We start from the raw sequence: 115,343 nt of genomic DNA, 5'->3' as shown, positions 1-115,343 counted from the left end.
TTTCACACGGGAGCACTTCGATGTGGCTGGTCCTGTGTGGTGAGTGCCCCGAGGCTTCTTGGGGCGGTCTGCTCCGCCCGACGTCAGGCTTCGCGCGTGGTCTGTCCTGCCATTTCGCAGTCTACGCTGCTCGGTTGGAGTGCGGAAGAGCGGTGGAGTTCCGCTTGCGGATTGGAGTGGAGAAGCGTCAGAAGGAGGAGCCCAGCGCAGCCTTTTGCTCATGGGAGGTTTCGTGCCAGGTGTCGGCGATGAACTGCGCGACTGCAACAGTCGAGTTGAACACGAGGCGTGCATGTCGTGGAGTCGCGGGGCTCTCGTTGACGGAGCCATGCCCGTCGCCGATTGAGTTGCGTGCCTCCGCGACGGACTGCACGAGAGTGGAGAGGGCGCGCATCGCTTTGCGGAGGGCGTCGCTGCCGCGCTTGCTGCCGTCTACCGCGTCGGCATTGATCGCGAGTGCCGATGCGGTGCTTGCGAAAAGAGCCGGGAGCTCGTCTCGTTCGGAGAACTCGATATCCAGATCCGTGAGCACGATCTTGCACTGGCTCTCGAGGAGGTTCTTGCAGGAGGAGATCGCCGCAGCGGGATCTGAGCTGAGGTCGCGGTTGATTAGATCGAGGTGACGGCGCAGCACAGAGTTCTCGGTGAGGTCGGGCGTCTTGGCGAGCGTTAGCTCGGTTGGGGCGTAATACGCGGAAATCTGACGCCAGCCATAGATGATGCGATCTCCGAAACGGTCTGTCTCGATGAGCTCATACCCATCTCGGCGGAGGGTGTCATTGTAGGCAGCGACCATCGCGGCAGCGGCGTCTGGATCGTCGCGGACAATGGGATGGACTGTCTCGGCTAAGAAGTTGAGGAACGTCTCGTCGCTGCCGTTACGAAGCTGGAAACGGTCGTCGTTGAAGACCCAGTCATCCTCCCAGTCCCAGTTGTTCACCATGTGCTGGTAGATGTCGCCGCTGGCAGTGCGGTACCTGTGGTCTCTGCTCGGCAGCTCCTCCAAGTCGTAGAGCCGGGCGAGGAACTGCGGATGCTGCAGCCGCCCCGACCAGTCGTACTCGGAAAGCGAGAGCCAATCGAACACGTTTGAGCGCGTCTGGCGAGAGATCCGCGCGCGGTTCGTTGGCGTCATGCACTAAGAATATCGGCCGCATACATCAGGAAATCGACCGCCTCTGACTCCGTCTGGACCGCACTTCCTCCGGGGAGTGCTCGGTCTGCTGAAGGCTCACGAGCACGCCCTGGGCGCGTTCGTAGTCGACGCGCTGAGCATCGTCGCCGGGCACCGCTCCGAGTGGGCTGCTCGAGGTGACGCCCCACCGGTCGCGGTACGCAATGACCGCCCGTGCCGCAGCCTCACCCTCTGCGGGAGCGGTCTCGTCGAGTCCCGTCAACCAGGGCTCTGGCTGCTTGAGGAGCTTCTCGACCAGGGCATCGATGCGCTGCTCCATGAGCTGCTCCCGCTCGTCGAGGGCTTGCCTCATCGCGGGATCGGTGATCCCGGTCGCGCGCGGGACCAGGCCGGCGATCATCCTGGCGGTCCGCTGCGGAGCAGGCTGGTAGGCCGCCGTGATGCGCTGGAGCCTGTAACGCAGCAGCGACCCGAGATCCTGCACCTCGTCCAGTCCTCCAACCTGGATGATGCGCGGGAGAAGACTGTCGATGTCGTGCCCGTCGGCTTCGAGCCTGCGCAGCTCGGTGGTGAGGATCCCGAAGGCGTCTGTCTCGACGAGCTCGTCGATCGTCTCCGCCGTGAGGCCTCCGGCGTGCAGGAGGGCGATCCAGCGTTCCTGTCCGGCGACTTGTGCGATGGTGTCGTACTCGGCCGCGAGTTGCTCGAGTGAGCCCCAGAAGTCCTGCTCCACGGTGATCGTGTCGTGTGCGGAGAGCTCTGCGCCAGGGTGCTGCAGGATCCCGTAGAGGATGCTCCGGGCGGTGTTCTGCAGGTCCTCACGGTGCTGATGCTCCTCGAGGTGATGCTCGTCGGTGGCGACGTAGACGCGGTTGGATTCGCGGCCGCGGGTCATCGCGACGTAGAGGGATTCTCGGGTCACTTCCGGTGAGTGGACGACCGCGTGTGCGGTGTCGACGGTGGCCCCTTGGGCACGGTGCGCGGTGACGGCGTAGCCGAGGTCGACGTGCTCGGCGACGTAGCTCACGGGCAGCGTGATCGTGGTGCGCCGCTTCGATCCTGCCCGCCGCACGGTGAGGGATCCGTCGTCGTTCGCATGGGCGACGTGCCAGCGGTCGCCGTTTTTCACCCAGCTTCGCCCGAGCGAGAGGCGCCGATTGTTCTCGCGGGTGATGATGAGATCTCCGCGGGAAACTTCGTTGCCGTCATGGAGTTTGACGCCGTCCACAGCGACGTCGCCCTGGAGGATTCGGTCGGTGCGGGCGCGGGTGTTGAGCGCAGAGACCGTGTCGAGGGTTTCCGCGATCAGCACCGTGCTCTTTCCCGCTGCGAGGTCTGTGCGCCAGGCTTGGTAGGCGGCTTCGAGAATCTCGTCATATCCGCCCGGCGTGACGCGCTGGTGCGCAATGTAGGTATCGATGACGTCGGTGTCGCCGATCCGCAACTGCAGGGACGCCTGCTTCTCCCAGTCGTTTCGGAAGCGACGCACATCGACCAGTTCCGGGGCGTCGCCGCGGTCACGCACGAGCATCCCGAACGCGCCGCCCGCGTCCACCGCTGCGAGTTGCGCCCAATCGCCCACGAGCAGCACTTTCGCGCCGACCTGCTGGGCGTGACTGGTGATGGCATCGAGCGCGAACGTGCCACCCAAGGAGGCTTCGTCGATGATGACGAGCTGTCCGCGCGTGAGGTTCCATTTCCCGAGGCGATGCTCATGCAGCCACTTCGCCGTGTTCTCCGTCCCGATCTCCAGATCCCCGGCGAGGACGTCGGCGGCAGCGGCCGAGGGCGCGAGCCCGGTCACCGAGCCTGGCCCGTAGCGTCGCTCCCAGGCTCGGCGCAGGGCACGCATCGTTGTGGTCTTCCCAGTCCCTGCGGGGCCGACGAGTACGTCGAGGACGCGGCCGGAGACGCCGATCTTCGCGATCGCCTGCTCCTGGTCCACCGACAGGGTGTGCCCGTCGCGGTTCTTCGTTCTGGCAGCGTCCTCGATCCATGCCAGCGGTACGGTCGGCGCCGACCGATCATTCGACGCGCCAAGGAGTCGGTCTTCTGCCGCGAGCACCTGCTCGGAGGAGAACACCGTTCCGGCTTTGGGTCGGAACACGCTCGACCCGTCCGCGCGACGAAACAGCGAGGGGCTCTTCGCGAGCTCGGGCGGAGTGAGGCGCAGCGAGACCCGTTCTGCGGCATCGACGATCTGCTGGGTGATGACGTCCCGGTCGTTCGCGGACGCGAAGCGGAGAGCCATCGTCTGTCGCACGGCCTCCGCGTGGAGGTTCCACCGTTTCCACGTCGCTCGCCGGTCACCGACCTGCTGCACCACGACCTCGGCGACCTCCTCGAGATCCTCCAACGGGATATCGTCTGCCCGCAGCAACGGTTCGTGCTCACTACCGGCGAGCAGTGCCGACGCCCAGGTTGGCGCGTCCTCACCCAGCAACGCGGTCGCGCGTTCTCGCCACTGGGAGGTGAGATCGCTGAGAGAGTGCTGCTGCTTCGGGGGCCGAGTCTCGAGCGTGGCCTGCTGCCGGAACTGCCACACCAGCTTCGGGGACGGCTGCCTCCCGTGCTTCGAGACGTAGTCGTCGACCAGCCGGTCTTTGACCTGCTCGATATCGCGAGTACGGGAAGAGAACTCGTCCATCAGCTCCTGCGGCACGCCAACGATCTCCCACGCCGTGGAGCGCCCCGCACCGCGCTCACGGGCTTCCCACCCGACGCCGAGGATCTGAGTGAGATGGTCCGAGAGGACCGCGTTGTAATGCTCCGATAGGCCGGTGACGGCGGCGTGGATAGCGCGAGAATCGAGCGTGCGCCACTTCCCGTCATGAGCTGCTTGCACGCGGTTGGCGACGACAATGTGCGTGTGGAGTTGTGGATCCGCGGCCCGAGAATCGTAATGATCGTAGGCAGTCGCAATCACACCCCGCACGTCGACTTGCGCGACGGCGCCACGCGCCCCTTTCGCGCCGACCCTGGTCATCGCGACGTCGCGCTCGAGTAGGGCGATCATGTCTCGGATCGCTGCGTGGTGAGCTTGGGCAATGAGTGCTTGCGTGCCGCCGTCGGCAACTGCCCAGAGGGTCGAGACGGACTTCGGGACCGAGAACGTGAGATCGAACCCTGCGACCGGCGCATTCGTTGGCTTCTGTGCTTCCTCCGCCTCGATCAGCGCTTGCTGCGCGGTACGCTCACCTGCGGTAAGGGACTTCGGGAGCTGATCGAGGCGGCGCTGCGTCCGCTCGCCCGCGGTGGCAAACTTTCGGTACGGACGCCCCAGTTGCTCGCCGCTGTTCGGATCCTGCCCGTGCCCCATGAGGCGCCGTAACTGCTCCTCGCTCACCGAGGCACCGACGGCGATCTCTCCGGCGAGTCCTGGGAGGCCGGCCCCGAGCCAGATGCCGGGAGGCGTTCCTGCTTCAAGGTAGTACCTTGTCAGCGCTGACGACGCATCGCGATCCCCGTCGCCAGCGACAACTGCGTTCAGCAGGTACCGGTACCCGTCCCCAGCGGTCATGACCCTGATCGAGATCGTCACACTGGGCAGGTGCGCCGCAGATCTTGGGATCTACCCTCGGAAGGCGGAGAGCGCGATGTTTGCGTCAATGCAGGGAGATAGCGAAGAGCGCGCTTCAACGGAGATGCTCGAATGGGTCCACGACGGATTGGACTCCGTGGTCGCGGCAGACGTAGACGATTCACACGCCGTACCCGTCGGCGCCGCTCGGCTCGGGGTCGCATTCTGCGCGGCAGACGTTACAGAGCCGGTGCTCGTTGCTCCCCCAGACCGTGACCTCGATATCGTCGGGGATCTCCATTCCGTCGAACTCCATATGCGGAGGTTAGCTGTCGCGGATTGAGTCGTGTCAAGATGCGGCACCGATGCTAAACCGCCGTTACCTATGGTCATCGCGCCGGTCACGCACTCGACGCTTAGTTCTTGAGGTACTCGAGGACGGCGATGACGCGCTTGTTTCCTGTGCGCTCGTTAAGGTCGAGCATGGTGAAGATGCTGCTGATGTGCCGTTCCGCGATCGCGACGCGACATGCATACGGTCCCTGATTTGCTCGTTAGTGAGCTCCGTAGCCATGAGCAAAACGTCAGTATCGCGGAGGAGCTGCTGCGGGAGCGGGAAAGGATTGACCTTACTGACGCAGAGACCCAAAGCGCGAGCATCCCTCATCGCTTTGATGCCAGCCCTTCAACCATTGCAACTAACCCGAACTCGAAATCTAGGTCTTGATCGACAGGCTCACATCCGTTGTCGAGCGCTGTTTGTTCTTCTAGTACGAAACCGACCGTATAGCGGCTGATAGCCATGAGAGCTCGGACCGCAGAGACCTCAGCGAATCCTTCGGACACGAGAAACTCGATCTGACTTTCGGGGGCATCCGAGCCCGCTGGCATCTGGTCACTCTTTTGACGGTGAAACTCTGCGTGCAGCCGTGCTCCATCCCGGACTGCCAGAAGCGCTGTCCGGAAGCTCCGCGCGTTGCGCAGGAGAAAGTCGTCCCAGCGCTCCCCTGACTCTGGGAGTGAGGCGTGGTGTTCGCGATCAAGCACATCAGCTGCGAGCGATCCGAGCAGGTGGCCCTTTGTCCGAAAGTGCCAGTAGAGCGCTGGCTGCTGCACCCGCAGATGCGCAGCCAGCGCCCGCGTGGTGAAACCGTCGATCCCCGTGTTATTGAGCACATGCCTCGCACCGCGCAAGACTGCTGCACGATCGAGTCGCGCTTGTTTCTGAGCCATGCTTGCACTTTATCATCGATAACTTTATCGTTGATAAGGTGTCATCTCTCACTTCCGCTCGTGGCTCGTTGGCCACGGTCCTCATCACGGCTAGCCTCGACGCCGCCGGCATGGGCCTGGTGATGCCGATTCTCCCCGCACTGCTACACGAGGCAGGGGTCACCGCTGATGCGGTTCCGCTGAACGTCGGAGTGCTGATCGCGCTCTACGCGGTAATGCAGTTCATCTTTGCCCCCGTACTGGGAACACTGTCGGACCGATTCGGCCGCCGCCGGGTGCTGCTTGTTTCCCTGGCCGGTGCGACCGTCGACTATCTCGTGCTCGCCACGACATCCGCTCTGTCGGTGTTCTATATCGCCCGTGCAGTGGCTGGGATAACCGGAGCGACCAATGCGGTCACCGCCACCGTGATCGCCGACATCACGCCACCCCACCAGCGCGCCAAGCGTTTCGGTTTACTCAGTGCCTGCTATGGCGGCGGAATGATCGCGGGGCCAGCCATGGGTGGACTGTTCGGTGCCATCTCGCCACATCTGCCGTTTTTGCTCGCTGCTCTTCTCTCAGCGAGCAATCTGGCACTCACCTTTATCTTGTTACGCGAGACCCGTCCTGATTCCCCTGCGCGCTCTGCGTCGCTCGCTCAGCATCGTGGTCGCCCCGGCCTCAGCGCGGTGCCTGGGATTACCTTCCTATTAGTCGCATTCGGCCTTGTTCAATTCATTGGGCAGGCTCCAGGTGCGACCTGGGTGCTGTTTACTGAACACCGCCTCGACTGGAGTCCCGTCGAAGTTGGAATCTCCCTGTCCGTCTTCGGGATCGTACAGGTTCTCGTGCAGGCCCTCCTTACTGGCCGCATCGTGGAGTGGATCGGTGAGGCAAAAACAGTCATCATCGGGTGTGTTACCGACGCCTTGGGTCTCGTAGGCCTGGCGATTGTCACTGACGCATTTTCCATGGCGCCTATCTTGGCGGCACTGGGGATCGGTGGCATCGGCCTCCCCGCTCTGCAAACCCTTCTCTCCCAGCGCGTCGATGAACAGCACCAAGGGCGCCTCCAGGGTGTGCTCGCCAGCATCAACAGCGTCACATCGATCTTCGGACCGGTCGCTTTCACAACGATCTTCGCGCTCACTTACATCAACGCCGACGGCTTCCTCTGGCTCTGCGCCGCAGCACTCTACGTGCCCTGCGTGATTCTCATCATGCGTGGTACAGCAGCGTCCCCGAAGTTCGGCTCATGGGCGAGCGGCGACTCGATGTGAGTTGTGAGACGTGAGCAGGAGCAACACGGCGGCGACACTGCTTCGCCATGGCCGACTAGCGAGACGGCGCCACCGGGAAACTCGGCATCATCTACCAAGGACAGGTCAGCTGGGAGCCTGATAGACCCATCGAAATGTGCGTGCCGATCGCGGAGAAAGGCCGGGCGCATCGGATCGAGCCATAGCACCATGAGTCTTCACGGAAGTGCGTTGACGGAGACTTCGTTGTGAACCGGGCCAAGGGAGAGCTGGAGGCCCTCTCCGAGTGGCTTGCCGATGACATGAGCTGGACGCTCATCGAGAAATCCACACACAGCGGCCCCAGTGCAGCCCGAGAGGTGCGCCCGCCGTTCTCCCGAGCGGGTGGAGGTCATTTCTGTCGTCACCCACGGACGACGCGCTTCCTGCGACGGCTACCTCGAGGCTGGAGGAATGCGCGTCCGTTTCAGCCATGCGTTCCGCTTCGTCAGCACCCCCAAGACCGCGATGATCGCAGAACTGCGACGCTACTGCATCGAGACGCAGGTTGACTGAGGCCTGTGCGGACAGCACGAACGACCCTTAAGCCCGTAATCTGGGAACCGCAGAAACTACCCGATCGAAACGCAACTACTTTGCCGGCCCTACGGGGTTGGCTCGCGGTCGTCGTCCTTGGCCGCGACCGTGCGCAGGAGGTGCTTGTAGCCATCCCTCGCGATCATCACGCGCATCGAAACCGTCACGACGCTACTGCCTTCGACGATCAGGGGAGCGGGGACTGATCGCGGACGCGCTGTCCACTTTGGTTAAAAGATTGCGCCGCTGTAGACGACCGCCATCTAGATGCCGACGATGACCATGCTCTCGAGTGCGCCACTACCCACCATTAGTGTGGTCAGGGTCGGCTTCAGGTGATGAGTCCATGTCGGTAGGCGGTGATGGCGGCGTGGACACGGTTGTCGATGCCGAGGGTGTTGAAGAGCTGGGAGACGTATTGCTTGACGGTGCCTTCGGACAGATGCATGGCCCTGCCGATCTGGGCGTTGGAGAGTCCGCGAGCGATGTGGGTGAGGAGCTCGATCTGGCGCTCGGTGAGCAGGGCAGTGAGTTCGTCTCGCGCGGTTCGGGTGCGGTGGCCCGCTCGTTGCTCGGCGGCGAGCCAGCGGGCGACTCGAGGGGAGAACGCGCCTCCGCCGTGCGCGAGGGCCCTGACGCCGGCAATGAGTTGCTGAGGTTCGTCGGACTTGAGGAGGAAACCGAGGGCGCCGGCGTTGATCGCATCGGCGATGAGATGGTCGTCGGAAAAGGTGGTGAGCATGGCGATCGGAAGCTCGGGCAGTCGGTGCCGGATCTCACGGAGAGCTCCGATGCCGTCGAGTCGTGGCATCTGGATATCCAGCAGTGCGACGTCAACGCGGTGTGTTGCCGCGGCATCGACGGCCTCGTGGCCGTTGCTGGCGAGGGCGGTGATGTCAAGGTCAGTGGCGGAGGCGAGAATAGCGGCGACGCCGGTGCGGACGAGCTGGTCGTCATCCGCGATCAGGACACGGATCGGCGGGGTGTCGGTGCGATCCTCCGGGGTCATGGCGCGGGAACCGTTCCGATCCTGCTGACCTGGTCGGAGGCGAAGCAGACGACGTGGACGTCGACTCGTTCGAAGAAGCTGATTTCCGCCTCGTAATAGTGACAGGTCTCGTCGGGGCGAGGCGGGAACTCATCGCGTGGAGGATCGAGCATCTCCAGGGCGGCCACCGCGTCCTGTCCGGCGACTCGAGGGGCAATGGCAGTCTGTGTGGTCTCGGTGACGACCGTAGTGGTGCCGACTAACCCAGCGACCAGGTACAAGTGGACCATGGTCAGCGAGTCCAGTGCCAGGGCAGTGATCACCGTCGCCAGCAGCATTGCTCGGACCAGGCCAGAGCCAGCGAGCAGCCGCACCGTGGGCGAGCGGTCGACCAGGACCCCAATCGGGATCCCCAGCACGAGGAATGCCAGTGTTCCGATGGCGTTGAGCAAACCCATCTGCGCAGCACTGGCTCCAAGAACCAGTACCGCCAAGACATCAGTTACGAAGTCGACACCCCGACGCCCAGCGGCATCCAAGGCATTGGACAATAGCAATGGCCACCTGGGCCGTGGTAGCGAGGATCGCAGAGAAGAAGAGGAATCGGTAGAAGACATGAACTTCCCTCAGGAATGAGCGGGCGAGTGGGCAGAACAAAGGACCGCGCGACGTTCCAGCGCGGTCCTGTTACTCGCCACTTACAGGCTGGCCCGAGCCCTGAAGAACATGTCCCAACCTTCCTGGATGGATCGACCAGGAGCGTGGACAACCGTCCCCGCTCAGTGCTGAGTCTAGGCCAGCGCCAGCGCAGACCCTCAGTCGCATCCCCACATGCCGCCGAGCACGCGTCCTCGATTCCCTCCCCCGCGTCGCTCTGAAGGCCGGAACTGACTGCCCCAGCCCTTCGCGGGGGAACATGCCCGAGCCGGATGCGCAGTGGTGCCGGTGCCGCGCTGCGTTCTCCGACAGATGAAGCAGCACGGTCCCGCTGCGCGCCCCTGGCCGAGCAGATCGGCGCACGCGCCATGGTGCCCGCGATCGGCGTTGCTGCCAAGGCCGTGACCACGCTCGCGATGTCAGGCCCCTCGGCTGAACCACAGCCTGACTCAGCTCGTATACGCCCAACCTTGATACGCAGGGTTACCAGTAGTTGTTGCTTGCCAGCCCCACTGCCGACGAACGCGCCTCACAAGTCAGATTCCACGTTCTGCGTTCAGTGCCGCAGCTACCAGGTCGCGGATAGCCTGTAGCGGAATCTCATCTATGCGGATCTCCCACCCCTCGTCGGCATGGCCAGCGAGGAGGGCGATTCCCTGCGGTGAGGCGGTCCAGAACATAGATGAACCGAGCAGTGCACCGGCTGAGATCGGCACCGTCGCAGTGAAGCTGGCGCGTGACTCCCCTGAGACACTGTCGAGCAACCCGGTCAGTCGCGACGCTTCACCGCGGTCAAACTCGATCTGGATGGCGAGATTGGGCCTGCGCAGGTCGACATTGACGTAGCCACCTTCGGGCCGCTCGTCGTCGAGGTGCCAGTCTGCTGCAACGTGCCACATGACTTCAGCGTAGCCGGGCGCGATCTCGATCCGTCGCTTCGCTCCTACTCGACCACCCATGCGAAATTGGCTGGTCGAGCGGCGCGCTGAGGCCCTCGAAGCGTGGACCGAAGGCTGTACCGAGACCAATGCGTATCCCGGGAGTAGGCTGACGCAATGACGGTGCTCATTGACCCGCCGTATTGGCGCGCGCACGGCACGATCTGGAGCCACATGGTTTCGGACAGTGACCACGCTGAGCTGCACGCCTTCGCGCAAGCGCTCGGACTCCCCCGCCGCGCCTTCGACCTCGATCACTACGACGTGCCCGAACGGCTGCACGGAACCGCCGTTGCTTCCGGCGCCGAGGCGGTCTCGGGGCGCGAACTGCTCTCGCGACTCGTCGCATCCGAACTGCGAGTGCGTCGCGCAGATCGGCCCGAAGCCGCCCGCCGACAGCGCATCGCCTACCTCCACGACGAGTGGGCGCGGCTTGGTGAGCGGCTCGAGATCGAAACTTCGCCGTGGGGGCAGCTCGGTGCATCCCTCATCGATCGCTGGAGCGAACCGCACCGCCGCTATCACGATCTCTCGCACCTGCACGATGTGCTGCTCGCGCTCGACCAGCTCTCGCTCGAGGGCTCCGCTCCCCTGGCCTCGGATGCGTTTGCGCCGACCGATGTCGAGGTGCAGCTCGCGGCGTGGTTCCACGATGCGATCTATCAGGGCACGCCCGACGATGAGCATGACTCGGCGGAGCTTGCCGGTGCGGAACTGCGTCGATTGGGGCTGAGCGAACGTCGCGTCGATGCCGTGGTGCGGCTGGTGCTCGCGACAAAGCCCGGCAGCTCGGATGCGGAGAATCCGGATGCCGCTCCCCTGCTCGATGCTGACCTTTCGATCTTTGCCGCGGGACGTGCCCACTATCAGCGCTACACCGAGGCTGTGCGGGACGAGTATGAGTTTGTTCCCGAGGAGGATTTTCGTCAGGGTCGGGCGCGCATCCTCGAGAGCTACCTGCAGCGGGAGTGGATTTACGCGAGTGCGCGGGCGCGGGAGCTGTGGGAATCGCGGGCTCGGGCGAATCTTGCGGCGGAGATCGCGGCATTGCGGGCGTAGCCGGTAGCCAATCTGCACCGAAGTGCCAAATTGAGGGTCTTGATACCTCACGGAGCATCATCGGGGCCAAATCGGCACTTCCGTGCAGATGTGTGCTTCGCTTCGAGCGCCTCAGCACGCCAGCTGTGGCGTTTCGGTTGCCTCGCGCACGGCCGAGTCGGCTATTCCGCGTGCTTCCGACTAATCCGCGCGCTGCAACAAGCGGATTAGTCGGAAGCACGCGGATTAGCGCGAGAGGTAGGGCTTTGCGTGCCTCAGCGCGCGAGCGGGAATGCCCCAGCGCGCCGGAAGCCGCGACGCATCGGTCACTCCCCCGACACGAAATAGCGGCGGTGCATCCGAGAACCGGATGCACCGCCGCTGGAATTCGCGCAGAAGTTACTTCTTCTTCGACTTCTTCTTGGCCTTCTTGGCCGCCTTCGCCTTGGCGCCCTTCTTGGCCTTCTTTGCCGCAGCAGCAGCCTTCTTCGAGGCCTTCTTGGCGTCAGCCTTCTTCGCCTTCGCCTGCTTCTTGTCGGCCTTCTTCGCAGCCTTCTCAGCCTTGAGCGCTGCCTTCTTCGAAAGCTTCTCGGCCTTGTCGGCCTTCTTGTCCTGCTTCTTCGCCATGGTGTTACCTCCAGTGGGTCATGGTTCCGGGAGTTTCCCGGTCGAACAACACGAGTCAACCAGCTATTGACCACTTCGTCAACTTCGGGTTGCCGTTTGTTGGTATGGTGATGCTATGTCGACGCCACCGCACCACCGCGAACTCGACGAGCTTCGTCGCGAACTTATCGAGTCGCTCGTGGCGCTCGAACGGGCGGACGCACCCCTCGACACCCTCGATAAAGCCCGGCAGATCCGCGAGATTGCCGAGCAACTCGAGCTACTCGCGGTAAGCAATGCCCGAGCCGAGAAGGTCTCATGGGCCAAGATCGGCACGAGCTTCAAGCTCACGAAGCAGGGTGCGCAGCAACGGTTCGCGGCCTCAATTGCAGCGCTCGCATCCTCAGAAGATGCTGAGAATTCGTCAACAGAAGCTGACCCCGACAGCTAGCCCAGTGCATCCATGTAGATTCGCAGAGATATTGCCGCATATCTAAACCGATCTATTCAGGTCGATCGCCTACTCTGCCCTCATGCAGGGACGCCTCTACTCCCCCGGACCTGGCCGCCGACCACCGCTTCTCGCCGGCCGCGACGACCTCATCGCCGATTGGGCATTGCAGCTCAACGAAGTCGCCGCTGACGGACGCAATGCCGCCGACGACTGGCTCCTCGTCGGCCCGCGCGGTGTCGGTAAGACGGTGCTCCTCGCAACCCTCGCCCACCAAGCGGAAGAAGCCGGGTTTGACCTCCTCAGCTTTCAAGCCGTCGCCCATGGCGAAGGGCTCATGGCCTCACTCACCGCGCAGGCGATTGATCGTTCCGAGAAAGAACCGCTCTGGGATCGCCTCACCGGGTGGCTCGGCGGCCTCGAAGTCGGCTTCGCCGGGATGCGTGCCGGCATCGACCTCAACCACCGCGAACGTCCCGCGCGGGGCGAGCCGCGCGATGCCCGGATGCTTGCGAAGCGACTCAGCGAAGTGGCCGAGGCGATCCGCAAGAAGCGTCGCCGCGGCGGCATCCTGATCACCCTCGATGAGATTCAGGTGGCCGACCCACGCGATCTCGCCCTTCTCGCGGCAGTCCTCCAGCAAGCGAGCGTGCACCACGGCACCGCTCCCCTGCTGTTCGCCGGCTGCGGCCTGCCGCACACCTTCGCTGCGCTCAAGGCCGCCGGGGTGACGCATCCTGACCGCCTCTTTCGCGTCGAAACGCTGCCGGTGTCGCTGAGCCCCACCGATGCGAAGCTCGCGCTCGTCGCACCCGCGCAACAGCGCGGGGTGCACTGGGAACCCGCCGCGCTCGACCGCGCGCTCGCCTTTACCCACGGGTATCCGGCCCACCTGCAGCTACTCGCCGCCGAAGTGTGGAAGCAGGCGCCCGGGCCCGAGCAACTCACGCTCGCCGATGTCGAGGCGGCGATTCCCGTTGTCGCTGACCGGCTTGAAACCACCACCCTCGAGCCGCGCTGGGATGAACTCAGCGATCGCGAACGCGAATATCTCGCCGCTGTCGATCTCTGCGGACCCGAAGCTCGCACTGCTGACGTCGCCGAAGTGCTCGGCCGCACCCAGAAGCAGCTCAGCGTGGTGCGTGCTGCCCTCATCCGCGAAGGCGACCTCGTGGCAGTGCGACATGGCCGCATCCGCTTCGCCTCGCCGCTATTTGCCCAGTATGTACGCGCGAAATATCCGCAGGTCGACGACGAACTCGTACCCATTGAACGGATGCGCGCGAAGCTCCCGAAGGAACTCTCGTGAGCACACCCATCTCAGCAGTGGTATTTGACCTCGATGGCACGCTGCACGACCACGATGCCTCGGCAACTGCGGGCTTCGGTGAGTGGATCGGTGCGCTCGGAAGTGCCACGACTGCGGAGCTTGCCGCAGAATGGCTGCGCATCGAGCACGAGTGGTTTGGCCGCTGGGAACGCGGTGAGATTGATTTCGCCGCGCAGCGACGCGGGCGGGTGCGCGAGTTCCTGCCGCTCATCGGCGGCTTGCCCGGTGACGATTGGCAATTGGATGCGCAATTCGCCGAGTATGTTGCGGCGTATGAGCGGCATTGGCAACCGTTTCCCGACGTCGCGCCGTTCCTCGAGGCGTTCGCGGAATTGCATTTGCCGGTAGCGGTGCTCTCGAACGGGATCCGACCGATTCAGCGGGCGAAGCTCGATGCAATAGGTGTGGGCGATCGGCTCGGCCGGCTGATTACCGCCGACGACGTCGGCGCGCCAAAGCCGAGCCCGCGGATGTATGAGGCTGCGTGCGCTGCGGTGGGGTTTGCGCCGGAGCGGGTGCTGCATGTGGGTGACCGGCCAGATATCGATGTGGCGGCGGCGCGGGCATTCGGGATGCAGGCGGTGCTCGTTGATCGGGAAGGACAGCACGGGGATGCGGATGCGCTACGGAGTTTGATGGAGCTGCTGCCCACGCTGGCTGATCGGGTAGGCGCGTAAGGCGCAGCCCCCTTTGGCTGGTCGAGTAGCGAAGCGGATCGAGACCCGCGGCCTGGGGGTCTCGATCCGGCCCTACGGGCCTACTCGATCACCCAGGTTGTTGGTTGGTCGAGTTGCGAAGCCAAGCGAGACCCCGCCGCAACTCGACCAACCAAAGTGGGTGGGTTGCCTCGACCAACAAGGCGCTGAGCCGCCTACGCTCGAGGCATGAGTACCGCTGTTCCGCCGTTTGTTGACTGGGCGTGGGTCGAAGCCCGCCGTGTCGACACCGCACTTCCCCAGCCGATTCTCGCCGATGTGCGTTGGACCCTCGCCGGCCCGAAACACGAGGAATACCTCGCGGGCCACCTCCCCGGTGCCGTCTTCGTCGACGTCGACACCGACCTCTCCGACCCGGCCTCCCCCGAACGTGGCCGCCATCCGCTCCCCGACCCAATCCACTTCGCCACCCGCATGGGCGAACTCGGCATCGACGGTACGCGCCCCGTCATCGCCTACGACGACGAAGGCGGCGTCTACGCGGCGCGACTCGTTTGGCTCCTGCGCGCCCTCGGGCATCCGGCTGCCGTACTCGACGGCGGCATCGCTGCGAGCCCCGAACCCCACACCATAGAGGTGCCGACGCCAGCGCCCGTGAGGTTCCGTGCATCCCCGTGGCCCGCCTGGCTCATCGCCGAGGCCGACGAGGTGGCCGATCTCGACGACGAGACGGTACTCATCGACGCCCGGCCCGCCGAGCGCTTCCACGGCGAAGATACCGTCGATCCGCGGCCCGGGCACATCCCCGGCGCCCGGAGCATCCCCACACGCGAACATTTGGTCAACGGCGCCCTCGCCGACCTCGACACCCTCCGCGCCCGCTTCGCCGCCATCGGCATCGAACGCGGCACCCCGGTCGTCTCGTACTGCGGCTCAGGTGTCACCGCTACCCACAACCTTCTCGTGCTCGAACACGCCGGCCTCGGCGTTGGCCGCCTCTATCCCGGTTCGTGGAGCCAATGGTCGGCCGACGCATCCCGCCCCGTCGTACGCGACTAGCTGGCCATTCCCTTACCCTGGTTGGTTAGCGGTAGTTCTCCGCACTAGGACTCGAGAAAGCCCCCACATGATTCCCAACGTGCTCACCATCGCCGGATCCGAGGCGAGCGGCGGCGCGGGCGCGCAGGTTGATCTGCGCACCTTCCACCAGCTCGGCACCTTCGGTTCGGCCGCGCTCACCCTCATCGTTTCGTTCGACCCGGAAGACGGTTGGAAGCACCGCGTCCACCCGATCCCGCCGGAGGTCACCGCCGCACAGGTCGAGGCGGCGTTCGGCGTGCACGAGCAACTCGACACCGTGAAAATCGGCATGCTCGGCTCAGTGCCCATGATCGAAACCGTCGCCCGCATCCTTGACGAGCGCCAGTTCCGCAACGTCATCGTCGACCCGGTGCTCATCTGCAAGGGGCAGGAGGCGAGCGAAGCGCTCGACGTCGATAATGCGCTGCGCGAACTCATCCTGCCGCGGGCGACGGTCGTCACCCCGAACCTCTTCGAGACTGAGGTGCTTTCAGGCCACAAGGGCATCACAACCGTCGACGAGCTCATCGAAGCCGCTCGCGCGATCGCCGACCAGGGCGTGCCGCACGTGTATGCCAAGCTCGGCATCGACCAGCCAGGCACCGAGGCGACCGACGTGTTCGTCTCGAACGGTGAGGCGACGATTCTGTCGGCCCCGAAGTTCGGTCAAGACAAGGTCTCCGGCGCCGGATGCACGCTCGCCGCAGCGCTCACCGCCGAGCTTGCGAAGGGGTACTCGCCGCTCGATGCCGCGCGTGCCGCGAAGCAGTTCACGACCGCGGCCGTAGCGAAGCGTCGCCACGGCGGTGCGCCGTTCTCGTGCGCATGGCAGGGCGAGCCGTAAGCCAGCACCAGCACTAGCAACCCCGACGCCAACAAATTGGGCCGCCGCGAGAATCTCGCGGCGGCCCAATTTGGTTCTGATCCCTTGTGTAGTCCCCCAACTGCGCAGGACACCACCAAAGATATGCCGCCCGCGCCGTCGGATGCTGGGATGCCCGGGTGCGCCACCTGAGTGTTGCCCGAACGTTGACGGATCTCAGCCGCCGGGCAGTGCCAATTCAGCCCGAATGCAGGCCGGATTCAGTGGGCTTACAGCGCCGAAGGTGCACCGTTAGCTGGTGACCAATTCCGATGCACCAACTCCGGGCCCCGATGAAACGGCGGACCACCAGTTTCCCTGGCAGCTTCAGGGAGCCCACCGGCCAGCCCAAGGGATGCCGCCGCTTCCGCACCTCCCGCAGCCACCCCAGCACTCGGATGCAGTTCCACCGCCGGTCTCAACGTCACCGCACCCGGGAGCGCGCGAGCAGAGCGAGTATGCGCCGTCGGAGCCGTACGGGTCGACCACCCAGGCTCACCCGGCCACAGCCGAGCCCGGGCCACGAGACGCACCCGCGACAACCGCGTCAGCGCGAGCAATACTTCGAACGAGCCCTCGCGGATCTTCCCGTGCGCCGCATCCGCGTGACCGCCAGGCTCGCACACCGTGGACCGCGATCATCGCCACGGCAGCCGCTACCTCACTCATCGTCGGCGGCGGCACGGCAGCCGCGTTCACTGCGATGGGCATCGGCGAACCCCCGCAGCCCGCTGCCACGAGCCAGTCGAGCGACGGCGGGTCGAGCCTCGCCGAGGGCTCCGGCGGCGATTGGACCGCAGTCGCCGCCACGGTCGCCAATTCAGTCGTCGCCATTCAGGTTGCCGGGAGCGATGCTGGCGGCGGAAGCCAGGGCTCCGGTGTCGTCTGGGACGACGCCGGCCACATCGTCACGAACCACCACGTCGTCGAGAACGCACCGGAGGGCCGCGTCTCGGTACTCGTCGATAATCAGGTCTTCGCCGGCACGGTAATTGGTAGCGATGCACCGACCGACCTCGCGGTGGTCGTGCTCGACAATCAGCCCGCCTCGCTCGTGCCCCTTGCGCGAGGCGATGCTGACGCGCTCCGAGTCGGCGACGAGGTCGCGGCGATCGGCAACCCGCTCGGGCTCTCTGGCTCGGTGACGACCGGCATTGTCTCGGCGCTTGACCGGCCAATCGCCACCGGCTCGGGTGCTAATCAGGCCGCCGCGATCACGAATGCCATCCAGACTTCGGCCGCCCTCAACCCCGGCAACTCCGGCGGCGCCCTCGTGAATCGCGCCGGTGAGCTCGTCGGCATCAACTCGGCCATTGCGACCCTGAATGGCTCGCAATCGGGCAATATCGGCATTGGTTTTGCGATCCCGGTCGATCTCACCAATCACATCGTCACCCAGCTCATCGAAACCGGTGACGTTGCCCATGCCCTCCTCGGCACCACCAATGGCGACGGCACCGCAATTCTCAATGGCGTGGAAACGCTTGGCGCCCAGGTGCGCACCGTCGAGCCTGGCGGCCCCGCTGAACAGGCCGGAATTCAGGTCGGCGACGTGATCATCGAGGCCGACGGTGAAACGATTTCCAGCTCCCGCGACCTCGTGGGTACCGTCCGTGGTTTCTCTGTTGGCCAAGAAGTTGTCTTCAAGGTGATCCGCGACGGCACCGTGCACGAGATCACCGTCACGATGGGCCAGTCGCCGAATCTCTAGTTCACTGACGAAGTTCGGTGGCGCTCGACTCATCGACGCGCCACCGATCGCTTTTCCGGAATGTCACCCGGCTCGCGTAGGCTTCCTCACCATGACGCACGCACAGCTCACTACCCGCGATGGTTCACCCGCTGTCCGCCTGTCCGCACAACTTCCCGTTCCTGCCGGGCGCCTGTGGTCACAATCACTCACCCCGCTCGGTTTGAGCGCCTGGTTCCCCTTCGCCGTCGACTTCGAGCCGCACGAGGGCGCTGAGGTCACCTTCACTGATGCCGAACAAGGCATTGAGTTCACCGGCACGATCACCAAGTTCGTCGACCCTGAAGTGCTCTCGTTCACCTTCGGTGGCGGTCACGAAGTAACGATCACCCTGAGCAACGATGGCAAGCACACCACCTTCGCCCTCGTTGAAAAACTCATCAATGACAACGAGGCCGCGCGCTCAGCCGCCGGATGGCACCAGTGCGTCGCAAAGCTCGAACGCAGCTATGGCGTCGACTCCCCCGAACTCGATTGGGACACGATCTACGACCGCTACGCCGCAGAAGGCTTCCCCGTCGGCGCCCCGGTTCCTGGCCGCGACGACGAGACCAGCATCGTCTAACCGCTCGCTACCTAGGATCACCGTATGCCCATCCGCAACATTATTTGGGATATGGGCGGCACGCTCATCGACACCTACCCGGCCGTCGATCGCACCTTCGCCAACGTCGCCCGCGCCCACGACATTGACGTGCCGCTCGACGCCATCGAACGGTCCACCCGCACGACCTCAATCGCCAACACGATGACGGCGCTGGCAGCCGAGCACAGCATTGAACGTGCCGAGTTCGAGCGTGCTTACGCCGCACTGAAGACCGCCTGGCGAGCATCCCCGCCGCCAGTCATGGCTGGCGCCGAGGCCGTCATTGCGGCGGTGCAAGCGGCCGGTGGCAAGAACATCATCGTCACGCATCGCGATCGCGAGAGTGCCCAGGCCCTGCTCGATGCCACCGGCCTCGATATCGACGGGCTCATCTGCGCGCCGGATGGGCACGCGCGCAAGCCTGATGCATCCATGCACCGCCTTGCGCTCGAGATGTTCGGGCTCGACCCGGCCGAAACGATCGCCATCGGCGACCGTGAGATCGACGCGACCGCCGCGCTCGGTCTCGGCGTGCAGCCGCTGCACTTCGATGCGACCGGCGCGGCGTCAGCCGCTGACCAGGATGCGGCGAGTCAGGATGCTGCGCAGGTGCGTGAGATCAGCTCGCTCCTCGACGCCCTCGAATGGATCGATCGTGACTCGGCGCGCGTCGGTATGCTCGCCACCGAGCCCTACCTGGATAGTGATCCGGCGCTCCTCGCCGAACGCCACCGGGCACGCCGGCTTGCCCATCAACTTGACCTGCTCGATCCCGATGACACGGATGCGGCGACCACGCTTCTGCAACAACTCTTCGGTCGTCTCGGTGATGGCACTCGCATCATCCCGCCGTTCCGCTGCGACTATGGACCACACATTCGGTTTGGTGCCGGTAGCTTCGTCAACTTCAATTGCGTGTTCCTCGACGTGGCGCCGATCACCATCGGCAAGCGCGTGCTCATCGGACCGGGTACGCAGTTGCTTACGGCTGGGCATCCGCTGCATGTTGAGACTCGTGCCTCTGGGCTTGAATGGGGCAAGCCCATCACCATCGGCGACGATGTGTGGCTCGGCGGCGGCGTGCAGGTGCTCGGTGGCGTCACCATCGGTGCTGGCACCGTCGTTGGCTCGGGTTCGGTCGTCACGAAGGATTTGCCGGCGGGCGTCATTGCGGTTGGGAATCCGGCTCGGGTTGTGCGCGAGGTGCCGAGCGAGCCGGATATCTAGGCGCATCCAGAGCCCCAGCGCGCGAAAACGCCGAGAGCCCCGGTAGCCAGGTCTGGCTACCGGGGCTCTCGAAGCTTGAGCTACTTACCGGTGAAGGTCGGCTTGCGCTTTTCTTGGAAGGCCTTGAAGCCCTCGGCGTAGTCCTCGCTCTTGCAGAGTTCTCCCTGCGCGACGTTCTCGTCAGCAATCGATTCCCACATGCCGATGCGACGGTCGCGGATATCCTGCACGAGCTTCTTCGACGTGGCGAACGCGAGCTGCGCGCCCTCCGCGACGCGAGCCACCCGCGATCGAGTGAACTCATCGAGCTCGTCATCAGCAACCCAGCGGCTGAACAGCCCCTGCTCGACGGCTTCGCGACCCGACATGAACTCAGCCGTGTAGATGAGGTCAAGGGTGCGGTGCGTGCCGAGACGCTCGGTGAACAGCCAGTGGCCACCCGAGTCGAGCGTGGCACCGAGGTTCGCGAACGGCGAGCCGATCTTCGCGCTCTCGGCGACGTACACCACGTCGCAGGCGAGCGCGAGGCCAAGGCCGACGCCGAGGCAAGCACCCTGCACCGCCGCGAACGTCGGCGCCGGGAACTCGCTGATCTTCTTGAGCACGCCGGTGACCTTGTTGCCGAGGAAGTCGGCAACGTCGTCCTCAGCTGGCACCACACCAGCGATATCGCGACCAGCGCAGAACGCCCGGCCCTCGCCGCGCAGGTAGAGCGCCTTCGCGCCCGCCGCCGCAGCCTCGTCGAGCGCCGCCGCGAGGTCGAGCAGATCCTGCTCGCCAAGCGAATTCAGCTTCTTCGGTGCGTTGAGGACGACCTCGGCGACACCGCCGTCGATCTTGAGTTCAATCATGCTCATCGGATGCATATCTCCCGCTCGTCAACCAACGCCTAGGCGTCGAAGTCGACCAGCACCTTGTCGGTGGTCGGACGCGCCTGGCAGGTGAGTACGTAACCGCGGTCGACCTCATCCTTCTCGAGTGCGTAGTTCTCGGCCATGTCGACCGAGCCCTCAACAACCTTGGCGCGGCAGGTACCGCAGACGCCACCGGCGCAGGCGAAGGGCACATCGGGACGCACGCGCAGGGCCGCGTTGAGCACGGTCTCGCGGGCCGACTTCGGCGACTTCACGTCACCCGAGAGACCGTCAAGAACGAAGCCGATGTCGAAGTTCTCACCCTCGGGGTCGACCTCGACGGGGCGGCCGGCCTGCGACTGCTGGCCATCGCCCGGCTGACCGGTCGAGAAGAGCTCGAAGCGCACCTTCTCAGCGGGCACCTTGCGGGCGTCGAGCTCGTCACGAATGAGCTGCACGAGCTCAAACGGGCCACAGAGGAACCACTCGTCGATCGCCGGCACATCGATGATGTGCTCGAAGATCTGCTTGAGCTTTTCGTCGTCGAGGCGGCCCGAGTAGATCGGCGCCTGACGCTGCTCGCGCGAGAGCACGTGGTGCACGGCGAGACGGGTCGGGTAGCGGTCCTTAAGGTCAGCGAGGTCCTCGAGGAACATCACATCGCTCGCGGCGCGGTTTGCGTAAATGAGATCGACGAAGGTGCCCTCGTGTGCGAGGAGCGACTTCGCAATCGCGATGACCGGGGTGATTCCCGAACCGGCGGCCGCGGCAACGAAACGAGCGCCACCGTCTGAAACAACCTCATCCGAGAGCGCCTCGGGGTTGTTCATGCCGGTGAGCTGGTGCTTCGAGACGAACGCACCCTGGGGGCTCATGACGTCCATCTCAAAGCCGGGCTCGAGGTTGTCGTTGGCCCAGTTCGAGAACAGGCCGCCGAAGTCACGCTTGATGCCGACCTTGATGGTTCCGGGCGTCGGGGCCTCACAGATCGAGTAGCTACGACGCACGTCCTGGCCATCGATCGTGGTGCGTAGCGCCACGTACTGACCGGCGACGTAGTCGTACTCGTCGCTGAGTTCTTCGGGAACGGCGAACGAGACTTCGATCGCCTTGTCGGTGAGCTTGCGGACCTGGCTCACCTTGAGGGTGTGGAAGGTCGCGCGGCGCTTCGTGGGTTCGCTGGCTTCGTTGCCGGCGACGTTGTCGATGTTGGCTTCGTTCGTCACTAGTGCACCTTGAAGTAGTCGAAGGGCTCCTTGCATTCAGCGCACTGATAGAGCGCCTTGCAGGAGGTCGAGCCGAATCGGCTCAGTTCGTTGGTCTTGATGGAGCCGCAGCGCGGGCAGCGCACGGCGAGCGCGAGTCGGGTGGGACCACGCTGTGATCCGACAGCAGAGTTACCGCTCGGGGGCGCGATGCCGTACTCCTCGAGCTTCTGCTTGCCGTCTTCGGTCATCCAGTCGGTCGTCCACGCCGGTGAGAGCACGAGGCTGACCTCGATGTCTTCGTAGCCAGCAGTGCGCAGCGACTGTTCGACATCGGCCTTGATCGTGTTCATCGCGGGGCAGCCCGAGTAGGTCGGCGTGATGATCACCTGAGCGGTGCCATCCGAGCCCACGAAGGCATCCCGGAGGATCCCGAGATCGGCGATGGTGAGCACCGGGATCTCGGGATCGCACACGGTGGCCGCGATATCCCAGACGCGCGCGGCGTCAGCCTGAGCGGGTCGGTGCGCGACATCTGGGTGTGTGTTGGTCGACATGTTGATTACCAGGTTGCGCCGGGGTGCTTGCGTGCGAGCACCTGCATCTCGGCCAGGATGTAGCCAAGGTGCTCACGGTGCTCGCCGCGACGACCGCCGGTCACGGCTTGCGGATCAGTGGGAAGGGTGAGGTTCGAGCGCTCGACGACGTCGGTGATGCGAGCCATGACGGCATCGCGCAGCGACGAGGGACGAACCGCGACGCCCTCAAGGCGGTCGTGGAGGTCTTCGTCTTCGAACAGCTCGTCGACATAGGGCCAGACATAGTCAAGGCCGGCCTGCAGACGACGGTTCGCCTCTTCGGTGCCAATGCCGAGGCGCAGGTACCACTGCTCGGCGTGGTCGAGGTGGTAGTCGACCTCCTTGGCCGACTTCGCCGCGATGGCAGCGAGGGTCTCGTCGCTCGACTCGGCCGCGAGGCGCGAGTAGAGCTCGAAGGCGTAGGCCGAGTAGATGAGCTGACGGGCGATGGTCTGACCGAAGTCGCCGTTCGGGAGCTCCACGAGGTGGAGGCTGCGGAAGTCTTCTTCCTCGCGGAAGTAGGCGAGGTCATCCTCGGACTTATCCCAGGCGCTTCCCGCGTAGGTGAGGAGCACACGAGCGTGGCCGAGAAGGTCGAGGGCGACGTTGCCGAGGGCAATGTCTTCCTCGAGCTCGGGCGCGCGTGACACCCACCAGCTCAGGCGCTGCGACAGGATGAGGGCATCGTCACCGAGGCGCAGTGCGTACTGGGCGACATCTTCGGATGCCTTGACACCCTTCTGCTGGATCTCTTCAGAAGTAAGTGCGTAGCCGGCCGAAATGAGGGTCGCGGACTCGAATCCCTGACCGCTCACAGGTGCTTCACCCCTTCGGACTGGGTGTAGTAGGTGGCGTGGCGGTAGTTCTTACCCTGCGAGGACTCGAAAAAGGCGTCCTTGTGGTCCGGGTCAGACGAGTTGATGTCTTCGCTCTTGACGACCCACAGCGACACACCCTCGTTGCGGCGGGTGTAGAGGTCGCGGGCGTTGCGCAGTGCCATGGTGGCGTCGGGGGCGTGCAGTGAGCCGGCGTGCACGTGGCTCAGGCCGCGCGACGATCGGACAAAGACCTCCCAAAGAGGCCACTGGTTGCCCTTTGCGGGGGCGACGTTGTTCTCGCTCATTCGTTCTCTCCGTTGAGACGGGCGGGCCGACGGGTGCGGCCCGCCCGTAAGTTGATTGAAATTGTGAAAGTGGATGTGGAGCTACGCGACAGCCGCGTCGGCGGCCTGCTGCTTCTCGGCATAGGCCGCAGCGGCCTCACGCACCCAAGCACCGTTGTCGTGTGCCTCGCGGCGACGGGCCATGCGCTGCGCGTTGCAGGGGCCGTGACCCTTGATCACGCCGAAGAACTCTTCCCAGTCGAGCTCACCGAAGTCGTAGTGGCCGCGCTCTTCGTTCCACTTGAGATCGGGGTCGGGCAGGGTGAGGCCGAGCGCCTCGACCTGCGGGACGATCATGTCGACGAAGCGCTGACGCAGTTCGTCGTTCGAGAAGCGCTTGATGTTCCACGCCATCGACTGCTGCGAGTTCGGCGAGTCGGCGTCCGGCGGGCCGAACATCTGCAGGGCGGGACCGTAGAAGCGGTTCACCGCATCCTGGGCCATTTCCTTCTGCGCGGGGGTGCCGTTCGAGAGGGTGTAGAGGATCTCCCAGCCCTGACGCTGGTGGAACGACTCTTCCTTGCAGATGCGGACCATCGCGCGACCGTACGGACCGTACGAGCAGCGGCACAGCGGCACCTGGTTCGCGATGGCAGCGCCGTCGACGAGCCAGCCGATGGCACCCATGTCGGCCCAAGTGCGTGCCGGGTAGTTGAAGATCGACGAGTACTTCGCCTTGCCATCCAGCAGCTGCTGGTTGAGCACATCGCGCGGGGTACCGAGGGTCTCGGCAGCCGAGTAGAGGTAAAGACCGTGACCGGCCTCATCCTGCACCTTGGCGATGAGGATCGCCTTGCGCTTGAGCGACGGGGCTCGGGTGATCCAGTTCGCCTCGGGCTGCATACCGATGATCTCGGAGTGCGCGTGCTGCGACACCTGTCGGGTCAGCGTCTTGCGGTAGGCGTCCGGCATCCAGTCGGCCGGTTCGATGCGCGAGTCGCGAGCGATGATGTCATCGAAGTACGCCTGGGCGCGTTCGAGGTCGACGTCATCTCGCTGCGGGAACTCGGTCACATTGTTCGTCATGCGGGAGGTCTCCTTCGACGGACTTGCCCGGGGTGGGCGTTGATTGGTGTGCTCGTTCGACGGCAACACTGCCGCCGAGAATAACAGAACGTGCGTTCAGTATATGTGCACCAGTCGGCACGTCAACCCCATCCTCACCTACACGCTTGGAAATCAGCCTGGATGCGGAAAAGTGCGTGAAAGTGCCGGAATGACTAGCGCACGACCGGGATTCGGTCTATTTTCTGTAAGACTGTTCAGGAAATCACAAAGGAGTGACTTTGACCGACTCCCCCACGCGCCCGTACGGCGATCTCGCTGCGCAACACCGCATCCTCAAGGACGATTTCGCCAGCGAATGGATGGGCATCCGCGTCGTACGCACCGCGCCTGGCGAGGCAGTTATTGAGATGGAACTGCGCCGAGAAATGCTCAACGGCTTCGGCATCGCACACGGCGGCATGATTTTCGCATTCGCCGACTCTGCCTTTGCGCTGGCTTGCAACTCACACGAGGACAATGGCACCATCACCGTCGCTTCGGGCGTCGATGTGAACTTCCTCCGTCCCGCTATGCAAGGTCAAACGATCACCGCGCACGCCAAGGCTGTCCACGAGGGCCGCAGTGGTGTGTACGACATTGAAGTCACCGCGCAGGGCCCGAATGACCCCGAACCCGTTTTGATCACTCTCTTCCGCGGCCGCAGCCGGACCATTCCGAAGCCCGCGAAGTAGCTCCACCACATTTCACCTCATCCACACCCGAAGAAGAAGAAGGCAGAGTCGCCATAGTGAACACCACCCCGTTTGACCTCAACCAGCTCGACCCAGAAGAACTCATGAGCCGCGAGGAGCTCGAGGCCCTCCAGCTCGAGCGCCTCCAGTGGACAGTCCGCCACGCCTACGAGAACGTCCAGATGTACAAGGAGAAGTTCGACGAGGCCGGTGTCACCCCCGACGACCTGCAGACTCTTGCCGACATCGCCAAGTTCCCCTTCACCACGAAGGACGACCTGCGTCGCAACTACCCCTTCAAGACCTTTGCCGTGCCGATGGACCAGGTGCGCCGCATCCACGCCTCGTCAGGTACCACCGGCCGCCCGACCGTGGTGGGCTACACCGACCACGACCTTGACAAGTGGGCCCAGGGCTTCGCGCGCGTGCTGCGCCTCGCCGGTGCTCGCAAGGGTGACCTCGTGCACAACGCCTACGGTTACGGCCTGTTCACCGGCGGTATCGGTGCCCATGACGGCATCGAGCGCGCTGGCCTCACGGTCATCCCCATGTCGGGTGGCCAGACCGACCGCCAGATTCAGATGATCCACGACTTCAAGCCGCGCATCATCACCGTCACCCCCTCCTACCTCCTCACGATTCTTGACAAGATGCGTCAGGAAGGCCTCGACGCCCGCGACACCTCGCTCGAAATCGCCATCCTCGGTGCAGAGCCGTGGACCGAAGAGATGCGCCGCGAGATTGAAGAAGGCTTCGACCTCAAGGCCGTTGACATCTACGGTCTGTCGGAGCTCATGGGCCCCGGTGTTTCGGGCGAATCGGTGGAGTTCCAGGATGGCTCGACCATCTGGGAAGACCTCTTCCTCCCCGAAATCGTCGACAAGGACGACCTGACGAAGGTGCTCCCCGACGGCGAAGAAGGCGAGCTCGTCTTCACGTCGCTCACCAAGGAAGCGATGCCGATCATTCGCTACCGCACCAAGGACCTCTCGGTGCTCCTGCCCGGCGACGCCCGCCCGAACATGCGCCGCATGCGCAAGGTGCGTTCGCGCACCGACGACATGATCATCCTGCGCGGTGTGAACATGTTCCCCTCGCAGATCGAGGAGCTCGCCCTCGGCCAGGCCGCCCTCAGCGCGCACTACAACCTCGAGCTCACGCGCCCCAAGCGCATGGATGAACTCACCGTCGTCATCGAGCGTCGCCCCGAGTTCACCATGGAAGAGGCCGAGGCCTGCGGCCGTGCCCTCCAGCACGACATCAAGATCCGCATCGGCTCGTCGGTGCGCATCCACGTTGTCGACCCGAACACGCTCGCGCGTTCGGAAGGTAAGGCCAAGCGCGTCCTTGACTTCCGCGACCGCCCCATCGCTGAATACCCGCAGCGATAGCCATCGGCCGGCGCGCTGGCCTCCCAGCGCACAATTCGGCTGATTCTTCGCGAGGCGGCGCACGTTCTTCGGAACGGCGCCGCCTCGTTTTCTCATCATTGCCTAGGCTGGAGGGCGATATGAACACCAACGCCAACTCCCCCGCTCGTCGCGGTCGTCCGGGTAACGACCGCCGCGACGTCATCCTCGTTGCCGTGAGCCTGTTCAACCAGCACGGCTACGAGGCCACTTCGGTTGGCATGATCGCCGACCGCCTCGGGGTGTCGAAATCGGCGATCTACCATCATGTTTCGAGCAAGGAAGAGTTGCTCTCGGCAGCGCTCGATCGGGCGCTCTCAGCGCTTGAGGCCACGCTCGACACCATCGACCACAGCGCCGAGCGAGACCACGTCGCGAATCTTGAGCGCATTATCCGCGCCACGGTCGACGTGCTCGTCGAAGAAATCGAGCCGGTGACGCTCTTGCTGCGCTTGCGCGGCAACACCGAGCTTGAGCGCGCTGCCCTCGGGCGACGCCGTGAGTTCGACAGGGCGGTCGCGGGCCTCGTGCGCGACGCCGATGATGCTGGCGCCTTGCGCGCCGATCTTGAACCGCGCGCCGCCACCCGACTCATCTTCGGCATGATCAACTCGATCACTGAGTGGTACCACCCGAACGGCCCGCTCAACGCCGATAGCCTCGGCGATCTCGTGGTCGGACTCGTCTTCGGGGGCCTACTCCCCCGCGCGGTGAAGTAGCGCACTTCGAGGGCCTCAGTACGCCAATCGAGCCAGGGCCTCAGCACTCAAACGACCGAGGGCCTCAGCCCACGATTACCGTGTGCTGAGGCCCTCGAAGTACCTCCGACAACTATTCGCCGCCGAGCGCCTGCTCCTCGCGCTTACCGGCGAGGGTAAGCACGTCGTAGTTCGCGATGACCTCGTCATCCTGGTTAAGCAGTAGCGCATCCCAGACGACCTCGCCGTAGTCTTCCGACTCGCGCGGGGTGATCTTCTTGGCGGTGAGTTCGACACGAATCGAGTCGTCCACGCCGATCGGACGCACAAAGCGCAGACTGTCCATGCCGTAGTTGAGGTAGACGGCACTGCGGCCCGGGGCCACGAAGAGACCGGCAGCCCAGCTTACGAGCAGGTAGCCGTGCGCGACGATGCCGGGGAAGAACGGGTTCGCCTCAGCCGCCTCAGGGTCGGTGTGCGCGTAGAAAATGTCACCGGTCGTGTTGGCGAAGTCGGTGATTTCCTGCAGGGTTGCCTTGCGCAGGTCAGAGACAAATGCATCCCCGAGCTTGAGCGTCTCAAGCGACTTACGGAACGGGTGCACCGCACCGTTGACACCCTCGGGCGTGCCGCCGTACTTCTCCGAACCAACGCGATCCTGGTCGGCACCGAGGTGCCACACGCCGGTGACCGCGGTGAGGAGGTTCGGCGAACCCTGAATCGCAGTGCGCTGCATGTAGTGCTTCACCGCACGGATACCGCCGAGCTCTTCGCCACCGCCGGCGCGACCCGGACCACCGTGCACGAGGTGCGGCATCGGCGAGCCGTGACCGGTCGTCGTGCGCTCATCCTCGCGGTTGAGCATGTGCACGCGGCCGTGGTGACCCGAGATACCGAGCACGAGTTCATTCGCGACCTCGTGATCGTTGGTGCAGACGGTCGCGACGAGCGAACCAGCACCAAGTGCTGCCAGCTCAACCGCCTCGCCGAGTGAGTCGTAGCCGAGCACCGACGTGACCGGGCCAAACGCCTCGGTAGAGTGCAGCGCCTCGGCGCGGTTATCGTCCCAGCGCAGCACGACGGGCTCCATGAAGGCACCCTCGCCGTCGGTTGCGTCGTTCGAGCCAACGGCGATTTCGCCGCCGCCAGCAACGAGCGCGTCGACTGCCGCCCGCACATCGTGCAACTGGTCGATCGAAGCAAGCGCACCCATCGTGGTGCCTTCGGTGCGCGGGTCGCCGACCTTGACCTTTTCGGCAATGCGCTCGCCGACGGCCTTGACGACATCATCAACCAGCGGCGCGGGTACGATCACGCGGCGGATCGCGGTGCACTTCTGCCCCGCCTTTGCCTGGATCTCCTGCACCACGGTGCGCACGAACGCGCTGAATTCCGGGGTGTCGGCCGTTGCATCCGGGCCAAGAATTGCCGCGTTGAGCGAGTCGGCCTCGGCAGTGAACCGCACGCCGTTCTTCGCAACGTTCTCGTGCGCCTTAAGGCGGTCAGCCGTCGACTTCGAGCCGGTGAAGGCCACGAGATCGCGGTAGTCGAGGTAATCGAGCAGATCGCGGGCCGAACCCGAGATGAGCTGTAGCGCGCCATCGGGCAGGATGCCTGACTCGACGATCATGCGCACGGCCGCTTCGGTGACATAACCAGTCGGCGTCGCCGGCTTCACGATGGTCGGCACACCGGCGATGTACGCGGGCGCGAACTTCTCGAGCATGCCCCACACCGGGAAGTTGAACGCGTTAATCTCGACGGTGATACCGGGGATGCGCGTGTAGATGTGTTCGCCAACGAATGAGCCGTCCTTCGAGAGCACCTCGGGCTGGCCGTCGATGATCACGTTCGAGTTCGGGAGTTCGCGGCGGCCCTTCGAAGCGAACGTAAACAGCACGCCGATACCGCCATCGATGTCGATGAAGTTGTCGACCTTGGTCGCGCCGGTCTTGTTCGAGACGGCGTAAAGCTCGGCCTTGCGCTCGGTGAGGTACTTCGCGAGTTCTTTGAGGTGGAGGGCACGCTGGTGGATCGTGAGGGCCCCGAGGTTGTCGCGGCCAACGGTGCGGGCGTAGTTCACCACAGCAGCGGTATCGAGGCCTTCGCTCGACACGCGTGCGACGAGTTCATCGGTCGAGGCGTCGAGCACATCGGTGCCCTTCGCGTCAGCGGCGGGGGTCCACCACTCCCCGAGCACGTAGCTCGGAACGAATCCGATCGACTGGCCCTCGGCGTCGGTCTGTACAGGGGTCTGCTCTGCGGTCATCACTGTCCGTTTCGTCATCCACCGCGCTTCCTCGCGCGGACCATGCGGGAATACCCGACCGATTGGTCGGGAATCATGACTACACTACTTCAATAGTCTCGCCTGCGGCATTGTGGCCGCGCTGAACGTTTCGCGGCGCTGCCGCCTGATCGAGTGGAGCCTCATGCGCTACCAGCCCTGGACCATCACGCTCGGAGAACTCGACGAGCGGATGGGCGTTGAAATCGTCGAAGAGTCAATCGATCGCGTCATTGCTCGGATGCCCGTAGCCGGCAACCGGCAATCGCATGGTCTGCTGCACGGTGGCGCTTCGCTTGCGCTCGCTGAGGCCGTGGGTTCGTGGGCGGCGGTCATTCACGCATCCACACTTGGCAAGGTTGCCGTGGGCGTGGATGCATCGGGTACCCACCACTCATCAGCTCGCGAAGGCTGGGTGCGTGCGACGGCAACGCCCATTCGTCTCGGCCGCACCCTCACCTCGCACGATGTCGTGATTGAACACGAAGAAACGGGCGAGCGGCTGTGCTCCTTCCGCATCACGAACGCCGTGATCGACCGGAAGATCCCCGGTTTCGAGTACCTGCCGGTCGACGAGGCGTAGGCACGCAACGTCCCGAAACCCGAGGCCGCTACCCGCTCTGGTCGACTAATCCGCGCGTTTCCGCCTAATCCGTGCGTTGCAGCGCGCGGATTAGGCGGGAACGCGCGGATTAGCGCACGCGATCTCGCTAGCCGAGCATCCCGGTGATTGCCGTGCGCGCAAAGTAGGCGACGAATAGCGCCGAGACGAGCCACATCAGCCAGTGGATCTCACGCTCCCGACCCGTGAAGGCCTGCACGACAACCCAGGCAATGAAGCCAACGCCGATGCCATCAGCAATCGAATAGGTAAAGGGCATCGTGACGATCGTGAGGAAGGCCGGGAGCGCCACCGCGAAACGCGTCCACTCGATGTCGACCACCTGCGCCATCATCATGGCGCCAACGACCACGAGTGCGGCCGCACCAACTTCGAGCGGCACGATATTGGCAAGCGGCGTAAGGAAAACCGCGAGCAAGAAGAAGAGTCCGGTCACCACCGAGGCGAGTCCGGTGCGAGCGCCCTCACCAATACCCGAGGCAGAGTCGACGTACACCGTGTTCGACGAAGTCGAGGTCGCGCCGCCGACCACCGCACCGAGACCCTCGACGACGAAGGCCTGCTTGAGTCGCGGAAAGGTGCCGTCGGCGTTCGCGAGGCCAGCGTTCTTTGCGAGGCCAGTCATCGATCCCATTGCGTCGAAGAAGTTCATGAACAGCAGCGTGAACACGAGCATCGATGCGACGAGCGGCCCCACGCGGAAGAACGCGCCGAAGGGGTCAACTGCACCGACCAGCGAGAAATCGGGGAGCGAGAAGAGCGTGGTCGGAAGGGCTGGGATGGTGAGGCTCCAGCCGCCAGTGTTATCGACCACCGAGCCAAGCTTGAGCACCGCCTCGAGCACGATCGCGAGCACGGTACTCGTCGCAATACCGATGAGAATTGCGCCGGGCACGTGGCGGGCCACGAGGATGCTAATGAGCAGGAGCGCGACCACGAAGACGACCGTGGGGAGCGTCGAAATCGATCCGTCGCTGCCGAGCTGTACGGGCGGACCACCCTCAGTGCGGGTGACGAAGCCCGCATCCACGAGACCGATGAACGCGATGAACATGCCGATACCGACGGTGATCGCCGATTTCAGCGCCGCCGGGATCGCGTGGAAAATCGCGGTGCGAGCGCCGGTGGCCCCAAGCAGCACGATGAGGAGGCCGTTGATGACCACCAGCCCCATCGCCTCGGGCCAGGTCACGTCGCCGACAACTGTCACCGCGAGGAACGAGTTGATGCCGAGACCCGCGGCGAGCGCGAAGGGCAGGTTCGCAACAATGCCGAAGAGGATCGTGAGCACCCCGGCGGCAAGGGCCGTGGCAGCAGCGATCTGGCCGCCGTCGAGGGTATTCCCCACTGCATCCGGTGTATTGCCGAGGATGAGCGGGTTGAGCACGACGATGTACGAGATGGTCACGAAGGTGACCAGGCCACCGCGGAACTCCTGAGCGATCGAGGTGCCGCGGGCGCTCAGCTCAAAGCGGCGGTCAAGCATGCCGCGCCAGCCGGTGGCAGGCTCACGCTCAGCGGTGGTCGAGTTGTTCGTGGGTTGTTCGTTCGACAACGCGCGCTCCATTCTGCGATTGCGGCAAATTGCGGATCACGCAGTGCCGACCAGAACACGATAGTGGGGATGCCGGGATGCCGCGGACCACGGCATCTGCACGGAAGTGCCGAATCGCCGGTATTGATGCCGCTCACGGCATCAACAAGTGCGAAATGGCACTTCGGCGCAGACGCAACCCGCGGCGGGCCGTCACGCGATCTGCGTTTTCCAGGCCGATGACGCCGCCACCGACGTTGAAGGCCCGGAAATTGCAGATCGCGCAACATGAGATTGACCCCCAACGCAAAACCGGCCACCCCGAAGGGATGGCCGGTTCCGCACACAACTAGCTGTAGTCGTAGAAGCCCTTGCCGCTCTTGCGACCGAGTTCTCCGTTTGCCACCTTGTCGCGCAGAATCTGCGGCGGCGCGAAGCGCTCGCCGAGGTGCTCGTGCAGGTACTCGGCAATGCCGAGACGCACATCAAGTCCAACGATGTCGGTGGTCTTGAGTGGCCCACTCGGATGCTTGTAGCCGAGTTCCATGGCAGCGTCGATGTCCTGGGCGCTGGCGACACCCTCTTCGACCATGCGCATCGCCTCGAGTGCGATGGCAACGCCGAGGCGCGAGGATGCGAATCCGGGCGAGTCCTTCACCACAACCGGCGTCTTACCAAGCTGCTCAACCCACTTCGGGGCGGCAGCGGCAATGTCGGCGTCAGTCTTCGGGGCAATGACGACCTCAATGAGGGTTGAGGCCGGCACCGGGTTGAAGAAGTGGAGGCCGAGGAATCGCTCCGGACGCTGCAGCTTTTCGGCGAGCGTCGCGAGCGAGATCGACGAGGTGTTTGAGGCAAGCACGCCCTCCGGTCCGAGTTGTTCCTCGGCGCGGGTGAGCGCGTCAAGCTTCACGTCGTAGTCCTCAAACACCGCCTCAACGATGAGCTCGCAACCGGCAAGCGCGGCGTAGTCAAGCTCCACAGCGAGTCGCTGCACGACCTCGTCGAGGTTGGCATCAGTGGCACCGCGCTCGATCGACTTCGCCACCGACGACTCGATGCGTTCGCGCGCGGCGGCGCCAGCCTGAGCTTCGCGCTCAATGACGGTCACCTGCGCACCGGCCATGAGGAAGGCGTGCGCGATGCCGCCACCCATGCGGCCGCCGCCAATCACACCGACGCGGGCGGGAATGTTGTTCAGATCAGTCATTCGCTATTCCTCTTATTCCTTTTCGGTGTTGGCCGCAGCGGCTTTTTCGGCGTCACGCTTGGCCTTGCGCGCGGCGCGCTGGTCAAGGAAGCCCTGCATCCGCTCGAATTTTGCTTCCGATTCAAAGAGCATGCCCTGGGCGAGCGTGTCGATGAGCGGGTGCACTTCGCGCGGTGTGTGGAACACGGCCTTCGAGATGCGCACGGCAAGCGCATCCTGGGCGCCAATGCGGTCGGCGAGCGCGTGCGCGGCCGGCAGCAATTCATCGACCTCGTGTACCTCGGTAATGAGGTGGCAGGCGAGCGCCTCGGTGGCGTCAAGCTGACGACCGGCGAGCAGGATCTCCTTGGCGAGCGGTTCGCCAATGAGTTCGCGCAGTCGCCAGGTGGCGCCGGCGGCCGCGAGGATGCCGAGGGCCGTCTCGGGGTTACCGATCTTCACATTCGGGGTCGCGATGCGGAAGTCGGCCGCGTAGGCGAGTTCGGCACCACCACCGAGGGCGTAGCCCTCGAGCGCGGCGATGACGGGCATCGGCAACTTCGCGATGCGGTCGAAGATGGTCGAGTTGATGCCTGCCAGGGCGTCGTCGCGACGACGTTCCTTGAGCTGAGCAATATCGGCACCGGATGCGAACAGACCATTCGCACCGGCAAGGATGAGCACGCGCGGGGCACGCTCGAGTTCGGCGCACACCGCGTGCAGCTCATCAACCATCTGCTGGTCGATCGCGTTACGGGTGGGCTTGTGGTCGAGTACGACTTCAACTCGGTCGTCACCGACGGTGACGCGGATGCGCTCCCACGGCCCTTCGAGACCGGCCATGCCCGTCTGCCCCGCCATACCAGTCTGCCCCGCCATTAGGGGCGCTCCAGCAGCACCGCGGTGCCCTGGCCGACGCCAACGCACATGGTGGCGAGGCCCTTGTCGGCGCCCTCCTGCTCCATGCGGTTCATGAGGGTGATCATGATGCGGGCGCCCGACGAGCCGAGCGGGTGACCGAGCGAGATTGCGCCACCGTTGCGGTTGACGATCTCCTGGTCAATGCCGAGGCGTCGCATGCTTGCGAGCGACTGCGTAGCGAATGCTTCGTTGAGTTCCACCGCACCGAGGTCGTCAACCGACCAGCCGGCGCGCGCGAGCACCTTCTCCGACGACGGCACCGGGCCAAGGCCCATGACCTCAGGCGCGAGTCCGGCACTACCGCCTGCGACGATGCGGGCGCGCGGCACGAGGCCGTAGCGCTCAACTGCGGCGTCCGAGGCGATGACCATGGCCGAGGCACCGTCGTTGAGGGTCGACGAGTTACCGGCGGTAACGACGCCGTCGGGCTTGACGACGCCGCGGAGCTTGGCGAGCACCTCCATGGTCGTGCCCTCACGCGGGCCTTCGTCGGTGTCGACGACGGTGACGGCGCCTTTGCGACCGGTCACCTCAACGGGAACGATTTCGTTGTTGAAGCGGCCCTCACGGATCGCTTCGAAGGCGAGTTCGTGCGAACGAACGGCGAATGCATCCGCGTCTTCGCGGGTGATGTTGTCGACGATCGCGACTTCCTCCGCCGTTTCGGGCATCGAGTAGGTCATCTTGCCGTCGCGCGAGAGATCGCCCGAGACGAAGCGCGGGTTCGGGAAGCGCCAGCCAATCGACGTGTCAAAGGATGCACCGGGCTTGGCCCATGCGCTGCCGGGCTTTTCGACGACCCACGGTGCGCGAGTCATCGACTCCACACCACCGACGACGACGATGTCGGCGTCGCCCGAGCGGATCATCTGCGAGGCCATGATGGCGGCCGACATACCGGATGAGCAGAGTCGGTTCACGGAGTAGCCGGGAACTTCCTGCGGCAAGCCCGCGAGGAGCCAGGCCATACGCGCAACGTTGCGGTTTTCTTCACCGGCACCGTTGGCGTTACCGAAGACGACCTCTTCCACCGCGGCGGGGTCGATCTTCGAACGCTTGACAACTTCGCCAATGACCAGGGCAGCAAGATCGTCGGGACGAACCCCGGCGAGTGCGCCACCGTAGCGGCCGACCGGCGTACGTACGCCATCGATGATGTATGCCTCAGGCATAGACAACTCCTTTGTTCCCAGACAGTCGGGACCACTTTACTGTGGACTCGGTCGGGAAATCGACCCGCAAAAGTTGCCGCGTTCGAGTCCCGTGCCAAAAAGATAGTGGCCGAGCATCCGAAGATGCCCGGCCACTAGGAAACGGCAGGGGAACTACCTGCGGTTATGCGCGTCGTCCGCGCGTAACCGCCTCGTAGATCGCTGTCACGATGACAGCACCAAGAAGGGCAAACAACCACACCCAGATGTTGAAGAAGCCCTGAAGCGCTTCGCCACCAACAACGAGTCCGCCGATCCAGCCGCCGACGATTGCGCCGACGATACCGAGGATGATGGTGAGCCACAGCGGGTGCTTGGCCTTGTCCTTCGTAATAGCTTGGGCGATCAGGCCAACAACGAGGCCAATAATGAGCCAGCTAATCCAGCTAAGTGACATGAGCTACTCCTTTGGTTTGAGCCGCGATTGCGGCAGCCGCGTTTGACGGCAGACACAAACTACGCGATTCCCATGCGTCATCACGAATCCTGGCGACGTTTTCAGAAAAGCGCCGCCGACTCGTTACCGAGAATAAGTCGAATCGTTACTTTCGCTTTGCCGCTTCGTCTAACCAATTCGCCCGATATCGCGGCATAAGGATGGCGAACCCGAATAGCACGCCAATCACCATGACCCAGGTGAACATCATGAACGGCACAGCGGTGATTGAGAGCGGCACGAAGCCCAGTGCGAAGCCACCGCAGGCAGAGAGGAACGCATCCCCCAACGCGAGCCTGGCGACCTCGCGCTCGCCGAACTCTTTAGCACCGCTCGCGAATCGACGCAGCACCAAGTAGCCGAGTGCATATCCACCGACGACAATCGCCGACATCACTACCCAGCCACCAAACATGGGCATAAAGCCGCGCTGAGATAACTGTTCGCGGCCAGTATCCGTAAATGAACTAAATAGAAGGAAGGACGCAATCCAAGCAACAAATGTTGCTAAGGCAATTGCAATCGTGGTCGCGCGCACCTCAGTGCGAATACCCCAGGCGGTAACACGCAAACTCCCGTCGCCGGAGCGACGGGAGTTTCGCTGACTGTCAGCCATTCGGTAGGTCGACGCTTATTCGCCGAAACCGGAGTCGACGAGCGCCACCAGTGCGTCAATCGCGGCGTCGGCGTCATCGCCATTGGCCACGAACTCAACTTCGGCACCCTTGCCAAGACCAAGGGCCATGATGCCAAGGAGGCTCTTCGCGTCGGCACCGTTCACGGTGATCGACGACGAGAAGGTGCCGGCGGTCTTCACCAGTTCGGCAGCGGGACGGGCGTGCAAGCCGGTCTCGTTGTTGAGGGTGACGGTGCGGCGCGCTTCAGACATTGGGACTCCTTAGTTGAGGTGCCTTGCGGCGTTGAATAGGGGAAGTAAGCGGACGCGGCTAGGCGTCGGTGTTGTAGCGACGCGTCGCGGCGATGAACTTATCGAGATGCGCAATCGCGCGACCCGAGTCAATCGTCTCGCGAGCAATCTCGATTTTCTCGGTGAGCCGATCACGAATCGGCCGCTCTACCGAATCGGGCAACTCCGCCAGGTCATACGCGACCATGCCGGCGGCCGCATTCAAGAGCACGATGTCACGCACGGCACCCTGACGTTCCCCGGCAAGCGTGGCTCGAGCAATACGGGCGTTCTCTTCGGGATCGCCACCGAGGAGCTCTTCCATCGGATAAGTACCGAGTCCAAGATCGCGCGGATGGATGTCATGCTCAGCGACATCACCACGGGCAACTTCCCAAATGTGCGAGTAGCCGGTGACGGTGAGTTCATCCAGCCCATCGTCACCACGGAACACGAGCGCAGCCGCGCCGCGGGTACGGAACACGCCAACAATGAGCGGAATCGCCTCACGCTTGGCGACGCCGACGGCAGTCGCCTCAGCACGCGAGGGGTTAGTGAGTGGGCCGAGGTAGTTAAACACCGTCGACACGCCAAGCTGCTTCCGCACCGGACCGGCGTGCGCGAATCCAGGGTGGAAGAGCGAGGCGAAGAGGAAGGTCATCCCCGTCTCTTCAAACACCTTGACCAACGACTCCGATGACGAGCCATGCACCACGCCGAGTGCCGTAAGCACATCCGAGGCGCCTGAGAGTGCAGATGCCGCGCGCCCGCCGTGCTTAATGACCGGCACGCCCGAGGCGGCAATCACCATCGACGCCATCGTCGACACATTGACCGTGCCGACCATGTCACCGCCGGTGCCCACGATGTCGAGCGCCCACGAGGTGATGTCGATCGGCTTCGCGTGCGCGAGCACCGCATCCCGGAATCCCACGACTTCTTCGACAGTTTCGCCCTTGGCGCGCAGTGCAATAAGCCAGGCCGCAAGCTGCGCTTCCGTGACCTGCCCCTGCATGACCTGTTCCATGGCCCAAGTCGCCTGGGCGACCGAGAGCCCTTCGCCTTCAAGCAGTGATTCGAGCATTTGCGGCCAGGTCTGCAGTTCGGTCATGCGGCAAAGCATAGTGGGATGCGGAACGGCACGCGGAACAGCCCGGCAACTTGGCGAACCTGGGAAATCGGTCATAATGGGGACTGTGACTTCACTAACTCCTGCCTCGAGCGCCCCACGGGTGCACCGTCCGAACACCGTCGCCATCGGAACGATCGTCTGGCTCGGCTCCGAAGTGATGTTCTTCGCGGGCCTGTTTGCGATCTACTTCACGCTTCGCGCAATGGCGCCGGAGCAGTTCCAGGCCGGTCACGACATCATGAACATCCCGTTCTCGACGATCAACACTGTGATCCTCGTTGCGAGCTCGGTGACGTGTCAGTTTGGTGTCATGGCCGCTGAGCGCGGCCAGAAGAACCGCGAGAACGGCAAGTGGGGAACCATTGAGTGGTTCTACCTCTCGGCCATCCTCGGCGCGATCTTCGTCTCGGGTCAGGTGTGGGAGTACGCCACGCTCGTCAGCGAGGGCTATGTCTTCAACCTCAATGCCTTCACGAGCGCCTTCTACATGTCGACCGGCTTCCACGGTCTGCACGTGCTCGGTGGCATCATCGCCTTCCTCATCGTGATCGCTCGCCTCTACGCGGTGCGCAAGATGGGTAAGCGTGAGGCGTCGAGCGCGATCGCCATCTCGTACTACTGGCACTTTGTTGACGTGGTGTGGGTTGGCCTGTTCTTCGTCATCTACATCCTTCCGTTCATCTCGTAGTCGTCACCAGGAGAAGCTCCACATGTCCCTTGCAACGAAGCACCGGTCGACCGCGAAGAAGTCACGCAAGCGCGGCCGCCGTAATCCGCTCGCCACGGCAGCTCTGCTCGGTATCGGTCTGCTCCTGACCGGTGGTGCCTACGCCGCCGTCGACACCGTCGCTGCCACCGCCGCTGAAGAGTCGACTCAGGTCGACATGCTCAGCGCCGAGACCATCGAAAAGGGCGAGGCCCTGTTCGCTGCCAACTGCGCCACCTGCCACGGCATGGATGCAGTCGGTACCGAGAACGGCCCGAGCTTGATCGGTGTTGGCGCCGCCGCCGTCGACTTCCAGGTCGGCACCGGCCGTATGCCGATGCAGATGAACGGTCCGCAGGCGCAGAAGAAGGAACCGCAGTTCGACCAGACCGCGACCCTGCAGATGGCCGCCTACGTCGCCTCGCTCGCCCCCGGCCCGGCTATCCCGGATGCAGAGTTCCTCGCTTCCGAGGCCGACCTCGCGAACGGTGCAGAACTCTTCCGCATCAACTGTGCGATGTGCCACAACGTTGCCGCCGCTGGTGGTGCACTCACCGAAGGTAAGTTCGCTCCCGAGCTGCAGACCGTTTCAGCCGCACACCTCTACGAGGCCATGGTGACTGGACCGCAGAACATGCCCGTGTTCAGCGACACGAACCTCTCCCCCGAAGACAAGCGCGACATCATCGCGTCGATCGAGTGGATGACCGACAACACCTCGATGGTCGGTGGCTACAACCTCGGTTCGGTTGGTCCGGTTGCAGAGGGTCTGTTCATCTGGATCTTCGGTCTGGGTGCCGCGGTTGCCGCTGCCATCTGGCTCACCTCGCGCCCGAACTAGCGCACAACTTTTGACGATTTTTTTGCTGCTTCACAATCCAGAAAGGGATACCCATGGCTGAAGACGAACACGGCGGGGAGCTCCGAACCGCCAATTCGTCGGACCGCTCGGTGAGCGCCGGCTCGGCTCTCCTGCCTGCCGACGGCTTCGAGAACCCGGGCATGGCGGAACACCACGAGCGTGTCACCGACAAGGACCCGAAGAAGGCGAAGAACGCTGAGCGGGTAGTTGTCCTGCTGTTCTGGATCTCGCTGGCCTTCACGCTGTTCGCCGTTGTGGCGTACTTCATTTGGCCGATCGATCGCGCCGACATCACGACGGTCCGAGCGAACAACTTCTTCCTGGGTATCGGCATTGCCTTCGGCATGCTCACCCTCGGCATTGGTGCCGTCGCGTGGGCCAAGTACCTCATGAAGGACACCGAGATGGTGGAGGCCCGTCACGAGACTCGTGGCACCCCAGCCACCCGCCAGCGTGTGGCCGAGATCTTCGCGCAGGCCGACGAAGAGTCGGGCTTCTCGCGTCGTAAGCTCCTGCGCAACTCGCTCATCGGTGCCGTGCTCGCACTGCCGCTGCCCGGCATCGTCATGCTTCGCGATATGTACAACGCGAACAACGAGAAGCCGGTCAAGCTCCTCCACGAGACCAAGTGGGCTGAGGGTGTCCGCCTCGTGCGCGACCCCTCGGGCACCCCCATCCGCGCCTCGGATGTGACGATCGGTTCGGCGTTCCACGTCATTCCCGAAACGCTCATCGAGATGAAGGAAAACCACGAGCCCGGCTTCCTCGACGCGAAGGCCAAGGCCGTCGTGCTGCTCATGCGCCTCCCCGAGGACCGCCTTAAGGAGCGCGAGGACCGCAAGGACTGGTCGTACCACGGCATCGTGGCCTACTCGAAGGTCTGCACCCACGTGGGTTGCCCGGTGGCGCTCTACGAGCAGCAGACCCACCACCTGCTCTGCCCCTGCCACCAGTCGCAGTTCGATGTCACCGAGCACTGCAAGGTGATCTTCGGCCCGGCCGGTCGTCCGCTACCCCAGCTGCCGATCGCAGTGAACGAAGAGGGTTACCTCGTCGCCCAGAGCGACTTCCACGAGCCCGTTGGACCGACTTTCTGGGAGCGTCGTCATGACTACAACGTATAAGGCACCCGTGGCCGAAGGCAGCGCAATTGCCAAGGCCTCCAGCTGGATCGACGACCGCACGAGCATCTCTGGCGCGGTCAAGGAATTCGGTCGCAAGATCTTCCCCGACCACTGGTCGTTCATGCTCGGTGAGGTGGCGCTCTACAGCTTCATCGCCATCCTGCTTTCGGGAACCTTCCTCACCTTCTTCTTCGACCCGTCGATGGCGCACACGACCTACCACGGCTCGTACATCCCGATGAAGGGGATGGAGATGTCGGCGGCGATGGCCTCGACGCTTGACATCTCGTTCGACGTGCGCGGTGGCCTGCTCATGCGTCAGGTGCACCACTGGGCAGCGCTGCTGTTCGTGGCCTCGACCATGCTGCACATGGCCCGCATCTTCTTCACCGGTGCGTTCCGCAAGCCGCGTGAGCTCAACTGGATCATCGGTCTTGTGCTCTGGATCATCGCGATGCTCGAGGGCTTCTCGGGCTACTCGCTCCCCGACGACCTGCTCTCGGGTAACGGTCTGCGCATCGTTGACGGCATGATCAAGGGTGTGCCGGTCCTCGGCACCTGGATCTCGTTCTGGCTGTTCGGTGGCGAATTCCCCGGCGACATGATCGTTGGCCGCCTCTACTCGCTACACATCATGATCCTGCCGGCACTGCTCATCGTGTTCCTCGCGATGCACATGCTGCTCATGGTGATCAACAAGCACACCCAATGGCCGGGCCCCGGTCACACGAACCAGAACGTCGTCGGCAACCCGGTGCTCCCGGTCTTCGCCACGAAGGCAGTCGGCTTCCTGTTCATCGTGCTCGGCATCATCTTCGGTATCGCCTCGTTCTTCCAGATCAACCCGATCTGGAACTACGGCCCGTACGACCCCTCCCCCGTGTCGGCCGGTACCCAGCCTGACTGGTACATCGGCTTCGGTGATGGCGCGCTGCGTCTCATCCCGCCGGGCTGGGAGATGCCGCTTGGTGACTACACGGTCACCTGGGCGATTCTCGTGCCCTTCCTCATGATGGGTATCTTCGTGATCGGGTTGTTCGTCTACCCGTTCCTCGAGGCGTGGATCACTGGCGACAAGCGCGAGCACCACATCCTCGACCGCCCGCGTAACGCTCCGACGCGTACCGCGCTCGGTGTGGCCTGGATGAGCTTCTACGCCACCATGTGGGCTGCGGCTTCGTCTGACCTCATCGCCACGCACTTCCACATGGCCATGGAGCACGTGATTCACGCGCTTCAGTTCTGGCTCATCTTCGGCACCATCATTACCTTCTGGGTGACCAAGCGCGCCTGCCTGGCACTGCAGCGTGCCGACCGCGCCGTTGCCCTGCACGGCACCGAGTCGGGCCGCATCATCCGCCTTCCGCACGGTGAGTTCCAGGAAGTGGAAATCCCGGTTGAGGAAGACGAGCGCTGGAAGCTCGTGTCGTACAACTCGTACCAGCCCATCGTTGCTCAGCCCGACCCGGCCACGGGCAAGGTCAAGGGCAGCGAGAAGTTCCGCGCCACGCTGTCGCGCTGGTTCTTCGCCGACCGTCTCGAGCCGCTCACCCCGGCCGAGATCGAGGCTGCGCACCACGAACACCACGGTGAGCTGAAGCACTAGTTCACCGCACGAAAGACCCCCGGATGGAATACATCCGGGGGTCTTTCGTTGTCCCGATGAGTTCAATCTGGATGCGGATATTCGCAGTACGCGGCCGCGAACTCCCGTAGCGCGACAGCAGGAAGTTCGGCGAAGGGGATGAGCGGCACCTCTCCCCCAGGCTTGGATGCGCTCGGCTTCCAGATACCGACCACTTTTCCATCGCGATGCGCCGTTGCCTGAAAGACGCCGTTGTTGCCGGGCACGAGCTTCGGGTGGTGCTCGGCCTCGACGATGAGTTCGCGATCGGGATACCCGAGCACCACCTCGTCAAACGCCGGGAGAAGCCTGCCACGCCGCACGGCAGGTCCGAGTGCACTCCGACGCTCTACGAGCCCTGACGGGCCCCACAGCGTCTCTCCGAGTGCATCCTCGCCGTATTGCACGAGTGTTGCTGTCGCTGCCGCTTCGAGCTTGCGCAAGCGACCAAGCGGTAGCTTCGTCCACCAGCTGAAGTCACGCAGCGTCGCCGGGCCGTGTCCAGCGAGGTACCGTCTGAGCCATTCGGTGATCGCAGCATCCTCGTCACCATTGAAGCGTGCTTCGAGGGTGCCGTCATCGGGGAGCCACGCATGCGCGTCGACAAGCAGTTGGTCTCTGCCACGCAGCGGGCCGTACGCGAGATCGCCACGCACCATGAGGGTGACGAGCAGGTGATAGCGCTGTCCGCTGTCAAGAGCGATACCTGCGGCGCCAAGCGCCTCGGCAACCGCCTCGCGACTCAGGCTCCCACCAGCGACTGCGAGGGCGGCACGTGCGGTCTCAGCGGCCAGCTCGAGGATCTCCTCCGTGAAGCCATGCTCCACGAAGCGTTTCGCCGCGCTCGCGCGCTGACGGTCGCGGGTGAGCTCCGTCATCCACGCAAGATCGCTCGCTGCCGTCATGAACACCGTGCCGCGCATTGGGTAACCGCGCGCGAGTTCACCCCGATTGCACGCCTCGATGACTTGCTGGCGGGTGCCACCGGCGACACGTAGGGCAGGCGCTGCGAGCACGCCCGGCAGATGCTGACCCTGAAGACACACGAGGTGGGTCACCGCCTCGAGCGGCGTAGCGAACGGTCGATCGACAAGACCCTGGTTGACGAGTCGCAACTCTGCGAGTTCCCGACGGCGGGATGCGGTGAGGGTGCCCATGCGCCGAGCGTATCGGCCTCGACAGGCTCGCTTCTAGGAAACGAAACGGCCCCGCTCCGAAGAGCGGGGCCGAAACAGGGTTTATTCGCTAGTGTCCGAACTTGCCGCGGTAGAACTCAAACATCCAACCGAGCAGGGCCACCAGCGCGACCGGGGCGAACCAGAAGGCCGGCCACCAGCCGAACGCGATGCTCATGAACACGGCGCTAATGCCAGCGGCAAGCAGTAGCGGCCACATCGAGTGCGGCGCGAAGAAACCGAGTTCTTCATCCGCGTCGCTGATTTCAGCATCGAGGCGGTCTTCCGGAAGCGGCTTCCTCGCAAAAGGCTTGTTCTCAAGGCCGAGGTAGAAGGCAATGAACGCAGAGAACGCGAACATCAGCGGGAAGCTCACCGAGCCAACCCACTCCGGGGCGCCGTCGTTGATCGTGGTCCACGCGATGTAGAACACCGACACTGCAGCATAGAAGCCAGTGAGCCACCAAAGAATCTTGCGAGTGGTATTCATCGGAGCTTAGGCCTTTCCGCCAACGGTCGCCGGCTCATCGTGGGCACCGGGAACGGCGAGTTCAGGGTGGTTGAGGTCGAACGCCGGGCGTTCCGAACGGATACGCGGGATCGACGTGAAGTTGTGACGCGGAGGCGGGCAACTGGTCGCCCACTCGAGCGAGCCACCGTAGCCCCACGGGTCGTTGACCGTCACCTTCGGTGCACGACGCGCGGTGATAAACACGTTCAAGAAGAACGGGAGCATCGAGACCGCGAGCACAATCGCTCCAATCGTCGAGACCTGGTTCATCCACGTGAAGTGGTCTTCAGCCTGGTAGGTGTAATAGCGACGCGGCATGCCCATGACGCCGAGCCAGTGCTGCACGAGGAAGGTGAGGTGGAAGCCGATGAACAGCAGCCAGAAGTGCACCTTGCCGAGGCCTTCGTTGAGCATCTTGCCCGTCCACTTCGGCCACCAGAAGTAGAAGCCCGCGAACATCGCGAACACGACGGTACCGAAGATGACGTAGTGGAAGTGTGCGACCACGAAGTAGGTGTCCGAGACGTGGAAGTCGAGCATCGGCGACGCGAGGATGACACCGGTGAGACCACCGAAGACGAACGACACGAGGAAGCCAAGCGACCAGAGCATCGGCGTTTCGAAGGTGATCGAACCGCGCCACATGGTGCCGATCCAGTTGAAGATCTTCACGCCAGTGGGTACTGCAATGAGCATGGTCATGAGCGCGAAGAACGGCAGGAGCACCGAGCCGGTGACGTACATGTGGTGTGCCCACACCGAGGCGGACAGTGCGGCAATTGCGATGGTCGCGAGCACGAGCGTCTTGTACCCGAAGATCGGCTTGCGGCTGAACACGGGGAAAATTTCGGAGACGATACCGAAGAACGGCAGCGCGATGACGTACACCTCTGGATGCCCGAAGAACCAGAACAGATGCTGGTACAGAATGGTGCCGCCAGCGTTCACGTCATAGATGTGGGTGAGGAACACGCGGTCCATGAGCAGCGCGAACCAAGCCACAGTAAGCACCGGGAAGGCGAAGAGCACGAGGATCGAGGTGATGAGCACATTCCAGGTGAAGATCGGCATACGCCACATGGTCATACCCGGGGCACGCATCGTGATGATGGTCGTAATGAAGTTCACCGCACCGAAGATGGTGCCGTAACCGGTCAGTGCCAGACCAGCGATCCAGAGGTCACCACCGGCGCCAGGTGAGAAGGTCGTGAGCGAGAGCGGTGTGTAGGCCGTCCAACCAAACGAGGCCGCACCCTGTGGGGTGAGGAAGCCGAGCACGGCGATGATCGCGCCAAAGGTGTAGAGCCAGTATGCGAAGGCGTTGAGTCGCGGGAAGGCGACGTCAGCGGTACCGATCTGCAGCGGCAGCAGCGCGTTCGCAAACCCTGAGAACAGCGGCGTCGCGAACATGAGCAGCATGATCGTGCCGTGCATGGTGAACAGCTGGTTGTACTGCTCCTTGGTCGCGATCATCTCCATGCCGGGAGCAAAGAGCTGGCCACGGATGAGCAGCGCCATCACGCCACCGATGCAGAACCACACCACCGAAGAGATGAGGTACATGTACCCGATCTTCTTGTGGTCAGTCGTGGTCAGCCAGTCAATAATGACGCTGCCCTTGCTGCCGGTCGTGTTGCGGTTTGCGTCGACCACTGTCGCCGACTGCTGTGCCTCGGCGGGCCGATTCAGCGTTGAAGTCATGATTTCACCCTGCCTTGTTGCTTAGTGCTCTTCGTCGGAGCCGTGGTCGATGACCGGAACCTTGGTGCCGGGGCTGTGCTCGTTGCGGTTGAACTCGTCGCCACGCGCACCGATATTGCCCTGAGCTGCGAGGTCAGCAATGTGGGCGTTGTATTCCGCGGCCGACACCACGTGCACCTCGAAGAGCATCATCGAGTGGTACTCACCACAGAGCTCGGCGCACTTACCGATGTAGACGCCCTCTTCGGTCGGGGTGAACGAGAAGGTGTTCGTCTTGCCCGGGATGGTGTCTTCCTTGTAGTGGAAGGCCGGAACCCAGAACGAGTGTGCCACGTCGCGCGATTTGAGTTCGATGGTGACGTTCGCGTTAACCGGCACGTAGAGGTGCGGCAGCTGCGAGTTGTCGATATCGCCGGTAGTTGCGCCCTCTTCGTCACGCAACTCGATGGCCTGCACACCCTGGTAGTAGACGTTGCCGGCGTACTGCGAGCCGGGCACGTCGAGGTAGTTGAAGTCCCAAGCCCACTGCTTGCCATAGACCTCAATGTGCACGTCCATCTCATCCGCGGTGAAGTTCTCTTCCGCAACCGCTTGGTCGCGCGCGGTGAAGGCAAAGAATCCGAACACGAGGATGACCGGGATGACGGTGAACATGATCTCGATCGGCATGTGGTAGCGCATCTGAAGCGGCATGCCGCTCTCGTTCTTGCGGCGACGGTACGCAACCGTCGCCCAGATGATTAGGCCCCAGGTGAGGAAGCCGATAGCGAGCAGCGTGACCCAAGAGTTGACCCAGAACGTCGCGATGGAGTCACCCAAATCGCTCGTTCCAGGGGTACCCGGCATGTAGCCGTTCAGCTCCTGCGCTGTGCAGCCCGAGAGCACGAGAGTGGCGACCGCGCCAAGTGACAGCGCCGCCCACTTCTTCCGGTGGTTCTTCCGCACGGTGGACCTTTCGAGAAGACTCATACAGATGATTCACAGTGTAGCCACATTCCCGGGGCGGGTACGGCCCGACGGCACGTCATACCCCGGGAAAAACCAGGAAGGCACGCAATCGCCAGTGCTCTGCGTGCCTTCCTCTCGGCGTGTCGTCGCCGGGTTTTAGTGGAACGAGTCGCCGCAAGCGCAGCTTCCGCCGGCGCTCGGGTTGTCGATGGTGAAGCCCTGCTTTTCGATGGTGTCGGCGAAGTCAACGGTCGCACCCTCGAGGTAGGGCACGCTCATCTCATCGACGATGAGTTCGACGCCATCGAAGTCGACGGTGGCGTCGTTCTCGAGCTCGCGCTCGTCGAAGTAGAGCTGGTAGATCAGACCCGAGCATCCGCCGGGCTGCACGGCGACGCGCAGGCGCAGGTCGCTACGACCCTCTTGGGTGAGCAGCGCCTTCACCTTGTCGACCGCGGGCTGGGTGAGCTTCACGCCGTGCGTGAGCTCGGTCATGGTGATTCCTTCGAGGGTTGCCGTCATGTTTCCTCCTGGCTGCGAACCGGCGCAGATTGCGCCATTGCGATGAGCAACGTTGGGCCATTGCCCGCTATTCCCATGAATATGGGCGAAAGCCTACGCCGCTTTTCGGATGATTAGTCACGAGTCGGTTGATGTTCCGCTACGAGCTTGCCAAGAAAGAGCGCTTCGGCTGCGATTGCTCGACGCAACACACCCAGGTGCTGTGATTCGTTAGGCGAGTGTGCGCGGGTGTCAGGGTCTTCGACGCCGGTAACCAAGATCTGTGCATCCGGGAATTGGTCGACGAGCTGCGAGATGAACGGAATCGATCCGCCAATGCCCGCGAGTTCGGGCGCGACGCCCCAGCCTTCGGTCATGGCGTCGGTCATGCGAGTGACGCCCTCCCCCGCCACGTCGACAAGGAACGCCTCCCCCAGGTCGACATCGTCGATGATGACGTCGGCGCCAAACGGAGCGTGCGCCTGCAGGTGTGCGCTGAGGTGGTCGAAAAAGTCTTGCGCCGATTGGCCTGGCGCGACGCGACCAGACACGCGCACCTTCACTTCGGGCAAGAGGGTATTGGATGCGGTGGCCACCGTCGGTGCGTCGATACCGGTGATCGTGATGGAGGGTTGGTACCAGGTGCGCGCCCGCACCTCGCCGCGGCCAATGAGTTGCCCACCAACGACGCCGGCCTGCTCGGCGAGTTCCGCCTCGGACATCGCGGGCACCGGGGCATCGTGCGTCTCGAGGCCGGCGACGGCAATCGCGCCATCCTCATCCCAGAGCGAATTAAGCAGGCGCACCATGCCGAGCATTGCATCCGGTACGGCGCCCCCAAGCATGCCTGAGTGCCAGGCGCCCTCGAGCGTGCGCACCGTGAGGTTGAAGGCGCACATGCCACGCAGGGCGACCGTGAGCGTCGGGGTGGTCGTCGAAGCGTTGTCGCTATCGGCCACGACGATGTAGTCAGCGGCGAGTGCATCCCGGTGCTCGGTCAGGAAGGTGCCGAAGCTATTGGAGCCGTTCTCCTCTTCACCCTCGATGAATAGCGAGATACCGATCGGGAGCGCAAGGTTGTTCGCTTCGACGACGTCGCGCAATGCTTCGAGCGCGGCGAGGTGCACCATGATGCCGGCCTTGTCGTCGCTCGCACCGCGACCGTAGAGGCGCTCGCCAATCACGGTCGGCTCATACGGAGGTGTGTCCCACTTCGCTTCATCACCTTCCGGCTGCACATCGTGGTGGGCGTAGAGCAGCACGGTCGGCGCGCCGCCTTCGGCCGGGCGCTTCGCGATCACGCCGGGCTGGCCGTAGATTCCGCGCTCGGTTTCGTATTCGTGCACTGAGACATCGTCGAACAAGCCAGTCCCAGCAACGTACTCGCGCACCGCTTCGGCGCTTCGGCGCACGTGCGCGCGGTCAAATGCATCCCAAGAAACCGAGGGGATGCGGACCAGTCGCGCCAGCCGGTCAACCGTGCTCGGCATGCCGAGGTCGACGCGGTCGCGCAGTTCGGGGGCAAGGGTGTCGTCGTAGAGATCACTCATGGGCACATCGTACGACCGCAGCACTTGGACAACGGCAATTGAGTCAACGGTGCTTAAGGCAACCGCCTAGAATGGGTACTTACGACTTGAGCGCAGTGCGGGTGACGCCTGGCGCTCGTGAATTTGAATGCTCGTGAACTAAAGGACGACATGGCAAAGCAGCAGCCCGCCCCCGAAGAGGCCACCCCCGAAGACGCGCAGGCGATCAGCGGGAAGAAGGGGCCGACTCCCAAGCGACGGGAGCGCGAAGCTGAGAACTTCAAGCCGCTGGTGCCGGAGGACCGCAAGGAAGCGCGTCGTCAGGCCCAGGCAAAGATGCGCACCGAGCAGGCGAAGGCCCGCGAGGGCATGGCTCGCGGCGATGACCGCTACCTGCGCCCCGGCGAACGCGGTCCGCAGAAGCGCTTTTTGCGCGACTTCGTGGATGCCCGCATCACGCTCGGCGAGTTCCTCATCCCGGCGATGTTCCTCGTGATCTTCGCAACCATGTTGCCGCAGTCGATGAACGCGGCGACCTACGCGATGATCGCAATCTGGGCGTTCCTGCTCCTCTGCGTCGCTGAGGGCATCCTCTACGGCGTGATCACGCGTCGCAAGGTGGCCGAGGTGGTCGGCGAAGACAAGGTCGAAAAGGGGTTCATTATGCAGGCGCTTTCGCGTTCGATGCAGATGCGCTTCTTGCGGATGCCGAAGGCGCAGGTCAAGCGCTTTGAGAAGGTGGAGTTCACCGGCCGCTAGGTCAGTTGCGGGCGTGGTCTCGATACGCGCTCCGCGCTACTCGACCAACAAACTGGGGAGCGCTCCGCGCTACTCGACCACCCAGGAATCTGGGTGGTCGAGTAGGAGCGTAGCAACATATCGAGACCACCGTCCCTGAGACACCTACCGCCCAGTGCGGCGCAGCCGCTCCAACCCACGGTTGATACTCGCCGCCCAGAGCGGGCCCTCATAGAGGAATGCCGTGTAGCCCTGCACAAGCGTGGCACCAGCGTCAAGGCGTGCCTGCACATCGTGGTGGTCGCGCACTCCGCCGACGGCAATGATGCACATCTCCTCCGGTACGGCGGCGCGCAACACCTTCAGCACTTCGAGCGATCGCGCACGTAGCGGGCGACCTGAGAGCCCACCGGCGCCATACGCCTCAACGATCCGCGCGCTCGTGGTGAGCGGCGTACGCGCAATGGTCGTGTTCGTCGCGACAACGCCAGCAAGTCCGACCGAGGTGGCGAGCTCACCAATCTTGCGAATTGCGTCGTCCTCGAGATCGGGAGCGATCTTTACGAGGAGCGGCACATCACCGGCGGCGTCCTTCGTCGCGCGCAAGATTGGCTCGAGTGAATCGAGTTCCTGCAGTCCGCGCAGACCCGGCGTATTCGGTGACGACACATTGATGACGAGGTAGTCGGCCTGGTCGCGCAGTGCGACAGCCGCCTTCACATAGTCGCTCACCGCATCCTCGACCGGGGTGTCCTTATTCTTGCCGATGTTGACGCCGACGAGGGCATCGCGGTGCTGTCGACCGGCGAGCGCCACGTGCGCGGCCTCGGTGCCCTTGTTGTTGAACCCCATCCGGTTGATGAGGGCGCGGTCGGGAACGATGCGGAACAGTCGTGGCTTCGGATTACCGGGCTGCGCGAGCGGCGTTACCGTGCCGATTTCGACGTGGCCAAAGCCGAGGGCGCCGAGTCCGTCGACCATGTCGCCGTTCTTGTCAAAGCCTGCGGCGAGACCGAAGGGCGATGCGAAGGTGCGCCCGAGGGCGCGAGTCTGCAGGGATGCGGCGGGGCGCGAAACGGCGAGTGCCGCCGCACGCAACATTCCGCACTGACCAACCGTGCGAATGACCTTGGCCGCGAAGCTGTGCGCGGCTTCAGTGTCCATCCGGCGGAAGACGAGGTCGAAGACGATGCCGTATCCGGCGCGGGCGATGTTGGTGATCATGCGGGCTACTCCCCTGTCAGGATGCGTCGCTCGAGTGCGAGCGGTGTGCGCTAGTCGTCGACGGGCTCACCATCGACATTTTCGTCGGCGTACTTTGGCGTTATGTCGTCGTTCTTGAGCGCGTCAATGGCCTGCTCGAAATCGGTCACCGAGGCGAAGCTCTGGTAGACGCTCGCGAAGCGCAGGAAGGCGACATCGTCGAGCTCGCGCAGGAACGGCAGAATCGCGAGGCCAATCTCGTTGGTTTCAACCTGGGAGGCACCGGTCGCGCGAATAGTCTCCTCGACCTTCTGCGCGAGCTGGGCGAGATCAACATCGGTGACTGGTCGGCCCTGGCAGGCCTTACGCACCCCCGAGACAACCTTGTCGCGCGAGAATGGCTCGGCGACACCCGAGCGCTTGATGACACTCAAGCTCGCGGTCTCGAGGGTCGAGAACCGTCGCCCACACTCCGGGCATTGGCGCCGACGACGGATGGCATTGCCGTCGTCGGTATTGCGTGAGTCGACGACGCGGGAGTCAGGGTTGCGGCAGAACGGGCAGTGCACGTTAGTTCGCCGACTCTTCTCGCGCAGTGCCGTCGAAGCGAGCATCCACCGATTCGCCGTGCGCCGGCAGGTCTTCGTCAACGGCAATGGCGCGGATGCGGTCACGCACCTCAGCGAGCGCCTCGCGGTCGTAACGAATGAGCTGCTGGGCACGCAGGAAGGTGTAGGCACCGAGTCCCGAGGCGTGGGCCGAGGAGCCACCGGTCGGGAGCACGTGGTTGGAGCCGGCGACATAGTCACCGAGCGGGACCGGAGCGTAGGGGCCAACGAAGATCGCGCCGGCGTTGGTGATACCGGCGAGCGTGGCCTCGTCATCAGCGGTCTGGATCTCGAGGTGTTCGGGACCATAGGCGTTCGATACGCGGCAAGCGGTGGCGAGGTCGTCGACGAGCACAATCGCCGATTGCTCACCGCGCAGCGCCGTCGCCGCCCGCTCGCGGTGCTTGGTGGCGTTGGTGCGTCGTTCGACGGCCACAAGCACGCGTTCGGCGAAGTCGGCATCGGTCGTGACGAGCACGCTTCCGGCGAGTTCATCGTGCTCGGCCTGGCCGAGAAGATCGGCGGCGACGTATTCGACGTCTGCCGTGCCGTCGGCAATGATCAGGATTTCGGTGGGTCCAGCTTCGGCATCGATGCCGACGACCGATTGCACGGCTCGCTTGGCCGCCGCGACCCAAACATTGCCGGGACCCGTGATGACGTCCACCGACTCGAGTCCGATGCCCGGCACACCGTAGGCAAGCGCACCAATGGCTCCAGCACCACCCATAGCGTAGACCTCAGAGACGCCAAGAAGGCCCGCGGCCGCCAGAATCGTCGGGTGGATGCGACCACCGTGGTCGGCCTGGGGCGGCGAGGCAATCGCGATCGAAGCGACACCGGCGACCTGGGCAGGAACGACGTTCATGACCACACTCGAGGGGTAGACCGCCTTGCCACCGGGCACATAGAGGCCAACACGGTCAACCGGCTGCCAGCGCTGCTCGATCACCGCACCGGGTGCCACCTGCGTCGTCGCCGGCGGCGGCACCTGGGCTGCCGAGGCTTTCCGCACGCGGGTAATCATCTCTTCGAGCGCCGCGCGCACCATCGGGTCGAGCCCGGCCACCGCATCGGCAATCTCGGCTTCGGTCGCACGCACGTACTCCGGCGTGACCCCGTCAAAGCGCGTGGCCTGATCGATGAGTGCCTGCTCACCATGGGCGCGAACTTCGTCGATGAGCGCACTCGCACCGGCTACGGCGGCAGTGACATCGAGTTCCGGACGGGGAAGGGCTGCCCGCAGCTCTGCGCCCGAAAGGGTGCGGCCGCGCAGGTCGATCGTCTGCATCATGATGCAACCAATTCTAGTCGCTCACAACTGCGCCCAAGCGCCCGCTATTCGAACGACCCTGGCCCAAGCAGCGCCTGCAACTCGGAGTACATCGCGCCCGACGACTCCACCCGGTGCGGCAACTCAAAGCGCCGAATCGCAGTTGGTGTGCGCAGGTGCAAACGCACTTCGCTCTCCCCCGGATTTCGCCGCAGTAGCTCGTCGAGTTCATCCACCAGGCCCTCGGTTGCCTGACGGTCACGCAAGATGATCGTTACCGGCTTCACATCGCCCACCGAAAGCTGCGGGATGGAGATGCCCTGCGCTGTGATCGCGACTCCGTCATCTCGTGATTGCGCCCGGCCCCGCACGACCGCGATGGTGTCGGATTGCAATTGCGTTGAGAACTCTTGATAGGCCTTACCGAGGAACATCACCGTGATCTCGCCGCCGAAGTCTTCGACGGTGATGATGCCGTAGGGGTTGCCGGAATTTCGCGCGATGCGATGCTGCACTGTCGTGATCAGGCCGGCCACCTGCACCTGCTCGCCGTCACGCACGCCGTCTTCGGCCATGAGGTCGAGAATCTGCGTCGATGAGAGCTTCGACAACTCCATCTCGAGACCCTTGAGCGGGTGATCAGAAACGTAAAGCCCGAGCATCTCGCGCTCGAACGCGAGCTTGTCGCGGCGAGTGAACTCGGGGCGTTCCGGCACGACTGATTCTTCTTCGGCGAAATCCATGAGACCGGCAAAGAGGTCGACCTGACCGTGAGCTTCATTGCGCTTCCGTGAGACGGCAGCTTCCACCGCATCCTCGTGAATGTCGAGGAGTGATCGGCGGGTGTACCCCATGGAGTCAAACGCACCGGCCTTGATGAGCGACTCGATGGTGCGCTTATTCGCAACACCAATCGGCACCTTCTGCAGGAAGTCGTGGAACGACGTGAATTCGCCCTCGCGTTCGCGCGTCTCGACGATTTCGGCAACGACCTGTTCGCCGACATTGCGCACCGCACCGAGGCCAAAGCGAATGTCGTTGTCGACCGCGCGGAAGCGGAGCGTCGACTGGTTCACATCAGGCTGTAGCACCTGGATGTGCATGCGGCGGCACTCGTTGAGGTACTCGGCGAGCTTGTCGCGCGAGTCGCCGACCGAGGTGAGCAGCGCCGCCATGTACTCGGGCGCATAGTGAGTCTTGAGGTTCGCGGTCCAATACGAGACGACGCCGTACGCGGCCGAGTGGGCCTTGTTGAAGGCGTAGTCCGAGAACGGCAGCAGGATGTCCCAGAGCGATTGCACGGCGGCCATCGAGAAACCGCTCTGTTGCATCCCCTCAGAGAACTTCGAGAACTGCTTCTCTAGCTCTTCTTTCTTCTTCTTGCCCATCGCGCGACGCAGCAGGTCGGCCTGACCGAGCGAGTATCCGGCCACCTTCCGCGCGATCGCCATGACCTGCTCCTGATAGATGATCAGGCCGTACGACTCGGCAAGAATCTCTTGGAGTGGTTCTTCGAGCTCAGGATGAATCGGCGTAATCGGCTGCAGACCGTTTTTACGCTGCGCATAGTTCGTGTGCGAGTTCGCACCCATCGGGCCCGGGCGGTAAAGCGCGATCGTTGCCGAGACGTCTTCGAAGCTGTCGGGCTTCATCATGCGCAAGAGCGACCGCAGGCCATTGCCATCGAGCTGGAAGACGCCGAGCGTGTCACCGCGCGAGAGCAATTCGTAGGTGGCCGGGTCGTCGAGTGTCATGCGCTCGAGGTCGATTTCTTCGCCCCGGTTCGTCGCGATGTTCTCCACCGCGTCGGAGAGGATCGTGAGGTTTCGTAGCCCCAGGAAGTCCATCTTGATCAGGCCGAGCGACTCACAAGCCGGGTAGTCGAACTGCGTGACGATCTGGCCGTCTTGTTCGCGTTTCATCACCGGAATGACGTCGATGATCGGATGCGATGACATGATCACACCGGCCGCGTGCACGCCCCACTGGCGCTTCAGCCCCTCGATGCCTTTTGCGGTATCGAAGACCTTCTGGAAGTCGGGCGTCGATTCGATGACCGTACGCATTTCTGCGGCTTCTTTGTAGCGCTCGGAGTCGGGGCGATAGACATCGGCAAGCGGGATGTCCTTGCCCATGATCGCCGCCGGCATCGCCTTGGTGAGCTGGTCACCGACCGAGAAGGGATAGCCGAGTACGCGCGAGGCGTCCTTGAGTGCCTGCTTCGACTTGATCGTGCCGTAGGTGACGATCTGGGCGACGTATTTCTCGCCGTACTTTTCGGTGACGTAGTTGATCACCTCAGCGCGGCGGCGATCGTCAAAGTCGATATCGAAGTCGGGCATCGACACGCGATCGGGGTTGAGGAAGCGCTCAAAGATGAGGCCGTGTTCGATCGGGTCAAGGTCGGTAATACGAAGGGCGTACGCACACATCGAACCGGCACCAGAGCCACGGCCCGGCCCCACGCGGATGCCGTTCTCTTTCGCCCAGCGAATGTAGTCGGCGACGACGAGGAAGTAGCCGGGGAACCCCATCTGCTTGATGATGCCGGTCTCGTAGTCGGCGCGCTCGCGCACATCGTCGGGGATGTGGTCACCGTAGCGATAGTGCAGGCCGCGATCGACCTCCTTGTCGAGCCACGTTGCCTCAGTCTCGCCCTCGGGCACCGGGAACACCGGCATGAAGTTGGCCGACTCGTCGAACTCGGCCTGGCACCGCTCAGCGATCAGCAGCGTGTTGTCGCAGGCGTCGGGGAACTCCTTGAACATGTGCCGCATCTCGGCCGGCGACTTCAGGTAGTAGCCCTCACCGTCGAATTTGAAGCGGTTTGGGTCATCGAGCGTCGACCCCGATTGCACGCAGAGGAGCGCGGAGTGGTGCACCGCATCCTCTTTGCGCGTGTAGTGCAGGTCGTTCGTGACCACTCGCGGCAGGCCCATTTCTTTGCCGAGCCGCAGCAGATCGTCACGTACCCGGCGCTCAATCTCCACACCGTGGTCCATGATCTCGAGGAAGAAGTTCTCTTTGCCGAAGATGTCTTGGAACTCGGCGGTCGCCTGCTTCGCGAGATCCCATTGGCCCAGGCGCAGCCGCGTCTGAATCTCACCCGAAGGGCAGCCAGTGGTGGCGATCACGCCCTTCGCGTAGTTCTGTAGCAGCTCGCGGTCCATGCGCGGCTTGAAATACTGACCCTCGATCGAGGCGTAGCTCGAGAGCCGGAAAAGGTTGTGGAGCCCCTCGGTGGTCTCGGCGAGCATCGTCATGTGCGTGTAGGCGCCACCACCCGACACATCGTCACCGCCGCCGTTGCCCCAACGCACTCGCGAGCGGTCACTGCGATGCGTGCCTGGAGTGAGATACGCCTCGGTACCCAGGATGGGTTTGATGCCGTGCTTCCTCGCCGTGCGGTAGAACTCGTAGGCCGAGAACATATTGCCGTGGTCGGTCGAGGCGATGGCGGGCATCCCCATTTCGGCGGCCAGGGCGCAGAGCTCACCGATCTTCGCCGCACCATCAAGCATCGAGTACTCGGTGTGATTGTGCAGGTGAACGAACGAATCGGTCGACGCCACGGCGGCCTCCTTGTGCGAGCGCGGATGCGAACAGGGGTCGTGCCCCAACCGCCTCATCCTAGACGCGACCTCCGACACCGGTTCGGTGCGGCAGGTGCTATGCGGGCGCTAGTAGTCGATGCCCTCGCGCATTCGCTCGAGCGCAATCGCAAGATCAGTCGGGTACTCCGACTCGAACTCGACGTACTCCCCCGTCGAGGGATGCAAGAAGCCAAGCCGCACCGCGTGCAGCCACTGCCGCTCAAGGTCGAGCGCTGCGGCGAGCTTCGGGTCACTGCCGTAGAGCGGGTCACCGACGCAGGGATGCCCCTGGGCTGACATGTGCACGCGAATCTGATGCGTGCGCCCGGTCTCGAGGTGAATCTCGAGGAGTGAAGCGTGTCGGAATGCCTCGACCGTCGTGTAGTGGGTAATCGAGTGCTTGCCTTCGGCAGTCACTGCGAACTTCCATGCCGAACTCGGATGCCGTCCGATCGGCGCATCGATGGTGCCGAGGAGGGGGTCCATCAGCCCCTGCACGACCGCGTGGTAGGTCTTGTCGACGGTGCGATCACGGAAGGCCTGTTTGAGCACCGAGTAGGCGTGCTCGGTTTTTGCCACGACCATGAGCCCGGAAGTGCCCACATCAAGTCGCTGCACGATGCCCTGGCGCTCGGGCTGACCCGAGGTCGAAACACGAAAGCCACCGGCGGCCAGCGCGCCGAGCACGGTCGGTCCGGTCCAACCCACCGAGGGATGGGCGGCAACCCCGACCGGCTTCATCACAACAACGAAATCGGGTTCGTCGTGCACGATCTGCAGTTCGGGCACCTCGATGGGTTCGACCACGAGCGGTGCATCCGGTTCCCATTCGACCGCGAGCATGGCGCCACCGATGAGGCGATCAGATTTATCGACCGAGACTCCATCCAGGAGCACGCCGCCAGCAGCAGCGATCTCAGCGACGCGCGTGCGGCTCAACCCGAGAATCTTCGAAACCCCGGCATCAACGCGCGCGCCATCGAGACCGTCTGGCACCGGCAACATCCGTGATTCGGTCACGGTTGCCGCTCTGGCTCGTCGTTCGCCTCAGTCGACTCAGTGACGTACGTCTTCGAGCCATCGGTGACGATGCGGATCTCGCCGGTTTCGGTTTCGTCGGCCACGAGTTCGCGCGGCGCATCCTTGCGACCGCGGGTACCATCGAGCCTGATGTCGAGCAGCGTGATGAGCACGAAGGCCGCCATGCCGCCGACAATCGCTATGTCAGCAATGTTGTAGATCGCGGGCATGAGCCACGGCGTTGAAATGAAGTCAACAACGTGCCCCTCACCGAAGCTCGGTTCGCGGAAGAGCCGGTCGAAGAGGTTTCCGAGCGTGCCGCCGAGCACCGCGCCGAGTACCGCGGCCCACCAAGTAGAGCGGATGCGGCGGGAGACGACCAAAATCACGACCACGACGACTGCGGCAACGATTGAGAACACCCAGGTCATGCCCGAGGCCATCGAGAAGGCTGCCCCCGGATTGCGGACAAAGTGCCATTGCAATAGTCCGCCGAGCACCTCGATGCGCTCGCCCTCGACCATCGTGGTGACGACGAGTTGTTTGATCGCCTGGTCGAGCGCGAAAACGCCGACCGCGACCGACGCGAGCAAGGCGATGTGGCGCAGGCTCAGGATCGGTCGCGGTCGGCGTTCAGCGTTGGTCACGCCGTTACTGCTGCTCAGCGTCGCCGTCGAACTCGGCAGCCGAGCTGTTGAGCTCGTTCAGCTGGGTTTCGATGTAGCCGCGGAGGTTGGTGCGGTAGTCGCGCTCAAACACGCGCAACTCTTCAATGCGCTCCTCGAGCTTGCCCTTGGTCGCTTCGAGACGCGAGATGATGTCGCGTTCCTTGGTCTCGGCGTCGTGGACCAGGCTGTGCGCACGGTTCTCGGCGTTGGTGACGAGCTCGTTGGCTTGGGCCTGCGAGCGCTCGGTGATCTCCTTGGCCTGGTTCTCGGCGTCACCGACGAGCTGGCGGGCAGTGGCCTCGCCTTCGGCGATGAGCTGGTCGCGCTTCCGCGCACCTTCGGCGACGTGCTCGTCGTGCAGACGACGGGCGAGCACGAGGAGCGACTGCGAGGAGTTCGCCTCATCGTCGCCGCCGAGTACCGGAGCTGCCTGTGGCGCGGGGGCTGCGAAGGCAACTGGCTCAGCGGGAGCCTCAACCTCGGGCTCAGCAACAACCTCGGGCTCGGACTCAACAGCTGCCGCAGGGGCAACCGGAGCGCCAGCGCGAAGCTGCTCGTTCTCGGCGCGAAGCTCTTCGTTCTCAGCAGTGAGTCGACGCAATTCAACGACGACCTCGTCGAGGAAGTCATCTACCTCGTCCTGGTCGTACCCTTCACGGAACTTCGTCTGCTGGAAACGCTTGTTGACGACGTCTTCCGGCGTAAGTGCCATGGTGGCCCTCTCTCTGCGGCGTGTGGTCGGTTCGGCTACTGTATCGCGCCAATCCGCGACATGTCTTGTTGTCACATTACGGCACTCAAGCCCCAATCGTCACATCCGTTTAGAAAAACAGGATGCGCACGCCGGTCGACAGCAACGAAAGCCCGATGATCACGATGAGCCAAGCGAGGTCGAGTGCAATCGAACCAACGCGAAGCGGTTTCACCCAGCGGCGCAGGAACTTCAGCGGCGGGTCAGTCAGGGTGAACACGAGCTCAGCGATCACGAGTACCGGCCCCTTGGGGCGGAAGCTCGGTACGAGCACCATCGCCCAATCGAGGATGAGTCGGGCCCACATCACCATCGTGTAGATGTTGATCGCGAACAGCAGGACGACGCCGATAAGTTGCACTGGGTTCCTTCTTGCTCAGAGCATGCCGCCCACTCGGGCGAACCACTATTGTCGCAGGCCGCTCAGCCTTCGCGTGGGTTAACGCGGCCGACGGCGTGCTGAACCAGCACGCCGTCGGCGAACACCGAACTTGCGGAAGCTATTAGGCGAAGAAGGTGGGGTCTTCGTTATGCTTGCCCGACTCATCGCCGTGCACGTTGACGTGTTCGGGGCTGAGCAGGAACACGCGGTTGGTGACGCGCTCAATACGACCGTTGAGGCCCTGGGCGAGGCCCGAGGCAAAGTCGATGATGCGGCGGGCGTCGCCGTCACTCATCTGCGAGAGGTTCATGATGACGGGCACTCCGTCACGGAAGTGGTCAGCGATCACCTTGGCGTCGTTGTCGAAAGCCTTCGGGTGGACGGTGAGGATCTCGTTCATCTCCGGTGCCGCGGGGGTGGTGGGAACTGGCGTCGCGTGCGGCACGGACGCCTTGTTAATGGGAGTTACGGGTGCGGGCACCTCGCGCACCGGAGCGGGGCTCTCGATGAGCGATTCGACGCGGTCAGTCGCAGCGGTGCGGCTCGACGCCGTCGACGGGTGACCCTGCTCGTCCTGTTCTTCGGCGAGGCCGAAGTAGACCATGGCGTTGCGTAGCGGGTTGCCCATGATGGTTCCTCCTGGGATTCGGTGTGTGTCCACGCTACGGCGCGGTCGGCCGATTTCCGGTGATTGCCGTGCCGATTCGAAGGTGTGTCGCACCCTGTGAAATTGCTGAACGGAAGTCGTGCGACATCCCTGCCGAAATCCAATCCGCATCCGGCACCACAGTGCGCACGCGCTCGCTGGTCTCGCGCACGGTCGCGAATGCCGCATCCGTGTCGGCACCGATGGGCGCAACGGCCATGACCCCGCGCAGGCGAAGGGTTGGGGTGGCAGCGACCTCTTCGGCGAGCGCGACGGCCTGATCAAGCGGCACCCCGCCACGCGAAGTGTCTCCGTCGAGCGAAAGCTGGAGCGCCACATCCAATGGCTCGGTACCCTCGCGCTCGAGGGTGGCGAGGGCCTGCACAAGCTCACTGCGGTCGATGGAATGAATCGCGTCGGCGTAACGGCCAACCTGGCGCGCCTTATTGCGCTGCAATTGTCCGATGAAGTGCAGGCGCGCGCCATCACCCAGGGCGTGGATGTGGGCGGCCTTGTCACGGGACTCGGGGTGTCGGTTTTCACCAAAGTCGCGCACTCCGGCCTCGAAGAGTGCCTCGACGAGTTCGAGCGGGTGGTACTTGGTCACCACGATGGTGGTGATGTCTTCGGGATCGCGCGAAGCGGCCCGAGCAGCATCCGCAACTTGCGCGCGGATGCTGTCGAGCCGCTCGACAAGGGCCTGGCGGTCGACCACGTGGTTACCGCAGGAACGACGGGATGTCGAGACCGAGGTCGTCCTCTTCGTCGTAGGGCGATTCGGTGCGGCGCGGCACCACGGTCGGCTGCTCGGCAGTCGTCCACGCGGGCGTTTCGCCCACGCGCGGAGCTGCGGCCTCGGCTGTGGATGCGGTCTGCGCGGCCTCTTCCTGCGGGTCGGCATTGATCGTACGGGCCGTGACCTCCGCGAGCGAGGGCAGCGCGGGTTCGGCCGCCGACTGCTGGGCACCGACCTGCTTCTGGCCGCGCTCGAGGAGCTTCGGCTCGCCACCCTCAAAGCCTGCGGCAATCACCGTGACGCGCACCTCATCGCCGAGGGTGTCGTCAACGGCGGTACCCAGGATGATGTTGGCGCCCTCATAGACCGCGTCCCGAACGAGCTGAGCAGCTTCAGCAACTTCGAACATGCCGAGGTTCGAACCGCCCTGCACTGAGAGCAGCACACCGTGCGCACCCTCGATTGACGCTTCGAGCAGCGGCGACGCCACCGCGAGTTCCGCCGCCTTCACCGAGCGGTCGGCGCCGCGAGCGGTACCGATGCCCATGAGCGCCGAACCCGCCCCCTGCATGACCGACTTCACGTCAGCGAAGTCAACGTTGATCACACCCGGGTTGGTGATGAGGTCGGTGATGCCCTGAACACCAGCGAGGAGCACCTGGTCGGCCGTCGCAAAGGCCTCAAGCATCGAAATGCCGCGGTCGCTGATTTCGAGGAGGCGGTCGTTCGGCACGACGATGAGCGCGTCAACTTCGTCCTTAAGTGCGGCGACGCCCTGTTCGGCCTGCTCCATGCGGCGGCGGCCCTCAAACGAGAAGGGCTTGGTGACCACACCGATGGTGAGTGCGCCGATCGACTTTGCGACACGGGCGACGACGGGCGCGCCACCGGTACCGGTGCCACCACCCTCACCGGCGGTCACGAACACCATGTCGGCACCGGCGAGTGCCTCTTCGATGTCTTCGACGTGGTCTTCGGCGGCGCGGCGACCGATTTCCGGGTCGGCGCCAGCGCCGAGACCGCGGGTGAGCTCGCGGCCGATGTCGATCTTGACATCGGCGTCGGTGAGCATGAGCGCTTGCGCATCGGTGTTCACCGCGATGAATTCGACGCCGCGCAGACCGATTTCGATCATGCGGTTGACGGCGTTCACGCCGCCGCCGCCGACGCCGACAACCTTGATGACGGCGAGGTAGTTGTTCGTACTAGCGGAGGTGGTGTTCGACACTGACAGACCCCTTGTCGTGGTCGCGCCCCGGCCCCTCGAACGAACGCCAGCAAGTTAGGTCGACAGCGTGCCAGTTCGGTTCGGGATGAGAGCGAAGAGTTGGTGGTGGTTGCTTGCGTGCAACGTTATTGCCGGGTTGAGTTCCTGCCGCCTCCGCGTTGCGCGTGTTGCCCGACGAAAGCAATTCGTCTCAACCCCTGGTTGAGAGTTCGACTCGGGCTGGCTCGCCCCAGTTTTTGGCGAGATGCGCTACTGGCGCGTGATCGGATTGTCTGGGCTCGAGACGTCGTAATGGCTGGCCGCGCCACCGGTGGCGGCGACGAGGGCGGCGAGCACCTCGGCCTTATGCGGCGAATGCTCGGCGCTCCCCCACACCACCTGGGTGCCGTCGCGCAGGGCGAGCTTCACATCATCCATTGATGCGGCGGTGATCGTGGCCACCTGCTGACGGAACTCCGGGGTGAGGGCCAGCGAAACCGCCGCGGCCGCGGGGAATCCCGCGCCACTGATGCCTCCGGATTCGAGCACCGGCAAATCAGCCGGCGCCGCTGGCTCCTGCCAAAGCTCGACACCCGCAGCGTCAACGACCGTGACCGTCGACCCGGCAGGAACGACTCCGATCGGCACTCGCTCGACAATCTCGACGTGAATCGTCGACGGCGGAATCACCTGCAGCGACCAGCTCTGGATGAGCACGAACGACCGCAAGCGTTCGGCAATATCGGCCTTTCCCACCTGGGCGATGGGCCGGCCGTCGAGATCAGCAAGCGCTTCCTGCACCGCGGTGGCGTCAAGCCGTTCGATGCCCGACACGCGAATGTCGCGCACCGACATGAGCGGTGAAAATACCGCGCCGACGACAAAGAGCACGACAAAGAGCACGAGCCCGCCGGCAAAAAGCCAGCCGTTTCGGCGATTGCGGCTGCGCCGGGTAAACCGACGCACCTCGTCCCGCTCATGCTGCCGCCGCGCCCAGCCTAGACGTAACGCCGAGAAACGGCTCCCAGTTGTGTCGCGAGACACGCTTAGGCCTCGCTACCGCTGGCCTGTCCGCCCGAACTGTCGTCGAGTGCGGCAAGCAATTGCGGCACGATGAGGTTGACGTTGCCGCAACCGAGGGTGATGACAAAGTCTCCGGGCTGTGCCCAGCGCGCGACCGCTTCGGCCGCCTCGCCCCAATCGGGTTGGTACTCAACACGGCTCGGGTCAACGAACTCGCGGGTGACATACTCACCGGTAACGCCCGGCACCGGGTCTTCGCGGGCACCGTCGACGTCGAGCACGATGGTGTGATCGGCCAGACGCTCGTAGACCTCGGCGAACACATCGCTCATGGCCTGAGTGCGCGAGAAGAGGTGCGGCTGGTGCACCGCGAGGATGCGGCCTTCGCCAACTACCGTACGGGCCGCGCTAAGCGCAGCCTCGACCTCGGCCGGGTGGTGGGCGTAGTCGTCGTAGACCGACACACCGTCGACAATGCCCTGCAGATCAAAGCGGCGTTTGGTGCCGCGGAAGGCTCGCAGGCCATCGAGCGCAAGTGCCGGATCAACACCGAGTTCGCGCATCACCGCAACGGCACCGGCCGCATTGATGGCGTTGTGGTGGCCGGGTACCGCGAGCTCGCCCGGGTAGCTACGCCCGTCGATGACGAGGGTGAAGCTTACGCCGGTGCCGCTCGGCGCAACATCACGCAGGCGCACGTCGGCTGAATCGGCCTCGCCGAAGGTGACGATGCGGCGATGGTTGATCTTCGGCGTGAGCGCGACGGCCATCGGGTCATCGCTTGAAATGACCACGGCTTCGGATGCTCGCGAGGCAAACTCGACGAACGCTGCGTCAAATGCTTCGGCCGTGCCGTAGTGGTCAAGATGGTCGTTGTCGACGTTAGTAATGAGCGCGATTGCCACGTCGTAGAAGAGGAACGAACCGTCGGACTCGTCAGCTTCGACGAGGAAGGCCTCCCCCGCACCGCGATGCTCGTTCGTACCGAGCGAGGAGACCACGCCGCCATTGACAAAGCTCGGGTCGGCGCCGATTTCAACGAGTGCCGAGGCGAGCATCCCAGTTGAGGTGGTCTTACCGTGGGCGCCGGCGACCGCGACAAGGCGAGCGTTGCGGGTGAGCCAGACGAGCGCCTGCGAGCGGTGCAAAATGTTGAGGCCGCGTTCCTGCGCAAGCACGAGTTCGGGGTTGTCGGGCCAGAGCGCCGAAGTCACCACGACCGTGTCGACATCATCGGCCAAGTTCGCAGCGTCGTGGCCGATGGCCACCTCGGCGCCAAGTTCGCGCAGGGCGCGGGTGTAGTCCGATTCCGAGCGGTCAGAACCGCTCACGGCTACCCCATTGCCGATGAACATGCGCGCAATACCGCTCATGCCCGAACCACCGATACCGATGAAGTGAGCCTTGCCAATGTGCTCGGGAATCCGCGCCGTCGCGTCGGGCTTGATCACCACGTTGCCTCCTCATGGTCCGGACGCGCTCGCGCCGATCATCCAGCGTAGGCCCTGTGCCCGAGCTAGCACAGCGGGCGCGCTCAGCGAGTGGCGATTGCGCGGTCGATCATCACGACCATTTTTTCGGCAGCGTCACTCACGCCGATGCGGCGAGCATTGCTCGCAAGTTGTTCAAGGCGAGCGCGGTCGGCCATAAGTGGCACGAGCGTGGTCGCGACCCACTCGGGAGTGAACTCGGCGTCGGCGACGGTGAGTCCTGCATCCGCCTCGAGGACCGAGGCAATGTTCTTTGCCTGTTCGCCGTTACCTACGGCGTAGGGCACGTAGACGGTCGGCAGGCCCACAGCCGTGAGCTCCGAGACCGTGGACGCGCCCGCGCGCGAAACGACGAGATCGGCGACGGCGAAGGCGAGATCCATGCGGTCGCAGTAGTCGACGACGTGATAGTTCGGGATGCCCGGGTCGTCGAACGGTGAAAGTCGGCCCACAACGTGCACAACTTGCCAAGGCGTGCCGCCGTCAGCCGGCGTGCCGACGAGCAATTCGCCCTGGGCCCGGATCGCTTCGTTGATGCGCTTCGCGCCCAGTGAACCGCCGGTGACCAGGAGCGTGCGTCGGTCCGGGTCGAGGCCGAAGAACTCGATTGCTTCGGCGCGACTCGCCGCGCGGTCGAGATCGGCGATTTCGCGGCGCAGCGGCATGCCGACGGCCTGCGCCTTCGGGAGCACTGTGTTCGGGAATACGACCGCGACACCCGCTGCCCAGCGCGCGCCGAGTCGATTGGCGAGCCCCGGCATGGCATTCGCCTCGTGCACGATCACCGGCACTCGGCCGCGGGCGGCGACATACGCCGGGGTAGACGCGAAGCCGCCGAACCCGACGACTGCGTCAACGGCGCGCTCACGCATGAGCCGGCGAACGCGTCGCACCGCCCGCACGAAACGCACCGGGAATCGAAGCGCCGCACCATTGGGTCGGCGCGGGAACGGCACCTTCTCGATGGTGACGAGTTCGTAACCACGCTCGGGCACGAGGCGTTCTTCTAACCCGCCGCGCGTGCCAAGCACGATGATCTCGGCATCGGGATGCGCCACCCGAATGGCGTCAGCAGTTGCGAGTAGCGGGTTCACGTGTCCGGCAGTGCCGCCACCGGCGAGAAGATAGGTCGTCATCGGCGGGTTGCCTTTCGCTTGGCTGCGGATGCGGTCGGCGCAGCTGTGGAGGTTGAGCGCGCAGTGCGTTTGCTCGCCGCCGCCGTGGCTGCACCTTCGCGCGCACTATCGCGCGCCACGGCAAGCACGATACCCATGGCCACCAGGGTGGTCACAAGCGCGGAGCCGCCGGAAGACAGGAACGGCAAGGGCACGCCGAGCACGGGGAGAAGGCCGAGCACCACCGCGATGTTGACGAACGCCTGGTACATGATCCAGCTGAAGACGCCACCGACGACGACGCGGCCCGCCGGGTTCGTCGTGCCTCGCCAAATGCGAAGCAACACGATTGCGAGGGCGACGAACAGCACGACCACGGCGAAGGCACCAATAAAGCCGAACTCTTCGCCGATGATCGCAAAGATGAAGTCGTTGTCGGCCTCCGGCAGCCACGACCACTTCGCCGTCGAGTTGCCGAGCCCGACCCCGAAGAAACCGCCGCGGGCCAGCGCGAAAAAGCCGTGCGAGGTCTGCCAACAGAGGTCTTCGTAGTCGCAGTGGCCCGAGAAGAACGTCGTGATGCGATTGACACGGTTGGGTGAGATCGCGGCCATGGTGATGGCGCCGATGACGGCAGCGACTGCCACGACAAGGAGAAAGCGCTTGCGCATCCCGCCAAACCACATGGCACCGAGCACGAGTACGCCGAGCACCATCACGGTACCGAGGTCTTCACCGAGCAGGGCCAAGCCGATCACGATCGCGACGGGCAACCCAATCGGTAGGATCACCTGACGCCAATCTTCAAGCTTTTCGCCCTTGCGTTGCACCATGAATCCGAGCCAGACGCAGAGGACTACCTTCGCGAACTCGGCCGGCTGAATGGTCGTGACACCGAGGTCAAGCCACGAGCGGTTGCCCTGCACCTCGATGCCGAGTGGCGTGAACACAAGCGCCTGCAAGATGACCGTGCCGCCGAGAAAGAGCCAGGTCGCTGATCCCGTCCAGAACGCGAGCGGGACACGCGAAGCGACGAGCATGAGTGGAATGCCGACGACGGCGAAGAGGAGCTGCTTGAGGAACTTCGAGGAGAACCCGTTGCCGGCTGCGAACTCCTCAACTGCCGAGGAGGAGAGCACCATAACCAAACCGAAGCCGACGAGCAGCAACACGATACTGAGGAGCAGCGTGGCATTGAGATTCGCCGGGGTCGACGTGGAGAACAGCTTCACCCGGTAGGCACTCCCGCCGAGGTGCTCGCCGTTCGCCGCCGTCGGCTCTGCGGTCGGCGAGTCAGCCTTGAGCGTCGTCGTCGGAGGTCGGCTGCTGCGCCCGCGCATCTGCTTCCTCCTGTGCCCACGCCCGCACGGCCGCTTGGAACTTGTTGCCGCGGTCGCCGTAACTGTCGAATTGATCCATGGATGCCGCCGACGGGGCGAGCAACACCGTGTCACCGGAGCTGGCTCGAGCGGCGGCCTCGGCCACCACCATCGGCATGACCTGATCAGTGTCGCCGGTGTCGATCTCGACGAGCGGTACTGACGGCGCGTGTTGCCCGAACGCGGCAATTACGGGCGCTCGGTCGATCCCGATGACGATCACAGCCTTGAGACGGTCGGCGTGTTCGGCGACCAGCGGCGAAATGTCGACGCCCTTGAGGAGACCACCGACGATCCAAATCACCGAGCGATAGGCACCGAGCGAGGCATTAGCCGCGTGCGAGTTGGTTGCCTTCGAGTCGTCGACCCAGAGGCAGCCGTCGTGTGAGAGCACAAGTTCGTTGCGGTGTTCATCGGGCGAGAACGTCGTCAGGGCATCGTGGATGTGTTCCGGGGTCACGTCGATCGCGCGGGCGAGCGCGGCCGCCGCGAGCACATCCTCAACAAGGTGTCGGGCCGCCAAATTGCGCTCGCGCAGTTCATCAACGGTTGCGAGTTCGAGTGCGCGACTTCGGCGGTCATCAAGGAAGGCGCGGTCGACGAGCACCCCGTCGACGACACCGAAGTCGCTTACGTCAGGCACATTCGTGCCGAAGCCGATCGCCCGGCAACCTTCAATGACATCGGCCTGCTCAACGAGCAGCCGAGTCGTCTCGTCAGCCTTGTTGTAGACGCAGGCAAGGCGAGTGCGCGCGTAGGCGCGACCCTTCGCATCCCGGTACGCCTCGTACGAACCGTGCCAATCAAGGTGATCGGGCGCGACATTGAGCACCACGCTCGCTTCGGGCGACACGGTGTGCGTGAAGTGCAATTGATAGCTCGAGATCTCAACGACGAGTACGTCGTAGCCGAGCGGGTCGCGCACGGCGTCGAGCACCGGGATGCCGATATTTCCGGCCGGTGCGACGCGCACACCACTCGCAGCCACCATATGGGCGGTGAGCTGAGTGGTCGTAGTTTTGCCGTTCGTGCCGGTGACGAGTAGCCACTTCGACGGCGTGCCGGTCTTATCGCGGAGTCGCCAGGCAAGCTCGATATCTCCCCACACGGGAAGGCCCGCGGCGGCCGCCCAGCGGTGCATCGCGTGGTGCGGCGGGTAGCCGGGCGAAGCGACGATGAGCTCGGCGCCGAATTCGCGCACTCGCTCGGGCACCTCGTCTTGGTTCGCGGCAACGACGACGGGCACGCCGAGCACCTCGAGGATGCGTTCGCGGTCGGCATCCGGGGCGCCGGCAACCACGAGCACCTCACAGCCAAGCTCAGCGAGCGTATCGGCGACCGAGAAGCCGGTCATGCCAAGGCCGAACACGGCCACACGCAGGCCTCGCCAATCGGCGTGCCAGCTCGTGAGGCCATCGAGTCGAGTGGCTGCTTCTCCCCCGGTCATTGCGCCGGACCCCGTCATTGCAGCATCCCAGCAGTCACCGACCACTCGGCGTAGAAGATGGCGAGGGCGATGACGGCGAAGAGCCCACCGACGATCCAGAACCGCACGACCACGGTCTGTTCTGCCCAACCCTTGAGCTCGTAGTGGTGATGAATCGGCGACATGAGGAAGATTCGCTTGCCGCCGGTGGCCTTGAAGTAGGCGCGCTGCACGATGACCGAGCCGGTGTCGATCACGAACAGACCCGCGACGACGAGGAGTAGCAATTCGGTGCGGCTCAGGATTGCGAAGGCGGCGAGCGCGCCACCGAGGGCGAGCGAGCCGGTGTCGCCCATGAAGATTTTCGCCGGCGAGGTGTTCCACCAGAGGAAGCCGACGAGGGAGCCGACAATGGCAGCCGCGACGATGGTCATATCGAGCGGGGCGTTCGTCACATAGCAGGCTTGGGCGACCTCGTTTGAGAGCCGTGCCGCGCCACATTCCTGGTTGAACTGCCAGTAGCCGATGACGCCATAGGTGCCGATGGCAAAGATGGATGCGCCGGTCGCGAGGCCATCGAGGCCGTCAGTGACGTTCACCGCATTTGAAGTGGCGGTGGTGATGAGCACGATCCACAGCACTACCAGAATGGTGCCGACGATGGCACCGAGTGCCATGAAGTCGATCGAGGTGTCACGAATGACCGAGACCGCGCTCGAGACGGCGGGCGTGCCCTGCTCGTCGACAAATTGCAGGCCGATGAGCGCGAAGATTGCTGCGACGACGATCTGGCCAAACACCTTCTGCCAGCCGCCGAGGCCGAGAGATTGGTGCTTGCGCACCTTGAGGAAGTCATCGATGAAGCCGATGATCGCGTGGCCGAACATCATGAACAGGATGAGCAACCCCGACGCCTGCGGGCCATCACCAACCGTGTAAACGGCGATGAAATAGGCAACCAGCGTCGAGAGCACAAAGACGACGCCGCCCATCGTGGGCGTGCCGCGCTTGGCGAAGTGTTCCTTAGGGCCGTCTTCGCGAATGTACTGGCCCCAGCGCAGTCGGTTAAAGCCCTTGATGAACGCAGGCGTGAGGAACAGCGTAAATAGCAGGCCGATCGCTCCGGCGAGCAGAATGGCGATCACTCGGCGAGTCCCTTCACGTAGTCACCCAGGCGGTCGCCCAGGGCACGAAGCCCGGCAGACTTCGATGATTTCACCAGCACCAGGTCTCCAGGTTGGAGCCACTCGCGCAGGAACTCAAACGCCTCATCCGTGTTTTCGACAAAGTTGGCTTCGCCGTCCCAGCTACCCTGGGCAATTGCGCCGAGAAAGAGCGCCCGGGCGCCGCGGCCGACGACGAGGGTTTGGGCGATACCGAGACGCACCGCGAGCTCGCCGAGTCGATCGTGTTCGGCGATGGACTGATCGCCCAGCTCGCCCATTTCGCCAAGCACGGCAACGGTGCGCTGGTCGGGATTGGCGATCTGTGCGAGCGTGCGCAGGGCCGCGCGCATTGAATCGGGGTTGGCATTGAATGCGTCGTTGATCACCGTGATCGGTTCGCGAGCGACTACCTCCATGCGGGCGCTTTCGGCACGGGTGACCTCAGCGAGCGTCGCGGCGATCTCGGTCGCCGGGATGCCCTCGACATGCGCGGCAGCGGCCGCGGCAAGCGCGTTCATCACGTGATGCTCGCCAATGACCGGGAAGTGCACCGGCACCGGTGCCTCACCCGGCAGCGAGAGCAAGAAGTCGGTGCCGTCCTGCGAGACGGTAACCTCATCGGCGCGCACTTCAGCGTTGCTGCCGCGCCCAAAGGTGAGCACGCGCGCCTTCGTGTGTGCAGCCATCGCGGCAACGCGCGGGTCGTCGGCGTTAAGCACGGCGACGCCGTCTTCGCGCAGCGCCTCGACCATTTCGGTTTTCGCGCGCGCGGTCGCTTCGATGCCACCGAAGACGCCGACGTGCGCAAGACCGACGGCGAGCACGATGCCGATATCGGGGCGCGCCATCTCGGTGAGTCGGCGAATCTCGCCTTCCGAGCTCGCACCCATTTCGGCAATGAGCGTGTCGGTCGACTCGCTCACGCGCAAGAAAGTGACCGGTCCGCCAACTTCGTTGTTAAACGACTTGATGGGTGCGACGACCTCACCGCGGCGCGAAAAGATCTCGCTGAGGAGGTTCTTCGTCGTGGTCTTGCCGTTTGAACCTGTTACCGCGATGACACGCAACCGGCCCTCCGCCCGCACCCGCTCGACGACCTCGTGCGAGAGCCTGCCCAGCGCGAGCACAACGTCGTCAACGACGATCTGCGGCGCGGCGAGGTCAAGTTCACGTTCGACGATGCACAGGGCTGCGCCCTGCTCGACTGCCTTGGCGGCGTAGAGGTGGCCGTCGGTAGTGTCACCCGGCTTGGCGAAGAAGATGTCGCCGCTGCCGATATTGCGAGAGTCGGTGTCGCAGAGCCCAGCCACCTCAGTCTCCCCCGAGGTATGGGGAGAGGTAATGAGCCGACCTGACACCGCACTTGCAATGTCGTTCAGGGTCATCGGAATCATTCGCTACCAGCCTGCCTCTCGAGCCACATCTTCACTCACCGTCACGGCGGGTAGGTGCTCGGCCGCGGTGAGATCAATTCCACCTGCGCGGTCGAGCGCCTCTTGCACTTGTTCCAGATCGAGTCCGGCTTCTTCGAGCATGACGATCGCAAGACCAAGGTTCGCGACGGCAAACTCGTCGTCACACCATACCGTCGCGCGCACCTGTCGGCCTTCGTGTCCGACAACGGTGACGAGCAGTTGCTCATCGAGGTGTTCGGCGGTGACGTGCCAGTCCGCAGCCCTGTCGGGGCGGGTGGCCACGGTGGTGACCGGGATGCGGGTCTCTTCGACCACGCGGCGCCCCCATTCGCCGTCAATTGAGACGACGCCACGCCGGGCGTGTTCAGGTGTGAATAGCTCGATCATGGTGGTGATGGTTGCCTCGGCGTCAACTCCGGGGGCAAGCATCTCGGGCGCGAAGCTCACAAAGCCAATGACTTCGAATTCGAGTCCCGCAATGCGGCGTTCGTGCACCGAATGGGCCGTCACTTCGACCGCGCCGAAGCGCACGCCGGTCTCGCGCATCCGGGCAATCATGGCGTGAAGTTCATCAGCCTCTGGCGTCGTGAGCACCGCCGGTGCGGTCTCCTCACCAACGCGGCGACCGAGCGTGCCCGAGGTGGCCGCTTCATCGCCGAGGATGCGCAGGAGCGCCGCAATTGTCTCGACCACTGAGGTCTTGCCGCGGGCACCGGTCACGCCAAGCAAGCGCGCGGCTTCCGGATCGGTGCGGTGCACCCAGCCGGCCAGGTGGCCGAGCGCCAGCCGAACTTCGTCGACGACGATAAGCGGCACCGAAGCATCCCGAACCAGGGCAGCACCGCGACCATCGGTGAGGATCGCCACCGCACCGTTGTCGATGGCGACCTCGGCAAATTCGGCGCCGTGCCGCTGACGCCCCGGGAGCGCAGCAAAGACGTCACCGGCAACCACGCGGTCGGAGTGACTCGAGACTCCGGTGACTTCGATCTGGTCGACATCGCCACTGGGTTCGAGGCCGAAGGCGGCACACAGTTCTGAGAGTTCGCGCGCGAACGGATGGTGCGGGCGAATGATCGATTCGGACATGATTTCCTGGGCGTTCCTAGTGGAGCACCGTGAGCTCTGGCCACGGCTGCGGAGACGGCGCCACCTGGTTCGCAGTGAGCACATACGCCATCGCCTGCTGCCAGGCGGCCGCCGTCGAACCGCTCCCAGTGATGGTAACCGGGTTCGCCATCGTGGCGAGAACGACGTACTGAGGATCGTCGATGGGAGCCACACCAACGAGCGAGGTGTAGTAGCTCCCCTTCTCGTAGAGACCGGTGTCAGGATTCACGATTTCGGCCGTACCGGTCTTGATGCCGACACGGTAGCCCGCAACCGCAACCTCATTCGCGAGCCAGCCCTCTCGAGCTGTCGCTTCCATGCCTTCGAGGGTCAGGTCAGCGGCCGTTGCCGATACCGCTTGCACCGGCGCGCCACCGGGCGCCTCGACCACCGTGCCATCTTGGTTCTCGCAACCGGTCACTAGCCGCAGGGGCAACCGGCTGCCATCGTTTGCCACCGCTTGGAATGCGCCAACCATTTGCGCGGCGGTCGTCGTGAGTCCTTGGCCAAACATGGTGGTGTAATTCGTCTGCGAATCCCATTCGTCTGCGGGCCGCACGATGCCTGGTTCCTCACCGACAAACTCCACCGCGGTCGGCTCGGCAAGCCCAAACTTGAGCAAATACTCGCGGCGTTGCTCGGCCGACATCCGCTCGCCAAACATGGCGATACCGACGTTCGAGGATTCGGTGAGCACACCGTTCATGTTCATGGTGAGCGGTTCGTGGGGCGTGTCGTCACCGAAGGTGGCGTCGTCGTTCTGCCAGTGGTCGGGCACCAGGATGGTTTCGGTCGGTGACACGGCACCCGCGTCATAGAGGCTCGCAGCGGTGATGGGCTTGAGAATCGAACCCGGCTCGAAGGGCGCGGTGAAGGTGCGCGCACCACGGTCGCCCGCATCCACACTCGCCGGTGAATTCGGATCAACAGTTGGGTACTCGGCGGCGGCGACGATATTGCCGGTCTTCGCCTCGACGACGGTGATGGTGCCGTAGCGCGCCCCCATCGCAATGACCTGCTCAGCGATAATCTGCTGGGTTCGCCACTGGGTGTCGGCATCGATGGTAAGCCGCAGCGTCGCACCCTCCTTGGGTTCGGTCACCGTCACCACCGATCCGGGAATCGGCACACCGTCCGCCGAGCGCTCGTACATTTCTTCGCCGGTGACGCCGGCCAGGCACGAGTCGTACTTGAGTTCGAGCCCGGCCAGCGGCACACCGTCAGAGCCCGTGAACCCAATGAGATTGCCGCCGACCGAGCCGCCCGGGTAGGTGCGCATCGGATGCGGCTGCGGATACACCCAGGGGATGCGCATGGCTCGGATCTGCTGGTATTGCTCGAGCGTCACCATCCGGGCGATGTAGGCGAAGTTTGATTCGGGATCGGCGGCAAGTACCTCGTTGATCGCGGCGCGCAAGGCACCCGCATCCTGATTCGTGATGGTGGCAAGTTTGGCAATCGCCTCATCAACGGTGACTTCGACGTACTTATTCGTGTCGGGGTCGAGGTAGCGATAGTTCGACATGTTCACCGGCGCCATGGTGATGTCGAAGCGGTCCACCGAGTTTGCGAGGGTGGCGCCGTGCGCGTCGACGATGGGCCCGCGGCTCGCCCAAATCGACGCCGTCACACCGCGGCGTCCGTCGGCTTCGGTGTTGATAGCCGATGCGCTGACGACCTGCAGGTCGAACAAGCGCACGCCGAATACCACCATGATGAGCGTGACGATGATGATCGGAACGGTCGCGCGCAATTGCCGGTCTGAGCGGCGGGTGCGGGCCATGTCGTTCCTCTCGGATGCGGGTGCCGCGCACCCCGGGCGCGAGCGGGAATCCGCTAGCGGGTGTTCGGCGAGACGAGTTCGAACTCCGAAGGTACGGCAGGTGCCGCCGAGTTCGGTGCCAACCCACCGGGTGTCGCTGGCTTCGTGCGCTCAGCGGCATCCCGCTCACCATTGGTGATTGAGTTGGGCACGAGCGCGGGGTTGATTGGGCCGCGGGCGGTAGTGCCCTCGGTCGAGCCGGTTACCGCGCCAGTGGCGAGGTCGAGCGTGTTCGTGCCCGAAGAGGGCACCATGCCGAGTCCAGTCGCGAGTTCGGCGAGGTGCTGCGGGGATGCGAGTGCGTCGACCTGCTCCTGAGCGGCGGTGCGCTCACGCTGCAGTTCGATGCGTTGGCTCTCGAGGGCGTCCTCGGCGTAGGCGCCCTGGATGACCACGAGGCTCAGCGCGAGTTGCACGCCGAAGATCACGCCGAGCACGACGAGCGCGATCACGACGCCGCGGCCCGAGACCAGGCTGCGCGGCTGGAGTCCCTCAATGAGGCGCAGGCGCGGGCGTGCTGCGGGTTCGCGCGCGGGAGCGGTGGCGGTGGTGCGGGGTTGTGCGACAGCGCTCATGCGTTGTTGCCTCTCCGGATACGTTCGACGGCGCGAAGCCGTACTGGCTTGGCACGGGGATTGGTGTCGACCTCGTCGACGGGGGCTTGCTCAGCACCGCGCGTGAGCAAGCGGAACTCAGCTTCGAGTTCCGGGGGGATGAAGGGCAGGTCTCGGGGCGCGTTTGCCGTGGTCGCGGCTGCGAAGGTGCGCTTGACGAAGCGGTCTTCGAGCGATTGGTAGGCCTCAACTACGACCCGGCCCCCGGTGCGCACCCGCTCGAGGGCTTGCGGGATGGCACTCTCAAGGGCGTCGAGTTCGCCGTTCACCTCGATGCGCAGCGCCTGGAAGACTCGTTTGGCAGGATGCCCGGCGTTACGAAACTTCGCCGGAGTCGCCTGCTGGAGCACCTCGACGAGTTCCCCCGTCGTGGCGATCGCCTGGGTGGCCCGGTGGTCGACAATGGCACGGGCGTAACGCGCAGCAAGCGGTTCATCGCCGTAGCGTTGGAAGAGTTGCCGCAGTGCGCGCTCATCGAGTTCGGCAATGAGTTCCGCCGCCGTCACGCCGGCCGAGCGGTCCATGCGCATGTCGAGCGGCGCATCCTGCATGTAGGAGAAGCCGCGCTCGGCTTCATCCAATTGCAGCGATGAGACGCCGAGGTCGAAGAACGCGGCGTCGAACTCGTCGATACCAAGCTCGTCGAGCTTGTCGGCGAGTTGGTCGTAGACGGCGTGCACGGTGGTGACTCGGTCACCGAACGGCGCAAGACGCTGGGTGGCAATGGCGATGGCTTCGGCGTCGCGGTCGAAACCGACCAGGCGCGCATTCGGGCAGGCGGTCAGCACTGCGGCGGCGTGGCCGCCCATACCGAGTGTGCCGTCAACGTAGATCGCGCCCTGCTGCTGGAGTGCTGGTGCGACGAGTTCAACCACGCGGTCGGGCATGACCGGGGCGTGGATGCTGTTGAGGTCTCGAGATGCGGGAGTCATGGTTTTCCCTGTTGTTCTTTCCTGTTCCCTGATCCCGGGCTATTCGGTCCCGGCACCGGGGAAGGTGAGCCGGGGCGTTCGTTCTGCTGCCGGGGAAGGTGCCTCAGAGCGACGAACAGCGCGAGATCGCAGAACAGGATCAGAACAGGCCCGGGATCACCTCCTCTGCCGTCTCGGAGAAGCTCGCCTCGTTGGCGGCGACGTACTGCTGCCAGGCCTCGGCGTCCCAGATCTCGGCGCGGGTGCCGGCACCGATCACTGCGAGTTCGCGGTCGAGCCCGGCGTATTGACGCAGCTGGGCCGGGATGGTGACGCGGCCCTGCTTGTCGGGGGTTTCGGCGTGAGCGCCCGAGAGCAAGAGGCGCAAGTAGTCGCGCGCCTGCTTGCTCGTTACGGGCGCCTGGCGGATGCGCTCGTGGAAGCCCTCGAACTCACTGGTCGAGAAGACATAGAGGCAACGGTCTTGGCCACGGGTGAGCACGATGCCGTCGGCGAGTTCGTCACGGAACTTCGCTGGCATGATCAGCCGCCCTTTCTCGTCGAGCTTGGGCGCGTATGTGCCGAGGAACATGCGGCGCCCCCTCTCAAACCACCCGTCACCATTTGGCCCCACTTTACTCCACATCCATCCACCGGCAACCCATCGGGAACGAATTTCCGCGAGTTTTTCCTGGGAACTTCCTCGGTTTTAGGCCGAACTTGCGAGGTGGAGCGAGGTGGAGGAAGAAACCACAAATCGCCCCACCTTGCGGCCGAGTCGGCAGGCAAGTGGGGCGGAAAATAGCGAACGGGCCGATCTGGCGATCGACCCGTTCGTGAGTTTGGCGGGTGGTGGGGAGTGAAGTGGAGGTGGTCGTGAACCGAGCCTCAGCTCCCTATCTCCCAGCGACTAGTGGTCGCCGTCTTGACGACGCTCCCATCGGTCTTCCATGCGATCCATGAACGAACCTCCGCTCGAGGGCTTCGACTTCGGCGGGCTCGTCGGGCGGGGACCTGCGGCCACCGGCTGCTCGTCGGCAGTAACTTCGTCGCCCTGGCGACCACTGCGCAACGCCCAGGCGATGCCGCCAATCATGGCGACGAAGCCGGCCAGACCAATGAGTGGAATTGACGTCGCCATGCCGACGACAATGATGGCGAGCCCAACCGCAACCGCAAGCACCGCGATCGTGATTGAGCGCGCTGAGATAACCGTGTTGCCTGATGGCGTGGTCGACACGATGTCGGCCTCGTGTTGATAGAGACTCCGCTCCATCTCATCGAGCAACCGCTGCTCCTGCTCAGACAGTCCCATGGTTTCCCTCGCTTCGCGGGTGCATCCCGCCCCTCGGTGTGTGACACAACAGTCTAAGCGGGTCAGCCTGCGTAAAGTAGGGCCGTGCCTGAAAGTCTTCCTCTCGTTAACGCTGTCAACGAACGCATTTCCGCGTTGCTCACCGAGCGACGCGCCATGCTCGAGCAGCTCGGCATCGAGCTTGCCCCGGTGGTCGATCAGCTCGACGCGTTCACTAGTGGAGGGAAGCGCTCGCGCGCCCGATTCCTCGCTGCCGGTGCTGCCCAGGCCATCGGCACCACCGACGCGAACACTGATGACGCACTCGCGACTGCGGTGGTCGACGCGGCAGCCGCCCTCGAACTGTTTCACGCCGCCGCACTCGTGCATGATGATCTGCTTGACCGCTCCGACACCCGCCGCGGCCTTCCCGCCACGCATCGAGTCTTCGAACAACTCCACGCTGATTCTGGCTGGGTGGGCGATCGTGAGCACTTCGGCCTGTCCGCTGCGATTCTCGCCGGCGACCTCCTGCTTATGTGGAGCGACGACCTCTTCATTAACGCCACCGTCGCTATTGACGAGTCCTCCGCCGCTCGCGCTCGCGCTGAGTACACCAGGATGCGCACCGAAGTCACCGCGGGTCAGTTCCTCGACATCGTCGAAGAGCTTGCCTGGTCGGTCATTCCCATCACCGAGTGGGCCGATCGCGCCATCGCCATCGCCACCTCGAAGTCGGCGCGCTACTCGGTTGAAGCACCGCTCGTGCTCGGCGCGCTCCTCGCCGGGGCGGATGACGAACTCATCGCGACCATCCGTTCATTCGGACTCCCCCTCGGCCTCGCCTTTCAGCTGCGCGACGATGTGCTCGGCGTCTTCGGCGACTCGGCGGTCACCGGCAAGCCCGCCGGCGATGACCTTCGCGAAGGTAAGCGCACGCTCATCGTCGCGGAAGTCGAGCGCCTCGGCGATGCTGAAACGCGCGCCTTCTTCGACGCTCGACTCGGCCAACCCGATCTCACGAACGACGAAATCGCCAGGATGCAGGAACTCATTCGTGCCACCGGCGCGCTCGACGAGGTCGAGGCACGCATCCAGGCATGGCTTGATGAGTGCCTCGCCGTGCTCGAGGCAACCCCGCTCGAACCCGAAGTGCGGGAACTGCTCATCGCCCTCGCCGAGCTCTCGGCGCGCCGCGACGCCTAGATCGCGAGGAGCTGCACCGACTTGCGCACGGTCGACTTGTGGCCCTTGCGCAGTGCATCCACCGGCGCCTCACCGAGCATCTCGTCGTTCGACAGCAGCCACTCCATGGCCTCATCGTCGACGACGCCGTGGTCGGCGAGCAGAGTCAGCGTGCCGCGCAGGCCCGGCAACGGCTCGTCGTCCTTGAAAAAGTCCTGCGGGATGCGCCGCTCACCGTCGACACGCACGTCGAGCAGGTACTTGTCTTCGATCAGGCGCGCGAGACGACCCGACGAGACGCCGAGGAGGGCTGCCGCTTCCGGCAGCGTGAACCATTCACGAGTTGAATACACCGTTGTCACCCCTCCATGGTCGCAGATCCTGTGGGTGGTCGTGACCGCCGGAGTTTCACCACCGGATTGACCACTTGCCGCATTACCCTGCGGAGCGTGGCATCAGCGAATCCCGACACCATCATCGGCCGTCTCATCGACGGTCGATACCAGGTGCGTTCGCTGATCGCTCGCGGCGGCATGGCCACGGTGTACGTGGCTACCGACTTGCGCTTGGAGCGCCGAGTCGCCGTCAAGATCATGCACGATCACCTGGCTGCCGACGAAGCGTTCCGCGCTCGTTTTATTCGTGAGGCGCGCGCGGCGGCGAAGCTCGCGCATCCTAATCTCGTCAATGTCTATGACCAGGGTGAGGACAACGGCCTCGCCTACATGGTCATGGAGTATGTACCGGGTATCACCCTGCGTGATCTCCTCCACGATCACCACCGGCTTACCGTCGAGCAGACGATTGACATCATGGATGCGGTGCTCGCGGGTCTGCAGGTCGCGCACCGCCAGGGCATCGTGCATCGCGATATCAAACCCGAAAATGTGTTGCTCGCCGACGACGGGCGCATCAAGCTTTCTGACTTCGGCCTCGCTCGTGCCGCGACGTCGAACACGGCTTCAGGATCGGTGCTACTCGGCACCATCGCCTATCTCGCGCCGGAGCTCGTGACCAAGGGCACGGCCGATGTGCGCAGCGATATCTACTCGGCCGGCATCATGATGTTCGAAATGCTCGCCGGCGAGCAGCCCTATCGCGGCGATGAACCGGTGAATATCGCCTACCGGCACGCGAACGACAATGTGCCGCCGCCGAGTGAGTTGCAGGCCGATGTGCCACAAGAACTCGACGATCTGGTGATTTGGTCGACCGAGCGTGATCCCGAAGATCGACCCGCCGATGCCGGCGGCATGCTTGCCGCGCTGCGCCAGGCCGAGCGCGATATCGCCGCTGGCGGCGGCACCCGCGTGCCACCGAACTCGGCCTCATTGCCGGTCGCCCCCGATCCGTCAACGCGTCTGCTCGCTGTGGCCGATGATGAGCCGGTTTCGTGGGAGTTGCCGACCCAAGCAAGCGACTTCGTCGAATTGCAGGCGGCGGCGACGCAGGCGAGCGTTCCAGCGCATCCAGATGTGCTCGTCCCGAAGCCTGCCGGATTCGCGCCGGTGGCCGTAAGCGGCCTGCCGCCGACGGCAAATCGACTCGAACGCATCAATCGGCAGAAGCGCCGCTCAGGTTTCGTCGCGGCCATCGTCGTCGCCATGCTCGTTGCCATTGCCACCGGTATCGGTTGGTGGCAGGGCGTTGGCCCAGGATCGTATGACCCGAGCCCGCAGCTCGCCGGGCTCGCCCAAGCCGAGGCCGAGTCGACCATCACCGCGGCCGGGTTCACCGTGGGCGAGGTGATCGGTGAGAATTCGCTCGAGGTACCGTCGGGCGTCGTCATCCGTAGCGACCCGGATGGGGGCATGCCGCTCGCACCCGATTCGGCCATTGACCTCGTGGTTTCGACCGGTCCACGCATCCTCACCGTGCCCGCCGTGGCCGGGCTCGATCGGGATGCCGCGATCGAAGCCATTACGCAGGCCGGGTTCAACTACGACCCCGAAACCGACCGCAGCCAATTCAGCGGCGAGCCGGCTGGCACGGTGCTCTACGGCACCACGTCGAGCGGTGAGTCACTCCCCCAAGAACTTGCTGAGCAGGAACACATCCGCCTCGTCGTGTCCCTCGGACCGGTGCCCGACGTCGAGGGCATGAGCGAAGGCGATGCGGTGGCCACGCTCGCGAACGCCGGACTCACCGGTGTCGTGGTCGACTCTGCCTACTCAAAGACGACGCCCGCGGGAGCGGTGCTCTCGCAATCAACCACGACCGACCCCGTCGTGCAGGGTGACGAGATTCACCTCGTCACTTCGCTCGGACCCGACCTCGTCGAGGTGCCGAACGTCGTCGGGAAGCCACTGAAGGAAGCAATCGCCACGCTAGAGTCGGCGGGCTTCACCGTGACGCACGAAGTGCCGAGCTACCTCCAAGACATTGCGCTGGTGCTACGCACTGAACCGGCGGCCGGCGAGAAGATCGATCGCGGTGCGAGCGTGCGGGTCATTGTCACGGTGACGGTGTAGCGGCTAGCTGGTCGTCGAATCAGCAAATTGGCCCGATCTGGAGATCTCTCCAGATCGGGCCAATTTGCTGACAGCTACGGTTGCCGCCTACCAGGCGTCGTTGTTCGGGAACTCCGGCAGCGGGAAGTCCTGCAGCAGTTCCGCCACAAGGAACGCGAGTTCGAGCGACTGCATGTGGTTGAGACGCGGGTCGCAGAGCGACTCGTAGTTCGTCTCGAGCGCCGCCTCGTCGATCTGTTCCGAACCGCCGAGGCACTCGGTGACATCGTCGCCGGTGAGTTCCACGTGGATGCCGCCCGGGTGGGTACCCGCCGCCTGGTGCGACTCGAAGAAGCCCTTGACCTCATCCACGACATCGTCAAACGAGCGGGTCTTGAAGCCGCGCTCGGTGGTGAAGCCATTTCCGTGCATCGGGTCGGTCACCCACAGCGGAGTCGAGCCTTCGGCCTTGACCGTCTCGAGCAGGTTCGGGAGCAGGTCACGAATCTTGCCGGCACCCATGCGCGTAATAAAGGTGAGGCGGCCGGGCTCGCGCTCGGGGTCGAGCTTGTCGAGCAGGCGCAGCACCGTGTCGCTGTCGGTCGTCGGACCGAGCTTGACACCGATGGGGTTGCGCACGCGAGAAAGGAAGTCGACGTGAGCGCCCTCGAGCTCGCGGGTGCGCTCGCCGATCCAAATGAAGTGCGCCGAAGTGTCGTACGGCGTGCCGGTGCGCGAATCAATGCGCGTGAGCGCGCGCTCGTACTCGAGAAGCAGGCCCTCATGGCCGATGTAGAACTCGACCTCGCGCATTGCTTCGAAGTCGGCGCCGGTCGCAGCCATGAACTTGAGGGCGCGGTCGATATCGCGCGCCATCGCGTCGTAGCGCGAGTTCGCCGGGTTCTTCGCGAAGCCCTGGTTCCAGGAGTGCACCTCGCGCATGTCGGCGAAGCCCCCGGTCGTGAAGGCGCGGATGAGGTTCAGCGTCGACGCCGAGACGTGGTAGCCCTCGAGCATGCGCTCAGGGTTCGGCAGGCGCGAGGCTTCGGTGAAGTCGAAGCCATTGACGATGTCACCGCGGTACGCGGGCAGTGTCACACCCTCACGCGTCTCGGTGTCATTCGAACGGGGCTTGGCGAACTGGCCGGCCATTCGGCCCATCTTCACCACCGGCATCGATGCACCGTAAGTGAGCACGAGCGACATCTGCAGGATGGTCGACACCCGCGCACGGATCTTGTCGGCGGTCGCTGCCGAGAAGGTCTCGGCGCAGTCGCCGCCCTGGAGCACGAACGCGTTACCGGCTGCCGCCTGGCCGAGGCGGTCGCGGAGTCGGTCAACCTCGCCGGCGAACACAAGCGGCGGGCGCTTCGTAATCTCGGCGGCGATTTCGCGGGCGCGCAATTGATCGGGCCACGTGGGCTGCTGCTTGATCGGCAGGTCGCGCCAGGCGTCAAGGCCGGCGGCAGCAGCGAGCAATTGGTCTTGCGGATTGGTCATCATGATGTGCTGTATGTCTTCTTCTTGAGTTGGCGTAGTCGCGTGCGGTGAGAACTCGTTAGTTCTTTGCCGCATCCAATTTCTTGCGCAGAGTTGAGGCGTACACATCGGCATACTCCTGGTCACTCAGCGCGGCAATTTCGCTCATAATCTCGTCGGTCATTGCCCGGAGGACGAAGCGGTCGGCGTGCATAGTGCGATATCGAGAAAAGTCAATTGGCTTGCCGAAGACGACACCGGTGCGGCCGGGCTTGGGCCGACTGGCACCAATCGGCATAACCTTTTCGGTGTCGATCATGACCACCGGAATTACCGGCACCGATTCTTTGGCCTGCAAGAGCATCCGCGCGATACCGGTACGGCCGCGATAGAGACGGGCGTCGGGACTGCGGGTGCCCTCGGGATAAATACAGAGCCAGCGGCCGGTGTCGAGCACCTCAACACCGGTGTCGAGCGAGGCCTGTGAGGCCGCACCGCCGGAGCGATCGATCGACAATTGACCGACCGACTTCATAAACCAGCTCGTGAGCCGGCCCTTAAAACTCTTGCCCTGGAAATACTCGGCCTTGGCGAGAAAAAACACCTGACGCTTGACGACCACCGGCATGATGATCGAATCGATCACCGAAAGGTGGTTTGACGCAAAGATCACCGGGCCCTTGGCGGGAATGTTCTCGGCTCCGATGACTTCGGGACGGAACAAACGACGCACCGCAGGACCCACAACGGTGTTCTTAAGCAGTGAGTACATCATGCGGAATCCCTACCTCCGAGTTGGGCGACTCACATCCTATCCCTAGGCAGCGACACTGTTTGTTTCCGACAGTCAGCCCGGCGCGAATGGTCTCGAGTTCATTGCGTACCGACGGGTCTGCATCCGATGCGCATGCATGAGTGACTAGCATGGGCGCAGACGCGGCAATGGTGCTGCGGCCGTTTCTGGTCGAGTCCGTGCCGTCATCAACGCCCATCAACCGGAAGCCGAGCCATCATGACCGACTCCCCCGTGTTGCCCCGCCAGGGCAGCGTTCGAACTGAAATCACCACGCCCGCGGTTGTCGAAGCCGACCCGAGCCTGAACACCACCGACCTCTTGCGTCGGCGAGTGCGCTTGAGCGGCGCGGATGCGCTGTTCTCAGTGCCTGAGGGCGATGGCTGGCGCGATATCAGTGCCGCCGAGTTCTCGGCCGATGTCGACCGCATTGCCAAGGGCTTCATTGCCGCCGGGGTTCAGCCCGGTGACCGCATCGCCTTCATTGGCCAGACCTGCTACGAGTGGTCGCTGGTCGACTTCGCGCTGTGGACGGCGGGTGCCGTCATGGTGCCGGTGTACGAAACCAGCTCGTCAGAGCAACTCAAGTGGATGCTCGAAGACTCGGGTGCGAAGGGCCTGCTCACCCAATCGGAAGACCACACCGCAAAGTACCGTGACCTCGGCGACGAGGCTCCGCAGCTGCAGTGGCGCTGGACCATGCACGATGGTGCGCTCGATGAGCTCCGCTCGAGCGGAGCATCCGTGAGTGATGAAGCGCTCGAGACCGCGCGCACCACCGCAAACGCAGACGACATCGCCACGCTCATCTACACTTCGGGCTCGACCGGTCGGCCCAAGGGTGTCGTGCTCACGCACGCAAACTTCGTCGAACTCTGCCGCAACGTTGAGGGCCCGCTCTCACCGCTGCTCGAAAAGCCCGGCGCCTCGACCCTGCTCTTCGTCACGCTCGCGCACGTGTTCGCCCGCTTCATCTCGGTGCTCGCCGTGTCGTCGGGTGTGCGCGTCGGCCACCAGCCCGACACCACCCAGCTCGTGCCCTCGCTCGGCTCGTTCAAGCCCACCTTCTTGCTCGCGGTTCCTCGTGTCTTTGAGAAGGTCTACAACTCGGCGGGCCAGAAGGCCGCTGCCGGTGGCAAGGGCAAGATTTTCAAGAAGGCGGTCGCCACTGGCGTCGCCTACTCGAAGGCAGTGGATGCGGGCAAGGTGCCGTTTGGTCTCAAGCTGCAGTACAAGATCTTCGACAAGCTCGTCTTCTCGAAGTTGCGCGAAACGCTCGGCGGCAATGTCGAGCACGCGGTGTCGGGTTCGGCGCCGCTGGGCCTATTCCTCGGCCACTTCTACAAGGCCCTCGGCGTGCAGGTGCTCGAAGGCTACGGCCTTACCGAGACGACCGCCCCGGTGTCGGTGAACCTGCCGGGTGCGTTCAAGATCGGCACCGTTGGCCCGCCGCTGCCGGGTTGCGCCGTTAAGCTCGGTGAAGATGGCGAGATTTTGACTCGCGGTGTCAACGTCTTCCGCGAGTACTGGCAGAACCCCGAGGCTACCGCTGAGGCGTTCACCGAGGACGGCTGGTTCCACACCGGCGATGTCGGCGAACTCGACGCCGACGGCTACCTCCGTATCACCGGCCGCAAGAAGGACATCATTGTCACCGCGGGCGGCAAGAACGTCGCCCCGGCAATGCTCGAGGACCCGCTGCGTGCTGATGTCATCGTCGGTGAAGCGGTTGTCGTCGGCGACCAGCGCCCCTTCGTCGCCGCGATTCTCACGCTCGACGCCGAGATGCTGCCCAAGTGGCTCGAATTGCACGGCCTCGATGCGAACATGTCGGTCGAAGAGGCTTCGACGAACGAGGCGGTGCTCGCGCACCTGCAGGGTGTCGTTGATCGCGCGAACGCGCGCGTGTCGCGCGCCGAGTCGATTCGTAAGTTCAAGGTGCTTGACCACGTGTTCACGATCGCCGACGGCACATTGACCCCGAAGCTCTCGATCAAGCGCCATGTCGTGCTCGACCGCTACTCGGCGGAGATCGACGAGATTTACGGCGGCCCGGTCGAGAAAGACCAGTAACCGAGGCAAGGATCTCGATACGGCCTTCGGCCTACTCGATCACCCAGAACGTCTGGCTGGTCGAGTAGGCACAAGTCGCAACATCGAGTGCTGAGGCCCTCGAAGCACGTGCTTCGAGGGCCTCAGCACTCGTTTTCCCTAGAACCAGTCCGACGCGCGAATCTGGCGCATCGCCTCGCGGCGATGCTCCTTCGCGAGCGTGTCAACGTACACCGTGCCGCGCAGGTGATCGCACTCGTGCTGGAGCATCTGTGCCATCAGCCCCTCCCCTTCGACAACGACCTCATTGCCATCGAGGTCAATGCCCCGCACGCGCGCATTCGGGTAGCGCTTGGTCGGGAACCACAGCCCCGGCACCGAGAGGCAGCCCTCACCGATTTCTTCGGGCTCGCCCCAGAGTTCATCGATCACTGGGTTGAGCACATAGCCGAGCCCGCCGTCGATGTTCCAGCTGAACGCCTGCAATCCCACACCGATCTGCGGCGCGGCCACTCCGGCGCGGCCTTCCATATCGGTGGTCTCGAGCAGATCGCGCACGAGCGCGCGCACCTGGTCGTCGATCTTCGTGATCGGATCAGCAGGTGTGCGCAGCACAGGGTCGCCGTAGTTCCGAATTTCGCGAACGGTCACTCGCCTGCCTCCGCCATCGCCTCATCCTGGTCAAGAATCTCTTCGGCCTTGAGCAGTGCGTTCTCGACAATCTCGGTGGCGGCCGGATGCGGCCAGTACTGTCCGCGGGCAAGGCCGCGCACCGTTTGCCCAAAACTCGCGGCCTGCACGAGCGTCTGCACCAGGATCGCCGCATCCGGGCCAATGATCTGCGCGCCGAGGAGTGCGCCCGAGCCACGTTCGACCACGATCTTGCAGAAGCTCGTGTCGTCGTCGAGGGCCCAGCCCCAGGCGGTCCAGCCGTAGTTGTGGCGCACTGCGAACGCATCGTAGCCCTTCGACTCGGCGTCAGCGAGTGAGTCGCCGAACGACGCCACCTCGGGCGAGGTGAACACCGCCATCGGCACGGGGCCGAGCGTGTTTGCCTCGAGCGGCTCCCCCGCGGCCGAGGCGACGAGGTTCGCGGCGACGATGCGAGCATCCTGGTTCGCCACATGCTTGAGCTGATGCTCAGAGCTGATGTCGCCAAGCGCCCAAATGCCGTCGGCGGGAACGCCACCGCGCAGCACACGCTGATAGACGTCGACCACGAGGCGTCCGTCGGCATGGTGGTCGAAGCCGCCCGCGTAAGTGTCGAGGGTGTCGGTGTTCGGGATGCGACCAGCGGCCGCGAGCACGAGATCAGTCTCGAGTTCGGTGCCGTCGCTGAGTTCCAGGCGCAGTCCCGACTCGGTCTCAGTAGCCGACTCAACCGTGACGCCAAGGCGCATCGGCCAACCAGCTGCCGCGGCGTATGCCTCGCTCAGCTCCTCGTCGACGCCACGCAGTGGCGTCGAGCGCACGAGCTGCTCGACGGCCACGCCAAACGCATCGAAGACCGCCGCAAACTCGCAGGCGACCGCGCCGCCGCCGATGACGACCATTCGATCAGGCAATGACTCCAGGCGCAGCGCCTCGGCATTGGTGATGACGCGCTCGCCGAAGGGCAGCGCGGGCAATTCGCGCGGGCGCGAACCGCCGGCAATGACGATGTTGTTCGCGCGCAGGCGGCGTCCCGACGCGGTGATGAGTTCGTGCTCGGCAACGAACTTCACCTGCTCGCGCACGAGGCTGATGTTCGGCTCGCCCGTGGCGCGATATTGCTCGCCGCCCGAGGAGATCGGATCGATGCGGCCGAACACCCGGTCGCGCACTGCAGCCCAGTCGAGGTCAACGTGGGCATTGCGCAGGCCGAGGTGCTCCCCCGTGCGCAGTTCGCGGGCGAGGTCGGCCGGGCGCACAAACATCTTGGTGGGGATGCAACCAACGTTGAGGCAGGTGCCGCCGAATCGCTCACCGTCGTCGACGATGGCGATTCGACGGTCCGCGAGCATCGGCGACGGGATCGAGTTACCCGATCCCGCGCCGATGATGATGAGGTCGAACTCTTCGACCTGCGCTTGCGGCGTTTCGGCAGTCATCGGCCCTTCACTTCCTCCGCGCATCCGCGCGGTCCGGGCCGACGGCGGCTACTCGGCGCCGACGAGCCCGCTCGTCTCGTCGGGTCGGATCACAACGAGCAGATCGCCGTGATCGACCTCTTGTGGTGCGGCGAGCACCACGCGCTCGATGGTACCTGCCAGCGGTGCGGTGATCGCGGCCTCCATCTTCATCGCCTCGATCGTCGCGACCTGGGCACCCTGCTCGACTCGGTCGCCCTCGGCTACCCGCACGGTCACGGTGCCCGAGAAGGGCGCTGAAACGTGGTTCGGGTTCTTCGGGTCGGCCTGCTCACGCTCGACGGTTTCGACCCGCACCGAGCGATCGCGCACGAGCACCGGACGCAGCTGACCGTTGAGGTTGGCCAGCACCGTGCGCATCCCCTCATCATCGGCGGGACCAATGGCCTCCATCTGCACGAAGAGATCGATGCCGCGCTTGAGTCGCACCACATGCTCTTCACCCGGTTCGAGGCCGTAGAGGTAATCGAGGGTATCGACGTTCGAGAGGTCACCGAAGAGCTCGCGAATGTCGTCGAAGATCGCCGTCGGCTGCGGGAAGAGGAGGCGGTTGAGCATCGTTCGTCGCGTTGCCGCTTCACCGTCAAGCGCCTGTTCCTGCTCGGCGGTAAGCGCCTTCACCTCAATGTTCGGCGATTTGCCGGCGAGCGCCTTCGAACGGAAGGGCTCGGGCCAGCCGCCCGGGAGTTCGCCGAGTTCGCCCGCAAGGAAGCCAATCACTGAGTCGGGCACATCGAAGCGCTCGGGGTTCGCCTCGAAGTCAGCCGGGTCGGCACCCACCGCGACGAGGTGGAGCGCCAGGTCGCCGACGACCTTCGACGAGGGCGTCACCTTCGGAATGCGACCGAGGATGCGGTCGGCCGCCGCGTACATATCTTCAATGCGCTCGAAGTCATCGGCGAGGCCGAGGGCGATGGCCTGCTGGCGCAGGTTCGAGAGCTGACCGCCCGGGATCTCGTGGCGGTAGACGCGACCGGTCGGACCTGGAAGCCCCGACTCGAACGGACGGTAGATGTGACGCACCGACTCCCAATAGGGCTCGAGATCGGTGACCGAATCGAGGTTGATCAGAGTGTCGCGCGGCGTGTTCTCGAGGGCTGCCACGAGCGCCGACATGGCCGGCTGGCTCGTCGTGCCGGCCATCGGTGCCGACGCGACGTCAACCGCATCCACACCCGCTTCAGCGGCCGCAAGGAGCGTCGCGAGTTGGCCACCGGCGGTGTCGTGGGTGTGGAGGTGCACGGGCAGATCGAAGCGCTCGCGTAGGGCGGTCACGAGGGTCTTCGCGGCGCCCGGGCGTAGCAGGCCCGCCATGTCCTTGATCGCAAGGATATGTGCACCGGCCTCGACCATCTGCTCGGCCAGGCGCAGGTAGTAGTCGAGGTTGTAGAGCTTTTCCTCGGGGTCGAGGAGGTTGCTCGTGTAGCACATGGCGACCTCGGCGACTGCACTATTCGAAGCGAGCACCGCGTCGATGGCGGGGCGCATCTGGTTGACGTCATTGAGGGCGTCGAAGATGCGGAAGATGTCGACGCCAGTGCGGACGGCCTCGTCGATGAATGATTCGGTCACCTTGGTCGGGTACGGCGTGTAGCCGACCGTGTTGCGACCGCGTAGCAACATCTGCACAGGGATATTCGGCATCGCCGCGCGCAGTCGCTCGAGACGCTCCCACGGGTCTTCGCCGAGGAAGCGCAGCGCCACGTCATAGGTCGCACCGCCCCACGCCTCCACCGAGAGGAGCTCCGGCGTGAGGTGCGAGAGGTAGGGCGCAGCGATGAGCAGATCGCGCGAGCGCACGCGAGTGGCAAGCAGTGATTGGTGCGCATCGCGGAAGGTCGTGTCGGTGACGAGCAAGCGATCCTGCTCACGCAAACGCTTCGCCCAATCGGCAGGGCCGAGTTCGAGCAGCTTGTCGCGCAGGCCCGCAGGCGGTGTGCCCTGCGGCAGCGGTGGCAACTTCGTGCGCGGCTCGGCCACCTTGGGGCGCTCGCCATGCGGTCGGTTCACGGTGACATCGGCAAGCCAGTTGAGGATCTTCGTGCCACGGTCGCCGGGCTTGCGGTAACGCAAGAGCTCGGGCCGCTCTTCAATGAATCCGGTCGACAGGTCGCCGCTGAGGAATGCCTCGTCGTCGAGCACTGCCTGCAGGAATGGGATGTTCGTGGCGATACCGCGCACCCGGAATTCGGCGAGCGCTCGGCGGGCGCGCAGCACGGCACCCGGGAAGTCACGGCCATAGGCAATGAGCTTGAGGAGCAGCGAGTCGAAGTAGGGCAGCACTTCAGCACCCGTCGAAATCGTGCCACCGTCGATGCGGATGCCGGCGCCACCGGCAGAGCGGTACGCGGTGATTGTGCCCGAGTCGGGTCGGAAGTTCTGCGAGGGGTCTTCGGTGGTGATGCGGCACTGCAGTGCAAACCCGCGGATCGAGATCTCGTCTTGGGCGAGGCCCATCCCGGCGAGCGTCTCCCCCGCGGCAACGCGCATCTGCGATTGCACGAGGTCGATATCGGTGATCTCTTCGGTGATCGTGTGTTCCACCTGGATGCGGGGGTTCATTTCGATGAACACGTGCTCGCCGGCCCGCTCGCCGGCGGTGTCAACGAGAAACTCGACGGTGCCGGCGTTGGCGTAGTTGATCGACTTCGCGAAGGCAATGGCATCGCGGTGAAGTGCCTCGCGAATCGAATCGTCGAGGTTCGGTGCCGGGGCGATTTCGATGACCTTCTGGTGACGACGCTGCACCGAGCAATCGCGCTCGTAGAGGTGCACCGTGTCGCCGGTCTCATCGGCGAGGATCTGCACCTCGACGTGGCGCGGACGCAGCACGCACTGCTCGATGAACATGGTGTCGTCACCGAAGGCGCTCTTGGCTTCCTTCATGGCCGATTCGAGCGCGGCGCGCAGGTCTTCGCGGGTCTCGACCCGGCGCATCCCGCGCCCGCCACCGCCTGCGACTGCCTTGGCAAAGACGGGGTAACCAATCTCGTCGGCGGCGCTAATGAGGTAGTCAAGATCAGTTGATGGCTCGGATGAACGCAGCACCGGAACACCGGCACGAATGGCCTGTTCCTTGGCGTGCACCTTATTGCCGGCGTTCTCGAGCACCTCAGCGCTCGGACCGATGAACTTGATGCCATTTTCAGCACAGGCGCGAGCAAGTTCGGCGTTCTCTGCGAGGAAGCCGTACCCCGGGTAGATCGCATCGGCGCCGGACTCCAGCGCCACGCGGATGATCTCGTTGATGTTGAGGTACGCCTGAACGGGCGACCCCTCACTGCCAATCTCGTAGGCCTCGTCGGCCTTCAAACGGTGGAGCGAGTTGCGGTCTTCGAATGGATACACCGCGACGGTGCGGGCTCCGAGTTCGACCGCGGCGCGAAAACCCCGGATTGCAATTTCCCCACGATTGGCAACAAGGATTTTCTTGAACACACCTGCCCCCTTTGGCGTCGAACTACGTTCGCGTCCAGCGTAGACGGCGAGCGATATGAGAAGTACCGACGAAAGTCAGTTGTGCAATATTTGGACACAAAAAGCACACCGCCCGCGAGGTATTCCTCACAGGCGGCGGCAGGTCAGACGAGCGATTTCGCCCGATATATTGAGTTGAAGCTAGCTGGCACGGTGCTTGCGGCGGGCGGCAAGCTCGTCGCGGGGGTCGACCTCATTGGTGTCGAAGTCGACAAGATTGTCTTCAACTTCGCGGAGTACCTGGCCAACAAAGATGCCGAAGACGCCCTGGCCGCGCTGCACGAGGTCAATGACCTCATCGTTCGAGGTGCAGAGGTAGACGCTCGCCCCATCCGACATCAGCGTCGTCTGGGCAAGATCGGTGATGCCGGCGTGGTGCAGTTGCTCCACGGCGACGCGGATCTGCTGGAGCGAAATGCCGGTTTCAAGCAGGCGCTTCACAAGCTTGAGTACGAGCACATCGCGGAATGAGTAGAGACGCTGCGAGCCAGAACCTGCGGCATTCTGAATCGAGGGCTCGACGAGCTCGGTGCGAGCCCAGTAGTCGAGCTGGCGATAGGTGATCCCAGCAACACGGGCGGCTACTGCGCCTCGGTACCCAACATTGGGGTCGAGGTCGGGCAGACCATCCGTGAACAGCAGCTCTGCGCGGGGTTCTTGGCTGTTCGCCTGCCCGGTCGCGCCGTCTCCTGCGCTCATGTCGTCACCTTTCTTCGCGAATCGCGGTCGCTCTCGATCACGCTAACCGCCACCGGCCCCGAAATAATCGAGGCGCGCGGACGGCGCGTCGGGAACTGCCGTAATCGGCCAAGCCCAAGTCTAGGCGAGGCTTCGTCGGACTTCGAGATCGAAATCACAACGATGTGATCGTGCCACGTACCGTGCTTCGCGCCGCGCGACGCGCCGAAACATTCAAGCTCAACTTCAACCTGAGACCGGAACGTTATTCGCGACGCCCGGGACCCGTGCGAACTACGAGGAGCGCTCGCGCATCCCCTGCCGCACCAGCGCACGACGCACCCGCTCAAGCTGATCAGCAATCTCGCGACCCTGCGCTTCGGCACGCGCCCGAGCCGCGGCATCTCCGCGTCGCGAACCAGCCGCCGTCGCCTGCTCGATGAGGCCGAGCTCGTGCTGCGCGGCGGTGCGGAAGGGCCGCAGGTGTCGCGGGCCGATGCCTCGACGTTCGAGTTCAACGAGCGAGGTGAGCAACACCAAATCGTCTTCGACATAGCGCTTCGCGCGCGGCAAGAGCCCCGCAACATGCGCCTGCTCAAGCAACTCTTTCGTGGCACCAGCGCGACGAATCAACTCATCACGGCTGAGGTCGACACCGTTCGGCAACATGCTCGGCGCCGCACTCGGTGCAACCGAAACCACCACGGCGGCAGCACCGGGACGCTCCGGGCGTTCACCGCGATCAATGGCGTCGAGGTACTCGCCGATCTTCTTCAGCGGGAAGTAGTGGTCGCGCTGGAGTTCAAGAATCGTACGGATGCGCTCGACATCGGCATCAGAAAACTTGCGGTAGCCAGAAGGCGTGCGCGCCGGATGCAGCAACCCCTGTTCTTCGAGGAAGCGCAGTTTCGACGGCGCGAGCTCCGGAAAATCGCTACCGAGGCGCTGAAGCACCTGGCCGATCGAAAGCTTCGGCACCGCCCCTGTCTTACGGGCAGTGTGAGAGGCAACCATGCCGGTTACTGCTCCACCGTGGCAGCAGAACCCACATCGAGCGGTGAGGCATAAAAGGTCAGGCGGTATTTCCCGATCTGCACTTCGCCACCGTTCGAGAGCGCGACCTGGTTGATGCGCTCACCGTTGTAGTAGGAGCCGTTGAGTGAGCCGAGGTCGCGCACCTGGAAGTTCCGACCCGAACGGGTGAACTCCGCGTGGCGGCGCGAGACGGTGACATCGTCAAGGAAGATCTCGGCGTTCGGGTGACGACCGGCGATCTGCAGATCGGTGTCGAGCAGGTAGCGGGCACCAACGTTGTTGCCACGACGCACGATGAGCAGCGCCGAACCCGAGGGCAACGCGCTAATCGAGTCCATCTCTTCCTTCGACACTCCCCCGGCAATGAGCGCCGCCAACTGGGCACTGAAATCACCGGTGAACGACATCGTCGACGACTGGTCCGCCTCTGGGGCGCCATCAACCGCGCCTGGACCGTCGTTCTGCGCCATGTCTTCCTCCTGCTTGATCAAGATGCACCAGCCTACCGCAAGGGGTCTGGCCGTCACACTCGGCATTGTTGCGCAATTGGCTGAGACGCACCTGCCGAACGCCATGCATCCACGGTCATGACTACACTCGCGGCGTGACCCACGATGACCGCTACGACAGCGACCCCATTGCCCGCATGCGCGCCGACCGCCGACCGCGCGCGCCCCGACAGGTAACCGCATCCCGCGGCATGTGGCTCGAAGATGCCGTCACCTCTTTTTATGGCCAGCTCGTTGCCGCCGACCGCGACACCATCACGCTCCAAGATGCCGATGGTGGGCGACGCGCCTTCCCGCGCCAGGGCACGTTCCTTGACGACAATGGCGCGGTGACCCTCGTGTTCCGTACCGCGAAGCCGAAGGGCCCGGTGCGCAGTGCCTCGGGTTCCTTTCTCGTCAAGGATGCTCCGGCTCGCGTCGCGCGGGCCGGTCGCATCTTCGTCGAGGGCCGCCACGATGCCGAACTCGTCGAGAAAGTTTGGGGTCACGATTTGCGCGTTGAAGGCGTCGCGGTGGTCTACCTCGAGGGCGCCGATCGACTCGACGAGGCGCTCGCCGAATTCGAACCGACCGGCACCCGTCGCGCCGGTGTACTCCTCGACCACCTGGTGCGTGGTTCGAAGGAATCGCGCATTGCCGAAGGCACCATGCAGGCTTTCGGCACCGACGCTGTCCGCATCACCGGCCACCCCTATGTCGACGTCTGGCAAGCGGTGCGCCCTGAGCGCCTCGGGATGCGGCAGTGGCCGGAAATTCCACGCGGCCAGTCCTGGAAACACGGTATTTGCGCCGCCCTCGGCTGGCCCAACGACGACCAGGCCGATATTGCCAACGCCTGGCAACGCATCCTTGGACAGGTGCGAAATTGGAACGATCTTGAACCCGCGATGATTGGGCGTGTCGAAGAGCTCATCGACTTCGTCACCGAACCCGACGCCGGTCGCGAATAGCGACGCTCGGGTTATCGGCGCTTCCGGCTCGCGAACAGGTGCGAACCGCGATCGAGGCGTGCCACCCCAGGTGCGTGCCTTGGCGCGAGATAGCGGTAGCCGTAGAGCACGGTCGTGAGTAGGTGCAGGCCGGTGCCGATCGCGAGCACGACGAGCGCGATGGTGCGCATCGGTTCGGTCGCCACTTCGGGCGCCGCCGAGAGCAGGATGAGCGGCATGCCGACCATGATGAGCGCCGTGCGCACCTTGCCGATCCCGAGCACATGACCGTCGCGCACTCGCTCGAGGCGCAAGAGCCCGATGATGCCCAGGGCGAGGTCGGTGATCGCAATCACGAGCACGATGTAGGCCGGCATGATGCCGGTGAGCGTGAGCGCAATGGCAATGGCGATGACACCAATGCGATCTGCAATGGGGTCGAGCACTTCACCGACTCGACTTGCCTGGTTGAGTCGGCGCGCGAGAAAGCCGTCGATCCAGTCGGTTGCGCCAAAGAGCACGAGCGAAACTGTGGCGAGCAATTGCTGGTCGGGCTGGGCGATGAGCCAGATCGTGAGCGGGATGAACACCACCAACCGCAGCAGCGACACGAGATTTGGCACCGTGCGCCAACGCATCGGCAGCGGAGCCGCCGCGGTGTCGTTGGCGTCGTCAGTCATGTTGCTATTCGTAGCAGTCGAAGACGTCGCAATCGGGATGCTCGTGCGGCTCGGCGGCTTCTTCGCCTGCCGCCAAATATCAGCGAGGAGTAGCCTGAAAGCATGTCCACTCGCCTTGCCCTCGCACTTCGCCTCATCGTTCCAGCCGTTTGGATCGGATTGATCATCGCCATCGATTTCATCGAGGCGCCGCTGAAGTTTCAGGCACCGGGCATCACTATCCCGCTGGGGCTAGGTATCGGCCGACTCGTCTTTACGGCCATGAATATCGTCGAGGCGGTGCTGCTCGTCGTGCTTGCCATTGCACTGTGGCGGTCGGCCGCGCAGCGACGCGAGCGGTTCTTGCTCGCTGGGCTCGCGGCAATCATGGTGCTCAAGCTCGCCGTATTGCGCCCCCTGCTTGCCGGGCACACGGATGCGGTACTCGCCGGCACTTCCGACGGCGGCTCCTCAGTGCACTACTTCTACATCGCCGCCGATGGCGTGTTGACGGTACTGCTCGTCTGGTTCCTCATTGTGCAGGTGCGCCGAATCGTGCCGACGCAGCTCGATGACGTCGTGTTGGCGGCGACCGAGCACGCTCGTGTCGGAGGCTCCCGATAATCTGCGCTCATGCGCATCCTGCACACCTCTGATTGGCACATCGGCCGCACCTTTCACGGCGAGCGCGTGCTCGACCACCTCGGCCTCGCGCTTGACGCACTCGTTACGGCAGTGCGCGAGCACGCCGTCGACGTCGTCATCATTGCTGGCGATGTCTTCGACTCGACGATGCCGAGTGCCGAGGCGTTCGACTTCCTCGACGACTATTTAGCTCGCATCCATGAGGCCGGTGCCGCGGTCGTGATGACGAGCGGCAACCACGACTCGGCTTCGCGCCTTCGCTTCCAATCGCGCTGGGCGAAGCTTGCGGGCATTCACATCTTTGCCGACGCTGCGACGCCGGCGGCGTTCGTCGATCTTGATGACGAGTTCGGCACGGTGCGGTTTACCGGCATCCCCTATCTCGAACCGGCACTTATCCGGCGCCACGAAGGCGCTGCTGAGGTGCACAGTCAGGCCGAGGCAATCGCGTGGGCAATGCGCGCGGCAGAAGCGGCGAATGCCGAATTCACTGGCCGATCGGTGATCGTTGCACACTGCTTCGCCGCCGGTGTTCCTGCCGCTGCCATGGCCGACGACCTCGAGCGAGACCTCACTGCTGGCGGGCTCGATGTGGTGCCGATTTCACACTTTGGTGACGCCGATTATGTCGCCCTCGGGCACATTCATGGTCGGGCCGAGCTATCTGAACGTATTCGTTATTCGGGGGCACCATTGCATTACTCATTTGGTGAAGCCAACTCCCCCCGAGGTGCGTGGCTGGTCGATCTCGACGCGGCCGGGTTTGCCGGGGCGCGGTGGCTGGCACTGCCAATTCCGCGCGAGTTGCGTGTGCTCAGCGACGAGCTCGTGGCACTGCTCACGAGCGACGACTACATGGATGCGGTATCGGCCTGGGTGGCCGCGAAACTCACCGATCCGGGACGGCCAATTGATGCGATGCGCCGCTTGCGCGAACGGTTCCCGCACGCAGTGCACGTGGAGTACGCACCGCGGGCGACCACCACTACGGCGAGCTATCAGGCCCGCCTCGCTGCAGCCACCACGCCAGAACAGCGTGTGGATGCTTTTCTCGAGCATGTGCGCGATGGCCGCGGCCTGCAGCCGATCGAACGCGAGGCGCTCGGCGAAATCATGGCCGAATTGCACGAAGTGGAGGCAGCGCGATGAGAATGATCACCCTCGAACTCGCGGGCTTTGGTCCGTATCGCACCGCGCAGCGCGTCAACTTCAGCGCCTTCGACGAAGACGGATTGTTTCTCATCGGCGGTCGCACGGGTGCAGGAAAGTCGAGCGTGCTCGATGCGGTGGCGTATGCGCTCTACGGCCGGGCACCGCGCTACGGCAATGAAACTCCGGCAGTGCGGAGCAATTTTTGCGCGCCCGATGAGCCGACCGAGGTGGCGCTCGAGTTCGAGCATGCGGGCGAGCTCTATCGCATTGAACGCTCGCTCGACCGCCAGGTGCCGAAGGCCAATGGCGAAGGGATGCGCAATGTCCTCGGCAAACAATCCCTCGCTCGCCGAGAAGGCGACGACTGGGTTGCATTGGCGACAAAGAAGGGTGAGATAGCGAACCAGCTCGCCGCGATATTTCCGCTGACTGCCGACGAATTTCTGCAGGTCGTACTGCTTGCGCAAAACGAGTTCCAGCGCTTCCTCACGGCATCGTCGGATCAGCGCCAGAATCTCTTGCGAAAGCTCTTCCGCACGCATGATTTTCAGCGGCTCGGTGACCTGGCCAAGACGATTGCCGATCGCCGTCGGGCGACGCTGACGGCAGAGTCGGAGCGGCTCAACGATGCGCTCGCAGAGTTGCATCGGCTCAACGATTCGATGGCGACCACCGAGCTTGCAGGTGAACTCGAGTCGGCGGCGGTCAGCACCGAACACGACGGCAAGGTACCGACCGTCGCTCGCCTTAGCTCACTCCGCGATCACATTGCCGCCGTCGCCGAGTCACGCGCCGCGGAGGCCACGACGCGCCAGCTCGCCCACGACCGTGCCCGCGCAGAGTTGAGCAAAGCCGAGCTCATGCTCGGGCGTCAACAACGACGACAGACCGCGCAACAGCAACTCACCAAGCTCGAAGCCGAAACCGAGCAAATTCTCAAGGCAACCACCGTGCGGATCGACGCCGCGACCGCCGCGGCACCACTACAACCCCTGCTCGTCGCTGAAGCACGTGCTGAAGGTCGAGCAAAGGAAGCTCGCAAAACGGTAGACACCGCAACGCGCACCCTCACCCGGCTCCTCGAGCGAGAACGAGATGCCGCAAGAAAGCCGCTACTCGACAGCGCTGACGACCTCGACGAGTCGAGCATCAGCGAACTGCGCGACCTGCGCGGCACGCTTCGGGCCGCGGGCAAGATTGACGCCGAAATCGTCACCGCCGAGAGCGGCGTGCGTACTGCTGAAGCCGAGGTGACTCGCCTCGAAGCACAGCTCAGCAAGCTCGACGAGCGCATGCGTGCGCGGCCGCTCGAGCAGGAGCAGCTGCAACAGCAACTCGACTCCGCGCGCCTGCGCGGCGCCGCCCTCGAATCTCACGTCGAGGCTGAGGATGCGGCCAAGCAACGGGCGCGCGCGGCGAGTGAACTCGAAGCCGCCCGGGCCGCCCTGGACGCAGCAGCGAGAGCACTCGTGGCAGCCACAAGCCGCAACAAGTCGGCAGCCGAGCACGAGCAGACCATCGTTGCCGCTCGCTTCGCAGGCTTTGCCGCCGAGTTGGCCGAGAATCTCAGCCATGATGAGGCATGTCCGGTCTGTGGTTCGCTCGAGCATCCGATGCCGGCACACGAACAGCGCACGGATGCTCGAGTTACCGAAGTCGACCTCACGAGCGCCCGCGCCGAGTCGGCAGCCGCCAGCGAGGCGGTGAGTGCTGCCAACGATCGCGTGCGCGAGGCTGAGCGTACGACCGCAGAGCTGGAGGCGCGATCGGGCGGTCTCACCTCGGTCGAGGCGAACGAGGCACTCGCACAAGCCGCCGCCACGACCACGGCCGCACGTGAAGCCAACGAACTTGCCGCAACACTCGAACGTCAACTGCGTGAGCTGCAAGCCGCTGGTGACGAGGACGCCGCCGCACACCGCACCATTTCCGAAGCCCGCAACGCCGCACGGTCGACACTGGTATCGGCGATGACCGCAGCCGAGTCGCTCCGTGCACGGCACGATCTCCTTCGTGATGAGCACAAGTCGGTTGCCGCCCGCCTTGCGAACGTTGAAGCCTTGGTCGAGGCAGCCGAGCGTCTGAGTGACGCCCGCGCCGCACACGAGCGCGCCGCATCCGAGCTTGCCACCACTTCAACCGAACTTGCGGAGCTGCTCGCCGCATCCCGCTTCAACGAGCGGTCCGAAGTGCGTGAGGCACTCCTTGACGACGCCGCCCGCACGAGGCTCGCCGACCAGCGCGATGCCCATTTCGCTGCCCTCGCCGCGGTTCGCGGTGTGTTGGCCGAAGCCGAACTCGCCGGGCTCCCCGACGCCGCCATCGACCTGGAGCCGTTCAACGAGGCACTGGCACGAGCACTTGCGCGCTCGACCGAAGCGCATCGGGCCTCGGGTGCGGCGGCGACGGCGCTTGTGGACGCCGAACGGCAAGCGAACATCGGTCGCGCTGCACTCACGCAGGTGACGAGGCTCACGCCGAGCACAGAAGCCGCAGCAGAACTCGCAGGCATGCTGCGCGGCCATAACGCCCGAAAGCAGAACCTGGAAGCCTTCGTCCTCGCCGCATCCCTTGAAGAAGTCATCGCCGCGGCGAATGCGCGGCTCGGCGAAATGACCTCGAACCGCTACACGCTTGAACTTGACGACGACCTTGAGGGTCGCCAAAAGCAATCGGGCCTGGGGCTTGCCGTGCTCGATGCGCACACGGGGGAACCGCGCAAACCCGAGTCACTTTCGGGCGGCGAGACGTTCTTGGTGTCGCTCGCGCTTGCCCTCGGTCTCGCCGACGTCGTCTCAGCGAACGCCGGCGGTATCTCGCTCGACACCCTGTTCATTGACGAGGGGTTCGGTTCACTCGATCGTGACACCCTAGAGATCGCGATGCGCACACTTGACCGACTTCGTGATGGCGGCCGCACCATCGGCGTGATTAGCCACGTCGAAGCGATGCAGGACCGCATCCCAGCCATACTCGATGTGATCGTCGTCGATGACGGGTCGAGCGCCTTGCGCGAGACCACCTCAATTCCCTAGGCCATCGCCCAACCCGCGACTGCCGACACACGAACAATCGGAAGATCTCTGGTCTTCAAAAGAAACAGAACCCCACATGGCTGACAGCACGAACCTGCAAATCGATCACTCCACGCCGTGGCATGCCACATCGGTCGAAACGGTCATTGGCGAATTGGCGGTCGTCCCCGACGCTGGGTTGAGCGCGAGCGAAGTAGCTACGCGACGGGAGCGCTGGGGCGAAAACAAGTTGCGGGCGGCGAAGACTGTCCCAGCGTGGCAGCGCTTTCTGCGGCAATTCGCCGACCCGCTCATTTACCTGCTCATCGCGGCCGTCATCATCTCGCTCATTGCCTGGATCATCGAAGGCGCCACCGGCATCCCCATCGACTCGGTCGTGATCATTGCCATCATCGTGCTCAACGCGATCATCGGATTCGTTCAGGAAGAACGAGCCTCCAAAGCAGTCGCAGCGCTCCAAGATATGACGGCGCCCACGGCCAAGGTCATCCGTGCCGGTCAGCGGCACGAGGTGCCGAGCGCCAGCCTCGTCCCCGGCGATATCGTGCTCCTGGAAGAGGGCGATACCGTACCGGCTGATGCGCGCCTCCTCAGCGCCACCAACTTGCTCGTCGGCGAGTCGTCGCTCACTGGCGAGTCGGTGCCAGTTGAAAAAGTCGCCGGTGAGGTCGAGGCGGATGCGCCGCTAGCTGAGCGGACCAACATGGTATTTGCGAGTACCGCGGTCGCCCAGGGCGTCGGTCGCGCTGTGGTCTGCGCCACCGGGATGCGCACCGAAGTTGGGCGCATCGCCGAGCTCCTCGACTCCACAAGTTCCGAACCGACACCCCTAGAACGCGAGATCGCGGGCGTCGGCAAGGCGCTCACCGTGCTCGTCATCATCGTCGCGCTCGTGGTGATGGCGACGGTGTACTTCATCACGCCAGATCACTCCGCGGCGAGCCTCATCACCATCCTCCTGCTCGGTGTTTCGCTCGCGGTGGCCGCCGTTCCCGAAGGACTCCCCGCCATCCTCTCAATGGTGCTTGCGCTCGGGGTGCAGCGCATGGCCGGTCACAACGCCATCGTGAAACGACTCAATTCGGTCGAGACGCTCGGCTCCGCAACCGTGATCTGTTCCGATAAGACCGGCACGCTCACCCGCAATGAAATGACCATTGAGGAAGTGGCAACCGTCGATGGCTCACTCGCCCTGTCGACACTCGAGCAACTCGATGATGAAGTCGGTGGTGATGTCGACGAGTACCGCAAGGTGCTCGTCCTCGGCTCCATCGCGAACAATGCCGAGGTTCGCTCGAGTGATGTGACCTCAGATCGTGCCGAGATCATCGGCGACCCGACCGAGGCCGCCTTCCATCTCGCCGACCGGCGCCTGGGCCTAGCGCTCCCCGAGTTTGATCGCGTACGTGAAGTGCCGTTCTCCTCCGCGCGCAAGCGAATGACCGTGGTCGTGCGCACTCGCAAGGAACTCGCACTCGTCGACGATGCCTCTGGAGGCAATGATCCGAGCTACGAATGGGTTATCGCTAAGGGTGCCCCCGATGTGCTCATCGAGCGTTGCACTCGAGTCCGCACGAACGGCAGCATCATGCCGCTCACCGATGAACACCGCGAGCAGATTGCCGAGCAGGTCGAACACCTCTCCGCCCTCGCCTATCGCACACTCGCAGTTGCTGCCCGGCCAGCGCAGGCCGCCGATCTCGACGGTGATGACGAACAGGTCGAGTCCGACCTCATCTGGGTCGGCGTGGTCGGCATCGTTGATCCACCGCGCGCAGAAGCTGGTGAAGCCGTCGCGGAAGCGCATGCGGCGGGCATCAGAGTGGTGATGATCACGGGCGACCACCCGACTACCGCAACGCGAATCGCCACTGACCTCGGCATCATCGAACCCATCACGGTCCCAGACCCTGCCACAGCGACCGCCGACCTCACTCGCCCACCCCTCGCGCTCACGGGCCGAGAACTCGATGCGCTCAATGCCGATCAATTCGCCGAAGCCGTGCGTACGGTCTCGGTCTTCGCGCGAGTTGCCCCCGAACACAAGCTCCGCATCGTCGAGACTCTGCGTGAACAGCGCAATATCGTCTCAATGACCGGTGACGGTGTGAACGATGCGCCGGCGCTCAAGACCGCCGACATCGGTGTCGCGATGGGTATTACCGGCACTCAGGTGACCCGCGAAGCCGCCGACATGATCCTCGCCGACGATAACTTCGCCACCATCGTGTCGGCCGTGCGCGAGGGCCGCGGCATCTTCGCCAATATTCGCAAGTTCCTCCGCTACCTCCTCTCATCGAATATGGGCGAAGTGCTCACGATGCTCTTGGGTGTTGCGCTCGGTACCGTGCTCGGCTTGCGACTCGAAGATGGCACTGTCATCCTGCCGCTACTCGCGACGCAGATTCTCTGGATTAACCTCCTCACTGATTCTTTGCCCGCCCTTTCGCTCGGTGTCGACCCAGTCCCCCGCGACGTCATGTCGGCAAAGCCTCGCCGACTCACCGACCGGGTCATTAACGGTGAAATGTGGTCGACCATCGTGTTCGTCGGTGTCGTCATGGCGGTTGCCACGCTCCTCGCCTTCGACTGGTTCTACCCGGGTGGCCTCCTCGATGGCCCGCACACCACCGACGAGGCGCACGCGCGCACGGCGGCGTTCACCGTGCTCGTGTTTGCGCAGCTGTTTAACGTGCTCAACTGCCGATCCGAACTCGATAGCGCGTTCGTCGGCATCGCGCACAATCGCTGGCTCTGGGGCGCGGTCGCGCTATCGATCCTGTTGCAGGTGCTCGTGATCTACGTGCCCGTCCTCAACCACGCCTTTGGCACTGTGCCGCTTGATCTCGAACAGTGGCTCATCGCCATCGTGCTCGCCTCGAGCGTGCTCTGGCTCGACGAGCTGCGCAAGATCTGGTTGCGCGCTCGTGCCCGCAAGCAAGTGGCCACAGCATCGGCAACTCACGTGGCGACAAATGAATAGCATTCGGCAATCTGTGCGACGATAAATCAACTGCTTTCCAACTGGGAATTTCGCCGCAGATCGCGACAGGCGAGCCAATGCGCGAGTCACTTTCCGCTTGCCGAAGTAGTCTCAATTACCGAGGATCCACACGCATAAATTGCGTGTTTCGCACCAGCACTGCTGCGAACTTGAGAGGACGACACCATGACCGACGACCTCGTCGTACTCGTCGACACCGATGGCACCCCCATCGGCTCCGCACCGCGCGACTCCGTGCACACCACGGATACGCCCTTGCACCTCGCGTTCTCGTGCCACCTGGTCGACAACCGCGGCCGGATGCTGCTCACTCGCCGAGCGCTCACCAAGGTCACCTGGCCCGGTGTGTGGACGAATGCGTTCTGCGGCCACCCTCGCCCCGACGAACTCAATGTCGACGCCGTTCGCCGCCGCGCCCGCCAGGAACTCGGCGTCGAGATCCGCGGCATTCGCCCGCTCATCCCGGAGTTCCGATACCGCGCCGTTGACGCATCCGGTGTGGTCGAGCAGGAGATCTGCCCGGTATTCATCGCCGAGATCGACGGCGAACTCAACCCAAACCCAGACGAGGTCATGGAGTGGGCGTGGGCTGATGTCGCCGAAGTTCGCCGCGCGGTCACCTCGACCCCATTCGTGTTCAGTCCGTGGCTCGTCGAGCAACTCAAGCAGTGGCCACGCGACCCGGTGGGCTAAGCCAATAGTTCGCTGTGGGGCGGCTCCTCAGCCGCTCCAGACCAGGTGGTGAGCTACTCAGCGAGCAATTCGTCGAGCAGTGTGCGCACGCGCGCGAGCTCCGCATCCCGGTCGGTTTCGAAGCGCCCGCGGAGCAGTTCGTAGGTGTCGATCGGTTCACCAGCCGCCGTGGCCGCACGCTCAAAGCGCTGGAGCTGTTCGTCGAGGATGACCGCATCCTGCACCGCGCCGAAGTCTTCGGCGACTTCTTTCCACGCCTGCCGCGTCGGTTTGGCGTCCTCATCGCCAAGCTGTTCCAACACCTCATACGAGTAACGCACGCGCTTTGCGCCCTTGCGCACCTCGTGCCAGGCATCAAGATTCGTCTCGTCGGCTCGCGCGGCATCCGTGCGCTCTCGCACGAGATCAATGGTGTCAGCCGCTAGCTTCGGCAACACCCCGAAGGCGGGGCGCCGTCCGCGTCGCGAGGTCGGCGAGTCGAGAATGAACTCCGAGGCAAGCAGATGTAGCGCATCCCAGCGGGGTGAAGCCACGACCCGGCGCAGGTGGGTGAGCGCCTGCGCATGCCGACGCCCGAGCGAGCCCTCCACACGCTCACGAATCGCCCCAACAATCTCGCCCTCAGCACAGGCGTCGAAGAGCTCCGCAAACTTTTCGACGAGCACCTCAGCATCGCGGGCCTCACCGAGCTGTTCCCCTGCCCAACGCAACTCCCCGCGCAAGCGCACGGCGTCCTGCCGGTCAAATACCCTTCGGTAGCCCTGCACCAGGCTGCGCATGCGACGCAACGCCACGCGCGATTGATGTACCGCATCCGGTGCGTTCGCTATGAGGTCGCCCTCGAGCGATTGCAGCTTGCCGAAGTGGCGCGCCATGATCGACACGACCGCGTCGGCAGCCGCATCATCAAGATCAACGGCTGGTGTCGGCGGCACAGTTGCCAGGATGTGGGCAAGTTTCGACGGTGCGTCGGTGCGCTCAATGCCCGCTTCGGTGAGCACCGGTTCAATGAGACCGAACGTGGCGATAGGCTCCCCTGCGGGAAGCTCGATCTCGACCTCATGCCAGTCGAGATCTAGGTCAACATCGCGTCGGAGGACGACGGCGCTCACTCGATCACTGCAGATTTCCGCGCGCACCCGCCCCTCATCGTCGAAGTGCTCGGTGGTCGTGCGCACGGTCGTAAGTTCGACGATCGGCAAGAGCGGTTTTTCCTCGAGCACCTCGGCAAACTCCGCGCGAAATGCGAACGGCACGCGCCGTCCGACCTCGAGCGGCAGCCGGTGCTCACCACGCACATCGCCGGTGCCGGGCGTCTTGAGATGCCAACCCGCATCCTGACCACCGGTGCGGCGGCGCAGGGTTGCGCGCGCCGCAAGCAGCGCAAAGTCGGGGGTGTCGTAGTACGTCGCGACGAGGGTGTCGATGCGCGGCACGCCAATGGGGCCGATGCTCGCAAGATCCGGCACCTCGACCCCCGCGGGCACACGGTACTTGCGTTCGGTTTCCGTAGTGACTACCCCGGTGCCGGTCTGCGCGTCGTTGTCCATGACGCCAACGCTAGAAGATGGCGCTGGGCGCCGACCGCGCTAGCTCTTCGGAATCGGCGGGCCGAGCCAGAGGAGCGTGACGAAGAGCACAACGACGAACGCAAGCAACAGCAGTACTGCGAGCAGCGGGCGACGCAGCACCCAGGCCTGCACGTGCTCGACAAAGCCCTTCGGCTCGTCGCCGCCGGGTGCCAAACGCCAGCCACCGGCCAGGAGGCCACGGCGGTCAACGGCGATTTCAAACGGTACGGTCACGAACGGCACGATCGCGAGGAGGAGTCCGGTGACGCCGACCTTGGCCGGCCACTTCTGATTCACCCAGACGAAAATGGTCGTCGCGCTGTAGCAGAGGAAGATAAAGCCGTGGATGCCTCCGGCAATAGGCGTGATATTGGTCACGTCAAGCGCGCGCAGAATGAGCGCGGTGATGAGACCCGCCCAGGTGACCATTTCGGCGAATGCGAAGGTCTTGAACAAGCGACGAGGGCTGATTCCGCGTGCGGCGACGTCAGCCTCGGCCGACGGAGTAGTCGTGTGGGTGGTCACTGGCGCTGATGCTCCATCTCAATCTCGAGTGGCGGGGTATCCGCCACTCCCCAATCTAGGTTTCGAGCTGAACCGCGTCCTCCGCCAAATGGACGGATTGCGCCAGTGACCTCCCGCAGGGTGCGACGTTGACTAGACGCCCGGCTCACTATTGCCGTCGCGCAGGCCCTTGGCGATGGCCTCGCCGGTGCGCTCACCCTGCAGACCCGATTGCACGAGGGCGGCAAGGTCGATGCCGGTGGCGGCCTTCATGGCGTCGAACGGCGCCTTGAGCGTTGCCGCCGATTCGATCGCCTGGTGCTCGGCGACGCCGCCAGTCGAGATCACCGTGTAGCCGCCGATCGCGGCCTGCGCCTTGGCGAACTCGGCCATCATCGGCACGAGCTGGTCGATGAGCTTCTGTGTGACGAGCGCCTGCTCGTGCTTTTCAACGGCCTCACCGAGTGCGAGCTGGGCGGCAGCCTCGGCTTCACCGGCCTGCTGAATCGCGAGGGCCTCGGCCTCGGCCTCGACGCGACGGGCGTGGGCATCGGCGTCAGCCTTCGCGCGACGCGCGGTGGCTTCAGCCTCAGCCGCGGTGGTGCGGGCGGTGGCTTCGGCTCGGGCCGCGGTGGTGCGCGCCTCGGCGTCGGCCTGTGCGACCTGCTGGCGGGTCTCGGCTTCCTTGGCTTCCTTGTAGGCCCTGGCGTCGGCGACACGCTGCTGCTCGTAGAGCGTCGCGTCGGCAACCTTCTTCACCTCAGCGTCAAGCTGCGATTGCTTGTTGTCGGCGTTTTGGTCAAGCACGGCCTTCTCGAGCTCGGCACGACGCAGCGCTTCGGCCTGTTCCGCCTCAGCATTTGCGCGACCAACGGTCGCCTTCGAGGCCGCCTCGTTCTCCTGGTAGGAGGTGCGCTCAGCGAGGGTCTCAGTGTCGGTTTCGATCTGACGCTTGGCAACGGCGCGAGCCGCATCGATGCGAGCCGTCTCAGCTTCGCGGTGCACGCGCTGAATTTCGGAGGCACCGAGGGCATCGATGTAGCCGCCCTGGTCGGTGATGCCGAGAATCTGGAACGAGTCGAGCACGAGACCCTGACGGTCGAGGTCGCCCTCGATACCCTCGGCGATCTGCTCAGCAAGCGCCTTGCGGTCTTTCATCAGCGTCTCAACGGTGAGCGTCGCCACCACACCACGAAGGGCACCTTCGAGTACCTCGGTCGTGAACGCTTCGATTGCCTTGTCTTGCGAGAGGAATCGCTCGGCGGCGCGGCGAATGAGGTCGGGGTCGGAGCCGACCTTGACGAGCGCAATGCCCTCGACATCAACGGTGACGCCGTTTGCGGCCTGCGCGGTCGGCTTGATCTCAATCGAGCGCGAGCGCAGCGAGAGCTTCGCGGAGCGTTGCGTGAAGGGGTTGATGAACAGACCTCCACCCGAGACCACATTGATCTTCGAGGCCTGGCCCTTCTTGGCCTTTCCAGTGATGATCAGGGCTTCGTCGGCACCCGCGGTGCGGTACCAGGTACGCGAAATGATGAGAAACACCACCGCGAGGGCAATCAGAATGATCACTGCGACGATGATGCCAATCGTCGCGAGCGAAGAGGAGAAGAAGTCCATGCGTGGCCTTTCGATACTGCATCTGGCAAATAGTCAGGGGGTTCTACCCTGCCAGGCCACAGCAACATGTTCATCGCCCGCAGGTTGCATCCTTGGTTGACGGCGAATCTGCACCCGCAGCCTGGCACGCTTGAGGCGTGGAGCCTACCGAGCAACAGCAGAGTTCGCGGATGTGGATTGTCACCGGAGCCGCCGGTTTTCTCGGCAATGTGCTCGTGCGCGAACTCCGCGCGCGTGGCGAGCGAGTGCGCGCGGTGTTGCGGTCCTCAATCGATCCGGAGTCACTGCGCGGTGTCGATTGCGAACGCATCCAAGGGGATGTGCTCGACGCAGCCTCGCTCGAGCAAGCGTTCGCGACTCCCCCGGGCGTGACCCCGATCATCGTGCACGCGGCCGGACTCGTCTCGATTGAGCGCAAAGTACCGCTCAAAGTGCGGGAAACCAATGTCGAGGGAACCCGTAATGTCATCGCCGCCAGCCGCAAGATTCCCGGGGCTCGGCTTGTCTATGTGAGTTCGGTGCACGCGCTGCCCGAATCGACAGCGGGCCCAATTCGCGAAACCCTCGACATTGACCCTGAGCGGGTCGTTGGCGAATACGCGAAGACGAAGGCCATCGCCACCTCGCTCGTACTTGCCGCGAGCGCGCCGGGAGCTGACCTGGATGCGGTGGTCGTGCATCCGTCGGGCATTATCGGCCCGGGTGACTACGGCCAGGGAGCACTGACTGCCTTGGTCGACAGCTTGGTTCGTGGCCGACTGCCATTTGTTGTCGAGGGCGGGTATGACTTCGTCGATGTGCGGGATTTGGCTGGCGGAATCATCGATGCGGCCAGGTTCGGTTGCCGGGGACGCAACTACATCCTCAGCGGTGGTTTTCACTCGATCGGCGAGTTGTCGGGCATTGTGTCACGTGCCGCCGACCAGCGCCCGCGGGCGGCGGTGCCGATCTGGTTGGCTCGGTGCTCGGCGCCGTTTGCCGAACTCTGGGCAAAGATCACCCGCACGCCCGCGCTCTTCACGAGCTATTCATTACACACGCTTTCGAGCAATGGTGCCTTTGACCACAGCCGCGCCACGAGCGAGTTCGACTACTCACCGCGACCCTTCGACGAGACGATTCGGGATGCGGTCGACTGGGTTCGTACGCGCGATCAGGCTGCTGAGTCGGCACAGTGACGGGCCTCGTTATCGGTACCGATGGGCTCGCGCGCACGGCCTGGGCCGAGTCTCATCCACTCTTACGCGAGTACTACGACACGGAGTGGGGCATGCCGGTGCGCGATGAGCGCGGTATGTTCGAGCGTCTCAGTCTCGAGGCGTTTCAATCGGGCCTCTCGTGGCTCACGATTCTGCGCAAGCGTGACGCGTTCCGCGCCGCGTTCGCGAACTTTGACCCCGCTGTCGTGGCGACGTTCGATGAGGGCGAGGTTGAGCGCTTGCTTGCGAACGCAGGCATCATTCGCCACCGCGGCAAGATCGTGGCCACGATCGGGAATGCCCAAGCCACGCTACGAATGCGAGATGAAGGCGGGCTCGACGAGTTCATCTGGTCGTTCCAGCCCGAGGAAACGCCGATGCCGCGTACGCTCGAGGAGGTGCCGACTCAATCGCCCGAGTCGGTGGCGCTCGCTGCCGCATTGCGAGCGCGCGGTTTTCGCTTTGTCGGGCCGACGACCATGTTCGCGCTCATGGAAGCGACCGGCATCGTCGATACCCATGTCGTGGGCTCGCATCGACGTGGCGCCGCAGGCGTGTGTCCGCAATAGCCTGCGGCACGGTTTGGGCGCGTGATTCGCGTCGGTTGTGTGCGACCGGCGAAACTGGTGGGTATGACGCTGTTTGATCTCGAGGCGATTGGCCGAGGCTTGCCCGCTGCGGCGCTCGTGCCGAAGCTCGAAGCAGCGTTGCGCAGCGGTCGCCGCGCGGTGATCGAGGCGCCACCGGGATCGGGCAAGACAACGCTCGTGCCGCCGACGCTCGCGAATGTCGTCGCCGCTATCGGGCCGCATCCCGGCCGCGTCATTGTGGCGCAGCCGCGACGCATCGCGGCCCGCGCTGGTGCGCGTCGGCTCGCCACGCTGAGCGGCACGCGCCTCGGCCAGGAGGTGGGCTTTTCGGTGCGCGGCGAATCGCAAACTAGCCGCAGCACGCGCGTCGAATTTGTCACCGCGGGGTTGCTCTTGCGGCGACTCCTCTCCGAACCCGACCTCCCCGGAGTCAGCGCGATCGTGCTCGATGAGGTGCACGAACGAGATCTCGATGCCGATCTGGCTTTTGCCCTCGTACGTGAGGTAGCTGACCTCCGCGACGACCTCGCCGTCATTGCGATGTCGGCGACGCTTGATACGGCACGCTGGGCAACACTCCTCGGCGAAGGCACGCCGGTACTCTCGGTGCCGATGGTGCCGCATCCGCTCACAGTTGAGTGGGCGCCCGCGGCTGGCCCACGTCTCGATGCGCGCGGAGTCACTCGTGCGTTCCTCACGCACGTGGCTGAGACGACCGCGCGGGCGATGGCAGCGCATCCCGAGGGCTCGGCGCTCGTCTTCCTCCCCGGCGCCCGCGAGGTCGACGAGGTGACGAACAAGCTGCGCGCCTACGGCATTGACGCGCTACCGCTCACCGGTTCGCTCGGGGCCCGCGAGCAGGATGCGGCGCTCACGCCACCTGCCGACGGTCACCCCCGGGCGATTGTCGCGACCTCGGTGGCGGAGTCGTCACTCACCGTGCCCGATGTACGGCTCGTCGTCGACTCCTGCCTCGCGCGCGAACCGCGCCTTGATCTCGATCGCGATCTCTCGGGGCTCGTGACGGTGTCAGTCTCGCGCGCCGCCGGTGATCAACGCGCTGGTCGCGCAGCCCGGCTCGCGCCGGGCAATGTGGTGCGCTGCGTCAGCCAGGCCGAGTGGGCTGCGTTCCCGGCAGCGGCACGACCCGAGATCGCCACAGCCGACCTCACCACCGCGGCGCTCACACTCGCACTTTGGGGTGCGCCCGGTGGTGAGGGGCTCGCCCTGCCAGATGCTCCGCCGCCGGCCGCCCTTGGCCGCGCCCACGCGACGCTCGCAGCCCTTGGCGCGATCGCACCCGTTGAGTCAACACCAGCGGCCAACCGCATCGAGGTGACCGCTCGTGGCCGCGCACTTGCGCAAGTCCCGGCGCATCCGCGTCTGGCCCGAGCGCTACTTGACGGTGCCGAACAAGTCGGCTCGACCCTTGCCGCCGAACTCGTCGCGGCCATCGCGCTCGACGAACGCGCCGATGGCGCCGATCTCACGGCGCTCCTGCGGCGTTTGCGACAGGGACAGACACCTGCCGCTACTCGCTGGCGTCAGGATGCCCGACGGCTCGCGTCGCTCATCCCACCGCAACCGTCGCAGCACGATCTCACCGGCGATGCGGCCCTCGCCTATCTCACCGCGCTCGCTCATCCCGAGCGCATTGCCCGGGCGCGCGGTCAGCACGGGTCATATCAGCTTGCGGGTGGCACGGGCGCAGCCCTACCAAAGGGGTCGTCGCTTGCGGGGCAGCCGTGGCTCGCCATCGCCGATGTCGCCAGAGGTTTCGCCTCCGACGGCTCTGGCGCGGTGATCCGCGCGGCCGTGCCGATCAGCGAGTCGCTGGCACTCGACGCGGCCCGTCCGCTACGCCGCGAAGTCATCGAAACCCAGTGGCACGAGGGCCGAGTGAGCGCCCGCAAGTCGCTGCGACTCGGGGCGATCGAGCTCAGTTCGACCCCGGTACCGGCGCCCCCACATGCCGCCCGCGAGGCCGTCGCTGCGGCACTCGCCCACGATGGCCTGGCATCCCTGCACTGGTCGCCCGCCGCCGAACAATTGCGCCGACGGCTCGCCCTCGTACACCGAATGCTCGGTGACCCCTGGCCCGCCATGGACGATGCGGCACTCCTCACCCAGGCGGAGTCGTGGCTCGCACCAGAACTCGACGCCCTCGCGAGCGGCAAACCAGCTTCACGCCTCGACCTCCACGGTGCCCTCCAGCGGCTCCTCCCCTGGCCCGACGCCGCATCCCTCGATGAACTCGCCCCCACACACCTCGAGGTGCCGAGCGGTTCTCGTATCGCGGTCGACTATCCCGAAATTGACGAGACGGATGCGCCGCCGGTGCTCGCCGTGAAATTGCAGGAGTGCTTCGGCTGGGAGGATACGCCGCGGCTCGTGCGGGGACGCGTTCCCGTGCTCCTCCACCTGCTCTCCCCCGCGCGCCGTCCCCTCGCCGTCACCGACGACCTGAGCTCGTTCTGGTCGAATGCCTATGCGCAGGTACGTGCGGAGATGCGCGGTCGCTACCCAAAGCATCCCTGGCCCGAAGACCCCCGCACAGCCCCTGCGCGACGCGGCACCGCCAAGTCGGGCAAATAACAGAAATCCCCTGAATACCTCGGGGAACCGCCCAGGCTGGCCGCGTAGCGTCGCCCCATGAGTATTGACGTACTGACCCAACATGACCTTGCTTCGCTTTCGAAGCACCGCCACCCGGCCAGCGTCTCCATCGCCTTGCCGGCTCCCACTCCCCGCAATGGCTCGGGGTTCACTTCCATTGCTCACGACACCGAAGCCGCGCGCACGGCATTCCGCACCGCGGTGAAGTCAGCGCAAACCGAACTCGGTGAACTCGGCGGCAACGTTGCCGACATTGAGGCGATTGCCGCGAACGCTCGCGCTCTTGAGACCGATCGCGATTTCTGGGGCACTCAGGCGCGTAGCATCGCGCTGTTTATTTCGCCCGAGGACGTGCGTGCGTTTCGTTTGATGAACCAGTTGCCCGCCTCAGTCTCGGTGGGCGATCGCTTTGACCTCGGCCCGCTCTTGCGTGCGGCGACCTTCCCCCACGATGGCTACCTGCTCGCGGTGACCGAGGGTGAAACGCGGTTGCTCTTCCTCGACACCGACGCGACCGCGCGCCGGGTGCCGTTGCCGACACTCGCCGAAGATGTGGCCGATCTTTTGCACGTCGACTTCCACGGCGGTGGACAACTCGACCGGCACCGCGCCGATGGGACGCTTGGTCCGAAGGTGCAACAGCGCAACTTCGCGTCGGCGATTCAGGATGCTGCCCTCGCCGCCATTGGTGACGACACCCGACCGCTCGTGCTCGCCATCAGCAATGATCTCGAACCCGCCTATCGCGCCGTGAATCGCTACGAGCACCTGCTCGAGGCCTCTCTGCCGGTGAACCCGGCGTCACTCAGCGACGATGAGTTGGCGCAGCGTGGCCGAGAGCTTCTCGAGAGCCATTACGCCGCCGAAGTGAGCGAGTGGGCGGAGCGCTTCGAGACGCGTCGTGCGCACGGTCGCGGGAGCAGCCAGCTCAGTGATATCGCCGCTGCGGCAGTGCGCGGCCAGGTCGAGTCACTCGTGTTCGATTTCGAGCACCGTCAGGAAGGCACGATGGACGAGTTCGGCAACCTCACGTTCGCCGACTCGCCCGGGCCCGAAAGCTACGCGCTCATCGACGCCGTTGCGAACCAGGTACTCAGCAACGGCGGGCGAGTTTACGCGCTCCGAAGTGCTGAACTTCCGGATGCAAACTCGCCCGCCGCGGCAATCTTCCGTACTGCAGAGCCTGCGTAGCTCTGCGCGATCGGCTTAGCCCGTAAAGAGGCGCGAAGCCGTGATCGCGGTCATGATGACGCCGTAGGCGAGAATGCCGCCGACGATCAGCCACGAAATGATCAGGCGGCCCATACCCGGCAGCGCGCCCTCACCGGCACCCTCGAGCTCTTCGGGGGTGCCGTTGAGCTTCGCAAGGGTTTCCTTGACGACGTCTTCCTTTTCGAAGTGGCGTTCGTTGACGCGGCGCACGAGCAGGTTCGCAATGAAGCCGATGGCAAGCAGGCCCACAATGATGAACAGGGCTGGCTGGTAGGCCTCGGCACCGAGCGCACCCGAGTCACCCTGGGCATCCAGTACGCCGTTGATGATGAGCGGACCCGCGATACCGGCCGCCGACCAGGCGGTGAGCAGTCGACCGTGAATGGCGCCGACCTGGTAGGTGCCGAACATATCGCGGAGGTACGCGGGGATGGTCGCGAAGCCGCCGCCGTAGAACGAGATGGCGATGGCGGCGATGAGCACGAACACGGCGATCGAGGTGTGTCCGAACAGCGCGAGCGAGAGGTAGAGGACGAGACCGACGCCGAGGTAGATCATGTAGATCGGCTTGCGGCCGATCTTGTCGGAGGTCGACGACCAGACGAAGCGGCCCGCCATGTTGAACAGCGACAGCAGGCCCACAAAGCCAGCCGCAGCACCCACACCGATGGCCGAGACTCCGCTCGAGTCACGGAAGAAGTCCTGCACCATCGGGCTTGCCTGTTCGAGCATGCCGATACCCGCGGTGACGTTCGTGAAGAGCACGATCCAGAGCAACCAGAACTGCGGCGTGCGAATGGCGCCATTAGCCGAGACCGAACCATCGGTGACCATGCTGTTCGCGGCCTTGGCCGGCGGGGTCCAGCCCTCGGGCTTCCAATCAGGATGCGGAATGCGCACGTTGATCACGCCAATCGACATGACCACGAGGTAGATCGCGGCGAGCGTGACGAACAGCAGCGCGAGTGCCGAGCCATTGGCCACCGAACCGGAGTTCGCCGGGTCGTAGCTCGGGTCGTAGAAGCTCATGAGCTGACGCGAGATGGGGCTTGCCACCATGGCGCCGCCACCGAAGCCCATGATCGCCAGGCCGGTCGCAAGGCCCGGACGGTCGGGGAACCACTTGATCAGCGTCGACACCGGCGAGATATAGCCGATGCCAAGGCCGATGCCACCGATCACGCCATAGCCGAGGTAGACGAGCCAGAGCTGGCCGGTCGAGATGCCGAGGGCACCGATGAGGAAGCCGGTGACCCAGCAGCACATCGCCACGAACATCGACTTGCGCGGGCCGTTACGGTCAACCCAGGTGCCGAAGACGGCAGCCGAAAGGCCGAGCATGACAATGGCAATCGAGAAGATGATGCCAATTGCCGTTTGCGAAGTCTGAAAGTGTTCCACCATCGAGGTCTTATAGACACTCGTGGCATACGCCTGTCCGATACACAGGTGCACGGCCAGGGCTGCTGGCGGAATGAGCCAGCGGTTATATCCCAGCGGTGCGATGGTGTTCTTACGGTCGAGGAAATTACCCCGGGTAGTTTTGGCCCGGGAGGAATCGGCCGTCGTTGTCATGTAACCACTCCAATCGACAATTCGTACCCGAGCACCCTATATGTTCATTCGCAATCGAGTAGCAGATCCCCGCACAACCGCACCCAGCACGCATTCGAATTTGCGCGAAAAAATGATTGCAGTTCACCCGCCGAATTAAGGAGTGCTTCATGTCGCGTACCTACATCATTACCGGCGCTGGTTCGGGGATCGGCCTCGCCACCGCCAACCTCCTCCGCGCCGGAGGAGAAACCGTCATCGGTGTTGACCTCAAGGGCGCCGATGTGACCGGCGACCTCGGCACGCCCGAGGGCCGCAAGCAGGCCGTCACCGACGTCCTCGAAGCCGCCGGTGGCAAGGTCGACGCGGTCATCGCCTGCGCAGGCATCTCCCACCCGATTCCCGCGACTGCCGCGGTGAACTACTTCGGTATGACCGAGTTTCTCGAGGGCCTGCGCCCCGCGCTCGCCGAGTCGTCGGCGCCGCGCGCTGCGCTCGTCTCCTCCATGTCATCGTTGCAGCCGAACTTCCCGCCGCTCGTCGACGCCCTTCTCGCGAACGACGAGACGAAGGCGCTCGAGCTGGCAGGCGAGCTCGCCAACCACGAGAACCCGCAGATGGGCTCGCTCATCTACGCTTCGTCGAAACGGGCGATCTCGCGTTGGGTGCGCCAGCAGTCGGTGACTCCAGAGTGGGCGGGCGCAGGCATCCCGCTCAATGCGGTGGCTCCCGGTGTCGTGACGACGCCAATGACCGCAGACCTGCTCGCGGATGCGCAGACGACCGCGTTCGTCGACGCGGTCGTGCCGATGCCCCTCAACTACCACCAGCCCCCGGAGTCGATCGCGAAGCTCCTCATCTGGCTCACCTCAGTCGACAACACCCACTGCGCCGGCCAGACCATCTACTGCGATGGCGGCGCTGATGTCGTGCTGCGCGGCGAGGATGCGTTCACCTGGGCAGACGAAACCGTGGGCAACTACTTTGCCAAGCTCTCGGGCGGTGCCGAGTAGTCACGTGCCAAGTGCATTGGGGGTGTCGCGGTCCACGCGACACCCCCAATTTCGTGCGTCTGGGCTTGACTAAAACCCGAGGTCGTCGTCACGCTTCGGGAAGCGATCCCGGTCATAGGTGATCGAGTCGTAGCCGTGTTCTACCGGCTTGCCGTGCTCATCCAGCCCCACAAACACGATCTTGTCGATCGTGAGGATGCGCTGGCCGGTGATGATGTTGCGCACCTCGGCGCGCATGGTGATTGAGGTGCGGCCGAACTTCGTCGCGCGGATGCCCATCTCAATCATGTCGCCCTGGATGGCCGAACTCACGAAGTTGATCTCGGAGATGAACTTCGTCACCGCCCGACTGTTGCCGAGCTGGATCATGGCGTAGATCGCCGATTCCTCGTCGATCCATCGCAGCAGGCTGCCGCCAAACAACGTGCCGTTCGCGTTGAGGTCTTCGGGACGCACCCAGCGACGGGTGCTGAAAGTCACATCGGAATTCGTGTCGAGTTCAACTTGATTGGTCAATGGTCTGCTCCCTGCAACGCACTTCGCTGTGCACGCTGTTGTGTGCTTCGGTTCGGACGCGATCGCGTCAATGCGACCCGAGAGCACACATTACCGTCCGTGCGTTCAGTTATTCGGTGACTTAGTTGCTCAGGATGCACATCGCACTAATGCTCGGCCGTGACTTGTTCCGCCCCAAAGCGGTCAGCCAGCTCAGAAATCGCGCGCGCGAGGCGCACATCGCGTGCCGTAAGCGCCTTGACGTCGTGACTCGAGAGGGTGAAGAACACCCGGTTGTAGCGGATATCGATATCGGGATGGTGGTTGTGCGCCTCGGCAATCGCCGCGACCTCATCCACGAAACCGATGCCTTCGACGAAGTTCGCGAAGCGGTATCCGGCTGAGAGGGTTGCTTCGGCGGCCTGCCACGTCGGCACGGCACGGGCGACCTCATCGGCACTGAGCGCGATTCGATCCTGCGGGTTTTGTGTCATGACCACAGTTGAGCATCCGCGACTGCGAAACTCTCGAATCGATCGCGCTAGGGTCGGGCGAGATGGCGCAATTGCCGCGAGATTCGCGGTGCACACACTCTGGGGGATGCATGGCTCGCTCAACCGCCCTCGTCACCGGCGCTTCGCGTGGCATTGGCGCGGCAATTGCGCGCGGACTCGCGACCGATGGCATGCGACTCATTGGCCTGCACTTTGGTCGGGACCGGGCTGCGGCCGAGCAGGTCGCTGCCGAGGTGCGCGCTGCGGGTGCGGTGCCGGTGCTGCTGCAACACGACCTCAGTGGCGGCGCGGATGCAGCCAAGGAGCTTGCTGCGGCCTGGCAGGCGGCCGTGGCAGAGGCGGGCCACCACGGCACCGATGTACTCGTGAGTAACGCCGGGATCAATGCCGCGGCACCACTTTCAGCCCTCGAGTCGGCGGAGTATGACCGAGTGATCGCCATCAATCTCACGGCACCGTTATTTCTCATTCGCGAACTTGCACCGCATTTCAACGAGAATGCGGCTCATCGCATTCGAGGG

General features: G+C 64.2%; 103 protein-coding genes. 34 read left to right on the top strand and 69 right to left on the bottom strand.

Features of this window, described 5'->3' with window-relative positions:
• Window positions 1–187: 187 nt before the first annotated feature.
• From EG850_RS09520 to EG850_RS09510, 4 genes are all read right to left on the bottom strand, one after another.
• Window positions 188–1,135, bottom strand: a complete 948-nt coding sequence (locus tag EG850_RS09520; protein ID WP_081473272.1) for an abortive infection family protein — start codon at window positions 1,133–1,135, stop codon at window positions 188–190.
• A gap of 25 nt (window positions 1,136–1,160) precedes the next feature.
• Window positions 1,161–4,676 carry a MobF family relaxase gene (mobF, locus tag EG850_RS09515; RefSeq protein WP_040504913.1) on the bottom strand — a complete coding sequence of 1,172 codons (3,516 nt, stop codon included), beginning with the start codon at window positions 4,674–4,676 and terminating at the stop codon, window positions 1,161–1,163.
• A gap of 160 nt (window positions 4,677–4,836) precedes the next feature.
• Complete coding sequence (locus EG850_RS13675; RefSeq protein ID WP_255180144.1) at window positions 4,837–4,971, bottom strand: hypothetical protein; 135 nt, start codon at window positions 4,969–4,971, stop codon at window positions 4,837–4,839.
• A gap of 347 nt (window positions 4,972–5,318) precedes the next feature.
• The gene (locus tag EG850_RS09510) at window positions 5,319–5,888 is read right to left on the bottom strand and encodes a TetR/AcrR family transcriptional regulator C-terminal domain-containing protein (protein WP_010154754.1); all 570 of its coding nucleotides are present in this window, start codon (window positions 5,886–5,888) and stop codon (window positions 5,319–5,321) included.
• Window positions 5,889–5,926: 38 nt separating this feature from the next.
• Between EG850_RS09510 and tet(33) the strand changes: the two genes are divergently transcribed.
• Entirely contained in the window at window positions 5,927–7,150 is a 1,224-nt protein-coding gene (tet(33), locus tag EG850_RS09505; RefSeq protein WP_074690335.1) for a tetracycline efflux MFS transporter Tet(33), read from the top strand.
• A gap of 886 nt (window positions 7,151–8,036) precedes the next feature.
• Here the strand turns inward: tet(33) and EG850_RS09500 are convergent.
• The 3 genes from EG850_RS09500 to EG850_RS09490 all read right to left on the bottom strand — a co-directional run bounded on the left by EG850_RS09500 (window position 8,037) and on the right by EG850_RS09490 (window position 10,249).
• Entirely contained in the window at window positions 8,037–8,714 is a 678-nt protein-coding gene (locus EG850_RS09500) for a response regulator (RefSeq protein WP_010154757.1), read from the bottom strand.
• Window positions 8,711–9,244, bottom strand: a complete 534-nt coding sequence (locus EG850_RS13575) for an MFS transporter (RefSeq protein ID WP_235829277.1) — start codon at window positions 9,242–9,244, stop codon at window positions 8,711–8,713. Before EG850_RS13575 ends, EG850_RS09500 begins: the two co-directional genes overlap by 4 nt.
• Window positions 9,245–9,886: 642 nt before the next feature.
• A complete protein-coding gene (locus EG850_RS09490) occupies window positions 9,887–10,249 on the bottom strand; it encodes a hypothetical protein (protein ID WP_124972860.1) in 363 nt (120 codons plus the stop codon).
• Window positions 10,250–10,405: 156 nt separating this feature from the next.
• Here EG850_RS09490 and EG850_RS09485 point away from each other — a divergent pair, with 156 nt between their 5' ends.
• The gene (locus tag EG850_RS09485; RefSeq protein WP_124972858.1) at window positions 10,406–11,347 is read left to right on the top strand and encodes a DUF4031 domain-containing protein; all 942 of its coding nucleotides are present in this window, start codon (window positions 10,406–10,408) and stop codon (window positions 11,345–11,347) included.
• Between the two features lie 378 nt (window positions 11,348–11,725).
• Here EG850_RS09485 and EG850_RS09480 read toward each other — a convergent pair whose 3' ends face one another.
• The gene (locus tag EG850_RS09480; protein ID WP_124972856.1) at window positions 11,726–11,953 is read right to left on the bottom strand and encodes a histone; all 228 of its coding nucleotides are present in this window, start codon (window positions 11,951–11,953) and stop codon (window positions 11,726–11,728) included.
• A gap of 115 nt (window positions 11,954–12,068) precedes the next feature.
• Between EG850_RS09480 and EG850_RS09475 the strand changes: the two genes are divergently transcribed.
• The 8 genes from EG850_RS09475 (at window position 12,069) to EG850_RS09440 (ending at window position 19,874) form a co-directional block, all read left to right on the top strand.
• On the top strand, window positions 12,069–12,383 hold the full coding sequence (locus EG850_RS09475; protein ID WP_124972854.1) for a hypothetical protein: 315 nt from the start codon (window positions 12,069–12,071) through the stop codon (window positions 12,381–12,383).
• Window positions 12,384–12,465: 82 nt separating this feature from the next.
• On the top strand, window positions 12,466–13,692 hold the full coding sequence (locus EG850_RS09470) for an ATP-binding protein (protein ID WP_124972852.1): 1,227 nt from the start codon (window positions 12,466–12,468) through the stop codon (window positions 13,690–13,692).
• Window positions 13,689–14,390 carry an HAD family hydrolase gene (locus EG850_RS09465; protein WP_124972849.1) on the top strand — a complete coding sequence of 234 codons (702 nt, stop codon included), beginning with the start codon at window positions 13,689–13,691 and terminating at the stop codon, window positions 14,388–14,390. Before EG850_RS09470 ends, EG850_RS09465 begins: the two co-directional genes overlap by 4 nt.
• 207 nt (window positions 14,391–14,597) lie before the next feature.
• On the top strand, window positions 14,598–15,428 hold the full coding sequence (locus EG850_RS09460; protein WP_124972847.1) for a sulfurtransferase: 831 nt from the start codon (window positions 14,598–14,600) through the stop codon (window positions 15,426–15,428).
• 67 nt (window positions 15,429–15,495) lie between these two features.
• Window positions 15,496–16,293, top strand: a complete 798-nt coding sequence (locus EG850_RS09455) for a PfkB family carbohydrate kinase (protein WP_124972845.1) — start codon at window positions 15,496–15,498, stop codon at window positions 16,291–16,293.
• A 277-nt stretch (window positions 16,294–16,570) separates the two neighbouring features.
• On the top strand, window positions 16,571–18,022 hold the full coding sequence (locus EG850_RS09450) for a S1C family serine protease (RefSeq protein WP_235829276.1): 1,452 nt from the start codon (window positions 16,571–16,573) through the stop codon (window positions 18,020–18,022).
• Window positions 18,023–18,113: 91 nt separating this feature from the next.
• A complete protein-coding gene (locus EG850_RS09445; RefSeq protein WP_124972843.1) occupies window positions 18,114–18,626 on the top strand; it encodes an SRPBCC domain-containing protein in 513 nt (170 codons plus the stop codon).
• Between the two features lie 24 nt (window positions 18,627–18,650).
• On the top strand, window positions 18,651–19,874 hold the full coding sequence (locus tag EG850_RS09440; RefSeq protein ID WP_124972841.1) for an HAD-IA family hydrolase: 1,224 nt from the start codon (window positions 18,651–18,653) through the stop codon (window positions 19,872–19,874).
• 80 nt (window positions 19,875–19,954) lie between these two features.
• On the opposite strand, the gene EG850_RS09435 is transcribed toward EG850_RS09440, so the two are convergent.
• From EG850_RS09435 to paaA, 6 genes are all read right to left on the bottom strand, one after another.
• Entirely contained in the window at window positions 19,955–20,725 is a 771-nt protein-coding gene (locus EG850_RS09435) for an enoyl-CoA hydratase/isomerase family protein (RefSeq protein ID WP_124972886.1), read from the bottom strand.
• 38 nt (window positions 20,726–20,763) lie between these two features.
• A complete protein-coding gene (gene paaE, locus EG850_RS09430; RefSeq protein ID WP_235829275.1) occupies window positions 20,764–21,954 on the bottom strand; it encodes a 1,2-phenylacetyl-CoA epoxidase subunit PaaE in 1,191 nt (396 codons plus the stop codon).
• Window positions 21,954–22,490, bottom strand: coding sequence for a 1,2-phenylacetyl-CoA epoxidase subunit PaaD (paaD, locus tag EG850_RS09425; RefSeq protein WP_148097117.1), 537 nt, complete (start codon window positions 22,488–22,490; stop codon window positions 21,954–21,956). Before paaD ends, paaE begins: the two co-directional genes overlap by 1 nt.
• A 5-nt stretch (window positions 22,491–22,495) precedes the next feature.
• A complete protein-coding gene (paaC, locus tag EG850_RS09420; RefSeq protein ID WP_124972835.1) occupies window positions 22,496–23,326 on the bottom strand; it encodes a 1,2-phenylacetyl-CoA epoxidase subunit PaaC in 831 nt (276 codons plus the stop codon).
• Window positions 23,323–23,634, bottom strand: a complete 312-nt coding sequence (gene paaB, locus EG850_RS09415; RefSeq protein WP_124972833.1) for a 1,2-phenylacetyl-CoA epoxidase subunit PaaB — start codon at window positions 23,632–23,634, stop codon at window positions 23,323–23,325. The genes paaC and paaB overlap by 4 nt, the downstream gene beginning before the upstream one ends.
• A gap of 81 nt (window positions 23,635–23,715) precedes the next feature.
• Window positions 23,716–24,699: a 1,2-phenylacetyl-CoA epoxidase subunit PaaA gene (paaA, locus tag EG850_RS09410; protein WP_124972831.1), complete on the bottom strand. Its 984-nt coding sequence runs from the start codon at window positions 24,697–24,699 to the stop codon at window positions 23,716–23,718.
• Between the two features lie 260 nt (window positions 24,700–24,959).
• Between paaA and paaI the strand changes: the two genes are divergently transcribed.
• The 3 genes from paaI to EG850_RS09395 all read left to right on the top strand — a co-directional run bounded on the left by paaI (window position 24,960) and on the right by EG850_RS09395 (window position 27,540).
• Window positions 24,960–25,412, top strand: coding sequence for a hydroxyphenylacetyl-CoA thioesterase PaaI (gene paaI / locus EG850_RS09405; protein WP_235829274.1), 453 nt, complete (start codon window positions 24,960–24,962; stop codon window positions 25,410–25,412).
• Between the two features lie 104 nt (window positions 25,413–25,516).
• On the top strand, window positions 25,517–26,803 hold the full coding sequence (locus EG850_RS09400; RefSeq protein ID WP_124972882.1) for an AMP-binding protein: 1,287 nt from the start codon (window positions 25,517–25,519) through the stop codon (window positions 26,801–26,803).
• Between the two features lie 119 nt (window positions 26,804–26,922).
• Window positions 26,923–27,540: a TetR/AcrR family transcriptional regulator gene (locus EG850_RS09395; protein ID WP_124972829.1), complete on the top strand. Its 618-nt coding sequence runs from the start codon at window positions 26,923–26,925 to the stop codon at window positions 27,538–27,540.
• A 112-nt stretch (window positions 27,541–27,652) separates the two neighbouring features.
• On the opposite strand, the gene paaZ is transcribed toward EG850_RS09395, so the two are convergent.
• Window positions 27,653–29,788, bottom strand: coding sequence for a phenylacetic acid degradation bifunctional protein PaaZ (paaZ, locus tag EG850_RS09390; RefSeq protein WP_124972880.1), 2,136 nt, complete (start codon window positions 29,786–29,788; stop codon window positions 27,653–27,655).
• Between the two features lie 163 nt (window positions 29,789–29,951).
• On the opposite strand from paaZ, the gene EG850_RS09385 reads away from it, so the two are divergent.
• Window positions 29,952–30,389, top strand: coding sequence for a PaaI family thioesterase (locus tag EG850_RS09385; protein ID WP_124972827.1), 438 nt, complete (start codon window positions 29,952–29,954; stop codon window positions 30,387–30,389).
• Window positions 30,390–30,516: 127 nt separating this feature from the next.
• Here the strand turns inward: EG850_RS09385 and EG850_RS09380 are convergent, their stop codons facing one another.
• The 8 genes from EG850_RS09380 to trpD form a co-directional block, all read right to left on the bottom strand.
• Entirely contained in the window at window positions 30,517–31,995 is a 1,479-nt protein-coding gene (locus tag EG850_RS09380) for an NCS2 family permease (protein WP_124972825.1), read from the bottom strand.
• Window positions 31,996–32,311: 316 nt separating this feature from the next.
• Entirely contained in the window at window positions 32,312–33,172 is an 861-nt protein-coding gene (locus EG850_RS09375) for a 3-hydroxyacyl-CoA dehydrogenase family protein (protein WP_124972823.1), read from the bottom strand.
• Window positions 33,173–33,184: 12 nt separating this feature from the next.
• A complete protein-coding gene (locus tag EG850_RS09370) occupies window positions 33,185–33,994 on the bottom strand; it encodes an enoyl-CoA hydratase/isomerase family protein (protein ID WP_124972878.1) in 810 nt (269 codons plus the stop codon).
• A gap of 35 nt (window positions 33,995–34,029) precedes the next feature.
• A complete protein-coding gene (locus EG850_RS09365; protein WP_124972821.1) occupies window positions 34,030–35,244 on the bottom strand; it encodes a thiolase family protein in 1,215 nt (404 codons plus the stop codon).
• A 163-nt stretch (window positions 35,245–35,407) separates the two neighbouring features.
• Complete coding sequence (locus tag EG850_RS09360; protein WP_124972819.1) at window positions 35,408–35,680, bottom strand: GlsB/YeaQ/YmgE family stress response membrane protein; 273 nt, start codon at window positions 35,678–35,680, stop codon at window positions 35,408–35,410.
• Between the two features lie 145 nt (window positions 35,681–35,825).
• A complete protein-coding gene (locus EG850_RS09355) occupies window positions 35,826–36,257 on the bottom strand; it encodes a hypothetical protein (RefSeq protein WP_124972817.1) in 432 nt (143 codons plus the stop codon).
• A 93-nt stretch (window positions 36,258–36,350) separates the two neighbouring features.
• Window positions 36,351–36,608, bottom strand: a complete 258-nt coding sequence (locus EG850_RS09350; protein ID WP_124972815.1) for an HPr family phosphocarrier protein — start codon at window positions 36,606–36,608, stop codon at window positions 36,351–36,353.
• A gap of 58 nt (window positions 36,609–36,666) precedes the next feature.
• A complete protein-coding gene (trpD, locus tag EG850_RS09345) occupies window positions 36,667–37,737 on the bottom strand; it encodes an anthranilate phosphoribosyltransferase (protein ID WP_124972813.1) in 1,071 nt (356 codons plus the stop codon).
• Between the two features lie 76 nt (window positions 37,738–37,813).
• Between trpD and ctaE the strand changes: the two genes are divergently transcribed.
• Genes ctaE through qcrB form a run of 4 tightly spaced genes read left to right on the top strand, consistent with a single transcriptional unit; the run spans window position 37,814 to window position 42,056 of the window.
• Entirely contained in the window at window positions 37,814–38,446 is a 633-nt protein-coding gene (ctaE, locus tag EG850_RS09340) for an aa3-type cytochrome oxidase subunit III (protein WP_124972811.1), read from the top strand.
• Window positions 38,447–38,468: 22 nt separating this feature from the next.
• Window positions 38,469–39,305, top strand: a complete 837-nt coding sequence (gene qcrC / locus EG850_RS09335; protein ID WP_124972809.1) for a cytochrome bc1 complex diheme cytochrome c subunit — start codon at window positions 38,469–38,471, stop codon at window positions 39,303–39,305.
• 53 nt (window positions 39,306–39,358) lie between these two features.
• On the top strand, window positions 39,359–40,450 hold the full coding sequence (qcrA, locus tag EG850_RS09330; protein WP_124972807.1) for a cytochrome bc1 complex Rieske iron-sulfur subunit: 1,092 nt from the start codon (window positions 39,359–39,361) through the stop codon (window positions 40,448–40,450).
• Window positions 40,434–42,056 carry a cytochrome bc1 complex cytochrome b subunit gene (qcrB, locus tag EG850_RS09325; RefSeq protein ID WP_124972805.1) on the top strand — a complete coding sequence of 541 codons (1,623 nt, stop codon included), beginning with the start codon at window positions 40,434–40,436 and terminating at the stop codon, window positions 42,054–42,056. The genes qcrA and qcrB overlap by 17 nt, the downstream gene beginning before the upstream one ends.
• A 62-nt stretch (window positions 42,057–42,118) precedes the next feature.
• Here the strand turns inward: qcrB and EG850_RS09320 are convergent, their stop codons facing one another.
• The 6 genes from EG850_RS09320 to EG850_RS09295 all read right to left on the bottom strand — a co-directional run bounded on the left by EG850_RS09320 (window position 42,119) and on the right by EG850_RS09295 (window position 48,460).
• The gene (locus EG850_RS09320; protein ID WP_124972803.1) at window positions 42,119–43,231 is read right to left on the bottom strand and encodes a winged helix DNA-binding domain-containing protein; all 1,113 of its coding nucleotides are present in this window, start codon (window positions 43,229–43,231) and stop codon (window positions 42,119–42,121) included.
• 88 nt (window positions 43,232–43,319) lie between these two features.
• Window positions 43,320–43,739, bottom strand: a complete 420-nt coding sequence (gene ctaF / locus EG850_RS09315) for an aa3-type cytochrome oxidase subunit IV (RefSeq protein WP_124972801.1) — start codon at window positions 43,737–43,739, stop codon at window positions 43,320–43,322.
• Between the two features lie 6 nt (window positions 43,740–43,745).
• A complete protein-coding gene (gene ctaD / locus EG850_RS09310) occupies window positions 43,746–45,461 on the bottom strand; it encodes an aa3-type cytochrome oxidase subunit I (protein ID WP_124972799.1) in 1,716 nt (571 codons plus the stop codon).
• A gap of 21 nt (window positions 45,462–45,482) precedes the next feature.
• A complete protein-coding gene (ctaC, locus tag EG850_RS09305; protein ID WP_124972797.1) occupies window positions 45,483–46,430 on the bottom strand; it encodes an aa3-type cytochrome oxidase subunit II in 948 nt (315 codons plus the stop codon).
• Window positions 46,431–46,565: 135 nt separating this feature from the next.
• The gene (locus EG850_RS09300) at window positions 46,566–46,931 is read right to left on the bottom strand and encodes a HesB/IscA family protein (protein ID WP_124972795.1); all 366 of its coding nucleotides are present in this window, start codon (window positions 46,929–46,931) and stop codon (window positions 46,566–46,568) included.
• Between the two features lie 113 nt (window positions 46,932–47,044).
• On the bottom strand, window positions 47,045–48,460 hold the full coding sequence (locus EG850_RS09295) for a dipeptidase (RefSeq protein ID WP_124972793.1): 1,416 nt from the start codon (window positions 48,458–48,460) through the stop codon (window positions 47,045–47,047).
• Between the two features lie 150 nt (window positions 48,461–48,610).
• Here EG850_RS09295 and EG850_RS09290 point away from each other — a divergent pair, with 150 nt between their 5' ends.
• Window positions 48,611–49,198 carry a DUF3043 domain-containing protein gene (locus tag EG850_RS09290; RefSeq protein ID WP_124972791.1) on the top strand — a complete coding sequence of 196 codons (588 nt, stop codon included), beginning with the start codon at window positions 48,611–48,613 and terminating at the stop codon, window positions 49,196–49,198.
• 144 nt (window positions 49,199–49,342) lie between these two features.
• On the opposite strand, the gene EG850_RS09285 is transcribed toward EG850_RS09290, so the two are convergent.
• From EG850_RS09285 to EG850_RS09170, 24 genes are all read right to left on the bottom strand, one after another.
• The gene (locus tag EG850_RS09285) at window positions 49,343–50,401 is read right to left on the bottom strand and encodes a quinone-dependent dihydroorotate dehydrogenase (RefSeq protein ID WP_124972789.1); all 1,059 of its coding nucleotides are present in this window, start codon (window positions 50,399–50,401) and stop codon (window positions 49,343–49,345) included.
• 50 nt (window positions 50,402–50,451) lie between these two features.
• Window positions 50,452–50,949 (bottom strand): transcriptional regulator NrdR, encoded by a 498-nt coding sequence (gene nrdR, locus EG850_RS09280; RefSeq protein WP_124972876.1) that lies wholly within the window; start codon window positions 50,947–50,949, stop codon window positions 50,452–50,454.
• A gap of 1 nt (window position 50,950) precedes the next feature.
• Entirely contained in the window at window positions 50,951–52,282 is a 1,332-nt protein-coding gene (gene hisD / locus EG850_RS09275) for a histidinol dehydrogenase (protein WP_185715016.1), read from the bottom strand.
• 44 nt (window positions 52,283–52,326) lie between these two features.
• A complete protein-coding gene (gene dnaE, locus EG850_RS09270) occupies window positions 52,327–55,833 on the bottom strand; it encodes a DNA polymerase III subunit alpha (RefSeq protein WP_185715015.1) in 3,507 nt (1,168 codons plus the stop codon).
• A gap of 108 nt (window positions 55,834–55,941) precedes the next feature.
• Window positions 55,942–56,859, bottom strand: a complete 918-nt coding sequence (locus EG850_RS09265; RefSeq protein ID WP_124972872.1) for an RluA family pseudouridine synthase — start codon at window positions 56,857–56,859, stop codon at window positions 55,942–55,944.
• Window positions 56,860–56,870: 11 nt separating this feature from the next.
• Window positions 56,871–57,521, bottom strand: a complete 651-nt coding sequence (gene lspA / locus EG850_RS09260; protein WP_235829273.1) for a signal peptidase II — start codon at window positions 57,519–57,521, stop codon at window positions 56,871–56,873.
• Window positions 57,522–57,525: 4 nt separating this feature from the next.
• Entirely contained in the window at window positions 57,526–58,254 is a 729-nt protein-coding gene (locus tag EG850_RS09255; protein ID WP_124972785.1) for a DivIVA domain-containing protein, read from the bottom strand.
• 109 nt (window positions 58,255–58,363) lie between these two features.
• On the bottom strand, window positions 58,364–58,654 hold the full coding sequence (locus EG850_RS09250) for a YggT family protein (RefSeq protein WP_124972783.1): 291 nt from the start codon (window positions 58,652–58,654) through the stop codon (window positions 58,364–58,366).
• 142 nt (window positions 58,655–58,796) lie between these two features.
• Window positions 58,797–59,303 carry a cell division protein SepF gene (locus EG850_RS09245; protein WP_124972781.1) on the bottom strand — a complete coding sequence of 169 codons (507 nt, stop codon included), beginning with the start codon at window positions 59,301–59,303 and terminating at the stop codon, window positions 58,797–58,799.
• 34 nt (window positions 59,304–59,337) lie between these two features.
• On the bottom strand, window positions 59,338–60,036 hold the full coding sequence (locus EG850_RS09240; protein WP_124972779.1) for a YggS family pyridoxal phosphate-dependent enzyme: 699 nt from the start codon (window positions 60,034–60,036) through the stop codon (window positions 59,338–59,340).
• Between the two features lie 4 nt (window positions 60,037–60,040).
• Window positions 60,041–61,285, bottom strand: coding sequence for a cell division protein FtsZ (gene ftsZ / locus EG850_RS09235; RefSeq protein WP_124972777.1), 1,245 nt, complete (start codon window positions 61,283–61,285; stop codon window positions 60,041–60,043).
• Window positions 61,286–61,534: 249 nt separating this feature from the next.
• Complete coding sequence (locus EG850_RS09230; RefSeq protein ID WP_124972775.1) at window positions 61,535–62,230, bottom strand: FtsQ-type POTRA domain-containing protein; 696 nt, start codon at window positions 62,228–62,230, stop codon at window positions 61,535–61,537.
• 80 nt (window positions 62,231–62,310) lie between these two features.
• Window positions 62,311–63,738, bottom strand: a complete 1,428-nt coding sequence (gene murC, locus EG850_RS09225) for a UDP-N-acetylmuramate--L-alanine ligase (RefSeq protein WP_124972868.1) — start codon at window positions 63,736–63,738, stop codon at window positions 62,311–62,313.
• An 83-nt stretch (window positions 63,739–63,821) separates the two neighbouring features.
• A complete protein-coding gene (gene murG / locus EG850_RS09220; RefSeq protein WP_124972773.1) occupies window positions 63,822–64,913 on the bottom strand; it encodes an undecaprenyldiphospho-muramoylpentapeptide beta-N-acetylglucosaminyltransferase in 1,092 nt (363 codons plus the stop codon).
• The gene (ftsW, locus tag EG850_RS09215) at window positions 64,910–66,232 is read right to left on the bottom strand and encodes a putative lipid II flippase FtsW (RefSeq protein WP_124972771.1); all 1,323 of its coding nucleotides are present in this window, start codon (window positions 66,230–66,232) and stop codon (window positions 64,910–64,912) included. Before ftsW ends, murG begins: the two co-directional genes overlap by 4 nt.
• Window positions 66,186–67,736 carry a UDP-N-acetylmuramoyl-L-alanine--D-glutamate ligase gene (gene murD, locus EG850_RS09210; protein WP_235829272.1) on the bottom strand — a complete coding sequence of 517 codons (1,551 nt, stop codon included), beginning with the start codon at window positions 67,734–67,736 and terminating at the stop codon, window positions 66,186–66,188. Before murD ends, ftsW begins: the two co-directional genes overlap by 47 nt.
• Window positions 67,733–68,842 (bottom strand): phospho-N-acetylmuramoyl-pentapeptide-transferase, encoded by a 1,110-nt coding sequence (mraY, locus tag EG850_RS09205; RefSeq protein ID WP_124972769.1) that lies wholly within the window; start codon window positions 68,840–68,842, stop codon window positions 67,733–67,735. Before mraY ends, murD begins: the two co-directional genes overlap by 4 nt.
• Window positions 68,839–70,257 carry a UDP-N-acetylmuramoyl-tripeptide--D-alanyl-D-alanine ligase gene (locus EG850_RS09200; RefSeq protein WP_124972767.1) on the bottom strand — a complete coding sequence of 473 codons (1,419 nt, stop codon included), beginning with the start codon at window positions 70,255–70,257 and terminating at the stop codon, window positions 68,839–68,841. The genes mraY and EG850_RS09200 overlap by 4 nt, the downstream gene beginning before the upstream one ends.
• 3 nt (window positions 70,258–70,260) lie before the next feature.
• Window positions 70,261–71,367 carry a Mur ligase family protein gene (locus EG850_RS09195; RefSeq protein WP_185715014.1) on the bottom strand — a complete coding sequence of 369 codons (1,107 nt, stop codon included), beginning with the start codon at window positions 71,365–71,367 and terminating at the stop codon, window positions 70,261–70,263.
• A 16-nt stretch (window positions 71,368–71,383) separates the two neighbouring features.
• Complete coding sequence (locus tag EG850_RS09190) at window positions 71,384–73,171, bottom strand: peptidoglycan D,D-transpeptidase FtsI family protein (protein ID WP_124972763.1); 1,788 nt, start codon at window positions 73,169–73,171, stop codon at window positions 71,384–71,386.
• Between the two features lie 53 nt (window positions 73,172–73,224).
• Window positions 73,225–73,785, bottom strand: a complete 561-nt coding sequence (locus EG850_RS09185; RefSeq protein WP_124972761.1) for a hypothetical protein — start codon at window positions 73,783–73,785, stop codon at window positions 73,225–73,227.
• Complete coding sequence (rsmH, locus tag EG850_RS09180) at window positions 73,782–74,756, bottom strand: 16S rRNA (cytosine(1402)-N(4))-methyltransferase RsmH (RefSeq protein ID WP_124972759.1); 975 nt, start codon at window positions 74,754–74,756, stop codon at window positions 73,782–73,784. Before rsmH ends, EG850_RS09185 begins: the two co-directional genes overlap by 4 nt.
• Before the next feature lie 139 nt (window positions 74,757–74,895).
• Window positions 74,896–75,327 (bottom strand): division/cell wall cluster transcriptional repressor MraZ, encoded by a 432-nt coding sequence (mraZ, locus tag EG850_RS09175; protein WP_124972757.1) that lies wholly within the window; start codon window positions 75,325–75,327, stop codon window positions 74,896–74,898.
• A gap of 318 nt (window positions 75,328–75,645) precedes the next feature.
• The gene (locus EG850_RS09170; protein ID WP_124972755.1) at window positions 75,646–76,050 is read right to left on the bottom strand and encodes a DUF3040 domain-containing protein; all 405 of its coding nucleotides are present in this window, start codon (window positions 76,048–76,050) and stop codon (window positions 75,646–75,648) included.
• An 84-nt stretch (window positions 76,051–76,134) separates the two neighbouring features.
• Between EG850_RS09170 and EG850_RS09165 the strand changes: the two genes are divergently transcribed.
• Window positions 76,135–77,235 (top strand): polyprenyl synthetase family protein, encoded by a 1,101-nt coding sequence (locus EG850_RS09165; RefSeq protein ID WP_124972753.1) that lies wholly within the window; start codon window positions 76,135–76,137, stop codon window positions 77,233–77,235.
• Here the strand turns inward: EG850_RS09165 and EG850_RS09160 are convergent.
• On the bottom strand, window positions 77,232–77,567 hold the full coding sequence (locus EG850_RS09160) for an Rv2175c family DNA-binding protein (protein ID WP_235829271.1): 336 nt from the start codon (window positions 77,565–77,567) through the stop codon (window positions 77,232–77,234). The two genes, EG850_RS09165 and EG850_RS09160, sit on opposite strands and share 4 nt — an antisense overlap.
• A gap of 96 nt (window positions 77,568–77,663) precedes the next feature.
• Between EG850_RS09160 and pknB the strand changes: the two genes are divergently transcribed.
• Complete coding sequence (pknB, locus tag EG850_RS09155) at window positions 77,664–79,685, top strand: Stk1 family PASTA domain-containing Ser/Thr kinase (protein ID WP_235829270.1); 2,022 nt, start codon at window positions 77,664–77,666, stop codon at window positions 79,683–79,685.
• A gap of 87 nt (window positions 79,686–79,772) precedes the next feature.
• Here pknB and EG850_RS09150 read toward each other — a convergent pair whose 3' ends face one another.
• On the bottom strand, window positions 79,773–81,164 hold the full coding sequence (locus tag EG850_RS09150) for a class II 3-deoxy-7-phosphoheptulonate synthase (RefSeq protein WP_124972747.1): 1,392 nt from the start codon (window positions 81,162–81,164) through the stop codon (window positions 79,773–79,775).
• Window positions 81,165–81,222: 58 nt separating this feature from the next.
• Complete coding sequence (locus tag EG850_RS09145; protein ID WP_124972745.1) at window positions 81,223–81,918, bottom strand: lysophospholipid acyltransferase family protein; 696 nt, start codon at window positions 81,916–81,918, stop codon at window positions 81,223–81,225.
• A 237-nt stretch (window positions 81,919–82,155) separates the two neighbouring features.
• On the opposite strand from EG850_RS09145, the gene EG850_RS09140 reads away from it, so the two are divergent.
• Entirely contained in the window at window positions 82,156–84,009 is a 1,854-nt protein-coding gene (locus EG850_RS09140) for an AMP-dependent synthetase/ligase (RefSeq protein WP_124972744.1), read from the top strand.
• Window positions 84,010–84,147: 138 nt separating this feature from the next.
• Here EG850_RS09140 and EG850_RS09135 read toward each other — a convergent pair whose 3' ends face one another.
• The 6 genes from EG850_RS09135 to EG850_RS09110 all read right to left on the bottom strand — a co-directional run bounded on the left by EG850_RS09135 (window position 84,148) and on the right by EG850_RS09110 (window position 91,777).
• Entirely contained in the window at window positions 84,148–84,639 is a 492-nt protein-coding gene (locus tag EG850_RS09135; RefSeq protein WP_124972742.1) for a peptide deformylase, read from the bottom strand.
• Complete coding sequence (locus EG850_RS09130) at window positions 84,636–86,078, bottom strand: mycothione reductase (RefSeq protein WP_124972740.1); 1,443 nt, start codon at window positions 86,076–86,078, stop codon at window positions 84,636–84,638. Before EG850_RS09130 ends, EG850_RS09135 begins: the two co-directional genes overlap by 4 nt.
• 48 nt (window positions 86,079–86,126) lie before the next feature.
• Window positions 86,127–89,555 (bottom strand): pyruvate carboxylase, encoded by a 3,429-nt coding sequence (locus tag EG850_RS09125; protein WP_124972738.1) that lies wholly within the window; start codon window positions 89,553–89,555, stop codon window positions 86,127–86,129.
• Window positions 89,556–89,735: 180 nt separating this feature from the next.
• The gene (locus tag EG850_RS09120) at window positions 89,736–90,293 is read right to left on the bottom strand and encodes a MerR family transcriptional regulator (protein ID WP_124972736.1); all 558 of its coding nucleotides are present in this window, start codon (window positions 90,291–90,293) and stop codon (window positions 89,736–89,738) included.
• 273 nt (window positions 90,294–90,566) lie between these two features.
• Window positions 90,567–91,250, bottom strand: coding sequence for a transcriptional regulator FtsR (gene ftsR / locus EG850_RS09115; protein ID WP_328588383.1), 684 nt, complete (start codon window positions 91,248–91,250; stop codon window positions 90,567–90,569).
• Between the two features lie 41 nt (window positions 91,251–91,291).
• Entirely contained in the window at window positions 91,292–91,777 is a 486-nt protein-coding gene (locus tag EG850_RS09110) for an FHA domain-containing protein (protein ID WP_124972732.1), read from the bottom strand.
• 176 nt (window positions 91,778–91,953) lie between these two features.
• Here EG850_RS09110 and EG850_RS09105 point away from each other — a divergent pair, with 176 nt between their 5' ends.
• Window positions 91,954–92,766 (top strand): DUF3097 family protein, encoded by an 813-nt coding sequence (locus EG850_RS09105; protein ID WP_124972864.1) that lies wholly within the window; start codon window positions 91,954–91,956, stop codon window positions 92,764–92,766.
• An 11-nt stretch (window positions 92,767–92,777) separates the two neighbouring features.
• Here EG850_RS09105 and EG850_RS09100 read toward each other — a convergent pair whose 3' ends face one another.
• Complete coding sequence (locus tag EG850_RS09100; RefSeq protein ID WP_124972730.1) at window positions 92,778–93,425, bottom strand: CDP-alcohol phosphatidyltransferase family protein; 648 nt, start codon at window positions 93,423–93,425, stop codon at window positions 92,778–92,780.
• A 102-nt stretch (window positions 93,426–93,527) separates the two neighbouring features.
• Here EG850_RS09100 and EG850_RS09095 point away from each other — a divergent pair, with 102 nt between their 5' ends.
• From EG850_RS09095 to idi, 5 genes are all read left to right on the top strand, one after another.
• On the top strand, window positions 93,528–94,028 hold the full coding sequence (locus EG850_RS09095; protein WP_124972728.1) for a hypothetical protein: 501 nt from the start codon (window positions 93,528–93,530) through the stop codon (window positions 94,026–94,028).
• A 9-nt stretch (window positions 94,029–94,037) separates the two neighbouring features.
• Window positions 94,038–95,198: an exonuclease SbcCD subunit D gene (locus tag EG850_RS09090; protein WP_124972726.1), complete on the top strand. Its 1,161-nt coding sequence runs from the start codon at window positions 94,038–94,040 to the stop codon at window positions 95,196–95,198.
• Window positions 95,195–98,236 carry an AAA family ATPase gene (locus EG850_RS09085; protein ID WP_124972724.1) on the top strand — a complete coding sequence of 1,014 codons (3,042 nt, stop codon included), beginning with the start codon at window positions 95,195–95,197 and terminating at the stop codon, window positions 98,234–98,236. The genes EG850_RS09090 and EG850_RS09085 overlap by 4 nt, the downstream gene beginning before the upstream one ends.
• Before the next feature lie 76 nt (window positions 98,237–98,312).
• Window positions 98,313–101,219: a cation-translocating P-type ATPase gene (locus tag EG850_RS09080; RefSeq protein WP_124972722.1), complete on the top strand. Its 2,907-nt coding sequence runs from the start codon at window positions 98,313–98,315 to the stop codon at window positions 101,217–101,219.
• 186 nt (window positions 101,220–101,405) lie between these two features.
• Window positions 101,406–101,933, top strand: coding sequence for an isopentenyl-diphosphate Delta-isomerase (gene idi / locus EG850_RS09075; protein ID WP_124972720.1), 528 nt, complete (start codon window positions 101,406–101,408; stop codon window positions 101,931–101,933).
• A gap of 53 nt (window positions 101,934–101,986) precedes the next feature.
• On the opposite strand, the gene EG850_RS09070 is transcribed toward idi, so the two are convergent.
• From EG850_RS09070 to EG850_RS09060, 3 genes are all read right to left on the bottom strand, one after another.
• A complete protein-coding gene (locus tag EG850_RS09070; protein ID WP_124972718.1) occupies window positions 101,987–103,483 on the bottom strand; it encodes a CYTH and CHAD domain-containing protein in 1,497 nt (498 codons plus the stop codon).
• Window positions 103,484–103,522: 39 nt separating this feature from the next.
• On the bottom strand, window positions 103,523–104,029 hold the full coding sequence (locus EG850_RS09065) for a DUF3817 domain-containing protein (protein ID WP_268878159.1): 507 nt from the start codon (window positions 104,027–104,029) through the stop codon (window positions 103,523–103,525).
• Window positions 104,030–104,161: 132 nt separating this feature from the next.
• A complete protein-coding gene (locus tag EG850_RS09060; RefSeq protein WP_124972716.1) occupies window positions 104,162–105,628 on the bottom strand; it encodes an SPFH domain-containing protein in 1,467 nt (488 codons plus the stop codon).
• A 170-nt stretch (window positions 105,629–105,798) separates the two neighbouring features.
• On the opposite strand from EG850_RS09060, the gene EG850_RS09055 reads away from it, so the two are divergent.
• The 4 genes from EG850_RS09055 to EG850_RS09040 all read left to right on the top strand — a co-directional run bounded on the left by EG850_RS09055 (window position 105,799) and on the right by EG850_RS09040 (window position 111,224).
• On the top strand, window positions 105,799–106,806 hold the full coding sequence (locus EG850_RS09055; protein WP_124972714.1) for an NAD-dependent epimerase/dehydratase family protein: 1,008 nt from the start codon (window positions 105,799–105,801) through the stop codon (window positions 106,804–106,806).
• Window positions 106,803–107,396 (top strand): DNA-3-methyladenine glycosylase I, encoded by a 594-nt coding sequence (locus tag EG850_RS09050; RefSeq protein ID WP_124972712.1) that lies wholly within the window; start codon window positions 106,803–106,805, stop codon window positions 107,394–107,396. Before EG850_RS09055 ends, EG850_RS09050 begins: the two co-directional genes overlap by 4 nt.
• Window positions 107,397–107,459: 63 nt before the next feature.
• On the top strand, window positions 107,460–110,012 hold the full coding sequence (hrpB, locus tag EG850_RS09045) for an ATP-dependent helicase HrpB (protein ID WP_124972710.1): 2,553 nt from the start codon (window positions 107,460–107,462) through the stop codon (window positions 110,010–110,012).
• A 57-nt stretch (window positions 110,013–110,069) separates the two neighbouring features.
• Window positions 110,070–111,224, top strand: a complete 1,155-nt coding sequence (locus EG850_RS09040) for a baeRF11 domain-containing protein (RefSeq protein WP_124972708.1) — start codon at window positions 110,070–110,072, stop codon at window positions 111,222–111,224.
• 15 nt (window positions 111,225–111,239) lie between these two features.
• On the opposite strand, the gene EG850_RS09035 is transcribed toward EG850_RS09040, so the two are convergent.
• The gene (locus tag EG850_RS09035; protein WP_124972706.1) at window positions 111,240–112,820 is read right to left on the bottom strand and encodes an OFA family MFS transporter; all 1,581 of its coding nucleotides are present in this window, start codon (window positions 112,818–112,820) and stop codon (window positions 111,240–111,242) included.
• 149 nt (window positions 112,821–112,969) lie between these two features.
• Here EG850_RS09035 and EG850_RS09030 point away from each other — a divergent pair, with 149 nt between their 5' ends.
• Window positions 112,970–113,812 (top strand): SDR family oxidoreductase, encoded by an 843-nt coding sequence (locus EG850_RS09030; protein WP_124972704.1) that lies wholly within the window; start codon window positions 112,970–112,972, stop codon window positions 113,810–113,812.
• A 69-nt stretch (window positions 113,813–113,881) separates the two neighbouring features.
• Here EG850_RS09030 and EG850_RS09025 read toward each other — a convergent pair whose 3' ends face one another.
• Window positions 113,882–114,328 (bottom strand): acyl-CoA thioesterase, encoded by a 447-nt coding sequence (locus EG850_RS09025; protein WP_124972702.1) that lies wholly within the window; start codon window positions 114,326–114,328, stop codon window positions 113,882–113,884.
• Between the two features lie 146 nt (window positions 114,329–114,474).
• Window positions 114,475–114,801: a 4a-hydroxytetrahydrobiopterin dehydratase gene (locus tag EG850_RS09020; protein WP_124972700.1), complete on the bottom strand. Its 327-nt coding sequence runs from the start codon at window positions 114,799–114,801 to the stop codon at window positions 114,475–114,477.
• A 110-nt stretch (window positions 114,802–114,911) separates the two neighbouring features.
• Here EG850_RS09020 and EG850_RS09015 point away from each other — a divergent pair.
• The coding region (locus EG850_RS09015) for an SDR family NAD(P)-dependent oxidoreductase (RefSeq protein WP_185715013.1) at window positions 114,912–115,343 on the top strand (432 nt) is incomplete at its 3' end.

The organism is Gulosibacter macacae, assembly GCF_003865375.1.
Lineage (GTDB): Bacteria > Actinomycetota > Actinomycetes > Actinomycetales > Microbacteriaceae > Gulosibacter > Gulosibacter macacae.
The sequence above is the reverse complement of the archived record's forward strand: the minus strand, read 5'-3'. Positions and strand labels throughout refer to the sequence as shown.

Excerpts from the sequence above, each read along its gene's own strand:
- EG850_RS09520 (WP_081473272.1), bottom strand. The coding sequence starts at position 1,135 with ATGACGCCAACGAACCGCGCGCGGATCTCTCGCCAGACGCGCTCAAAC.
- EG850_RS13675 (WP_255180144.1), bottom strand. The coding sequence starts at position 4,971 with ATGGAGTTCGACGGAATGGAGATCCCCGACGATATCGAGGTCACGGTC.
- EG850_RS09510 (WP_010154754.1), bottom strand. The coding sequence starts at position 5,888 with ATGGCTCAGAAACAAGCGCGACTCGATCGTGCAGCAGTCTTGCGCGGT.
- EG850_RS09500 (WP_010154757.1), bottom strand. The coding sequence starts at position 8,714 with ATGACCCCGGAGGATCGCACCGACACCCCGCCGATCCGTGTCCTGATC.
- EG850_RS09490 (WP_124972860.1), bottom strand. The coding sequence starts at position 10,249 with ATGTGGCACGTTGCAGCAGACTGGCACCTCGACGACGAGCGGCCCGAA.
- EG850_RS09485 (WP_124972858.1), top strand. The coding sequence starts at position 10,406 with ATGACGGTGCTCATTGACCCGCCGTATTGGCGCGCGCACGGCACGATC.
- EG850_RS09480 (WP_124972856.1), bottom strand. The coding sequence starts at position 11,953 with ATGGCGAAGAAGCAGGACAAGAAGGCCGACAAGGCCGAGAAGCTTTCG.
- EG850_RS09475 (WP_124972854.1), top strand. The coding sequence starts at position 12,069 with ATGTCGACGCCACCGCACCACCGCGAACTCGACGAGCTTCGTCGCGAA.
- EG850_RS09470 (WP_124972852.1), top strand. The coding sequence starts at position 12,466 with ATGCAGGGACGCCTCTACTCCCCCGGACCTGGCCGCCGACCACCGCTT.
- EG850_RS09460 (WP_124972847.1), top strand. The coding sequence starts at position 14,598 with ATGAGTACCGCTGTTCCGCCGTTTGTTGACTGGGCGTGGGTCGAAGCC.
- EG850_RS09455 (WP_124972845.1), top strand. The coding sequence starts at position 15,496 with ATGATTCCCAACGTGCTCACCATCGCCGGATCCGAGGCGAGCGGCGGC.
- EG850_RS09445 (WP_124972843.1), top strand. The coding sequence starts at position 18,114 with ATGACGCACGCACAGCTCACTACCCGCGATGGTTCACCCGCTGTCCGC.
- EG850_RS09440 (WP_124972841.1), top strand. The coding sequence starts at position 18,651 with ATGCCCATCCGCAACATTATTTGGGATATGGGCGGCACGCTCATCGAC.
- EG850_RS09435 (WP_124972886.1), bottom strand. The coding sequence starts at position 20,725 with ATGATTGAACTCAAGATCGACGGCGGTGTCGCCGAGGTCGTCCTCAAC.
- paaD (WP_148097117.1), bottom strand. The coding sequence starts at position 22,490 with ATGTCGACCAACACACACCCAGATGTCGCGCACCGACCCGCTCAGGCT.
- paaB (WP_124972833.1), bottom strand. The coding sequence starts at position 23,634 with ATGAGCGAGAACAACGTCGCCCCCGCAAAGGGCAACCAGTGGCCTCTT.
- paaA (WP_124972831.1), bottom strand. The coding sequence starts at position 24,699 with ATGACGAACAATGTGACCGAGTTCCCGCAGCGAGATGACGTCGACCTC.
- EG850_RS09400 (WP_124972882.1), top strand. The coding sequence starts at position 25,517 with ATGAGCCGCGAGGAGCTCGAGGCCCTCCAGCTCGAGCGCCTCCAGTGG.
- EG850_RS09395 (WP_124972829.1), top strand. The coding sequence starts at position 26,923 with ATGAACACCAACGCCAACTCCCCCGCTCGTCGCGGTCGTCCGGGTAAC.
- paaZ (WP_124972880.1), bottom strand. The coding sequence starts at position 29,788 with ATGACCGCAGAGCAGACCCCTGTACAGACCGACGCCGAGGGCCAGTCG.
- EG850_RS09385 (WP_124972827.1), top strand. The coding sequence starts at position 29,952 with ATGCGCTACCAGCCCTGGACCATCACGCTCGGAGAACTCGACGAGCGG.
- EG850_RS09380 (WP_124972825.1), bottom strand. The coding sequence starts at position 31,995 with ATGGAGCGCGCGTTGTCGAACGAACAACCCACGAACAACTCGACCACC.
- EG850_RS09375 (WP_124972823.1), bottom strand. The coding sequence starts at position 33,172 with ATGACTGATCTGAACAACATTCCCGCCCGCGTCGGTGTGATTGGCGGC.
- EG850_RS09370 (WP_124972878.1), bottom strand. The coding sequence starts at position 33,994 with ATGGCCGGTCTCGAAGGGCCGTGGGAGCGCATCCGCGTCACCGTCGGT.
- EG850_RS09365 (WP_124972821.1), bottom strand. The coding sequence starts at position 35,244 with ATGCCTGAGGCATACATCATCGATGGCGTACGTACGCCGGTCGGCCGC.
- EG850_RS09360 (WP_124972819.1), bottom strand. The coding sequence starts at position 35,680 with ATGTCACTTAGCTGGATTAGCTGGCTCATTATTGGCCTCGTTGTTGGC.
- EG850_RS09350 (WP_124972815.1), bottom strand. The coding sequence starts at position 36,608 with ATGTCTGAAGCGCGCCGCACCGTCACCCTCAACAACGAGACCGGCTTG.
- trpD (WP_124972813.1), bottom strand. The coding sequence starts at position 37,737 with ATGACCGAACTGCAGACCTGGCCGCAAATGCTCGAATCACTGCTTGAA.
- ctaE (WP_124972811.1), top strand. The coding sequence starts at position 37,814 with ATGGGGACTGTGACTTCACTAACTCCTGCCTCGAGCGCCCCACGGGTG.
- qcrC (WP_124972809.1), top strand. The coding sequence starts at position 38,469 with ATGTCCCTTGCAACGAAGCACCGGTCGACCGCGAAGAAGTCACGCAAG.
- qcrA (WP_124972807.1), top strand. The coding sequence starts at position 39,359 with ATGGCTGAAGACGAACACGGCGGGGAGCTCCGAACCGCCAATTCGTCG.
- qcrB (WP_124972805.1), top strand. The coding sequence starts at position 40,434 with ATGACTACAACGTATAAGGCACCCGTGGCCGAAGGCAGCGCAATTGCC.
- EG850_RS09320 (WP_124972803.1), bottom strand. The coding sequence starts at position 43,231 with ATGGGCACCCTCACCGCATCCCGCCGTCGGGAACTCGCAGAGTTGCGA.
- ctaF (WP_124972801.1), bottom strand. The coding sequence starts at position 43,739 with ATGAATACCACTCGCAAGATTCTTTGGTGGCTCACTGGCTTCTATGCT.
- ctaD (WP_124972799.1), bottom strand. The coding sequence starts at position 45,461 with ATGACTTCAACGCTGAATCGGCCCGCCGAGGCACAGCAGTCGGCGACA.
- ctaC (WP_124972797.1), bottom strand. The coding sequence starts at position 46,430 with ATGAGTCTTCTCGAAAGGTCCACCGTGCGGAAGAACCACCGGAAGAAG.
- EG850_RS09300 (WP_124972795.1), bottom strand. The coding sequence starts at position 46,931 with ATGACGGCAACCCTCGAAGGAATCACCATGACCGAGCTCACGCACGGC.
- EG850_RS09295 (WP_124972793.1), bottom strand. The coding sequence starts at position 48,460 with ATGAGTGATCTCTACGACGACACCCTTGCCCCCGAACTGCGCGACCGC.
- EG850_RS09290 (WP_124972791.1), top strand. The coding sequence starts at position 48,611 with ATGGCAAAGCAGCAGCCCGCCCCCGAAGAGGCCACCCCCGAAGACGCG.
- EG850_RS09285 (WP_124972789.1), bottom strand. The coding sequence starts at position 50,401 with ATGATCACCAACATCGCCCGCGCCGGATACGGCATCGTCTTCGACCTC.
- hisD (WP_185715016.1), bottom strand. The coding sequence starts at position 52,282 with ATGATGCAGACGATCGACCTGCGCGGCCGCACCCTTTCGGGCGCAGAG.
- EG850_RS09265 (WP_124972872.1), bottom strand. The coding sequence starts at position 56,859 with ATGTTGCCGGTGCCAGACGGTCTCGATGGCGCGCGCGTTGATGCCGGG.
- EG850_RS09255 (WP_124972785.1), bottom strand. The coding sequence starts at position 58,254 with ATGGCACTTACGCCGGAAGACGTCGTCAACAAGCGTTTCCAGCAGACG.
- EG850_RS09245 (WP_124972781.1), bottom strand. The coding sequence starts at position 59,303 with ATGGGCAACCCGCTACGCAACGCCATGGTCTACTTCGGCCTCGCCGAA.
- murG (WP_124972773.1), bottom strand. The coding sequence starts at position 64,913 with ATGACGACCTATCTTCTCGCCGGTGGCGGCACTGCCGGACACGTGAAC.
- ftsW (WP_124972771.1), bottom strand. The coding sequence starts at position 66,232 with ATGCGCGGGCGCAGCAGCCGACCTCCGACGACGACGCTCAAGGCTGAC.
- murD (WP_235829272.1), bottom strand. The coding sequence starts at position 67,736 with ATGACGGGGTCCGGCGCAATGACCGGGGGAGAAGCAGCCACTCGACTC.
- EG850_RS09200 (WP_124972767.1), bottom strand. The coding sequence starts at position 70,257 with ATGATTCCGATGACCCTGAACGACATTGCAAGTGCGGTGTCAGGTCGG.
- EG850_RS09195 (WP_185715014.1), bottom strand. The coding sequence starts at position 71,367 with ATGTCCGAATCGATCATTCGCCCGCACCATCCGTTCGCGCGCGAACTC.
- EG850_RS09190 (WP_124972763.1), bottom strand. The coding sequence starts at position 73,171 with ATGGCCCGCACCCGCCGCTCAGACCGGCAATTGCGCGCGACCGTTCCG.
- EG850_RS09185 (WP_124972761.1), bottom strand. The coding sequence starts at position 73,785 with ATGAGCGCTGTCGCACAACCCCGCACCACCGCCACCGCTCCCGCGCGC.
- rsmH (WP_124972759.1), bottom strand. The coding sequence starts at position 74,756 with ATGACTCCCGCATCTCGAGACCTCAACAGCATCCACGCCCCGGTCATG.
- mraZ (WP_124972757.1), bottom strand. The coding sequence starts at position 75,327 with ATGTTCCTCGGCACATACGCGCCCAAGCTCGACGAGAAAGGGCGGCTG.
- EG850_RS09170 (WP_124972755.1), bottom strand. The coding sequence starts at position 76,050 with ATGGGACTGTCTGAGCAGGAGCAGCGGTTGCTCGATGAGATGGAGCGG.
- EG850_RS09150 (WP_124972747.1), bottom strand. The coding sequence starts at position 81,164 with ATGACCAATCCGCAAGACCAATTGCTCGCTGCTGCCGCCGGCCTTGAC.
- EG850_RS09145 (WP_124972745.1), bottom strand. The coding sequence starts at position 81,918 with ATGATGTACTCACTGCTTAAGAACACCGTTGTGGGTCCTGCGGTGCGT.
- EG850_RS09140 (WP_124972744.1), top strand. The coding sequence starts at position 82,156 with ATGACCGACTCCCCCGTGTTGCCCCGCCAGGGCAGCGTTCGAACTGAA.
- EG850_RS09130 (WP_124972740.1), bottom strand. The coding sequence starts at position 86,078 with ATGACTGCCGAAACGCCGCAAGCGCAGGTCGAAGAGTTCGACCTCATC.
- EG850_RS09120 (WP_124972736.1), bottom strand. The coding sequence starts at position 90,293 with ATGAGCGCAGGAGACGGCGCGACCGGGCAGGCGAACAGCCAAGAACCC.
- EG850_RS09110 (WP_124972732.1), bottom strand. The coding sequence starts at position 91,777 with ATGGCGCAGAACGACGGTCCAGGCGCGGTTGATGGCGCCCCAGAGGCG.
- EG850_RS09105 (WP_124972864.1), top strand. The coding sequence starts at position 91,954 with ATGCGCGCCGACCGCCGACCGCGCGCGCCCCGACAGGTAACCGCATCC.
- EG850_RS09100 (WP_124972730.1), bottom strand. The coding sequence starts at position 93,425 with ATGACTGACGACGCCAACGACACCGCGGCGGCTCCGCTGCCGATGCGT.
- EG850_RS09095 (WP_124972728.1), top strand. The coding sequence starts at position 93,528 with ATGTCCACTCGCCTTGCCCTCGCACTTCGCCTCATCGTTCCAGCCGTT.
- EG850_RS09090 (WP_124972726.1), top strand. The coding sequence starts at position 94,038 with ATGCGCATCCTGCACACCTCTGATTGGCACATCGGCCGCACCTTTCAC.
- EG850_RS09085 (WP_124972724.1), top strand. The coding sequence starts at position 95,195 with ATGAGAATGATCACCCTCGAACTCGCGGGCTTTGGTCCGTATCGCACC.
- EG850_RS09080 (WP_124972722.1), top strand. The coding sequence starts at position 98,313 with ATGGCTGACAGCACGAACCTGCAAATCGATCACTCCACGCCGTGGCAT.
- idi (WP_124972720.1), top strand. The coding sequence starts at position 101,406 with ATGACCGACGACCTCGTCGTACTCGTCGACACCGATGGCACCCCCATC.
- EG850_RS09070 (WP_124972718.1), bottom strand. The coding sequence starts at position 103,483 with ATGGACAACGACGCGCAGACCGGCACCGGGGTAGTCACTACGGAAACC.
- EG850_RS09060 (WP_124972716.1), bottom strand. The coding sequence starts at position 105,628 with ATGGACTTCTTCTCCTCTTCGCTCGCGACGATTGGCATCATCGTCGCA.
- EG850_RS09055 (WP_124972714.1), top strand. The coding sequence starts at position 105,799 with ATGTGGATTGTCACCGGAGCCGCCGGTTTTCTCGGCAATGTGCTCGTG.
- hrpB (WP_124972710.1), top strand. The coding sequence starts at position 107,460 with ATGACGCTGTTTGATCTCGAGGCGATTGGCCGAGGCTTGCCCGCTGCG.
- EG850_RS09040 (WP_124972708.1), top strand. The coding sequence starts at position 110,070 with ATGAGTATTGACGTACTGACCCAACATGACCTTGCTTCGCTTTCGAAG.
- EG850_RS09035 (WP_124972706.1), bottom strand. The coding sequence starts at position 112,820 with ATGACAACGACGGCCGATTCCTCCCGGGCCAAAACTACCCGGGGTAAT.
- EG850_RS09030 (WP_124972704.1), top strand. The coding sequence starts at position 112,970 with ATGTCGCGTACCTACATCATTACCGGCGCTGGTTCGGGGATCGGCCTC.
- EG850_RS09020 (WP_124972700.1), bottom strand. The coding sequence starts at position 114,801 with ATGACACAAAACCCGCAGGATCGAATCGCGCTCAGTGCCGATGAGGTC.